At 70.3% G+C, this 114,111-nt stretch carries 96 protein-coding genes and 6 pseudogenes (1 of these 102 only partly in view); 58 read left to right on the top strand and 44 right to left on the bottom strand.

The genetic code is table 11. The features are described 5' to 3' along the window. Positions 1-50: 50 nt before the first annotated feature. Positions 51-518 (bottom strand): RDD family protein, encoded by a 468-nt coding sequence (locus ABZS64_RS00005; RefSeq protein ID WP_355821346.1) that lies wholly within the window; start codon positions 516-518, stop codon positions 51-53. Positions 519-734: 216 nt separating this feature from the next. Between ABZS64_RS00005 and glnA the strand changes: the two genes are divergently transcribed. Beyond that, positions 735-2,144 carry a type I glutamate--ammonia ligase gene (glnA, locus tag ABZS64_RS00010; RefSeq protein ID WP_355821348.1) on the top strand — a complete coding sequence of 470 codons (1,410 nt, stop codon included), beginning with the start codon at positions 735-737 and terminating at the stop codon, positions 2,142-2,144. A gap of 77 nt (positions 2,145-2,221) precedes the next feature. On the opposite strand, the gene ABZS64_RS00015 is transcribed toward glnA, so the two are convergent. From ABZS64_RS00015 to ABZS64_RS00030, 4 genes are all read right to left on the bottom strand, one after another. Then, positions 2,222-3,979, bottom strand: coding sequence for a choline/carnitine O-acyltransferase (locus ABZS64_RS00015; RefSeq protein ID WP_355821350.1), 1,758 nt, complete (start codon positions 3,977-3,979; stop codon positions 2,222-2,224). Between the two features lie 74 nt (positions 3,980-4,053). Beyond that, positions 4,054-4,875: a class I SAM-dependent methyltransferase gene (locus tag ABZS64_RS00020; RefSeq protein WP_355821352.1), complete on the bottom strand. Its 822-nt coding sequence runs from the start codon at positions 4,873-4,875 to the stop codon at positions 4,054-4,056. A 245-nt stretch (positions 4,876-5,120) separates the two neighbouring features. Further along, on the bottom strand, positions 5,121-5,990 hold the full coding sequence (locus ABZS64_RS00025; RefSeq protein WP_355821354.1) for an arpA protein: 870 nt from the start codon (positions 5,988-5,990) through the stop codon (positions 5,121-5,123). A gap of 128 nt (positions 5,991-6,118) precedes the next feature. After that, positions 6,119-6,622, bottom strand: a complete 504-nt coding sequence (locus ABZS64_RS00030; RefSeq protein ID WP_355821356.1) for an NUDIX domain-containing protein — start codon at positions 6,620-6,622, stop codon at positions 6,119-6,121. Between the two features lie 129 nt (positions 6,623-6,751). On the opposite strand from ABZS64_RS00030, the gene ABZS64_RS00035 reads away from it, so the two are divergent. The 3 genes from ABZS64_RS00035 to ABZS64_RS00045 are packed head-to-tail and all read left to right on the top strand — an operon-like array spanning position 6,752 to position 8,631. Then, entirely contained in the window at positions 6,752-7,360 is a 609-nt protein-coding gene (locus ABZS64_RS00035) for a GNAT family protein (RefSeq protein WP_355821358.1), read from the top strand. Between the two features lie 32 nt (positions 7,361-7,392). Beyond that, positions 7,393-8,235 (top strand): MOSC N-terminal beta barrel domain-containing protein, encoded by an 843-nt coding sequence (locus tag ABZS64_RS00040; RefSeq protein ID WP_355821360.1) that lies wholly within the window; start codon positions 7,393-7,395, stop codon positions 8,233-8,235. Beyond that, the gene (locus ABZS64_RS00045) at positions 8,236-8,631 is read left to right on the top strand and encodes a hypothetical protein (protein ID WP_355821362.1); all 396 of its coding nucleotides are present in this window, start codon (positions 8,236-8,238) and stop codon (positions 8,629-8,631) included. 10 nt (positions 8,632-8,641) lie between these two features. On the opposite strand, the gene ABZS64_RS00050 is transcribed toward ABZS64_RS00045, so the two are convergent. Both ABZS64_RS00050 and ABZS64_RS00055 read right to left on the bottom strand, forming a co-directional pair. Next, the gene (locus tag ABZS64_RS00050; RefSeq protein ID WP_355821364.1) at positions 8,642-10,006 is read right to left on the bottom strand and encodes a glycoside hydrolase domain-containing protein; all 1,365 of its coding nucleotides are present in this window, start codon (positions 10,004-10,006) and stop codon (positions 8,642-8,644) included. Positions 10,007-10,215: 209 nt separating this feature from the next. Continuing rightward, complete coding sequence (locus ABZS64_RS00055; RefSeq protein ID WP_355821366.1) at positions 10,216-10,515, bottom strand: hypothetical protein; 300 nt, start codon at positions 10,513-10,515, stop codon at positions 10,216-10,218. 121 nt (positions 10,516-10,636) lie between these two features. Here ABZS64_RS00055 and ABZS64_RS00060 point away from each other — a divergent pair, with 121 nt between their 5' ends. Further along, a complete protein-coding gene (locus tag ABZS64_RS00060) occupies positions 10,637-11,005 on the top strand; it encodes an arsenate reductase family protein (RefSeq protein WP_355821368.1) in 369 nt (122 codons plus the stop codon). Between the two features lie 125 nt (positions 11,006-11,130). Then, complete coding sequence (locus tag ABZS64_RS00065) at positions 11,131-12,531, top strand: hypothetical protein (protein WP_355821370.1); 1,401 nt, start codon at positions 11,131-11,133, stop codon at positions 12,529-12,531. A gap of 33 nt (positions 12,532-12,564) precedes the next feature. Here ABZS64_RS00065 and ABZS64_RS00070 read toward each other — a convergent pair whose 3' ends face one another. Further along, on the bottom strand, positions 12,565-13,038 hold the full coding sequence (locus ABZS64_RS00070; protein ID WP_355821372.1) for a carboxymuconolactone decarboxylase family protein: 474 nt from the start codon (positions 13,036-13,038) through the stop codon (positions 12,565-12,567). A gap of 47 nt (positions 13,039-13,085) precedes the next feature. Between ABZS64_RS00070 and ABZS64_RS00075 the strand changes: the two genes are divergently transcribed. From ABZS64_RS00075 to ABZS64_RS00085, 3 genes and pseudogenes are all read left to right on the top strand, one after another. Beyond that, positions 13,086-14,504 carry a PLP-dependent aminotransferase family protein gene (locus ABZS64_RS00075; protein WP_355821374.1) on the top strand — a complete coding sequence of 473 codons (1,419 nt, stop codon included), beginning with the start codon at positions 13,086-13,088 and terminating at the stop codon, positions 14,502-14,504. 144 nt (positions 14,505-14,648) lie between these two features. Then, positions 14,649-15,290: pseudogene (locus ABZS64_RS00080) on the top strand (hypothetical protein); the annotation flags it as partial. A 126-nt stretch (positions 15,291-15,416) separates the two neighbouring features. Continuing rightward, positions 15,417-15,671: pseudogene (locus tag ABZS64_RS00085) on the top strand (hypothetical protein); the annotation flags it as partial. Between the two features lie 79 nt (positions 15,672-15,750). On the opposite strand, the gene ABZS64_RS00090 reads toward ABZS64_RS00085, so the two are convergent. Next, positions 15,751-16,665, bottom strand: a complete 915-nt coding sequence (locus tag ABZS64_RS00090; RefSeq protein ID WP_355821376.1) for a Gfo/Idh/MocA family oxidoreductase — start codon at positions 16,663-16,665, stop codon at positions 15,751-15,753. Between the two features lie 448 nt (positions 16,666-17,113). On the opposite strand from ABZS64_RS00090, the gene ABZS64_RS00095 reads away from it, so the two are divergent. The 4 genes from ABZS64_RS00095 to ABZS64_RS00110 all read left to right on the top strand — a co-directional run bounded on the left by ABZS64_RS00095 (position 17,114) and on the right by ABZS64_RS00110 (position 22,121). Further along, on the top strand, positions 17,114-18,973 hold the full coding sequence (locus ABZS64_RS00095; protein ID WP_355821378.1) for a TIR domain-containing protein: 1,860 nt from the start codon (positions 17,114-17,116) through the stop codon (positions 18,971-18,973). 146 nt (positions 18,974-19,119) lie between these two features. Next, positions 19,120-20,139 (top strand): glutamine synthetase, encoded by a 1,020-nt coding sequence (glnII, locus tag ABZS64_RS00100; RefSeq protein ID WP_355821380.1) that lies wholly within the window; start codon positions 19,120-19,122, stop codon positions 20,137-20,139. A gap of 360 nt (positions 20,140-20,499) precedes the next feature. Then, a complete protein-coding gene (locus tag ABZS64_RS00105) occupies positions 20,500-21,048 on the top strand; it encodes a winged helix-turn-helix domain-containing protein (protein WP_355821382.1) in 549 nt (182 codons plus the stop codon). Between the two features lie 68 nt (positions 21,049-21,116). After that, positions 21,117-22,121 carry an NAD-dependent epimerase/dehydratase family protein gene (locus tag ABZS64_RS00110; protein WP_355821384.1) on the top strand — a complete coding sequence of 335 codons (1,005 nt, stop codon included), beginning with the start codon at positions 21,117-21,119 and terminating at the stop codon, positions 22,119-22,121. A gap of 155 nt (positions 22,122-22,276) precedes the next feature. On the opposite strand, the pseudogene ABZS64_RS00115 reads toward ABZS64_RS00110, so the two are convergent. Then, positions 22,277-22,966: pseudogene (locus ABZS64_RS00115) on the bottom strand (MMPL family transporter); the annotation flags it as partial. Between the two features lie 219 nt (positions 22,967-23,185). On the opposite strand from ABZS64_RS00115, the gene ABZS64_RS00120 reads away from it, so the two are divergent. Further along, positions 23,186-24,454, top strand: a complete 1,269-nt coding sequence (locus ABZS64_RS00120; protein WP_355821386.1) for a sensor domain-containing protein — start codon at positions 23,186-23,188, stop codon at positions 24,452-24,454. Then, positions 24,439-25,089 carry a response regulator transcription factor gene (locus ABZS64_RS00125; RefSeq protein ID WP_355821388.1) on the top strand — a complete coding sequence of 217 codons (651 nt, stop codon included), beginning with the start codon at positions 24,439-24,441 and terminating at the stop codon, positions 25,087-25,089. Before ABZS64_RS00120 ends, ABZS64_RS00125 begins: the two co-directional genes overlap by 16 nt. A gap of 28 nt (positions 25,090-25,117) precedes the next feature. Here the strand turns inward: ABZS64_RS00125 and ABZS64_RS00130 are convergent, their stop codons facing one another. Next, positions 25,118-25,651 (bottom strand): GNAT family N-acetyltransferase, encoded by a 534-nt coding sequence (locus ABZS64_RS00130; protein ID WP_355821390.1) that lies wholly within the window; start codon positions 25,649-25,651, stop codon positions 25,118-25,120. A 198-nt stretch (positions 25,652-25,849) separates the two neighbouring features. Here ABZS64_RS00130 and ABZS64_RS00135 point away from each other — a divergent pair, with 198 nt between their 5' ends. Continuing rightward, positions 25,850-27,403: a DUF1996 domain-containing protein gene (locus tag ABZS64_RS00135; protein WP_355821392.1), complete on the top strand. Its 1,554-nt coding sequence runs from the start codon at positions 25,850-25,852 to the stop codon at positions 27,401-27,403. A gap of 89 nt (positions 27,404-27,492) precedes the next feature. Here the strand turns inward: ABZS64_RS00135 and ABZS64_RS00140 are convergent, their stop codons facing one another. After that, on the bottom strand, positions 27,493-27,981 hold the full coding sequence (locus ABZS64_RS00140) for a hypothetical protein (RefSeq protein ID WP_355821394.1): 489 nt from the start codon (positions 27,979-27,981) through the stop codon (positions 27,493-27,495). A 102-nt stretch (positions 27,982-28,083) separates the two neighbouring features. On the opposite strand from ABZS64_RS00140, the gene ABZS64_RS00145 reads away from it, so the two are divergent. The 6 genes from ABZS64_RS00145 (at position 28,084) to ABZS64_RS00170 (ending at position 37,118) form a co-directional block, all read left to right on the top strand. After that, a complete protein-coding gene (locus tag ABZS64_RS00145; protein ID WP_355821396.1) occupies positions 28,084-31,146 on the top strand; it encodes an alpha-N-acetylglucosaminidase in 3,063 nt (1,020 codons plus the stop codon). A gap of 47 nt (positions 31,147-31,193) precedes the next feature. Then, entirely contained in the window at positions 31,194-31,988 is a 795-nt protein-coding gene (locus ABZS64_RS00150; RefSeq protein ID WP_355821398.1) for a tyrosine-protein phosphatase, read from the top strand. A gap of 65 nt (positions 31,989-32,053) precedes the next feature. Further along, a complete protein-coding gene (locus ABZS64_RS00155; protein ID WP_355821399.1) occupies positions 32,054-34,027 on the top strand; it encodes a hypothetical protein in 1,974 nt (657 codons plus the stop codon). A 358-nt stretch (positions 34,028-34,385) separates the two neighbouring features. Then, a complete protein-coding gene (locus ABZS64_RS00160; protein WP_355821401.1) occupies positions 34,386-35,270 on the top strand; it encodes a metal-dependent hydrolase in 885 nt (294 codons plus the stop codon). Position 35,271: 1 nt separating this feature from the next. Further along, positions 35,272-36,333: a PDR/VanB family oxidoreductase gene (locus tag ABZS64_RS00165; RefSeq protein WP_355821403.1), complete on the top strand. Its 1,062-nt coding sequence runs from the start codon at positions 35,272-35,274 to the stop codon at positions 36,331-36,333. Between the two features lie 35 nt (positions 36,334-36,368). After that, positions 36,369-37,118: a TetR/AcrR family transcriptional regulator gene (locus tag ABZS64_RS00170; RefSeq protein ID WP_355821405.1), complete on the top strand. Its 750-nt coding sequence runs from the start codon at positions 36,369-36,371 to the stop codon at positions 37,116-37,118. On the opposite strand, the gene ABZS64_RS00175 is transcribed toward ABZS64_RS00170, so the two are convergent. Beyond that, positions 37,103-37,453, bottom strand: a complete 351-nt coding sequence (locus ABZS64_RS00175; protein WP_355821407.1) for a 5-carboxymethyl-2-hydroxymuconate Delta-isomerase — start codon at positions 37,451-37,453, stop codon at positions 37,103-37,105. The genes ABZS64_RS00170 and ABZS64_RS00175 overlap by 16 nt on opposite strands. Positions 37,454-37,543: 90 nt before the next feature. Here ABZS64_RS00175 and ABZS64_RS00180 point away from each other — a divergent pair. Beyond that, positions 37,544-38,057 (top strand): annotated as a pseudogene (locus ABZS64_RS00180) (GNAT family N-acetyltransferase). Between the two features lie 6 nt (positions 38,058-38,063). Here ABZS64_RS00180 and ABZS64_RS00185 read toward each other — a convergent pair. The 8 genes from ABZS64_RS00185 to ABZS64_RS00220 all read right to left on the bottom strand — a co-directional run bounded on the left by ABZS64_RS00185 (position 38,064) and on the right by ABZS64_RS00220 (position 53,280). Beyond that, positions 38,064-39,653 carry a fused response regulator/phosphatase gene (locus tag ABZS64_RS00185; RefSeq protein WP_355821409.1) on the bottom strand — a complete coding sequence of 530 codons (1,590 nt, stop codon included), beginning with the start codon at positions 39,651-39,653 and terminating at the stop codon, positions 38,064-38,066. A gap of 24 nt (positions 39,654-39,677) precedes the next feature. Further along, positions 39,678-44,912, bottom strand: coding sequence for a pullulanase-type alpha-1,6-glucosidase (gene pulA, locus ABZS64_RS00190; RefSeq protein WP_355822065.1), 5,235 nt, complete (start codon positions 44,910-44,912; stop codon positions 39,678-39,680). A gap of 136 nt (positions 44,913-45,048) precedes the next feature. Beyond that, positions 45,049-46,734 carry a carbohydrate-binding module family 20 domain-containing protein gene (locus ABZS64_RS00195; protein ID WP_355821411.1) on the bottom strand — a complete coding sequence of 562 codons (1,686 nt, stop codon included), beginning with the start codon at positions 46,732-46,734 and terminating at the stop codon, positions 45,049-45,051. Positions 46,735-47,088: 354 nt separating this feature from the next. Beyond that, positions 47,089-48,150, bottom strand: a complete 1,062-nt coding sequence (locus ABZS64_RS00200; protein WP_355822067.1) for a LacI family DNA-binding transcriptional regulator — start codon at positions 48,148-48,150, stop codon at positions 47,089-47,091. 23 nt (positions 48,151-48,173) lie between these two features. Then, on the bottom strand, positions 48,174-49,841 hold the full coding sequence (locus tag ABZS64_RS00205; RefSeq protein WP_355821413.1) for a glycoside hydrolase family 13 protein: 1,668 nt from the start codon (positions 49,839-49,841) through the stop codon (positions 48,174-48,176). Between the two features lie 89 nt (positions 49,842-49,930). Further along, positions 49,931-50,854 (bottom strand): carbohydrate ABC transporter permease, encoded by a 924-nt coding sequence (locus ABZS64_RS00210; protein WP_355821415.1) that lies wholly within the window; start codon positions 50,852-50,854, stop codon positions 49,931-49,933. A gap of 56 nt (positions 50,855-50,910) precedes the next feature. After that, positions 50,911-51,909 carry a sugar ABC transporter permease gene (locus ABZS64_RS00215; protein WP_355821417.1) on the bottom strand — a complete coding sequence of 333 codons (999 nt, stop codon included), beginning with the start codon at positions 51,907-51,909 and terminating at the stop codon, positions 50,911-50,913. Between the two features lie 96 nt (positions 51,910-52,005). Beyond that, positions 52,006-53,280 (bottom strand): extracellular solute-binding protein, encoded by a 1,275-nt coding sequence (locus ABZS64_RS00220; RefSeq protein WP_355821419.1) that lies wholly within the window; start codon positions 53,278-53,280, stop codon positions 52,006-52,008. 363 nt (positions 53,281-53,643) lie between these two features. On the opposite strand from ABZS64_RS00220, the gene ABZS64_RS00225 reads away from it, so the two are divergent. From ABZS64_RS00225 to ABZS64_RS00235, 3 genes are all read left to right on the top strand, one after another. Then, positions 53,644-55,281, top strand: coding sequence for an alpha-amylase family glycosyl hydrolase (locus ABZS64_RS00225; protein WP_355821421.1), 1,638 nt, complete (start codon positions 53,644-53,646; stop codon positions 55,279-55,281). Between the two features lie 25 nt (positions 55,282-55,306). Continuing rightward, complete coding sequence (locus ABZS64_RS00230) at positions 55,307-56,338, top strand: LacI family DNA-binding transcriptional regulator (protein ID WP_355821423.1); 1,032 nt, start codon at positions 55,307-55,309, stop codon at positions 56,336-56,338. 98 nt (positions 56,339-56,436) lie between these two features. Continuing rightward, the gene (locus tag ABZS64_RS00235) at positions 56,437-57,324 is read left to right on the top strand and encodes a phosphatase PAP2 family protein (protein ID WP_355821425.1); all 888 of its coding nucleotides are present in this window, start codon (positions 56,437-56,439) and stop codon (positions 57,322-57,324) included. A 26-nt stretch (positions 57,325-57,350) separates the two neighbouring features. Here ABZS64_RS00235 and ABZS64_RS00240 read toward each other — a convergent pair. Next, a pseudogene (locus tag ABZS64_RS00240) lies at positions 57,351-57,691 on the bottom strand (amidohydrolase); the annotation flags it as partial. A 296-nt stretch (positions 57,692-57,987) separates the two neighbouring features. Between ABZS64_RS00240 and ABZS64_RS00245 the strand changes: the two are divergent. After that, on the top strand, positions 57,988-59,079 hold the full coding sequence (locus ABZS64_RS00245) for a PQQ-dependent sugar dehydrogenase (protein WP_355821427.1): 1,092 nt from the start codon (positions 57,988-57,990) through the stop codon (positions 59,077-59,079). A gap of 127 nt (positions 59,080-59,206) precedes the next feature. Here the strand turns inward: ABZS64_RS00245 and ABZS64_RS00250 are convergent, their stop codons facing one another. After that, entirely contained in the window at positions 59,207-62,221 is a 3,015-nt protein-coding gene (locus ABZS64_RS00250; RefSeq protein ID WP_355821429.1) for a bifunctional [glutamine synthetase] adenylyltransferase/[glutamine synthetase]-adenylyl-L-tyrosine phosphorylase, read from the bottom strand. A gap of 271 nt (positions 62,222-62,492) precedes the next feature. Between ABZS64_RS00250 and ABZS64_RS00255 the strand changes: the two genes are divergently transcribed. Genes ABZS64_RS00255 through ABZS64_RS00270 form a run of 4 tightly spaced genes read left to right on the top strand, consistent with a single transcriptional unit; the run spans position 62,493 to position 66,079 of the window. Then, on the top strand, positions 62,493-64,568 hold the full coding sequence (locus tag ABZS64_RS00255; protein WP_355821431.1) for a PIG-L family deacetylase: 2,076 nt from the start codon (positions 62,493-62,495) through the stop codon (positions 64,566-64,568). Positions 64,569-64,623: 55 nt separating this feature from the next. After that, complete coding sequence (locus tag ABZS64_RS00260) at positions 64,624-65,136, top strand: pyridoxamine 5'-phosphate oxidase family protein (RefSeq protein WP_355821433.1); 513 nt, start codon at positions 64,624-64,626, stop codon at positions 65,134-65,136. Positions 65,137-65,158: 22 nt separating this feature from the next. Then, positions 65,159-65,590: a VOC family protein gene (locus ABZS64_RS00265; protein ID WP_355822069.1), complete on the top strand. Its 432-nt coding sequence runs from the start codon at positions 65,159-65,161 to the stop codon at positions 65,588-65,590. Between the two features lie 48 nt (positions 65,591-65,638). Continuing rightward, positions 65,639-66,079 (top strand): VOC family protein, encoded by a 441-nt coding sequence (locus tag ABZS64_RS00270; protein ID WP_355821435.1) that lies wholly within the window; start codon positions 65,639-65,641, stop codon positions 66,077-66,079. 47 nt (positions 66,080-66,126) lie between these two features. Here ABZS64_RS00270 and ABZS64_RS00275 read toward each other — a convergent pair whose 3' ends face one another. Together ABZS64_RS00275 and ABZS64_RS00280 are read right to left on the bottom strand one after the other, a co-directional pair. Continuing rightward, positions 66,127-66,318, bottom strand: a complete 192-nt coding sequence (locus tag ABZS64_RS00275) for an antitoxin (RefSeq protein ID WP_355821437.1) — start codon at positions 66,316-66,318, stop codon at positions 66,127-66,129. Between the two features lie 93 nt (positions 66,319-66,411). Beyond that, positions 66,412-67,773 (bottom strand): glutamine synthetase family protein, encoded by a 1,362-nt coding sequence (locus ABZS64_RS00280; RefSeq protein ID WP_355821439.1) that lies wholly within the window; start codon positions 67,771-67,773, stop codon positions 66,412-66,414. A gap of 233 nt (positions 67,774-68,006) precedes the next feature. On the opposite strand from ABZS64_RS00280, the gene ABZS64_RS00285 reads away from it, so the two are divergent. The 3 genes from ABZS64_RS00285 (at position 68,007) to ABZS64_RS00295 (ending at position 69,756) form a co-directional block, all read left to right on the top strand. Continuing rightward, the gene (locus ABZS64_RS00285) at positions 68,007-68,375 is read left to right on the top strand and encodes a hypothetical protein (RefSeq protein ID WP_355821441.1); all 369 of its coding nucleotides are present in this window, start codon (positions 68,007-68,009) and stop codon (positions 68,373-68,375) included. 62 nt (positions 68,376-68,437) lie between these two features. Further along, a complete protein-coding gene (locus ABZS64_RS00290) occupies positions 68,438-69,079 on the top strand; it encodes a DUF3105 domain-containing protein (protein WP_355821443.1) in 642 nt (213 codons plus the stop codon). A gap of 5 nt (positions 69,080-69,084) precedes the next feature. Then, positions 69,085-69,756: a DUF305 domain-containing protein gene (locus tag ABZS64_RS00295; protein ID WP_355821445.1), complete on the top strand. Its 672-nt coding sequence runs from the start codon at positions 69,085-69,087 to the stop codon at positions 69,754-69,756. Positions 69,757-70,019: 263 nt separating this feature from the next. On the opposite strand, the gene ABZS64_RS00300 is transcribed toward ABZS64_RS00295, so the two are convergent. Beyond that, a complete protein-coding gene (locus ABZS64_RS00300; protein ID WP_355821447.1) occupies positions 70,020-70,460 on the bottom strand; it encodes a DUF5990 family protein in 441 nt (146 codons plus the stop codon). 109 nt (positions 70,461-70,569) lie between these two features. Between ABZS64_RS00300 and ABZS64_RS00305 the strand changes: the two genes are divergently transcribed. Further along, complete coding sequence (locus ABZS64_RS00305) at positions 70,570-70,989, top strand: CBS domain-containing protein (RefSeq protein WP_355821449.1); 420 nt, start codon at positions 70,570-70,572, stop codon at positions 70,987-70,989. On the opposite strand, the gene ABZS64_RS00310 is transcribed toward ABZS64_RS00305, so the two are convergent. Beyond that, the gene (locus ABZS64_RS00310) at positions 70,986-71,849 is read right to left on the bottom strand and encodes an alpha/beta hydrolase (protein ID WP_355821451.1); all 864 of its coding nucleotides are present in this window, start codon (positions 71,847-71,849) and stop codon (positions 70,986-70,988) included. The two genes, ABZS64_RS00305 and ABZS64_RS00310, sit on opposite strands and share 4 nt — an antisense overlap. Further along, positions 71,777-72,076 (bottom strand): annotated as a pseudogene (locus ABZS64_RS00315) (hypothetical protein); the annotation flags it as partial. The gene ABZS64_RS00310 and the pseudogene ABZS64_RS00315, both read right to left, overlap by 73 nt. A gap of 87 nt (positions 72,077-72,163) precedes the next feature. On the opposite strand from ABZS64_RS00315, the gene ABZS64_RS00320 reads away from it, so the two are divergent. The 3 genes from ABZS64_RS00320 to ABZS64_RS00330 all read left to right on the top strand — a co-directional run bounded on the left by ABZS64_RS00320 (position 72,164) and on the right by ABZS64_RS00330 (position 76,275). After that, the gene (locus ABZS64_RS00320) at positions 72,164-72,730 is read left to right on the top strand and encodes a hypothetical protein (protein WP_355821453.1); all 567 of its coding nucleotides are present in this window, start codon (positions 72,164-72,166) and stop codon (positions 72,728-72,730) included. Between the two features lie 106 nt (positions 72,731-72,836). Continuing rightward, positions 72,837-74,429 (top strand): multicopper oxidase family protein, encoded by a 1,593-nt coding sequence (locus ABZS64_RS00325; protein WP_355821455.1) that lies wholly within the window; start codon positions 72,837-72,839, stop codon positions 74,427-74,429. Positions 74,430-74,517: 88 nt separating this feature from the next. Then, a complete protein-coding gene (locus ABZS64_RS00330) occupies positions 74,518-76,275 on the top strand; it encodes an NAD+ synthase (protein WP_355821457.1) in 1,758 nt (585 codons plus the stop codon). On the opposite strand, the gene ABZS64_RS00335 is transcribed toward ABZS64_RS00330, so the two are convergent. The 4 genes from ABZS64_RS00335 to ABZS64_RS00350 form a co-directional block, all read right to left on the bottom strand. Then, positions 76,244-77,473: an MFS transporter gene (locus ABZS64_RS00335; RefSeq protein ID WP_355821459.1), complete on the bottom strand. Its 1,230-nt coding sequence runs from the start codon at positions 77,471-77,473 to the stop codon at positions 76,244-76,246. The genes ABZS64_RS00330 and ABZS64_RS00335 overlap by 32 nt on opposite strands. A 141-nt stretch (positions 77,474-77,614) precedes the next feature. Continuing rightward, entirely contained in the window at positions 77,615-78,637 is a 1,023-nt protein-coding gene (locus ABZS64_RS00340) for an endonuclease/exonuclease/phosphatase family protein (RefSeq protein WP_355821461.1), read from the bottom strand. A 205-nt stretch (positions 78,638-78,842) separates the two neighbouring features. After that, positions 78,843-79,610 (bottom strand): TetR/AcrR family transcriptional regulator, encoded by a 768-nt coding sequence (locus ABZS64_RS00345; RefSeq protein WP_355821463.1) that lies wholly within the window; start codon positions 79,608-79,610, stop codon positions 78,843-78,845. Between the two features lie 37 nt (positions 79,611-79,647). Continuing rightward, entirely contained in the window at positions 79,648-81,246 is a 1,599-nt protein-coding gene (locus ABZS64_RS00350) for an MFS transporter (protein ID WP_355821465.1), read from the bottom strand. Between the two features lie 160 nt (positions 81,247-81,406). Between ABZS64_RS00350 and panB the strand changes: the two genes are divergently transcribed. From panB to ABZS64_RS00370, 4 genes are all read left to right on the top strand, one after another. Then, positions 81,407-82,267, top strand: coding sequence for a 3-methyl-2-oxobutanoate hydroxymethyltransferase (gene panB, locus ABZS64_RS00355; RefSeq protein ID WP_355821467.1), 861 nt, complete (start codon positions 81,407-81,409; stop codon positions 82,265-82,267). Between the two features lie 134 nt (positions 82,268-82,401). Next, complete coding sequence (locus tag ABZS64_RS00360) at positions 82,402-82,776, top strand: cupin domain-containing protein (RefSeq protein ID WP_355821469.1); 375 nt, start codon at positions 82,402-82,404, stop codon at positions 82,774-82,776. An 89-nt stretch (positions 82,777-82,865) separates the two neighbouring features. Beyond that, on the top strand, positions 82,866-83,858 hold the full coding sequence (locus tag ABZS64_RS00365; protein WP_355821471.1) for an ATP-binding cassette domain-containing protein: 993 nt from the start codon (positions 82,866-82,868) through the stop codon (positions 83,856-83,858). Further along, complete coding sequence (locus tag ABZS64_RS00370) at positions 83,855-84,709, top strand: ABC transporter permease (protein ID WP_355821473.1); 855 nt, start codon at positions 83,855-83,857, stop codon at positions 84,707-84,709. Before ABZS64_RS00365 ends, ABZS64_RS00370 begins: the two co-directional genes overlap by 4 nt. 13 nt (positions 84,710-84,722) lie before the next feature. On the opposite strand, the gene ABZS64_RS00375 is transcribed toward ABZS64_RS00370, so the two are convergent. Continuing rightward, positions 84,723-88,127: a BTAD domain-containing putative transcriptional regulator gene (locus ABZS64_RS00375; RefSeq protein WP_355821475.1), complete on the bottom strand. Its 3,405-nt coding sequence runs from the start codon at positions 88,125-88,127 to the stop codon at positions 84,723-84,725. 159 nt (positions 88,128-88,286) lie between these two features. Here ABZS64_RS00375 and ABZS64_RS00380 point away from each other — a divergent pair, with 159 nt between their 5' ends. Beyond that, positions 88,287-89,090 (top strand): site-2 protease family protein, encoded by an 804-nt coding sequence (locus tag ABZS64_RS00380; RefSeq protein ID WP_355821477.1) that lies wholly within the window; start codon positions 88,287-88,289, stop codon positions 89,088-89,090. Here the strand turns inward: ABZS64_RS00380 and ABZS64_RS00385 are convergent. Then, complete coding sequence (locus tag ABZS64_RS00385; protein ID WP_355821479.1) at positions 89,080-89,322, bottom strand: hypothetical protein; 243 nt, start codon at positions 89,320-89,322, stop codon at positions 89,080-89,082. The genes ABZS64_RS00380 and ABZS64_RS00385 overlap by 11 nt on opposite strands. A gap of 24 nt (positions 89,323-89,346) precedes the next feature. Next, on the bottom strand, positions 89,347-90,060 hold the full coding sequence (gene npdG / locus ABZS64_RS00390) for an NADPH-dependent F420 reductase (protein WP_355821481.1): 714 nt from the start codon (positions 90,058-90,060) through the stop codon (positions 89,347-89,349). Positions 90,061-90,154: 94 nt separating this feature from the next. Here npdG and ABZS64_RS00395 point away from each other — a divergent pair, with 94 nt between their 5' ends. Together ABZS64_RS00395 and ABZS64_RS00400 are read left to right on the top strand one after the other, a co-directional pair. Further along, positions 90,155-90,760 (top strand): hypothetical protein, encoded by a 606-nt coding sequence (locus ABZS64_RS00395; protein WP_355821483.1) that lies wholly within the window; start codon positions 90,155-90,157, stop codon positions 90,758-90,760. A gap of 42 nt (positions 90,761-90,802) precedes the next feature. Then, a complete protein-coding gene (locus ABZS64_RS00400; RefSeq protein ID WP_355821485.1) occupies positions 90,803-92,101 on the top strand; it encodes an MFS transporter in 1,299 nt (432 codons plus the stop codon). A gap of 144 nt (positions 92,102-92,245) precedes the next feature. Here the strand turns inward: ABZS64_RS00400 and ABZS64_RS00405 are convergent, their stop codons facing one another. Beyond that, entirely contained in the window at positions 92,246-92,482 is a 237-nt protein-coding gene (locus ABZS64_RS00405) for a hypothetical protein (RefSeq protein WP_355821487.1), read from the bottom strand. Between the two features lie 90 nt (positions 92,483-92,572). On the opposite strand from ABZS64_RS00405, the gene map reads away from it, so the two are divergent. Together map and ABZS64_RS00415 are read left to right on the top strand one after the other, a co-directional pair. Then, positions 92,573-93,430 (top strand): type I methionyl aminopeptidase, encoded by an 858-nt coding sequence (map, locus tag ABZS64_RS00410; protein WP_355821489.1) that lies wholly within the window; start codon positions 92,573-92,575, stop codon positions 93,428-93,430. Between the two features lie 143 nt (positions 93,431-93,573). After that, positions 93,574-94,260 carry a biliverdin-producing heme oxygenase gene (locus ABZS64_RS00415; protein WP_355822071.1) on the top strand — a complete coding sequence of 229 codons (687 nt, stop codon included), beginning with the start codon at positions 93,574-93,576 and terminating at the stop codon, positions 94,258-94,260. 7 nt (positions 94,261-94,267) lie between these two features. On the opposite strand, the gene ABZS64_RS00420 is transcribed toward ABZS64_RS00415, so the two are convergent. After that, positions 94,268-94,936: a PhzF family phenazine biosynthesis protein gene (locus ABZS64_RS00420; protein WP_355821491.1), complete on the bottom strand. Its 669-nt coding sequence runs from the start codon at positions 94,934-94,936 to the stop codon at positions 94,268-94,270. A gap of 149 nt (positions 94,937-95,085) precedes the next feature. Here ABZS64_RS00420 and ABZS64_RS00425 point away from each other — a divergent pair, with 149 nt between their 5' ends. The 7 genes from ABZS64_RS00425 (at position 95,086) to ABZS64_RS00455 (ending at position 102,769) form a co-directional block, all read left to right on the top strand. Beyond that, positions 95,086-96,156 (top strand): ABC transporter substrate-binding protein, encoded by a 1,071-nt coding sequence (locus ABZS64_RS00425; protein WP_355821493.1) that lies wholly within the window; start codon positions 95,086-95,088, stop codon positions 96,154-96,156. Positions 96,157-96,413: 257 nt separating this feature from the next. After that, the gene (locus ABZS64_RS00430) at positions 96,414-97,448 is read left to right on the top strand and encodes an iron ABC transporter permease (protein WP_355821495.1); all 1,035 of its coding nucleotides are present in this window, start codon (positions 96,414-96,416) and stop codon (positions 97,446-97,448) included. Next, a complete protein-coding gene (locus tag ABZS64_RS00435; protein ID WP_355821497.1) occupies positions 97,445-98,284 on the top strand; it encodes a heme ABC transporter ATP-binding protein in 840 nt (279 codons plus the stop codon). Before ABZS64_RS00430 ends, ABZS64_RS00435 begins: the two co-directional genes overlap by 4 nt. A gap of 209 nt (positions 98,285-98,493) precedes the next feature. Continuing rightward, positions 98,494-99,636, top strand: a complete 1,143-nt coding sequence (efeO, locus tag ABZS64_RS00440) for an iron uptake system protein EfeO (protein WP_355821499.1) — start codon at positions 98,494-98,496, stop codon at positions 99,634-99,636. Positions 99,637-99,650: 14 nt separating this feature from the next. Next, entirely contained in the window at positions 99,651-100,898 is a 1,248-nt protein-coding gene (gene efeB / locus ABZS64_RS00445) for an iron uptake transporter deferrochelatase/peroxidase subunit (RefSeq protein ID WP_355821501.1), read from the top strand. A gap of 16 nt (positions 100,899-100,914) precedes the next feature. Beyond that, complete coding sequence (efeU, locus tag ABZS64_RS00450; RefSeq protein ID WP_355821503.1) at positions 100,915-101,910, top strand: iron uptake transporter permease EfeU; 996 nt, start codon at positions 100,915-100,917, stop codon at positions 101,908-101,910. Continuing rightward, on the top strand, positions 101,828-102,769 hold the full coding sequence (locus ABZS64_RS00455) for a hypothetical protein (RefSeq protein ID WP_355822073.1): 942 nt from the start codon (positions 101,828-101,830) through the stop codon (positions 102,767-102,769). Before efeU ends, ABZS64_RS00455 begins: the two co-directional genes overlap by 83 nt. 271 nt (positions 102,770-103,040) lie before the next feature. On the opposite strand, the gene ABZS64_RS00460 is transcribed toward ABZS64_RS00455, so the two are convergent. After that, positions 103,041-103,793 carry a bifunctional DNA primase/polymerase gene (locus ABZS64_RS00460; protein ID WP_355821505.1) on the bottom strand — a complete coding sequence of 251 codons (753 nt, stop codon included), beginning with the start codon at positions 103,791-103,793 and terminating at the stop codon, positions 103,041-103,043. Between the two features lie 115 nt (positions 103,794-103,908). Continuing rightward, entirely contained in the window at positions 103,909-104,526 is a 618-nt protein-coding gene (locus tag ABZS64_RS00465) for a TetR/AcrR family transcriptional regulator (protein WP_355821507.1), read from the bottom strand. A 180-nt stretch (positions 104,527-104,706) separates the two neighbouring features. Here ABZS64_RS00465 and ddaH point away from each other — a divergent pair, with 180 nt between their 5' ends. Then, the gene (gene ddaH / locus ABZS64_RS00470; protein WP_355821509.1) at positions 104,707-105,555 is read left to right on the top strand and encodes a dimethylargininase; all 849 of its coding nucleotides are present in this window, start codon (positions 104,707-104,709) and stop codon (positions 105,553-105,555) included. 48 nt (positions 105,556-105,603) lie between these two features. Here the strand turns inward: ddaH and ABZS64_RS00475 are convergent, their stop codons facing one another. Then, positions 105,604-106,602 (bottom strand): small ribosomal subunit Rsm22 family protein, encoded by a 999-nt coding sequence (locus ABZS64_RS00475; protein WP_355821511.1) that lies wholly within the window; start codon positions 106,600-106,602, stop codon positions 105,604-105,606. Positions 106,603-106,766: 164 nt separating this feature from the next. Between ABZS64_RS00475 and ABZS64_RS00480 the strand changes: the two genes are divergently transcribed. Beyond that, positions 106,767-108,092: a hypothetical protein gene (locus ABZS64_RS00480; protein WP_355821513.1), complete on the top strand. Its 1,326-nt coding sequence runs from the start codon at positions 106,767-106,769 to the stop codon at positions 108,090-108,092. A gap of 15 nt (positions 108,093-108,107) precedes the next feature. On the opposite strand, the gene ABZS64_RS00485 is transcribed toward ABZS64_RS00480, so the two are convergent. Together ABZS64_RS00485 and ABZS64_RS00490 are read right to left on the bottom strand one after the other, a co-directional pair. Next, positions 108,108-109,460, bottom strand: coding sequence for a Bcr/CflA family multidrug efflux MFS transporter (locus tag ABZS64_RS00485; protein ID WP_355821515.1), 1,353 nt, complete (start codon positions 109,458-109,460; stop codon positions 108,108-108,110). 50 nt (positions 109,461-109,510) lie between these two features. Next, a complete protein-coding gene (locus ABZS64_RS00490) occupies positions 109,511-111,133 on the bottom strand; it encodes an alkaline phosphatase D family protein (protein WP_355821517.1) in 1,623 nt (540 codons plus the stop codon). A gap of 133 nt (positions 111,134-111,266) precedes the next feature. On the opposite strand from ABZS64_RS00490, the gene ABZS64_RS00495 reads away from it, so the two are divergent. Continuing rightward, on the top strand, positions 111,267-112,019 hold the full coding sequence (locus ABZS64_RS00495) for an SDR family oxidoreductase (protein WP_355821519.1): 753 nt from the start codon (positions 111,267-111,269) through the stop codon (positions 112,017-112,019). A gap of 420 nt (positions 112,020-112,439) precedes the next feature. Here the strand turns inward: ABZS64_RS00495 and ABZS64_RS00500 are convergent, their stop codons facing one another. Beyond that, entirely contained in the window at positions 112,440-113,444 is a 1,005-nt protein-coding gene (locus ABZS64_RS00500; protein WP_355821521.1) for an aldo/keto reductase, read from the bottom strand. A gap of 68 nt (positions 113,445-113,512) precedes the next feature. After that, positions 113,513-113,836, bottom strand: a complete 324-nt coding sequence (locus ABZS64_RS00505; protein ID WP_355821523.1) for a nuclear transport factor 2 family protein — start codon at positions 113,834-113,836, stop codon at positions 113,513-113,515. Between the two features lie 190 nt (positions 113,837-114,026). Here ABZS64_RS00505 and ABZS64_RS00510 point away from each other — a divergent pair, with 190 nt between their 5' ends. Then, a protein-coding gene (locus ABZS64_RS00510) for a MazG-like family protein (RefSeq protein ID WP_355821525.1) crosses the window boundary here: on the top strand, positions 114,027-114,111 show its start. It continues 248 nt past the right edge of the window; the window shows 85 of its 333 coding nt (coding positions 1-85); its start codon is at positions 114,027-114,029; its stop codon lies beyond the right edge, outside the window.

Genomic DNA, 114,111 nt, shown 5'->3' on the forward strand with positions numbered 1-114,111 from the left:
CCCGGGACCTGAGTCCCGGGCCACCGCCTTTTGTATCCGTTCTGTCCGTTCTAGATCCGCACCTGGACGGCGCGGGCGAGGCGGTCGTGCAGTCCGCGCCCGTCGCGGTCCCAGACGAGGGCCGGGATCGCGAGGCACAGGAGCACGCTGCGCACCAGGACGCGCACGATCCCGAGCGGCCCGCCGTCCTCCGCGACGACGCGCAGTCCGAGGAGCCGCTTGCCGGGCGTGAAGCCGACGGTCCCGACGGTGAGCACGCTCAGTACGAGAAAGATGCCGAGCGCCCAGTTCCCTGCGGCCTGCCGGTCACCGCCCGCGAACAGTCCGTATGCGATCAGGAGACAGAGCCCCCAGTCGATGAAGACGGCGCCGAAGCGCCGTCCGAGGGGGGCGATGGAGCCCGGTCCGGCCTCCGGCAGGCCGAGCCGCTCACCCCGGTGACCGAAGTCGGAGCCCATGTCCTCGGCGGCCGCGCGGGGCCCCGACAGCCACGATCCGATTGCTTGCCTGTTGTCCACCCGTACACGGTACTGCGCCCGCTATGGATCACTTCGGCCCGGGTCCGGGCCGGGTCCTTGACGCGACGCCGACGCCCGGCCCGGTTAACTTGGGCGAAACAAATGGGTCATGCTTGAGAAATCCCGTCTGCCTATGGTCGGGTGCGTGTGCCACCGCACTGGCCGCACGACGAGCTACCACCCCGCCCGCCCCGGGTCGGGAGTAGGAGGAGTTGGATGTTCCAGAACGCCGATGACGCCAAGAAGTTCATCGCGGACAACGACGTCAAGATGGTCGACGTCCGGTTCTGCGACCTTCCGGGCGTGATGCAGCACTTCACGATCCCGGCGACGGCGTTCGACCCGTCCGACGAGCTGGCCTTCGACGGCTCGTCGATCCGCGGCTTCCAGGCGATCCACGAGTCCGACATGGCGCTGCGCGCGGACCTGTCGACGGCGCGGCTCGACCCGTTCCGCAAGGACAAGACGCTCAACATCAACTTCTTCATCCACGACCCGATCACGGGCGAGCAGTACAGCCGTGACCCGCGCAACATCGCCAAGAAGGCGGAGGCCTACCTCGCCTCCACCGGCATCGCCGACACGGCGTACTTCGGCCCCGAGGCCGAGTTCTACGTCTTCGACAGCGTGCGCTTCAACACCGCGGCGAACGAGGGCTTCTACCACATCGACTCCGAGGCCGGCGCCTGGAACACCGGTGCGATCGAGGACAACCGCGGCTACAAGGTCCGGTACAAGGGCGGCTACTTCCCGGCCCCGCCGGTCGACCACTTCGCCGACCTGCGCGCCGAGATCTCCCTGGAGCTGGAGGCGTCCGGCCTCCAGGTCGAGCGCCAGCACCACGAAGTGGGCACCGCCGGCCAGGCAGAGATCAACTACAAGTTCAACACGCTGCTCGCCGCGGCCGACGACCTGATGCTCTTCAAGTACATCGTGAAGAACGTCGCGTGGCGCAACGGCAAGACCGCGACCTTCATGCCGAAGCCGATCTTCGGCGACAACGGCTCGGGCATGCACGTCCACCAGTCGCTGTGGCAGGGCGGCATCCCGCTCTTCTACGACGAGCAGGGTTACGCGGGCCTGTCGGACACCGCCCGCTACTACATCGGCGGCATCCTGAAGCACGCCCCGTCGCTGCTGGCCTTCACCAACCCGACGGTGAACTCCTACCACCGCCTGGTCCCCGGCTTCGAGGCCCCGGTCAACCTGGTCTACTCGCAGCGCAACCGCTCGGCGGCGATGCGTATCCCGATCACGGGCTCGAACCCGAAGGCGAAGCGCGTCGAGTTCCGCGCCCCGGACCCGTCGTCGAACCCGTACCTGGCGTTCTCGGCGCTGCTGCTCGCGGGCCTCGACGGCGTGAAGAACAAGATCGAGCCGGCGGAGCCGATCGACAAGGACCTCTACGAGCTCGCCCCCGACGAGCACGCGAGCGTCCCGCAGGTCCCGACGTCGCTCCCGGCGGTGCTCGAGGCGCTGGAGGCGGACAACGAGTACCTGCAGGTGGGCGGTGTCTTCACGTCCGACCTGATCGAGACGTGGATCGACTACAAGCGGACGAGCGAAATCGCGCCGATCCAGCTGCGGCCGCACCCGCACGAGTTCGAGCTGTACTTCGACATCTAGAAATCCCTGTACGAGGGCTTCTTGAGGGCCGTCACCCCGCGTTCTGCGAGGGTGACGGCCCTCGGTCGTCCCTGCGGTCAGTCCTCGGGCGCCAGCAGCTCCCGCAGTTCGGCCACCGCCTCCCTGAGCCTGTCCGCGAACACCCGCATCTGATCCGCCACCGCAGCCGGCGTGCTCAGGTAGACGTTGAAGCGCTCCGGCAGCAGCACGTAGGCGACGCCGATGCACTGGAGGCTCGTCGAGCCGAAGCCGAAGTACTGGATGTTGTGGGACGGTGCGGAGCTGGTGCTCAGGTAGTCGTCGCGCAGCGTCTGCCAGCCCGGGGTCCGGTACAGCGCGGGCTGTTCGGTCACTCCGAGTTCCGTCCCGCGGCGGCGCTGGATCAGTTCCAGTTCCCACAGGTGCTGCTCGGGCACCTGGACGGCCTGGCATTCCTTCGCGCGCGTCACATGGGCCGCGGCGGCGGAGCGGAATGCGGCGCGGCGGGTGGGCGTGTCCGTCGACGGATCACCCATCGCCGCAACGAAAGACACCATCTCGGGGGTGACGACGCGCATCGCCTCCGTTCGGCCGTGCCGGTACTGGCGGGTGGCGATCGATTCGTACGTGGCGCCCAGGTGACCCTTGGCGCGCTGGTGGGCGAGTTGGTAGGCGACCTGGACGAAGGCGTCCGGCGAGACCCCCAGTGCCTTGGCCGTGGTGGCGCCGAAGTCGTCGAAGGACACGGTGGCGGTCGCCGTGGCTTCTCCGTACGCCGCGAACGCGTCGGCGGCAGAACGCACTTGGGCTCGCAGGGCGTCGTCGAGCTCGAACACGACCGGCTCCAGCGCGGGCAGCCCTTGGGAGCGGGCGCCGGACTGCGCGGAATGCTCGTCGGGCGGGGTGCTCAGCAGGGCGTCGGTGAAGCTGAGGATCGTCGTACCGTCCAGCTCGCAGTGTTCGACGTTGATGCCCGCGCGGCCGTCCGCGAAGACGATGAAGGACACCGCCTTGTCGAACCAGCGGTTGCCGCGGTCGCCGTACAGGAGCTGGTCGCAGGCCTCTTGGGTGTCCGCGGGGGCGAAGTCCTCCAGACAGAGGCAGAACAGCGCGGTCTCGATGTCGTCCAGCGCGTCGGCGTTGCGGGGGTGGACCGCGCGCAGGGACTCGCGGGCCGCCGCCCATTCCGCGCGGGCCATGGTGGTGAGGTGGCCCACCGAGGTGTCCGCGTCGGCCGGGGCCGCGCCCGCCTTCATCACGGCGTGGAGGCCCGCCTCAAGGTCGTCCAGGCTGTACGGGACACCATCCGGACCGAGCACGTCCAGCCGGAACATGCCGCCCCGGAAGAACACCACGATGTGCCGGGCTCCGGACGGCCCCGGCCACGCCTCGGTGTAGGGGGCGCGGACGGTGTCCTGCTGGGCGCCGGGGATCCGGGTGGCGGAGAACAGGAACTTGTTCTGCACCATCGACTGGGGCGTACCGCGCTGCACCACCGGTGCGATGAGCCCCTGATCGAGCTGCCGCTTGTAGTTGAGGGCCCCGGCAATGAGCCCGGCCGCCCGCTCCACCTGCGCCTGGCCGGAGTCCTGGAAGAGGAAGAAGAAGTTGGCGTTGAGCGCGATCCGGTCCCGGCGGCCCAGGTAGCGGTACGGCCAGAAGGTGTCGAGCCAGCTGTGTACGCCCTCCGTGGAGTCGTACTCCTCCAGCGCCGCGTGCAGCACCCGGCCGGGGCCGTCGGGCCGGAGGAAGGCGGCCACCTCCGCCTCGGTCGCCGCCCGCTCGTCGGCGGTCAGCAGCGGTGCGCACCAGGCGAGGAACCTCTCACAGCTCGCCTCCAGCGTGGGCAGCGGCACACGCGGGAGGCTGCCTTCCGGGGCGAAGGTCGCATTCGTTTCCTGATGGGCCTGACTGGTGTTCAATTCTGTTCTCAATTCGGATCGTTGGGACCGGCCGGGCGGTGCGGCCGGGAAAGATGGAGCTCTGCGTACAGCCAGCCTTCCGCCTCCAGGCCTCGCGCATCCACCCCGTTGGACGACATCGTGTCCAGGACGAGGGTCTGTTCCTCCGCGGAGGCGAACCTGCGCTGTTTGAAGGCGCCTTCGACACGGACGGTCCGGTAGCCGAGTTCGGCGAGGGCGTGCTCGACGGGGTCGAACGGGAACATCCGCAGGGCGAAGTGCGCCATCCAGGGCCGGTGGCCGTCCTGCGCCTCGACGACGCGTTTGAGCGTCCGCTCGGTGACGTAGCCGAGGCAGCCCGTGGAGATCACCAGGTCCGTCCCGGCGAGCTGCGCGCGCTCCCGCGCTGTGGGCACGTTCCCCTCCAGGTCGGCGTGCACGGCGTCGTCGAGGAACCCGGCCTCGAGTGCGTACGACAGCGCGCTGCCGGAGGCGTCGAGGCCGATGAAGCGGACGGGCAGCGCGGGCTGTCGCGACCGGGCCAGCTCGCGGTCCCGGGCGAGCATGGCCTCACGCCCCTCCCCCGCGTCGTAGCGCGCGTACAACTCGTCCATGGTCGCGTCGTACTTCAGCAGGGCGGCGTTGATTCCGTACGAGCAGCCTATGTCCAGCACCTTCGGCACAGCGACGTGCTCGGACTCCCGGTACTCCTTGATCAGCTTCGCGAAGTAGGGCTTGGCCAGCTGCGGAACGCAGTACCCGAGCGGGCGGAGCACGCTGAAATAGGCGCGCGGATCCGGCTGCGTGTAGATGTGGTCGAGCGAGACTTTCCCGGTCGCGTCGAAACGCACAGGGCTTACTCCTCCGTGGTCGCAGAGTGGGGAAGCGGTCATAGAGAGGGGGGACGGCTACGACGACTGCACGTTCGGGCGTCCGCTAGGTCCTGTCCGGCCGATCGTGCCGGGCTCGCGTGCCCTGGCACGGCACCTCGCTGCGTTGTCGTCAGTCGCCGACGCTCCGTCGGCTCCCTCCTCCGCCTTGCGATCGCACGCACCAGACCCCGCTCACTGATCCGGCCTGATCCAAACGACAGGCCCTAGTCCAGCAGCCGGTCGCCACGGACGGCCCGGCCTTCGGCCGCCAGATGTTCGGGCAGTACGCGGCCGAAGAGCTGGCGCGTCCGTGCCACGCTCCCGATGACGCCGGGGCGCTCGCTGTAGGCGAATATCGCGGAGTGGCGCGCGACGTCACCGCCGACGGGGCTCACCCGGTGCAGCGAGTAGCGGCCCTTGAACAGTTGTAGGTCACCGGGTTGCAGGGACAGACGCCGGGTCAGCCGCTCGCCCCGGCCGTCCAGTACATCCCGCACGTCGTCGAAGCTCTCGTCCTGCGCGGACCTGACGTTCGGGCAGTACTCGAAGACGCCGCCGGCCCGGGCCTCCTGGGTGAGCATGCTGACGGTGAACTCGTTGGTGTCGAAGTGCCAGGGGTGCTCCATGCCCGGCTCGACGACGTTGAGAACCAGCCCGGAGAGCGGGTCCGCCAGCTCGTGCAGCTGCGGCAGTCCGAAGCAGCGGGCGACGAAGCGCTGGAAGACCGTGTGGGAGTAGAGCCGGCTGATGAGGGAGCCGGCGGGGATACGGTCGCGCGCGACGAACGCGTTGCCCCGCTGGAAGGTCCACCGGCCGGGGTGGTCCTCGGGCAGAGCCGAGTCGACCGGGATGTTGTAGACGTTGACGGTTTCGACGTCGAAGTGCGCACGGGGGGCGATGGCGGAGCACTCCTGCCGCAGGACCTCGCGGAGGGAGGAGCGGATGAAGTCCGGGAGCACGGTGCAGCCGACGGTCAGCAGTTCGCGCCGGGCGCGGGTGACCACGGCCTGGCCCTCGGCGCCATCGAGTTCTGACAGGGGATAACGAGCCGTGTCGACCACCTGGTCGAGCGTTACGGCTTCCAGAGTGCTCATTCGATCCTCTCCACGCCCGAACTCAACTGAGGAGTAACGGAGTTGAAGCTCCCACAGAGGCGCGAGGATGTCTGTGACACGTCACACGCGCCGGCGTTCGTTTGCGTCGGCTCACGCCCGTCACGCCGTCACGCGGTCCAGCCGCGCAGCGTGATCTCCACGCCACCGGCCAGATAGTGGCGCAGGGCCGTGGCCGACGTGGGGACGAACTCTTCGGGGAGATCACCGGTGTCGACCCAGCGGACCTGGGCGTGCTTGGCGGGTTCGACGTTTTCAGGTTCTCCGGCCCACTGGTGGGTGACGAAGACGACGGTGAGGAATCCGTTGGGCGATTCCCTGCCCCAGGCGCCGTGGACGACATGGGCGAGGCGGAGGGCATCGGCCCTGACGATCAGCCCGGTCTCCTCGCGGAGTTCGCGGACCGCGGTCTCGGTGATCGGCTCGCCCGGGTCGCTCTTGCCGACGGGGAGGTCCCACTTACCCTGGGCGAACTTGTTGCCGGGGCCCCGCTGGAGGAGGACGACGCGGTCCGTCGCCTGGTCGTGGACGATGACGGCGGCAGCGAGGAGGGTCATCGAGTCGAGCGCGGGAGGGAGAGCCGGGGGGCGGTTGTCGGTCGTCGGCTGAGCCACTGCGATCCCTTCGTCGGGGTCAGGACAGATTGCGCACCATAGCCGGATGGCCGACCCCAGAGGGTCCTGATATTTGCACTAATGCAAAACTGGATTGCCGCTAGTGCAGAACCGGGCTACGGTTGGATCATGACTGCCACGACACCGCAGCCCGTGACGCTGACCGGCCACCACGTACTCCTCGAACCACTGACAACGGACCACCTCCCGGACCTCTTCGCCGCGGGCGGCGGGGAGGACGAGGTCTGGCGCTGGCAGGGCGGACCCACTCCGCACACGGAGGACGAGCTCGGCCTCAAGCTCCGTGAGCTGCTGAAAGACGCCGAACAGGGCAAGTACCTCCCGTTCGCGGTCATCCAGCGCGCGACCGGCAGGGCGGTCGGCTGGACCACGTACATGGACGTCGATACGGGGAACGAGCGCCTGGAGATCGGCTGGACCTGGTACGGCCGGGCGGCTTGGCGCACGGCGGTCAACACCGAGACGAAGCTGCTGTTGCTGACGCACGCCTTCGAAGAGCTGGGCATGGGGCGCGTCCAGTTGAAGACGGACCATATGAACGAGAGGTCGCAGGCCGCCATCGCGCGCCTGGGCGCGCAGCGGGAGGGCGTGCTGCGCCGCCACAAGCAGCGCCCGGACGGCACGTGGCGGGACAGCGTCTACTTCTCGATCGTCACGGACGAGTGGCCCGGGGTGAAGGCGCGTCTCAGCGACCGGCTCCGGGGTTCTGCGAGCTGACTGCCCGCGGCTCGCACGTACGATCGGGCCGCATGGGGATCACTGTGCAGAAGCTGACGTACTACACGGTCAAGGGCTGTGCCGGTACCGGCGTCGAGTCGGCGCGGGTCGGCGTGACCGGGTTGGAGCACGACCGGGCGTTCATGGTCGTCGACGCCGCGGACGGGACGTTCCGCAGTCAGCGGGTGCTGCCCGGCATGGCCGCGATCCGCCCGGAGATCGTCGACGGGGGTGCTGCGCTGCGGCTCTCCGCGGACGGGGTCGAGAGCGTACTGCTCGACGTCGACCCGGACGGGGAGCGGCGGCCGGTGAGCATGTTCGGGCGCGACATCGGGGAGGGGGCGGATCAGGGGGATGCCGCAGCCGAGTGGTTCTCCGAGGTGCTGGGGGCGAAGTCCCGGTTGGTGCGGGTGCCTTCGGACTTCGACCGGGACGGGTGGGGCGAGACGCCGGGCAAGGTCGGTTTCGCCGACGCCCAGGCGGTGCTGGTGGCGTCGCAGGCGTCGCTCGACGGACTGAACGCCCGGATCGCGGCGCGGGGTGCGGCCCCGGTGCCGATGGACCGCTTCCGGGCGAACATCGTTCTCGCCGGCTGCTCGGAACCGCACGCCGAGGACGAAATGCGCCGCCTGGAGATCGGCACCGTCCGCCTGGCCTATGCGGTCCGTGCGATGCGGTGCAGCGTCCCGCTGGTCGACCAGCGCACGGGGCTGCGAGCGGGCCCGGAGCCGATCCGTACGCTCGCGACGTACCGGCGGGAGCCGGAGTACGAGAACAAGGTCAGCTTCGGCATGAAGGCGGCGGTCGCGCAGCTCGGGGAGCTGGCCGTGGGAGACCCGGTCCTGCCGACGTGGGCGTCCAAGGCGGCTGCCTGAGTGATCTCGCTTCCCGCAGGATCCTGGTGGGACTGGGACGTCGTCTCCTGGGACCCGGGCCGGCTGCGGCTCGGTGCGGGACACGACCTCTCGTACGCGCATCATCTGGAACTCGTCTTCAGCGACCCGGAGTTCGTCGTCTGCCCCGCGGCTTTCCACGATCCCGTGTTCCGCACGCCGAGGCCCGACGAGGCGGCGACGGTCGCCGACCGGCTCGGCGGGGTGCCGCCGGTGCTCGTCGCCTTCGACGCCGATGCGGGCGGCCGGAGCCCGGTGCCCTGTCTGATCGCGGCAGGTGGCGTCGAGATCGTCCAGGGCACGGTCTACCGGTACTGGCGCGTGGAGCTCGTCGACGGCGAGCGCCTCGCGCCGTGGGTGCGGCCACCCGGCGCCTGATGCGCGTCCCTCAGCAGCGCTGAGCCGGTTTGCTGTAGGTCGTGTTGCTGGGGGTGGCCACGTAGTAGTCCGTCACGTAACGGCCGTTGTCGAGACGGTCCCAGATCTTCGTGGTGCCCACCGCCGAGCCGGACTTCTGGCAGACCACCCACGCCAGGGACCCGTTGGGCGACGTGCCCCCGACGGAGGACGAGGTGCCCGCGCCGGTGTGTTCGGCGAGGGTCGCGGAGGTCTGGTAGGGGTATGTGCAGCGCGGCAACGGGGCGCTGTAGGTCGTCTTGGACGGGGTGCTGACGTAGTAGTCGGTGACGTACGTGCCGTCCGTGAGCTTGTCCCATACGGCCGTGGTGAAGACCGTTGAACCGGGCGCCTGGCACACCACCTTGAGGGCGGAATTGGGCGCGTGCGACGTGGAGACCGGGTAGCTCGTCGAGGGGCCGGTGCGGGCGTTGAGCGTGGTGGAGCTCTTCACCGTGTAGGTGTACGCCACGGTGGCGACCGGCGCGTCGAGCCTGTCGGTGTCGATATTGAGGGTGACGGCGCCGTAGGTCTCGTTGTGGCCGCCCTTGAACTGCTTGGCCCGCTGGTGGACCGCCCACTTGGAGTCGGCGATGTTGGTCCAGCCCTTGAGGGAGTCGACCGAGTCGTAGCGGGCGATCCAGAGCGCGTCGGGGCGGGCGTAGGTCGTCGAGGTGTAGACGTCCGAGAGCTGCTTCGCCCCGAGGTTGAGGTTCATGTACACGCCCGAGACAAAGCCGAGGCGGTGCAGCTCCTTCGTCCAGGCGGAGACGAACGCCAGCACACCGGTCCGGCAGGTGGCGTCGGTCTGCGTGTAGGCCTCGATGTCGTTGTAGACGACGCTGCCGGGCTGCATGCCGAGCGCCTTCGCCTTCCCGATCGCGTCGGCGGCCGCGGCCGTGCCCTGACCCTTGGCGGTCGCTGCGGCCCGGCTGATCTTGGCGTCGGTGGGCCGGCCGCCGCACGGCGGTTGCAGACCCTTGTAAATGGGCAGCAGACGCCACGGTCGGCCGTCGGGAGGCTTCAGCGCGGACACGGACGCGACCCACGACGCGGTCAACTGCGGCTGGGCGCAGGTGCGGGTGATGCCCCCGATGTAGACCCCGACGGCCCGGTACGGGGACGCGCCCCACGCCTGGATCGCCGACAGCGCCGGTGCCGTACAGGTGTCGAAGGCGAGTCCGGAGTAGCGGGTCGCGCTCGCTCCGGCCGGATACGCGACCGACGTGGCCGGTTCGGCGGCGGCGGGCGGGGCGAAGGTCAGGGCGGAGCCGGCGCTCAGTACGCCGGTGGCCGTGAGGACGAGGAATCTGCGACGGATGCGGCGGATACGAAGGCTGTGGTGCGGGTGCGACATGACTGCCCCCCGGGGCGGCTCGGGACCGTGAGACCAGAATGCCCCGTTCTGCTCCGTCTGGACCCTGCGCCGCCGGGGTTTGTTGAGGGAATGGGACACTCGGCGTGTGCGTCCCGCCGCCGGTACCCGGGGAGCGCCCGGGCGCCGGCGACGGAACGGCTCTGCTCACTGCCTCAGCTGCTACAGCCGCTTGAACCGCTACAACTGCTTCAGCGGCCGTAGCGGATCAGTGCCCGCACCATCCGGCACGTCGTGTCCGACGGCGGGTGGACTCCGATGCTCTCCGCCGTCGCTCGTATCTTGCGGTTGTCCGCCGTCGCCGGGTGGTAGACCCCCGAGTCGAGCAGGGCGATCGCCAGGCGCATGGCCTTCAGTCGGCGGTTGTGCGAGACGTACCACTCGCGCGGCTGTCCGGCCGGCAGCGGCTTCTTCTTCAGCGGCCGGTACGTGGACTGGGACGTGGAGACGGACACGGACACGGGCTTCGTCATGAGTGTGGCAACGGCCATCGGCAACCTCCTGGCACGGTGGCGGGACCATCCCGAACTACTGTTCATTCTACTGGCCCCCACTGACAATCGGCCCTGGCCAGACGGTGTTTGAGGGGCGCGTGAGCGGTACTGTGGCGGCATGGAGATCTGGATCAACCCCGCCTGTTCCAAGTGCCGCAGCGCCATCGATCTGCTCGACGGTGAAGGCGCGTCGTACACCGTCCGCCGCTATCTGGATGACGTCCCCAACGAGGACGAGATCCGGGCCGTACTCGAGCGGCTCGGTCTTGAGCCGTGGGACATCACGCGGACGCAGGAAGCCGCGGCGAAGGAGCTCGGGCTCAAGGAGTGGGCGCGGGACGAGGGTTCACGGGACCGGTGGGTCGCCGCGCTCGCGCAGCACCCCAAGCTGATTCAGCGGCCGATCATCACGGCGGACGACGGGACGGCGGTCGTGGGGCGTACGGACGAGGCGGTACGGGACGCGCTGGGCCGGTCCTCGCAGTAGCTCATGGCGGCAGGAGTCATAGCCGCGGGTCGTGGGCCACGACCAGGTCGGACATCTCCAGCAGATGCACGCGGGTACGGTACGTCAACCGTGCAAGATCGAGAACGTGGAAGCACAGGGGCGGAGTGACGGACCGATTCGAGCGCGCGGCCTACGGAGTCGCCGTGAACCCTTCCGCGCCCAGCAGCGTCCTGCTGCGCCTGCTCGCCAAGGACGATCCCTACCTCCGCAGGGCGATCATGGGGCGCGAGAACCTGCCGCGCGACGTCGCGGACGTGATCGTGGCCCACCCCGACAGACGTGTCCGCATGGACTTCGCCGAAAGCTGGACCGCCGACCCGGAGCAGCGCGCCCGCCTCGTCGACGACCCGGACCCCAGGGTCATCCTCGCGGTGGCGATCGGCCCGAATCCCTACCGCACGCCCGTGCCCCCGCTCCCCGACTGGGCCTACGAGCGGCTCCTCGGCCACCCGGACGCCAATGTGCGGCACGAAACGGTGATGTCCCCGCCCGTCGCGGTACACACCCTGATCGGCTTCGCCGACCACGAGGACCCGTTCTTCCGGCGCACCGCCTGCCGCCGTGTCTGGCACGAACTCCCCGACTCGGTACGGCAGTTGCTGCTCCACGACAAGGACACGGACGTGCGCCGCGCCGCGTCCTTCCAGGTCTGCCACGAGGACGAGGAGCGCACCACGGAGCTCGTCGACGAGCTGCCGGAGGCGGGGTCCTGGCGGCTCATGGACATACTCAAGCGCGGGAGGCTCAGCCGCGCCGTCGCCGAGCGGATGATGGCCCAGCCGCGCTTCACGTCCGACCTCGCCCACAACCCGTCGCTCCCCGCGGACCTGGTGGCGAAGCTTGCGGCCCACCCCGATCCCCACGTGCGGCTCGCGGTCTCGGCCCGCCCCGAGCTGACCGAGGAGGAGCGCGCGGCGATCGACTACGTCGTCGAGCCCGAGGCCCGGCTCGAAACACTGGACTGGGTGCGGGACGCACGCGACGACGTCGACGTACTGCGCCGCTGCGCGACCTCGGCGCACATCTGGCTCCGCCGCAGCGCAGCCGTCTGCCGGGGCATGACCCCCGATCTCGTCGAACTCCTCGCGCGCGACGAGGACTTCGCCGTACGCCTGCTGCTCGCCGAGTTCCACCCGGAACCGCCCCCGGAGCTGCTGCTCGATCTCTACCTGCACGGGACGCAGCACCGGGCCGTCTTCGGCCTGATCGTCAAACTGCCCTTCCCGAGCTCCGGGCTCGCGGCCCGCTTCGCGGACTCCGACGATCCGCGCTGCCGCGACCTGGTTGCACGCGACCCGGGCGCGGCGCCGGAGCTGATCGAGCGGCTGAGCCGAGACCCGGCCCCGTCCGTGCGCTGCGCAGCGGCCCGCGATCCCCGGCTGTCCCTTGCTCGCGTACGGGAGTTGCTGGCCGAGCCGGAGACTGCGAGCGCGGCGGCCATGAACCGTGACCTCCCCTTCGAGGACATGCACGCGGTGCTCGACGGCGCGGGCATCCCCGCCTGAGCGCTGCCCTCTGAGCACCGCGCGCGCCGGCCGTCAGCGCTCGTCCGTGCCCGCGACCTTCCCCGTCGCGAGAGCGATCCGGTTCCAGGTGTTGATGGTGAAGATCAGCGCCAGCAGGTGAGCCAGCTCCTGCTCCTCGAAGTGGGCAGCCGCCTCGGCGTACACCGCGTCCGGCACTCCGGCGTCCGCGACCAGGGTGACCGCCTCCGTCAGGGCGAGCGCCGCCTGTTCCTTCTCCGTGAAGAAGTGCTTCGCCTCCCGCCAGAGGGACGTCATGTGCAGACGCTCCTCATTCTCGCCCGCCTTGCGTGCGTCGCCGGTGTGCATGTGCAGGCAGTACGCACAGTGGTTGAGCTGCGAGGAACGGATCTGCACCAGCTCCACCAGCGTCGGGTCCAGGCCCTCGCGGGCCGCCGCGTCCAGGCCGATCACGGCGCGGAAGGCCTTCGGGGCCAGCTTGGCGAAGTTGACTCGGGTCACGGTCTGCTTGATCTCTGTCGTCGTCATGTGTACGAATCTAGAGGCGCAGGCGACCGGCAGTGGGGTGCATTTCAGTGGCAGAATCATGGGTCAATTCGGCGGAGAGTCTCGGCGCCGATCTGCATCTGGAGCTGAAGGGCGCGGGCAGTCGGCGCGCCCTGCTGATGCAGGCTCTGCGGGAGGCCGTCCGGAGCGGGCGGCTGGCGCCGGGGACCAGGTTGCCGCCGTATCGTTCGCTCGCCGCCGACCTCGGGATCTCCCGCAACACCGTCGCCGACGCGTACGCCGAGCTCGTCGCCGAGGGCCGGCTCACCGCGCGCCAGGGCTCGGGGACCCGGGTTGCCCAGCAGGTCGCGCCGGTGGCTCCCGTACGCAGACAGCGCACGCCGACGCGGTCGAGCCGCCCCGCGTACAACCTGGTGCAGGGGCAGCCGGACCCCTCCGCCTTTCCCCGGGGCGCCTGGGTCGCCTCGGCGCGGCGCGCGTTGAGCCTCGCGCCGCACGACGCGTTCGGGCCCGGCGATCCGCGGGGGCGGGCCGAGTTGCGGGAGGCGCTCGCGGAGTATCTGGCACGGGTGCGCGGGGTGCGGACCGCTCCGGGGCGGATCGTCGTCTGTTCGGGGGCCGCGCATGCCCTGCGGCTGCTGGCGGGGGTCGTGGGCGGCCGTTGGGCGGTGGAGTCGTACGGGCTGCCCTTCCACCGCGGGCTGCTCGCGGGCGAAGGCGTACGCACCGTGCCGCTGGCGGTCGACGAACACGGCGCGAGAGTTGGGGAGTTGGGGAAGGTCCGCGGCGTGCTGCTCACTCCCGCGCACCAGTTCCCGACGGGCGGGCCGCTGCATCCCGAGCGGCGCGCGGCCGTCGTGGACTGGGCCCGCTCGTCGGGCGGGCTGATCCTGGAGGACGACTACGACGGCGAGTTCCGTTACGACCGTCAGCCGGTCGGCGCGGTGCAGAGCCTTGATCCCGACCGGGTGGTGCTGATGGGCTCGGTGAGCAAGAGCCTCTCCCCCACTCTGCGGCTCGGCTGGATGGTTCTGCCCGAACAGCTGGTGGACGACGTCGTGGCGGCGAAGGGCGAGCGCGAGCAGTACTCCAGTGCCACGGAGCAGCTCACGCTCGCCGACTTCATCACCTCGGGGGCGTACGACCGGCATGTGCGCACGATGCGCCGGCGCCACCGCCGGCGGCGCGACCAGCTGGTGGCGGCTCTGGCGGAGCGGGCGCCGCACGTGCGGGTGAGCGGGATCGCGGCGGGGCTGCATGCCGTGCTCGAACTGCCGCCGGGGACCGAGCGGGCCGTGGTGAAGGCCGCGGCCTGGCAGGGGCTGGCGGTGGAGGGACTCGACGACTACCGGCATGGTGACTTCCCGGCGGACGGCCTGGACGGACGGGACCGGCGTGACGGACTGGTGGTCGGGTACGCCACTCCGCCCGAGCACCTGTACGCCGGGGCTCTGGACGCGTTGTGCCGTGCTCTGCCGCCGGAGTGAATATCCGCTGATCAAGCCCCCGTAGCCCGCTGACCAGCCCCAACCTTAAGAAAAGTTAAGGAAGTTGTGGGTGGGACTGCTGAGAAGAACCTGAGGGCTACTCGTACGTAACGGCACACGGAACCGACCCGACAGGAGTCCCACGTGTCGCGCAAGAAGACCCTCAGCGGTAAGAAGAAGATCGCCATGCTCGTCGGCGCAGCCGTCGTCGTCGGCGGTACGGCAGTGGTCATGACCGGCACCAGCAACGCGTCGGTGGCCTGCGACGGGCTGGTCACGGCCCTGCAGAACAACGAGAAGTTCATCGCCGACCAGCGGGCCAATCCGGACGCGCAGTCCGAGGCGAGGATTGCCAACCGGCAGGCGGTCGTCGAGGAGATCAAGCGGAAGCAGGCCGCTTCCGGGTGCGAGGTGGGAGGCGGGGGAGGTGAGGCCGCTCAACCGCCCGCGGAAAACCAGGGCGGCAACGAGGCCGGTGACCAGAACGGCGGCCAGGCCGGTGACCAGGCCGGTGACCAGAACGGCGGCGGCCAGGCGAACGGCGAAGTCGTCTGCGCCGGATCGACCGTGACCCTGTCGGGCGAGGGCGGCGCCCCCGCCGCCTCAAGCAACCAGTTCCCGATCGGCACCACCCTCAAGGTGACCAACCTCGACAACAACAAGTCGACGACCGTCAAGGTCACTTCCACCTCCGGCAGCTGCGCCCTGCTGAACAACGCGGCCTTCGAGCAGGTCCGCGAGCCCGGCAAGAACCTCATCCGCAAGGCCCGCATCGAGAAGATCGGCAACGGCGACCAGGGCGGGAACCAGGCCGGTGACCAGAACGGCGGCGGCCAGGCCGGTGACCAGGGTGGAAACCAGGCCGGAGATCAGGCCGGTGACCAGGCCGGTGACCAGAACGGCGGCGGTCAGGCGAACGGCGAAGTCGTCTGCGCCGGATCGACCGTGACCCTGTCGGGCGAGGGCGGCGCCCCCGCCGCCTCAAGCGGCCAGTTCCCGATCGGCACCACCCTCAAGGTGACCAACCTCGACAACAACAAGTCGACGACCGTCAAGGTCACTTCCACCTCCGGCAGCTGCGCCCTGCTGAACAACGCGGCCTTCGAGCAGGTCCGCGAGCCCGGCAAGTTCCTCATCCGCAAGGCGCGGATCGAGCGCGTCGGCTGACCTGACGGCCGACCCCGGCGGAATCCAGTACGAAGCCCAGGACGGTGCCGCACCCCATACGGCACCGTCCTGCCCGTACCTACCCGCGCGTCGGAAGCTGCGTCTCAGCCTCCGCCAGGATCTCCGTCAGCCGCAGCCCGAACCGTAGGTCGCAGTCGTGCGCACGCCCCGTACGCGCCGACTCCAGCAGCGCGTCCACGGCCGTACCGAACGAGCCCACCGCATCGCCCCACTCCGGCAGTGCGACCGTCCCCTGGTCGCCGACGAGTTCGATGCTCACGCCCGACGCGTTCACCGGCGCGCTCAGGCCGAGCGTCGACGAACTCGACGCCCCCGACGTGTGCCGCAGCACCAGATGCACGGTGTCCAGCGGCCCGCGCGCCGCCGTCACCTCCGTGACATCGCCGAGCACCGGGATCAGTACGGAGAGCACATGCGGGCCGACATCCCACAGTCCGCCCTTCTCGCGCCGCCACGGGGAGGCGGCGTACGGGCTGTCCGCGCCCGGTGCGTAGAGCGAGCCGAGCCACTGCGCGCGGGCCGTGAACCAGCCGTCCACCGCCGCCTGTTCGGCGATCCAGGGCGCGGTGTCGGCGGCGAAGCGCAACGTGCAGAAGACCACCGAAGCGACCCCGGCGCGCTCTGCGGCCCGGGCCGTCTCCGTCGCCGCTGCCACGCTCGTGGCGACCGGCTTGTCCAGCAGAAGGTGGCAGCCCGCCGCGGCGGCGCGGGCCGCGAGCGGCGCCTGGATGTCCGGCGGCAGCGCGAAGGCGACCACGTCACAGGCAGCGAAGAGAGCGTCGGCGCCCTCGTCGCCGGAGTGGTCCGTGGTGCCGTGCGAGGCGGCGAGCGCGGCGGCCGCCTCGGGCCGTCTGGCCCACACCCCGGTGAAGTCGACATCCGGGTGCGCGGCGAGCGCGGGAGCCTGAGTGCGCTCCGCCCAGGGGCCGGCGCCGAGTAGTCCGATACGCAGCTGCTTCGCGGGCTTCGTCATGCGGCCAGTCTGCCCGCCCGCTGCGGACATGCGTCGTCAACTACCTGTCGTTGCCGTGACAGTCCCGCGGTGGCGAGCGCCAACCTGCCTGTATACGACACGGACGGCTTCGAGTCCCTGCTCAAGCACGGGGTCAGCCCGATGGCCGGGGACGAGGTCCTGTCCGGCTGATTCAGGCCGGATGAGGGAGCGGGTCTGGCGATGGGGGCACCTCCCGTGCCCGAAGGGCTACGGGCAGCATCGCAAGGCGTGAGGATGGGGGTCCCCCCGCCGAAGGCAGGGGGAGAGCCGACGCGGAGCGTCGGCGACCGACGACAACGCAGCGAAGTGCCGTGCCAGGGCACGCGAGCCCGGCACGATCAGCCGGCCAGGACCTACACTCCGGGCACCACGGGGGGCGGCGCGGTCGGGCGGCGCCCGCGGCAGGTGAGCGGCAGGAGCAGCCCGCATGACGCGCGTGTTCATAGCTTCGTCCACGGAGGGCCGGCCGTTCGCCCAGGCGGTGGCGGCCGTGCTGGCGCGGCAGGGGGTGGAGCCGCTGCTGTGGTGGAGCCAGCAGTGTTTTCCACCTGGCATGACGCTGCTGGACTCGCTGTTACGGCTGATCAACGAGGCGGACGGGGCGCTGATCATCGCCACGCCCGACGACCGGACCACGCGGCGCGGGGCGACGAGTTACGCCCCGGCGAGCAACGTCCTTCTGGAGTACGGGCTGTTCACCGGGCGTCTTGGCCAGGCGCGGGTGGCGATCGTGACGGTGGGGGATCCCGATCTGCCGTCGGATCTGGGCGGCGTCGTCCATCTGCGGATGGGGTCGCCCGCGGCGTACCAGGATCCTTCGGTGTACGAGTCGGTGGAGATCGAGCCCAGGATCGTGCCGTGGCTGCGCACCCTGGACGCGGTGAGCAGCAACGGGGCAAGGATCGCGAGCCTGCTCAGCCGGCTGGCGCCACAGGCCAAGCCGCGGGACCGGGTCCGGCTCAAGGCGCGGGTGCTGTGCGACCAGCTCGACTCTCGGGCGTTCCCCAAACTGCCCGAGGCGCAGGTGCTGGACATCTTGCGCCGCTATGCGCTCTCGTACCGCCACGAAGAGCGAGTCGGACATACAGTGAAAACGCCGGTCGCCGGCTATCTCGATCTGACACGCGTCGCTCCGGAATCCCTCGACCAGCGAGTCCTGGCAGGCCACCTGGCCTACCATGTGGCCGAACTGGTCAACCGCAAGGTAATGCGGCCGACACTGCTTGCCGTTTCGAAAGTGGCGGCCACCGGCATCTTGAGTGCGGCGGCCGACCTGCTTCCCTTCCCCGCCGTCTACGTAAGCCCCTATGGCCCGAACCGTGACAACCCCGTCGAGGGTTTTTACGAGAAGGGCGACCGCGCCGTGTTGTTGCACGATGTGGCCTTGAGCGGACATCATCTGGTCGATTGCATGACCGCTCTCCGGTCCGCAGGAATCAATGCCAGGCATATTGTTGCACTCGCCGAACACGACGGTCAGAACGAGGCTCTCGATTCATTGCTCGAAGAAAACGGGATCATGATGCACACCGCCGTGAAGTTCACCCCAGGCACCGGACACCACCCGCAGGCGGTGGAGACGATCCAGCCCTTGGGCATCACCGGCGCGCCGGACCCGGACGACGTCCTGCAGTGCCTGCTGTGCGATGTGCTCCATGACGCCGAAACCACGCCTTTTCGGAGCCTGTTCGGTCGCGAGGAACTGGCTTCCGAGGTGCTGGCGCGGGCCGACGGCTTCGTGGTCGTCGCGGACGTCGCCCCGCTGACCCGCGGCCATGTCCTCATCGTCCCCGACGAGCACGCGCTGTCCATGGCGGACCTCTCCCCGGCGGCACTCGCACGGCTGGAAATGCTGCGCAGACATGTCACTTCGGTCATTCGCGAGGGCTACGCATCGGAAGTCGTCGCATTCGAGCACGGATTGTGCGATCCGAATCTCAGTTCCGCCTGCGGAATCGACCACGCGCATCTCCACCTCATGCCGCTGGACGCACCTGTCACACCGCTCTTCCTCAGCAGATTCGCCTGCCATGAAATCGGATCCCTGTCCGAACTGCCGCGGGTGAACGAGGCGCGCCAGGAATACCTTCTGCTGATCGACCAGGAGGGCTCGCACCATTTCGCCACGGCGCAGGTGCCGACGAGTCAGTTCTTCCGCAAGATGATCGCCGATATCAGCGGCGAGATGCTGTGGAAATGGAACGACAAATTCCTGCTGGGTGACCGGGAAGAGACCCGCACCAGGATTCTGGAACTGCACAGCCTCTTCGGTACGGTCAGGGGCTGAGCGGACCAAGGGGCAGGGTGCTCACCTCACGCCGGTCCGGGTCACCGGTCCGGCGTAACGTGGGGTTCACAAACGGGCAACGGCCGGGAAATCCCGTATTGCGAAGCTGCGCGACATACCGCTGCACCCGCAAAGGATGAGGCCCCGTGACCTTCAAGGCTGAGTACATCTGGATCGACGGCACCGAGCCGACCGCCAAGCTTCGTTCGAAGACGAGGATACTGACGGACGGGGCCGAGCTTCCCATCTGGGGCTTCGACGGATCCAGCACCAACCAGGCCAAGGGCCACGCCTCGGACCGGGTACTCAAGCCGGTCTTCTCCTGCCCGGACCCGATCCGCGGCGGCGACGACGTCCTCGTGATGTGCGAGGTCCTCAACACGGACATGACCCCGCACGAGTCCAACACGCGTGCGGCGCTCGCCGAGGTCGCCGAGAAGTTCGCAGCCCAGGAGCCGATCTTCGGCATCGAGCAGGAGTACACCTTCTTCAAGGGCTCCCGCCCCCTCGGCTTCCCCGAGAGCGGCTTCCCGGCCGCGCAGGGCGGCTACTACTGCGGCGTCGGCGCGGACGAGATCTTCGGCCGTGACGTCGTCGAGGCGCACCTGGAGAACTGCCTCAAGGCGGGTCTCGGCCTCTCCGGCATCAACGCCGAGGTCATGCCGGGCCAGTGGGAGTTCCAGGTCGGCCCGCTCGCCCCGCTCGAGGTCTCGGACCAGCTGTGGGTGGCCCGCTGGCTGCTCTACCGCACCGCCGAGGACTTCGAGGTCTCCGCGACGCTCGACCCCAAGCCGGTGAAGGGCGACTGGAACGGCGCGGGCGCGCACACCAACTTCTCGACCAAGGCGATGCGCGAGGGCTACGACGCGATCATCACCGCCTGCGAGTCGCTGGGCGAGGGCTCCAAGCCGCTCGACCACGTCAAGAACTACGGCGCGGGCATCGACGACCGCCTCACCGGTCTGCACGAGACCGCCCCGTGGAACGAGTACAGCTACGGCGTCTCGGACCGCGGCGCCTCGGTCCGTATCCCGTGGCAGGTCGAGAAGGACGGAAAGGGCTACATCGAGGACCGCCGTCCGAACGCCAACGTCGACCCGTATGTCGTCACGCGGCTGCTCGTCGACACCTGCTGCACCGCTCTGGAGAAGGCCGGACAGGTCTGATCCCGCTGTCATGCCGCGTTCACAAGGGCGTCCACCGGTCCGGCCGGTGGGCGCCCTTCGGCGTGAATCACGCAAAGAGAGCGTAAGGGCCGTATCAACGTGTGGAAGCGCAGTGCTGCCACACCATGTCATCTGCTTCAATAGGCCCATGGCCAGCTACCAGCACATCGCGACAGGTCGCACCGACCTTGAGCCGTTCTGGCCTTCCCGGCAGCACCATGACTTCGACCGGGTGTGTTGCCGCGCGGTGAACGCGCAGGCCCTCTAAAGCCGCTCACTCCGGTCTTCGGCCAGCGCGCACGACGTACGTCCGTCACATCGACTCGACGACTCCTCCGCGCGAAAAGAGCTGACCCTCTCATGGCGAACTCCCATTCCTTCTCCGCCGTTTCGGCAACCACCACCCTGCCCCCCGCGGGCCGTCACCGACTGCGTGCCGTCGACCGCGACGAGGTCGTCGCACCGGCCGCCCTCGTCGATGTCGCCGACTTCCTGCCGCCGGGTGCCACCTGGCTGCCCGCGCCCCCGCACACCCTGCCCACCCTTCCGGGCCGGCCGCCGATGGTCGGCTACCTCGTCCTCGTACCGGCCGATCAGCAGCCGGAGCAGGAGCCGGGTGAGCAGGGTGACGGTCCGGTACGGATCGACTCCCAGCAGCGCACCGCCCTGGTGGACGGTCGGGTCCTGGATCTGACCTACCTCGAATTCGAGCTGCTCGCGCATCTGGTGGCGCACCCCCACCGGGTGCACACCCGCGACCAGTTGGTGACCACGGTGTGGGGCTACGGGCATGTGGGCGACGGCCGGACCGTCGACGTCCATGTGGCGCGGCTGCGCCGGAAGCTGGGCGCCGAGCACCGCCGGGCGATCCAGACGGTACGGCGGGTCGGCTACAAGTACACGCCGTAGTTCTCGCCGGTTTTCCTGGCAGCAGAATCGCTGTACCCACCACGGTCCCGCCAGGCAGAGTCGCCGGTATGAGACTTCTGATTCTGGGGGGCACGGAGTTCGTCGGGCGTGCGGTGGTCGAGTCGGCCCTGGCGCGCGGCTGGGAGGTCACCGTCTTCCACCGCGGGCGGCACGAGGCACCGGCCGGTGTCGCCACGCTGCTCGGCGACCGCACGGCGCCCGACGGTCTGGCGGCGCTCGCCGAGGGTGCGTGGGACGTCGTCGTCGACACATGGTCGGCGGCGCCGTCTGCCGTACGGGACGCCGCCCGGCTCCTCGCCGGGCGAGTGGGTCGCCATGTCTACGTATCGAGCTCTTCGGTGTACGCCTGGCCACCGGCGGTCGGTTACGACGAGACCGGCCCGGTGGTCGAGAGTTCGGCCGACGCGGTTGATGTGCCGTACGCCGAGGCCAAGCGGGGCGGTGAACTGGCCGCGGTCGAGTCCTTCGGCGAGGACCGCTCCCTGCTGGTCCGCGCGGGCCTGATCATCGGCCCCTGGGAGAACATCGGCCGCCTGCCGTGGTGGCTGCGCCGAATGGCCCGCGGCGGCCCGGTCCTCGCACCGGGGCCGCGGGACACGCCGCTGCAGTACATCGACGTACGCGACCTCGCGGACTGGATCGTGCAGGCGGCGGAGCAGGGGCTGAGCGGTCCGTACAACCTGGTGAGCGAGCAGGGGCACGCGACGATCGGTGAGCTGCTGGAGGCGTGCGCGCGGGTCACGGGGACGACTGGCGCGACGCCGGAGCTGCGGTGGACTCCGGCGGAGGCGATCCTCGCGGCCGGGGTCGAGCCGTGGACGGACCTGCCGATCTGGATTCCCCGGGCCGAGCGGCCCGAGCTCTTCAACGCGGTGCATGGCGTGGGCGTCGCGCGGGCCTTGGAGTCCGGGCTGCGGTGCCGGCCGGTCGCGGACACGGTAAGGGACACGTGGGCCTGGCTCCAGTCCATCGGCGGGACGGCGCCGCAGCGGGCGGACCGGCCGGTGGTGGGGCTGTCGCCGGAGGTGGAGGCGAAGGTTCTGGGGGCGTGACGGTTCGCCTGCGGCGGGCTTTGCCCCCACCCCGCCCCAGTCCGTAACTGGGGGCAAGCCTCCAGACCCCTGCGCCGGCTTCGCGGCGCGAACTGGGGGCTCCGCCCCGGGCCCCCGTACGCCCTTCGGGCGTGTCCTCAAACGCCGGACGGGCTGACCGAGTAGGTGGTCTGGAACAGATGCAGCTGATGGCTGGCGAGCGAGAGCAGACCGAAGGCCGCCATGCACGCGGTCAGCGCCAGGCCGACCGGCAGAAGTGCCGCGACGACCGCGCCGAAGGCGACGAGCAGAATGCCGAGTGCCAGCGGCACCGCAGTGAACTCGGCCGTCTTGAAGTCCTCGGAGAGCAGATCCCCGAGCCACTTCTCCGAGCTGGCCTGCCCGAACTGGTGGACCTCGACGCCCTGTTGGGCCCTGCCCGTGTCCCGTACGGCATCGAGCACCGGCTGCACCCGGTCCGCGGCCGTCTTGGAGTCGCCCTTGATCTCGAAGCGGATCAGCGCTTCCCTGCCGTTCTTCGAGGGGAGCGGCGGCTCGACCTTCTGTGCCTCGCCGGTCTTCTCGATCGCTGCCGCGCGCTCGTGTGCCGCGTCCTTCCAGCCGCCGGCCGTCCTGCTGCTGACCATCACGAGCTCACCGGCCGGCTGGTCCAGGCCCGCGTCGTCGAGGATCTTCTGGGCTCGCGCGGACTCGCCGGTGCCCTGTTCGGACTCGGACATCTCGACCATCCCCGATGCCCCGCCGACAGCCGTGGCGAGGACGACGAAGAGCAGCCAGCCGATGATCGCCGTTTTGCGGTGGTGTGCGCTCCACACACCCAAACGTGCCGCGAGGTTACGCCTCATGGCGTTTCGCCCCCAGAAGTAAGCGCCGAATACGTCGAGTACGACGCTAGGAATCCGCGGGCCCCCGGCCCCAGCCGTCAGAGCCCCCTCCCCTGGAGACGAAAGGCGAGCTCAGGAGGGTGGTGTCAGGTACACCCCCGCACGGTGGCGGAGCCCAGTGCCCTCGGCCGCGCACTGCGTCCACACTTGTGTCCGAGACCGATCAACGAGGGGAACTCCATGAACGCGACGAAGGCACGTGACGCGGTGGTCGCCGGCGCACAAGGCCTGGCCCTGACACTGATGGGCCTGATCGGGTCGATCACGCTCTTCGTCCTCTCGGTGGTCTCCATCTGCCTGATCGCCATCGGGGTGGGTGTGTTCACCACTCCCGCCGTACTGACCCTGGTGCGGGCGCACGCCAACCAGCGGCGGCTGCTGGCGGCCCAGTGGTCGTCGGTGGGCATCCCCGTCCCGTACCGCCCCTTCCCCCGCGACATGCGCGCCGGCATCACCGGCCAGGTCGAGCGCTGCACGCTGATGCTGAAGGACCCGGCGACCTGGCGGGATGTGCAGTGGCTGCTCGTGGACATGACTGCCGGCGTGATCGTCTCGATCCTCGCGCCCGCGCTGGTGCTCGACGGCATCTTCGGGCTGCTGCTCCTGACCGGCCTGTGGAAGCCGATCGTCGAGGCGGACGGCACCTACTGGTACGCGTTCGTGCCGGTCGACAGCTGGCCGACGGCGGGCCTGGCCGCGCTGCTCGGCGTGGTCTGGCTGACCGTCGCGACGAACGCCAACCGCCTCCTGGTCCGCTCCCACTTCAGGCTGACCCGCGCGATGCTCGCCCCGAACCACGAGATGGAGCTGGAGCAGCGCATCGACCGGCTCACCGAGACCCGGCACGACGCCCTGGACACCTCCGCGGCCGAACTGCGCCGTATCGAACGGGATCTGCACGACGGTGCGCAGGCCCGGCTTGTCGCCATGGGCATGAACCTCGGCACCGTCGAGGCGCTGATCGAGAAAGACCCCGCGCAGGCGAAGGAGCTCATCTCCAAGGCGCGCGAGTCCTCCGCCGAGGCGCTGACCGAGCTGCGCGATCTGGTGCGGGGCATCCACCCGCCGGTTCTGGCGGAGCGCGGGCTCGGGGACGCGGTGAAGGCGCTGGCCCTGCGGCTTCCGGTGAACACCGAGGTGGATGTGGAACTGCCCGGCCGCGCCGACGCCCCGGTCGAGTCGGCCGCGTACTTCGCCGTCAGTGAGACCCTGACCAACGCGGTCAAGCACTCGGGTGCCGACCGGATATGGGTCGATCTGACGTACTCGGACGGCTCGTTGCGTATCGCGGTCACGGACAACGGCAAGGGCGGCGCGGCGATCGGATCCGGCTCCGGGCTGAGCGGCATCGAACGCCGGCTCGGTACATTCGACGGCGTACTGGCCGTCAGCAGTCCCGCGGGCGGCCCCACCATGGTCACCATGGAGATCCCTTGCGAGTTGTTCTAGCCGAAGATCTGTTCCTGCTGCGTGACGGCCTTGTCCGCATGCTGGAGGCGTACGACTTCGAGATCCTGGCGGCGGTGGAGAGCGGGCCCGAACTGACCAAAGCACTCGCGGAGTTGGAGCCGGACGTCGCCGTCGTCGACGTCCGGCTCCCGCCGTCGCACACGGACGAGGGCCTGCAGTGCGCCCTGGCGGCGCGGCAGGCCCGGCCGGGACTGCCGGTGCTCGTCCTCTCCCAGCATGTGGAGCAGTTGTACGCGCGCGAGCTGCTGGCCGACGGCAACGGCGGGGTCGGGTATCTCCTCAAGGACCGGGTCTTCGACGCGGATCAGTTCATCGACGCGGTACGGCGGGTTGCCGCGGGCGGTACGGCGATGGATCCGCAGGTGATCTCCCAGCTGCTGTCGCGGCGGGCGCAGGACAAGCCGTTGGGCGGACTGACCCCGCGTGAGCTGGAGGTCATGGAGCTGATGGCGCAGGGCCGTTCCAATGCGGCGATCGCCGGGCAGCTGGTGGTGACGGAGCGGGCGGTGGCCAAGCACACGTCCAACATCTTCGTGAAGCTGGGCCTGCCGGTCTCGGACGACGACAACCGGCGGGTGCTGGCGGTCCTGGCGTACCTCGACCGCGACAGCTGACCGGGCCGTCCGGCGATGACGCAGTGCGTCAGGCATGGTACTCCGTGAGGTCGATCGCGTAGACGTGCAGCGGGAAGCCGTACACCGGGTGCGTCGTCTCGCTTTCCAGCTCCATGCCCAGCTTGCGCATCACGTTCTCCGACGCGTCGTTGCCCAGCCGCGCGATGCTGATGACGCGGTCCAGGCCGCGGTCCTGGAGCGCGAACTCCAGCGTGGCGGCGGCCGCTTCGGAGGCGTATCCCTGACCCCAGAACGGGGTGCCGAGCCGCCAGCCGATCTCTACGGCGGGCAGCACCTCGGGCAGGAAGTGGGGTACGGACAGGCCCACGAAGCCCGCCAGTTCGCCCGAGGCGAGCAGTTCGACGGCGAAGAGTCCGAAGCCCTCCTCGTCCCACTCCTCCTCCCAGCGCTCGATGTCCTCGGCGGTCTGGTCCGGATCGCGTACGGAGCCGTCGCCGATCCACTGCATGACTTGCGGGTCCGCATTGATGTCGGCCATGGGGGCGAGGTCGTCGTCGTGCCAGCGGCGCAGCAGCAGCCGGGGGGTGTGGATCTCGGTCATGCGCCCCATCCTGCCATCCCGGCCGCCGTCCGACTTCGGCGCAATACACCGGGTTTGCTGCTGGAGAATTCTACGAATTCCGCGTTCAAACCAGCTCTGCTTGAACACCCCATGAGCCACACCCGTATGGAACGTCGCGCTTCTCCCTCAGTCGGGACCCCCTTATACCCACACCCGGCGACGAAGCAGAGGAGTTCCATGGGACGCACAAGAAAACGCTCGACGCTGGCGAACCGGGCGATCGTTGCCTCCGCCGCATTGATCCTGGGCGGGGGTGGGCTGGTCGCGGTCAATGTGTATGCATCCGCGGGCGAAGGCTGGTCCTGGTCCGGTCAGGGAAACGAGCAGAATCAGACCAAGAACGCCGAGAACGCCGGACAGGCGATCTCCACGATCGACTGCCCCGAGGTCGCGAACGAAATCCGTGAGGTGCCCGACCAGGCACGCACGGAGGTCGACGGCGAGCTGGCGAAGATGGACAGCCAGATCACCGACGCGTACAAGCAGTTCGCCGACCAGAAGGAGGAGATCGAACGGGATCCCCAGCTGGCGCAGAACGCCATTCTGAACCCGCTGAAGGACAAGCGGGCGGCGAGCATCGACCGTATTTCCACCGCCATCGGCCGGTCCGGCCAGCGCCCCCAGGGACTTGACCCCCTCGCTGCCTGCAACCTGCGCGCGGACGACAACCAGGGCGACGGGAACGGCAACGGGAACAACGACAACGGTCAGGGCAACAACGGCCAGGACGGTGGTCAGAATGGTGACCAGAATGGCGGCCAGGACAACAATCAGGGCAATGACCAGGGCAATGACAATGGTCAGGGCGACAATCAGGGCAACGGCGGCGGTGGCGGACAGGTCGGCAACGGCCCCGAGGCATCCGACTTCGTAGACATCCAGTCCGTCCAGCCCAACGTCGACCAGCCCCAGCAGCAACAGGGCGGCTCCAAGGGATCGTTCGTCACCCAGTGCGGAAAGAACGAGAACGGCAAGTTCAATCCGGACAATGTCATCGTCGCGCCTGGTGTGAGCAATGGCGCGCACCATATGCACGACTATGTCGGCAACCAGGCGAATGACGCATTCGCCAGCGATGACGATCTCGCCAACGGTGACACCAGCTGCCAGAACCAGGGCGACAAGTCCACCTATTACTGGCCGGTCCTGCGACTGCAGAACGGGCAGAACGAGAACGACGCCAATGCGGACGGCGGCGGCAAGGACCAGAACGTCGGAGAGATCCAGACTCCGTCCGAGGTCACGCTGAATTTCGTCGGCAACCCGGCCAGCAAGGTGACCGCGATGCCCCGCTTCCTGCGCATCATCACCGGTGACGCCAAGGCATTCGTGAATGGCGACGCGAACGCCAACGCATCCTGGAGCTGCACTGGTTTCGAGGACCGTCAGCTGAAGGACAAGTACCCGATCTGCCCCGAGGGCAGCCAGGTGGTGCGCTCCTTCAAGTTCCAGAGCTGCTGGGACGGCCAGAACACCGACAGTGCCAATCACCGCACCCATGTGGCCTTCGCGGACAACAACGGCCAGTGCGGCAATGGATTCAAGGCGATTCCGCAGCTGGTCCAGCGGATCGTCTACGACGTCCCCCCGGGTCCCGGTTTCGCGGTCGACTCCTTCCCCGAGCAGTTGCACAAGCCGATCACGGACCACGGTGACTTCATCAACGTCTTCGACGAGAACCTGATGAACAAGGTGGTGAACTGCATCAACAGCGGCAAGAAGTGCCAGTGACCCGCTGACACGATCCCCTGATACGGCCGGATCGGCTCCCCTGAGAGGGGGGCCGATCCGGCTGTGTCGGCCCCCCGTAACCTGCGCGGTCAGCTCCCGTGGTGACCCGAGTGGCCCGTCTCGCTCCCCCCACTGGCACCACTGCTCGGTGAGTGGTGCTGCGAGCCGGTCTCCACCGTCCCGCCGAGCCGGCCGCGCAGCGCCGTCACCACCTTGGCGTCGCCGACCGCGACCCACTTGCGGCCCACCAGATACGAGCCGCCGTAGTCATTGGCCTCGTTGATCCATTCGCGCTGGCCCCGATCGGTGGCGAAGGTGGCCAGCACATACTTGCCGTCGCCGGTCGTGCAGTTCGCCTGCCGCAGCTCGGCCGCGTCCGTCTGGATGTTCGGCTTGCACTCCGCCTGCTGTGCCAGCTGCTCCAGGGTGCCCGTCGCCGTCTTGGGAGCCTTGTCGGCGTCGCCGCCACGCCCGTCGGCGTCGCCACCGGATCCGCAGGCCGCGGCAAGGGTCAGGGTCAGAAGTGCCAGTGCTGCGCGGGCCGTCCGCCTCGCGCCCGTGTTCGTACTCGTCCGCATCCGGCCATCGTGCCTTGTCGGCCACCTTTCGCGCCGCCGAACTCCCGGTAACCTGCGCGACGCACGCACCTGTTGTGACGGGAGCAACACGGAGGAGCGCTGATGGCCGAGCTGTCGAGACGTACGGTACTGGGCACAGCGGGAGCGATCGGACTAGGTGCGGCACTCGCCGGGCACACCTCCGCGGCCGCCGCGGAGGTGGCCGGATTCGCCACCTCACCCGCCCGCGAAGCACTCAAGCGCCTGCTGCCCCGGCACGCCGGCCAGTTCCGGCTGCGGGCGCTGGAGGGACCCGAGCGTTTCCGGGTCACCGGGGCCACGGGCCGTATCGAGGTCTCGGGCACCAGCCCCGCCGTGCTGCTCACGGCAGTGCACTGGTACCTCAAGTACGTCTGCCGGGCGCACATCTCGTGGTCGGGCAGTCAGCTCGGCCTTCCTGCGCTGTTGCCCGGGCCGCGCGGGGCGCTGGAGCGGTCGGCGACCGTCCCGCACCGGTTCGCGTACAACGACACGCACGACGGCTACACCGCCCCGTACGCCGACTGGGCCCGCTGGGAGCGGCTGCTGGACGTCCTCGCCCTGCACGGCTGCAACGAGGTGCTGGTCACCCCCGGCCAGGAGGCCGTCTACCACCGTCTCCTGATGGACTTCGGCTACTCCGACACCGAGGCCCGCACCTGGCTGCCCGCACCGTCGCACCAGCCCTGGTGGCTGCTGCAGAACATGAGCGGGTACGGCGGCCCGCTCTCCCCCGAGCTCATCGCCGCACGCACGGACCTCGGCAGGCGGATCGCCGACCGGATGCGCGAGCTCGGTATGCACCCGGTCCTGCCCGGTTACTTCGGCACGGTCCCGGACGGCTTCACCGCCCGCAATCCCGGCGCCCGCGTCATCCCCCAGGGCACCTGGAACGGGCTGCGCCGCCCCGACTGGCTGGACCCGCGCACCCAGAGCTTCGCCGACGTCGCCGCGGCCTTCTACCGGCACCAGGGGGAACTGTTCGGCGAGACCGGCCACTTCAAGATGGACCTGCTGCACGAGGGCGGCACCCCCGGCGACGTCCCGGTCGCCGATGCCGCCCGTGCGGTCGAGACGTCGTTGCAGACCGCCCGCCCCGGCGCCACCTGGGTGATCCTCGGCTGGCAGTCGAATCCGCGGCCCGCGCTCCTCGATGCCATCGACACCGACCGGGTGCTGATCGTGGACGGGCTCTCCGATCTGGACACGGTCACCGACCGGGAGAAGGAGTGGGGCGGCGCCCCGTACGCCTTCGGCACCATCCCGAACTTCGGCGGGCGGACGACCATCGGGGCGAACACCGACCGCTGGACGGCCAAGTTCACGGCCTGGCGCGACAAGCCGGGCAGTGCGCTCGCCGGAACCGCGTACATGCCGGAGGCCGCCGAGCGCGACCCCGCCGCGCTCGAGCTGTTCAGCGAGCTCGCCTGGCGCGAGGAGACCATCGACCGGGACGCCTGGTTCGACCAGTACGCCGAGGTCCGCTACGGCGGCGAGGACCGCTCGGCGCGTGCCGCCTTCGCCGCGCTCGCCGCGACCGCGTACAAACTCACCAGCACCGACGGGCGCCCCTACGACTCCTTGTTCGGCCGCCGCCCCGGAATGACCTCGTCGATCGGCACCGCCTTCGATACGGCGGGCTTCGACCGGGCGTTCGCGGCGCTGCTCGGCGTACGGCCTTCGCTGCGCGACAGCGACGCCTACCGCCACGATGTGACCGACGTGGCCCGCCAGGCACTCGCCAACCGGTCCCGCACGCTTCAGCTCCCGCTGCGGGCCGCCTATGCCCACAAGGACGTGGACACCTTCCGCGCCATCTCGGCGCTCTGGCTGAAGCTGATGCGGCTGAGCGACACGATGGCGGGTTGTCACCGCTCCTTCCTGCTCGGGCCCTGGCTGGAGGACGCCAAGCGTCTGGCCACGAGCGCGGACGAGGCGGTGGAGCTGGAGCGCACCGCCCGGGCGCTGATCACGACCTGGGCCGACCGGGCCGCGGCCAATCAGCTCAGCAACTACGCCAACCGCGACTGGCACGGGCTGATCGACGACGTCCATCTGCCGCAGTGGGAGGCTTATCTGGAGGAGCTGGCCACCGCCATGGCCGAGGGCCGCGCCCCCACATCCTTCGACTGGTATCCGGCCGAGGAGGCCTGGACGAAGGACCGGCGGGCCTATCCGGTGCGGGCGACGGGCGACGCCTACCGCACCGCCCGCCGGGTGTACGACACCCTCGCCACCGCCCCCTACCAGGGCTACGTCGATGTCACCGTGGCCCCGCCCGCGTTCACGCCCGGCTCCACCGGCACGGTCACGGCCGCCTTCCGCAACCTCAACGGGCTGGGCTCCACCGGCCGCGTCGACTTCGCTCTGACCGGCCTGGACGCCGAGCCACAGGGTGATCCCTTCCTGCCGAGTGTCCCGGCGGGCGGCACCGGCACGGTCTCCTGGCGGGTGACAGCCCCGGCTGATCCTCTCGACGAGCCGCTGCGCCCGATGCCGTACGAGCTGCGCACGCAGTACGGCCCGCGCGGCGAGGAGCGGGTGACCGTCCCGCAGAAGGGCTCGCTGTTCCTGGCATCGCCACTGGATGCCGTGTGGCGTACGTACACCAGCAACGCGGCCGTCTTCGGGCAGCTCGGCGACCGGCTCGCGGTCAACGGTGGGGGCACCGACCTGTGGCGGGGCACCACCCACTTCGGCACCGCCTACCGCGAGGCCGCGCTGACGGTCGGGGCGAGCGTGGACGTGCGGGTGGACTCCCAGGAGAACACCAGCAGTTGGGCCCGAGCGGGCATCGTCGTCCGCAACAGCCTCGCGCGTCCGGGCGACGCCGGTTTCCTCAATCTGGCCGCGACACCGGGGCAGGGCGTCGTCCTGTCGTACGACACGAACGGCGACGGCACCCTGGACACGTACAAGCGCATCACGGGTGTCAAAGCCCCGGTGCTGCTCCGGCTCACCCGCAACTCCGGGACCTCCTTCACCGGCTCCTGCTCGACGGACGGCGGCACCACCTGGCGTCCGGTCGCCACGGTCTCGGTGCCGGGGGCCGCGGCCGTCCAGGACACGGGCCTGTTCATGAGCGCGGCCAACGGCGGCGGCGGAGCGCGGGGCACAGTCCACTTCAGCGAGTGGTCGATCACATAGGTTGTTTGCATTGATATCGACCAGTTCTGAGCCAGGGAGCCGCCACCATGACCGCGATCCCCGCCACCACCGTCGCCAATCTCCGCGACCTCGGAGGCACGCCCCTGCCCGCGGGCCATTCCGTGCGCTCGGGTCTGCTCTTCCGCTCCGGGCAGCTCGACCGGCTCGATCCCACCGCAGATCCGGCCTTCGCCGCCCTGGGGATCCGTACGATCGTCGATTTCCGTACCGAGGCCGAGCGCCGCGCCCGCCCGGACCGCATCCCCGCCGGCGGCCGGCTGCTGCTCGCCGACGTGCTCGCGGACCAGGTCTCGTCCGGGCTGCTGCCGGCCGCCGCGAAACTCAAGCAGGTCCTGGCCGATCCGGTGCTCGCCGAGCGGGAGTTGGGCGGCGGCCGGGCACAGCAGCTGTTCGCCGACACCTATCGCGGCTTCGTCACCTCCGACTCGGCGCGCGCCGCCTACAGCGCCTTCCTGAACGAGGTCGCGGACCCCGATGCGGGCCCGCTGCTCTTCCACTGCACGGCGGGCAAGGACCGCACCGGCTGGGCCGCGACGATCGTCCTCACCCTGCTCGGCGCGCCGCCGGAGGCGGTGGAGGCGGAGTACCTCGCCGTCAACCCGGCGGTACGGCAGGCCTTCGCGCCGCTCATCGAGGGCTTCATCGCACAGGGCGGCGATCCCGAGACCGCCCTCGCGGTCATCGGTGTGGTGCCGGAGTATCTGGCGGCGGCGCTGGAGGAGGTCGACGGCCGCTACGGCACGATGGAGAAGTACGTGGTCGAAGGGCTCGGCGTGCCGGTCCAGGCGATCGAGCGCATCCACGAACGACTCGCGGGCTGAAGGCGGGCGCCGCCCGTTCGAGGGGCGGCGAGTGACCATAGGACCATTCGCTCGTTCTGCTGAACGTGCGCCCACAGGATGTCGTCACCACCCCCGTCCCGCCTGCTCCCGACCCCGGCCCCGTCGCGGTCGAGCAGGCCGAGGCGGCCCTCGTCGAGCACTACCCCCGGCTCGTGCGGATCGCGTATCTCGTACTGCCCCCGTCCCTCGGCCGCAATCGCCGTGTGCTCACCGCACACGCGCTCGCGCAGCGCTCGCTGCCGCGCGGCCGCACCACACCGGCGGGGGCCATCGACGCCGCGGACTCGGCGATTCCGGGCTCCCGCCGGGCGCCGGGCGACGCCGACCCCGGCTATGTGTATGTACGGGGACGGGTGCTGCGCCAGGCCCTGGACGCCGGGCTCCCGCTGAAGCGCCTCGCCCGGCCGAGGCGCGCCCAGCTCCCGCCCCTGCTGCCCCATGTCTGGGGGCTGCGGGTCTTCCCGCGTTCCGGCGGAGCAGATGAACTCGCCCTGGACCAGCACCTGTCCGCGCTCTCCGGGGCCGCCCGCGCCGCCTATGTGCTGCGCGGCCTGGAGGAGCTGGCCGACGCCGATGTACGTCATGTGCTCACCGCCGCCGGGGTGGCGGACCCGCATGCCGCGCTGGCCGAGGCGGACGGAATGGTCGCGGCGGTGGGGGCGGGGGCGGCCGCGCTGCTCGAGTCGCCCGAGTTCGATCCGTGTTCGCTGCAGGCCCGTCCCACCGATCTGATGCGCCGCCGCCAGCATGTCAAGGCGGCCCTGGTGGCGGCCGCGGCCCTCGCGGTGTGCGGGGCGCTGCTCGGGCTGCCGGGCGACGGCTGGGGTCCCGACGGTGCGGCCGCGCCGCCGTACGCACGTAATCCCGCCGCCGAATCCGCCCTGGATCCGGCCAAGTTGATCCGGGTCTCCCCCGCGGCATGGCAGCACTCCACCCGTACCGACTTCTCCGTCTGGCCCACCCGTGGCGGTCTCGCCGATGACAGCGCCCTGCTGCGCCGTGCGCTCGCCGTATGGGCGAGGCCCGGCGTCGAGGTCCAGGTCTCCGCGACCCCCGGCACACCGCCGGGACCGCCGATGGGTTCGCCGCAACTGCTGTACGCGGGCGAGGTCGACCAGGCGAACGTGGTGCTGCTGCACGACGGGCTGCGGGTGGTCCGCTACGCCGAGCCGAAGGACGGCACCGGAGGTGTGGCGCTCGACTTCGCGCGTACGGACGCCGCCGACGCGGCCTCCTCGGGCGCGGTGGTGGCGGGCCGCACCGACGGAAATGTCCGCTATCTGACCGCGCCGTGGGTGCGCGGGACCTCCGTACGGGACCTGCTCGACCCGGCCGGCGCGGCACGGCCGCTGACCCGCGGCACGGACGGTGTCACCTCGCCGCTGCCGAGCCCGGCGCAGGCCCGGGACTGCAGGACGTGGGACGTGCTCGAGCTGCGGGACGGGACGGCCGATCGGCTGCTCACCGACCTCGGCGAACTCACCCCGGCCCGGCTCACCTCGGGCCCGCCGTCGGCTCCACGGGACGTCACGGGGGCCACGGCCCGGGCGGCCTGGGCGCGTACGGCCTGTCTGCTGCCGGGTGTGCGGGCGCACGGTGTGCGCACCGTCAACTCGTGGACGTACGCGAAGCAGACCCTGCCCGAGTCGAACGGCACGGCGGAGTGGCTGTGCACCCGCGCGGAGACCTGGCGGGGCGCCGGGAGCCGGGTGATGGCCCAGTTCCAGGCCCCGGGCGCGCAGGCGGGCGCCCCGGCGGCGATCGCGGCGCGTTCCGAGGACTCGCCGTCCTGCGGAGTACGGGACCCGAAGGTGCTGGCGGGTGTGCTGTGGAAGTCCCGGGCGGGCCGGTGGTACGTACTCGCGGCAGGCAGCGGCCAGTTCACATCGCTGGCCACGTCGGGCGGGGTGGACGGCAGCGCACAGGGGAATCTCCTGGCGGTCCCGGCAAAGGCGGGCGCGAGGGCGGAACTGAACGGCCGCCTGTCCGACGGGAGCCGGGTGGGCGCGCTGCACTGACCGCTCCGCGGCCCCGGGCTGCCGGGGCGACCCGGCACGAGCCTCCGACGCCCGCGCCGGCCGGGCCGGCCGGGCCCGGGGGTGCCCGCGCGGTCCCGTATCCCGGCCGCTCCGCGGCCCGTTGAGGTGCCGGCGGGTCGGCGCCGCGAGGCCCGCGGCAGCGGCCGGGCGGCTCGGCCCCCGAGGCAGCCACTACAGGCTGGCCGCGCCTCGCGGCGCGAAGCTGCCGCCCCCGCCGGGGGTGCCCCCGCACCCCCGCAACTTGGGGCGGGTGGGCGGGAAAGACCCCCAGCCGGGCGGCTGAAAATCTGGCCGCACACCCCTGTTGCCGTCGCTTACCCGTCAGTACATTGACGCCATGTCTAATACGAAGCCCGCCGCGGTCCCCTCCGGGCGGATACCGCTCAAGGCCCGCAAGGTCGCCTTCGAGTGGGCGGACACTCCGCTCCACTGGGTACCCGGCGACCCGTTCACGACACACACCATCAACGTGCTGCATCTGCTGCTCCCGGCGGGCGAACGGTGGTTCGTGCACGTCTACAAGCAGGTGCTGCCGTACATCCATGACGACCAGTTGCGCGAGGACGTCATCGGGTTCATCGGGCAGGAGGCGATCCACTCCCAGGCCCATGACGACGTACTGCCGCACCTGAAGGACCTCGGGCTCGACCCGACGCCGTACACCGCGCAGGTGGACTGGCTCTTCGAGAAGCTCCTCGGGGACAGGACGCTGCCGCCTGGCAGGGCGCGGGAGTGGTGGCTGAAGGAGCGGGTCGCGACGATCGCCGCGATCGAGCACTACACCGCGTTCCTGGGCAACTGGGTGCTGAACGCCGACGAGCTGGACCGCTCGGGCGCGGATCCCACGATGCTGGACCTGCTGCGCTGGCACGGCGCCGAGGAGGTCGAGCACCGCTCGGTGGCCTTCGAGCTCTTCATGCATGTGGACGGCGGCTACCGCAGGCGTGTGCGCACCTGGGCGACGGCGTTCTCGGCGCTGGTGTTCCTCTGGCAGCGCGGGACCCGGTTCTTCATGGAGAACGACCCGACCCTGCTCAACGGCAGGGCGAGCTTCCAGCAGTTCTTCGACCGGGGACGCAGGGGCACGCTGCCGACCACGGGCGCGATGCTGCGGTCCATCCCGCGCTATCTGAGCCGGTCCTACCACCCCTCGCAGGAGGGCAGTACGGCCCAGGCCATGGCCTATCTCGCGAGCTCGCCCGGCGCGAACGGGGGCCGCTGACATGCCCCGTCTGCGTACGGTCGTCCTGCTCGCTGGGGCCGCGCTGCTCGCCAGGCGGGCGTTGCGCCGTCGTATCGAGGGCTCGCCGCTGTGGCCGCTGCCCGCGCTGGAGACACCCGTCTCGGGCCGGCGGACCGCCCCGCCCCTGCGGCTGCTGATCACCGAAAGGACCGAGCCCGCCGAGGGGGTCGTCCAACTGCGCTTGAAGGGCGACACGTTGCCGCCGTGGAGGCCGGGCGCGCATGTCGACCTGGTGCTGCCGTCGGGCCTGGTCCGGCAGTACTCCCTGTGCGGCGACCCGGCCGACCCCTCTTCGTACACGATCGCGACCCGTCTGATGGAGGACGGGCGCGGCGGCTCCCGCGAGGTCCATGAGCAGCTGCACGAGGGCGAGGAGGTGGAGATCCGCGGCCCGCGCAACCGGTTCGCGCTGGCCGACGCCCCCGCCTATGTCTTCGTCGCGGGTGGCATCGGCATCACACCGATCCTGCCGATGCTGCGGGCCGTCGAGGCGGCAGGCGCCGATTGGCGGCTGATGTACGGCGGGCGGACGGGCACCTCGATGCCGTACCTCGACGAGATCGAGCAGCTCGGAGACGGCGGCCCTGGCGCGAGGGTCACGATCGTCCCCGAGGACGAGGCGGGACTGCCGGATCTGCCGGATCTGTTCGCGGCCACGGCGGCGGGCACGGCGGTGTACTGCTGCGGCCCCGACGCCCTGATGGACGCTGTCGCGGAGCATCTCGGGCCGGACTGCGCGCTGCATCTCGAGCGCTTCACTCCAGGTGCACCCACCGGCGGCGGCGCTTTCGAGGTCGAACTGCGCCGCTCGGGCCGTACGGTTCAGGTCGCGGCCGGTCAGTCGGTGCTGGCCGCCGTGCGCGAGGAGCTGCCCAATACCCCGTACTCCTGCGAGCAGGGCTTCTGCGGCACCTGCCAACAACGCGTCGTCGAGGGTGAGATCGACCACCGGGACGAGCTGCTCACGGACGCGGAGCGGGACGACTCGATGCTGATCTGCGTCTCGCGCTGCCGGGGTGCGCGGCTGGTGCTGGACCTGTAGAACAGGTGCGCGCCTGCCGTGGGTAGGCTGTGCTCATGACGACCGGGGTACGCCGCAGGATGGGCGTCGACGAGCGCAGACAGCAGCTGATCGGCGTGGCTCTCGAGCTGTTCAGCCACCGTTCCCCCGACGATGTGTCGATAGACGAGATAGCCGCGGCCGCCGGTATCTCGCGGCCTCTCGTCTACCACTACTTCCCCGGCAAGCAGAGCCTGTACGAGGCTGCGCTGCGGCGAGCAGCCGACGAGCTGGCCGGGCGCTTCCAGGAACCGCCGGAGGGGCCGCTCGGGGCCCGGCTGCTGCGGGTCATGGGCCGGTTCTTCGACTTCGTGGACGACCACGGGCCCGGGTTCTCGGCGCTGATGCGAGGCGGTCCCGCGGTGTCCGCAGGCGGAGCCTGCTCAAGGGATGCAATGTCCACGACGAACGCGATGATCGACGAGGTCAGGCAGGCGGCGTACGAGCAGATCCTGGCGCATCTGGGGATCGCCGAGCCGCCCGCGCGGCTTCAGTTGGTCGTGCGGTCCTGGGTCTCGCTCGCGGAGTCGACGGCGCTGATCTGGCTGGACGGGCGGAGGATTCCGCGCGCCGAGCTGGAGTTGCAGCTGGTGCACGACTTCGCGGCGCTGTGCGCGGTCAGTGCGGCCTACGACGACGAGATGGCGGGCATCCTGCTGCGCATCCTGGGCGACGAGCCGGCCGAAGGGCCGTTCGGCGATCTGGTCGGCCGGCTCGTCTCGCTGGCGCCCTCGCTGGACCGGGTGCCCGCTCAGCGCTTGCGGTAGGACGGCTCCAGGTCGCGCACCTCGGCGGACAGGACGGGCTCGATGCCCTCCGCGGGCTTGAGGTGAGTGGCGAGAAGACCGAGGACGGCCTCCGACAACTGGGCCTTGAGCTCGTCGGCGCGGCCCGGCAGCAGCCCGATCCCGATGTGCACGAGGGCGTCCGCGGGCGTGCCTCCGGCGACGACCGTCTCGTCGACGCGGCGGAAGCGGGTCTTGCAGGCGGAGAGCTTGGTGTCGATCGTCTCGACGATCAGCGGGTGCAGTGCGAGCGCGAAGTCCCGGCGGTCAAAGGCGGACTCGAGGTTCTCGGAGTAGTCGACGGTGATCTGCGGCATCGGGCGCTCCAGCACGGGTGATCGGTGAAACCGGACGGTTGTGGGACCCACCCTTACGCAGGTCTCCATGACCCCGTCAATAATGCGGGAATGAAGATCACCTGTCGGCTCGCTGCCCCTTCCGATGCGGAAACCCTTGTCGCACTCTTCGACGGGGCCGCCCGCTGGATGCAGCTCAACGGCATCGCGCAGTGGAAGCCCGGCGACCAGGACGCCGACCACTTCCGGCACTGGATCAAGGAGGGGGAGGTCTGGATCGCCGAGACCGCGGAGGGGATCGCGATAGGGGCGTACGAACTGTGGTGGGAGGACCAGCCCGCCTGGGGGATCCAGCCTCCCGTGGCCGGGTATGTGCACCGCCTGATGATCGACCGGGACACGGCCCCGGACGGCTTCGGCCGTCTGCTGCTCGCGCACGCCGAGCAGCGGATCGGCGACACCGGGCGGGAGTTCGTACGGCTGGACTGCCTGTCGAGCAATCCCCCGCTGCGGGCGGACCTACTACGAGGCCGCGGGCTACCGCGTCGTCGGCGAGGAGCCGGGCAAGGTGGCCAAGGACGGCAGCCGCTACGGAGTGGTCCTGCTGGAGAAGCCGGTCAACTGAACACCGTCAGCCGAAGCCGGTCAGCTGAAGCGCCAGAAGGGCGACGTCGTCCCCGCGGGTGCCGAAGCAGTCAAGCAGCGTGTCGCAGAGCGGGGAGACGCCCGGAGGCGCCTGGGCCGCGGCGTGGCGGAGGCGTTCGAGCGAGACCGTGAGGTCCGTGCCGCGGGTCTCGATCAGACCGTCCGTGACGAGCAACAGCCGGTCGCCCCGGACCAGTTGGGTCTCGGTCGGCCGGGGACGGTCCAGGCCGAGGCCGAGCAGCGGGCCCGAGGTCTGGACATAGGACGCCGTGGCCTCGGCCGAGACGATGAGCGGGCGGATGTGCCCAGCGTTCGCGATCCGGATCCGGCCGCCGCGTGGGTCCGTCAGGGCGAGGCAGACCGTGGCCGTCGCCTCGGGGTGGTAGCGCTGGAGCATCCGGTCCAGGCGGTACAGCAGCACGGCCGGGTCGCTCTCGTCGGTGGCGTACGCGCGCAGGGCGTGCCGCAGTTCGACCATCACCGTCGCGGCGTCCAGTGAGTGGCCGACGACATCGCCGACGCCGACGAGGACACCCTGCGGCGTCGGCAGGGTCACATAGAAGTCGCCGCCGATCTCGGCCTGTGTGGAGGCGGGGACGTACCGGACGGCGATCTCGGCGCCGGGGATCTCGGGCAGCTGCTGCGGCAGGAAGCTGTGCTGGAGGGTGAGCGCGATATGCCTCTCCTCCGCGGATGTACGCAGCGATTCGGCGGCCAGTGCCGTGGCGTGGGCGAGCTGGGTGAGCAGCAGAGCCGCCTCCGGATCGGCCCGGCGGTAGGCGGGGGTGGCCAGGCAGACCGGCGGCTGGTCGTCGCCGCTGCGGGCGAGAAGCAGCCGGGCGTCTCCGGCGAGGCCGCGCCGGAAGAAACCGGGGGGCCACAGCGGTTCGGGCGCGACCAGGCTCTGCACGCCGGTGCGTCCCGACATGGCGCGCTGGAGCAGCCGTGCCACCGCCTTACGGGCGCTCGCGTCGGGGCAGTGGCCGCGCCCGCCCGCGCGCCCCACGTGCAGTTCACCGCCGGAGCCGAGGACGAGGGCGACCGCCGGGCCGCCGACGAGCCGCGCAGTCCCGGCGGTGGCCGCGTCGGCCAGCTCCTGCGGGCAGCGTGCGGTGTGCACCTCCATCGTCGCGGCGGCCAGCTGCGCCATCCGCTCGGCCTGGGCCTCGGCGTCGTGGCGGGAGCGGGCCCCGCGCAGGGCGGCGCGCATGACGGCCTGGATCTCCTCCGGTTCGACGGGGACCGTCAGATACGCCTCGGCACCTGCGTCCAGGCCGCGGGTGCGGTCCTGCGGGGTGACCGCCGTCGCGGAGAAGTGCACCACCGGCATCGTCGCGACGACGGGGAGCTGCTTGATACGGCGGCACAGGTCGAAGCCGTTCATGTCGGGCAGCCCGACGTCGACCAGCGCGGCATCCGGCAACGCACCGGCCTTGAGCCTCATGTCGAGCTCGACCAGTGCGTCGCCGGCGCTCGCGGCGGGGATCACCAGATGTCCCGCCCTGCGCAGAACCGCGCCCATGGCATAACGGTTGGCATCGGTGTCGTCCACCACCAGCACGGTGGTGCCGTCCATCCGCTCACCGTAACGCCGTGGGGCTCACCTTCGTCCGAAGACGGCGACAGTGCGCCCCGGAACGGTGAAGGTTCCCGAACCCCCTTCGTACGATGCCTTCTTGACAGTAGAGTCCGCCCCCGCCGCCTGGACGGGGTGCAGGGCGTACGAACGGCCGCCGAGCGCTTCGGCTCGCTGGGTCTGTGTATCCGGTGTCGCGTTGAAGACGACCACCAGGTCGCCGAGAGCCATGGTGATCACGCCCGGGGTCTCCTCCTTGCCCGAGAGCGGGAAGGAGACCGTGGACTGCACCTCGCCCGCGGAGGCCAGGCTGAAGGCCTTCTCGGTGCTGCGGATGGTGAGCAGATCCCGGTAGGCGGCCGACGCGCCGTCGGTCTGCGGGCAGCCGACGGTGAGCGAGGGGGCCGTCAACAGGGGCTTCGCAAAAGGCCACTTGCTCTTGTTGTCGGCTTGCGGAGGCAGCCCGCGCCCGAAGCCGTTGCCGTCCTTGCAGTCCCAGTGGATCGCGTTGAACCAGTCGCCGCTGTCGAACGAATTGCGGTCCAGCGACTTGGAGCGCAGCAGGTCCGTCCCCGCCTGGGAGAGCGCGGGCCCCTGGGAGAGCGCCGCGGTCGCCATCGCGAGGACCTGCATACGTGCCCGGTCTGCCGGTGACGTGGAGGCCGGGAGCTTGAAGGCCAGCGCGTCGTAGAGGGACTCGTTGTCGTGGGCGTCCGTGTAGGCGAGGGCGTCGCCGGGGGCGGCCGCGTATCCGGCGGGTGCGCCGTTGTAGTCGACCTCGGAGCCCTTGACGGTGCGACCCGAGCTGTCGGTGAAGGTGTACGCGGCGAGATTGCCGGTGAGACCGACCTTGATCAGGTCCTGGTAGTGCAGAAGGCGGGCCTTCTGCTGGCCGGGAGTGCCTTTCGCCGACGAGGAGTTGGGGTCGGTGAACAGGCCGGAGCCGAAGCCCTGGATTCCGGGGTCCTCGTCGAAGGGGCCGCCGCCGCGGACGGCGTCACGGGCACGGTCGGAGAACGTGGCGATCCCTGTCCCTGCCATGTTCTTCTGGGTGGCCTGGACGAAGCGGGCGTCGTCCGCGATCTCTCCGAAGTTCCAGCCCTCCCCGTAGAGAATGATCTTCTTGCCGTCCACGCCGTCGTGTTCGACGGTCAGCTCGTCCAGAGCCTTGCGGACGGCGAGGATATTGGCCTTCGGATGGTGTCCCATCAGGTCGAAGCGGAAGCCGTCGACCTTGTACTCCTTCGCCCAGGTGACGATCGAGTCGACGACGAGCTTGCCCATCATGGCGTTCTCGGGCGCGGTGTTGGCGCAGCAGGTGGAGGTGGCGACGGTGCCGTCGGCGAGGAGGCGCTGGTAGTAGCCGGGCACGATCTTGTCGAGTACGGACTTGTCGGCCTGGCCGCTCGCCACGGTGTGGTTGTAGACGACGTCCATGACCGTGCGCAGGCCGCCCTCGTTGAGGGCCTTGACCATCTGCCGGAACTCGACCGTGCGCCGGGTGCCTTCGGGGTCGGAGGCGTACGAGCCCTCGGGGACGGTGTAGTGCAGCGGGTCGTAGCCCCAGTTGTACGCGTCCTTCGCGGCGGCCTTGGCGATGCACGCCTGCTGCTCGTCGGAGTCGGGCGCGTACACATTCAGGTCGCAGGCGGGGACGGTCTGGTCGGACTTCTTCTCGGGGATGGTGCCGATGTCGAAGGCGGGCAGGAGGTGGACGTACGACGTGCCGGACGCGGCGAGCGCCCGCAGATGCTTCATCCCGGCCGATTCACGGTCGGTGAAGGCCAGGTACTGGCCCGGATGCCTGGACGTGCTGTCCGCGACCGAGAAGTCGCGGATGTGCAGCTCCTGGATCTCGGCGTCGCGCATCGGCACGGCCGCCGGCTTCTTCAGAGATGCCCATCCCTTGGGGGCGAGCTTCGGGTCGGCGAGGTCGACGACCAGGCTGCGGGCGGAGTCGGTGGTCAGGGCGGTGGAGTACGGGTCGGTGACCTTGTTGGTGACGACCTTCTGGACGCTGGGCGCCCAGACCTTGATGACATAGCGGTACGGCTTGCCCGCCCAGCTCTTGGGGCCCTTCACGGACCAGACGCCGCTGGTGCCGTCCCGCCGCATCGCGACAGTGCTGCCGTCGAGTTCGAGGGAGACGGACTGAGCGGTGGGGGCCCAGAGGGAGAGGGTGGGGCGTCCCCCGTCGAAGACCGGGCCGAGCTTCGCCCTGCTCGCGTCGTACAGCTCGTCGAGGACTCCCGGGATCTGCACTCCGGTGGCGGCGAGCAGTGCGCCGTTGGCCGCGCGCTGGGTGGCGATCAGCTGACCGCGGAGGGCCTCGCGCACCCGGTCGCGGTCGCGCGGGTCGACGGTGAAGGCCGGATACGCCGCGAGGTGCGGGTACTTGGCCTTCTGCGCGTCGGTCAGGGCGGCGGGACCGAGCCGCAGCCAGCGGCCCTCGTCGCTGAGCGCCCCGTCCACGACGGAGATCCCGCCGGCGGGCGCGTACACCAGCTGCTCGCTGGTCGCCTCGGTGGCCTTCACCTTCCAGACGACGGTGTCCCGGTCGATCCACTGGGCCTCGGCCTTGGCCAGATCGAGCGCGGGCGCGCCACCGGTCTGCGGCAGCAGATACTTCGGCTGCCCGGCCAGCAGCCAGACCTCGTTCGTATACGTCGCGAGGTCCAGGGACTGGTCGTTCGGCAGGTCCTTCTGGTCGCCCTTGTGGACGATATAGCTGAGCGAGGTCGCGCCCGCTGCGAGCGGCACCTCGAAGGTCACTCCGTACGCGTCCTTCTTCACCGGCTGGAGCGGCTTGGACCAGTCGGTCGGATCCTTCGCCCCCGTCCAGGTGTGCAGGCCCCAGCCGTCGTAGTCGCCGTCCGCCCGGTGGTAGTGGAGGACGGTCTTGGTCTTGTCCTGCGGCGGGTAGGCGCCGTCCGGCGGGGTGGCGGTCTGCCCGTCCTTGCCCTGGGCGATCCACACCTCGCCGGTGCGAGCCAGGTCGATCGTCCGCTGCGGGTCGTCCGCCGTGCCGTTCTTCTCGACGGTGTACGGGACGGTCGCGGCGCCTTCGGCGAGCTTGACCCATGCGAACGCGCCGTACGCGTCACGCCCGGTGAAGGCGTTCTGCTGGTCGCCGGTCTTCAGCTGCCAGCCGTCGTAGTCGCCGTCCGGGCGCTGGTAGTGGACGACCGCGTAGTCGCGCTCGACGGCCACCGGCTTCTCGGGCGGCGGGGCCTGGCCCGAGGTCGTCTCCGCCCGGTCACTGGCCGTGCGTCCCGCGCTGTCGACCACAACTGCCTTGTAGCGCACGGTGGTTCCGGCCGCCACCGTGGGGGCGATGTACTGAGTGACCTTGTACGGGGCGTGGTCGGCGGAGCCGAGCGTGCGCCACGGGCCGTTGCCTGTCTGGGCGGCGAAGACGACACGGTTGATCTGCCCGCCGCCGGTCTCCGCGCTGATCTCGACGGTGCCGGTCGCTCCGGCGGCAGGGGCCTTGAGGGTGAGGGTGGGCCTCGCGGCGGGCCGGTCCAGGGGCCCTGCGGCCTTCAGCACCAGCGAGGACAGTGCGGGGACGGTGAGGGTGATCTTCCCGTCGATGGCGTGCACCGCGCCCGAACCGCCGTACAGCGTACGGAAGTCGGAGGCATCGGCCCGGAAGGTCACGGTCGTGGGAGCGGTCCCGTTGTTGGCGGCGACGACGTACTCGGTGCGGGTCTTCGCGTCCGTACGGGAGAAGGCGTACACCGAGTCCTTGGCGTACCGCTCGCTCTGGACGCCGTCGCGCAGCGCCGGGTGCTCCTTGGTGAGCTTCGACAGCGCGGCGATCGAGCGGTAGAGCGGGTGCTCGGTGTCGTACGCGTCGGATGCGTGCGTACGGTCGGTGCCCAGCTGGTCGTCGTCCAGATAGTCGCGGGTCTTGGAGGCGAACAGGCTCTGGCGGGCGTCCTTGTCGCCGCCCCCGCCGGTGAAGCCCTGCTCGTCGCCGTAGTAGACCACCGGGTTGCCGCGGGTCAGGAACATCAGCTCGTTGGCGAGCCGCGCCCGCTTCAGGAGTTCGGCGTCGTCGGCCTTCGGATTGTCCTGCTTGAGGAAGGTGCCGATACGGCCCATGTCGTGGTTGCCGAGGAAGGTAACCTGCTCATAGGCGTTGGCCTTGTCGGTGGTGTAGCGGTAGTCGTCGCCGAAGACCTTCCCGAGCCGGTCGGCGGACGCACCCTGCGAGGCGTAGGCGCGGGCCGCGTCCTGGAAGGGGAAGTCGAGGGTGGCATCGAGACGGCCGCGGGTGACATACGGCGAGGTGATGGCCGTGTCCGCGGCGAAGACCTCGCCGAACATGAAGAAGTCGTCCCGGCCGCGGGCTGCCGCGTAGGCGTCGAGCGCGGTCGCCCACTGGGTCCAGAAGTCCATGTCGACGTGCTTGACGGTGTCGATACGGAAGCCGTCGATGTCGAAGTCGCGGACCCACTTCTCGTAGATCTGCTCCATGCCGGTGACGACCTCGGGACGCTCGGTCCACAGGTCGTCGAGGCCGGAGAAGTCGCCGTACTCGGAGCTCTCGCCCGCGAAGGTCGAGTCGCCGCGGTTGTGGTACATGGTGCGGTCGTTGAGCCAGCCGGGGACCTTCTGGCCGGTGGTCCTGGGGGTGTACGGGAACGAGTCGGCGTCGACCTTCTTCACACCGTTGCGGTCGTCGAACGGGCGCCCGTCTCTGTCGAGGTACGGGTAGGCGCCCTTTGGGCGGTAGCCGTACGTCTTCTCCGCGTAGTCGACGGTGTCGGCGGTGTGGTTGGTGATGACGTCGAAGAAGACCTTCATGCCCTTGCCGTGGGCCTTGTCGATCAGCTTCGCCAGATCGGCGTTGGTGCCGAAGTGGGGGTCGACCTGGGTGAAGTCGGTGATCCAGTACCCGTGGTACCCGGCGGACGTGTCCTTGCCGGTGCCCTGGACGGGCCGGTTCTTGAAGATCGGCGCGAGCCAGATGGCTGTCGTGCCGAGGCCCTTGATGTAGTCGAGCTTCCGGGTCAGGCCCTTCAGGTCGCCGCCCTGGTAGAAGCCCTTGTCGGCGGGGTCGTATCCGGTCTCGAGACGCGAACCGGTCAGCCCGCCGCGGTCGTTGGACGTGTCGCCGTTGGCGAACCGGTCGGGCAGGACGAAGTAGAACTGCTCCCGGGTCAGATCATGCCGCGCGGGCTGCGCGGCGAGCGTCTTGTCCGACGGCGGGGCCGGGGGTCTGGGTGCGCCGGCGGCGGGGACGGCGGGCATGAGCGCCGCGCACAGGGCGGCAGCGACAACGGTTGCCGCTCTCGGGCGTATCAAGGTTGCTCCTCAGCAGGTACGAGAAGGGGGCAGCCCGGTGCGGTACGGGAGGCGGCACCGGACTGCCGCAGAGGGGGACGGGTCAGGTGCGGAAGGTGTCCGACAAGGTCACCGTGCCGGTGGAGGGGACCGTCGCCGTGCGGTTGGCGCCCGTCTCCCACGTCACGGTTCCCGACGCGTCCTTGCGGATGTACTTGTATTCGAACGCCGTCCCCGCAGGCAGCGCCACGTCCAGCTGCCACACCGGATAGCTCGCCGGGTCCAGCTTCAGCGCCGCGCCCGGGCTCCAGTTTCCGAGCGCCGCCTGGTTGCCGGTGACGTAGATGTTCTGTCCGGTCACCGTCGTCGCGTTGACACTGAAGGACGCTCCCGCTGCCGAACTCGACCCGCAGCTACGGGCGTTCACATGCAGCGCCACCGCCGTGTTCGAGCCGAGAGTCGCCGTGAACTGGCCCGAGCCGTTCACCGTCACGCCACGGCCGGACTGCACATCGCAGTAGTCGCCCGCGGGCAGCGAGGTCTGGAAGGTCCGGGTCAGCGACGAGCCCTCGTGGTTGATGGCGACGTACGCCTTCGAACCCCGCCCGAAGGCGATCTGGTCCGCGCCGTTGTCCCACCAGTCCGTCACGGCCTGGCCGCGTGCCGTGTTGCGGAAGGCCACCATCGAGGCGATCTCCCGCCAGGCGTGCTGGCACTTCCAGCCGTCGCTGTAGCAGGCGTTCACTGTCCCACCGTTCGGCGGACCCGCGTCCTTGTCGGACCACTCGTAGCCGGAGTGGACGTCAGGGGCGCCGTACGGCCACGCCAGCATGAAGACGTTGGCGAGCGTGTAGTTCGCGCCGTCCTTGTAGTTGAGCGTGTCGCCGCCGCGCTCGGTGTCGTGGTTGTCGACGAAGACCGCCGACTTCCCCGACTCCATGAAGCCCCAGCCCTCGCCGTAGTTCTTGAGGTAGGCGAGGTTCTCGTTGTTGAAGACCTGCTTGAGGCTGCGGGCGTAACGGAACTCCTGGACGTCGCCGTTGCCCAGATACTCGCTCGGCGACACCGCCTCGCCCGCGCCGTAGATCGCCTCCTGCTTCCAGTACACGCCCGGGTTGCTGAGCCTGGACTTGATGTTGGCGAGGTCCGCAGCCGGCATGTGCTTGGCGGCGTCGATACGGAAGCCGTCGACGCCGAGCGTGAGCAGATCGTTCAGGTAGGCGGCGATGCGCCCGCGTACGTAGTCCTCACCGGTGTCCAGGTCGGCGAGCCCGACGAGCTCGCAGTTCTGGACGTTGGCGCGGTCCTGGTAGTTGGTGATGTTGGCGCGGCAGTCGTCCATGTCGGCGCCGGAGTAGATGCCGGGGTAGGTGTACTTCTCGTAACTCGAGCCGCCCGTCCCGGTCCCGGACGCTGATGCCATGTGGTTGATGACGCTGTCGACGACGACCTTGACGCCCGCCGCATGACAGGTGTTCACCATGCTGCTGAACGCGGCACGGTCGCCGAGACGGCCGGCGATCCTATAGCTGACGGGCTGATACGAGGTCCACCACTGGGCGCCCTGGATGTGCTCCTGGGGCGGGGAGACCTGGACGTAGCCGTAACCGGCCGGTCCGAGCTGATCGGTGCACGCCTTGGCGACCGAGGCGAAGCTCCACTCGAACAGGACGGCGGTCACGTCCTTGACGCCGGGCGGTGACGCCTCGGCGGCTCCCGGTGGCGCGATCACCGCGACCGCCGCGCCCGCCACAAGGGCGAGCGTGGCAGCCAGAGGTCTGCTGGCCATATGTCCTCCTGCACAGCACTGTGCATACGTGGGGGAATGCGGGTGACGGTGAGCCTTGCCCGGCAACGCACCATGCCCGTAAGGCCTTTGAGGTTCTGACGATTCTTGCTGCAAGAACGCAGAAAGTTATTGCGGTCGCGACCGTACGAGCCTCCCGGCCCAGGGTCAACCCTTTGGACACACTCGCGTAGCACCGCAGAAATCTTGCCGTTGACTGGCTGCAAGACCTTTCGCAAGTTTTGCAGTGGTGTTACGTTCAACCATGACTCCGGGCCGGTCGGCCGGGGGCCCGGCAGGCCCGGGCCCCACGCGCCCGGCCGGCCGGTCCGGTCCGGTGTCCAAACCGGGGCGGCGCTACCGCCGCGCCTGCGCGGTGGAACCACGCACCACGAGCTCCGGCTGGAAGACATACTCCGTGCTCTGTACGGGACTTCCCTGGATCTCCTCCAGCAGCGCGCCGACCGCCGCGGCCGCCATCGCCTTCACCGGCTGCCGCACCGTCGTCAGCGGCGGATTGGTGAACGCCACCAGCTGCGAGTCGTCGAAGCCGACCACCGAGAGGTCGTACGGCACGTCCAGGCCGCGCTCCCGGGCCGCCCGGGTCACGCCGAGGGCCATCATGTCGCTGCCGCAGACGACGGCGGTGCATCCCTTGTCCAGCAGCGCCCCGGCCGCCGCATGGCCGCCCTCGACGCTGAACAGGGAGCGCTGGACCAGCTGTTCGGCCGCCGCGGCCGTGTAGCCGTGGATGGCGACGAGGGCGTCCGTGAAGCCCTCGGCCTTGCGGCTGGCCGGGACGTACCGCAGGGGGCCGATCGCGAGACCGATCCGCTCGTGTCCCAGCTCGGCCAGATGGTGCACGGCCATCCGCATCGCCGCCCGGTCGTCGCAGGAGACGCACGGTGCGCTGATGTGCTCGCTGTATCCGTTGATGAGGACGAACGGGACGCCCCGGTCGCCGAGTTCGGCGTACCGCGTGTGATCGGCCGAGGTGTCGGAGTGCGTCCCGGACAGGAACACGATGCCGTTGACGCCGCTCTCCTGGAGCTGTTCGACGAGCTCGTCCTCGGTGGCTCCGCCGGGCAGTTGTGTACAGAGCACCGGGGTGTAGCCGTGCCCGGCCAGGACCTGTTCGACGGCCTGGGCGAAGGCGGGGAAGATCGGGTTGGTGAGCTCGGGGGTGAGCAGGCCGATGAGGCCCGCGCTGCGCTGGCGCAGCCGTACGGGCCTCTCGTAACCGAGCACGTCGAGCGCCGCGAGCACCCGCTGCCGGGTGCCGCTCGCAACACCCGGCTTGCCGTTCATGACCCGGCTCGCCGTCGCCTCGCTGACCGAGGCCTGTGCCGCGATGTCCGCGAGCCGCGGGGCGGCGCCGGTCTGGACGGCACCGCCCCGCGACGACTCGACCCGCGACAGCTCGCCCCGCGACGGGGGAATCGTCACACCGTCCACCACACAGCGGTGTCCGCGGGCAGTTCGGCCTCGCCGCCGACCGGCTCCACGGCGGTGCTGGCCAGCAGGACGCGGCCGGGGGCCGGGATCCGTACGGCCGCTTCCGTCGTGTTCACGGTGCACACGAAGCCGCCCGCGCGACGGAAGACGAGCACGCCCTCGGGGGCGTCCAGCCACTCGACCGCGTCGCCCGCGCCCAGCGCCGGGTGCTCTCGGCGCACCGCAAGGGCGCTGCGGTACAGCTCCAGCGTCGAGTCCGGGACCCCGGTCTGTGCCTCGACGCTGAGCCCGGCCCAGCTGTCGGGCTGGGGCAGCCAGCTGCCACCGGTACCGAAGCCGTACGACGTGCCCTCAGCGGTCCAGGGAATCGGCACCCGGCAGCCGTCGCGGAAGCCGTCCTGGCCCTCGGTGCGGCCGAAGGCCGGGTCCTGGCGCACATCGTCGGGCAGATCGGTGACGTCGGGGAGGCCGAGCTCCTCGCCCTGGTAGAGGTACGCGGATCCGGGCAGCGCGAGCATCAGCAGGGTGGCGGCGCGGGCCCGGCGCAGGCCGAGTTCGCGGTCACCGGCCTCACGGATCTGGGTGCCGGCCGGCGGGCCCGCGAAGCGCGTGGCATGCCGGGTCACATCGTGGTTGGACAGCACCCAGGTGGCCGGGGCGCCGACGGGCCGCATGGCGTCCAGCGACACATCGATGACAGCACGCAGCTCGGCGGCGTCCCAATGGGTGCCCAGGTACTGGAAGTTGAAGGCCTGGTGCAGCTCGTCGGGGCGTACATAGTTGGCGGTGCGCTCGACGGTGGGAGTCCATGCCTCGGCCACCGCGATGCGGTCGCCGGGGTACTCGTCGAGGATCGTGCGCCAGGCGCGGTAGATCTCGTGGACACCGTCCTGGTCGAAGAACGGCATGACATCGTTGCCCAGCAGCTTGAGCTGGTCGCTGCCGCCGATGTCGGGCAGACCGGCGGCCTTGACCAGGCCGTGGGCGACGTCGATACGGAAGCCGTCGACGCCCATGTCGAGCCAGAAGCGCAGGATCGAGCGGAACTCGTCGGCGACGGCGGGGTGTTCCCAGTTGAAGTCGGGCTGCTCGGGCGCGAAGAGGTGCAGGTACCAGTCGCCGGGGGTGCCGTCGGGGTTCTCGGTACGGGTCCAGGCGGAACCGCCGAAGATGGACTCCCAGTCGTTGGGCGGCAGTTCACCGTTGGCGCCCTTGCCGGGGCGGAAGTGGTAGCGCTCGCGCAGCGGCGATCCCGGGCCTTCGCGGAGCGCGCGCTTGAACCATTCGTGCGCGTCGGACGAGTGGTTGGGCACCAGGTCGACGATGATGCGCAGCCCGAGGTCGTGCGCGTCGCGTATCAGCGCGTCGGCGTCGAGCAGCGTGCCGAACATCGGGTCGATGGCGCGGTAGTCGGCCACGTCGTATCCGGCATCGGCCTGCGGCGAGGCGTAGAAGGGGCTGAGCCATACGGCGTCGACGCCGAGTTCCTTCAGATACGGCAGTCGGCTGCGGATGCCCGGAAGGTCGCCCATGCCGTCGCCGTTCCCGTCGGCGAAGCTGCGGGGGTACACCTGGTAGATGACGGCGCTTCTCCACCAGTCCGCGGAAGCAGTCCGGTCGGCGGTGTGATGGGCGTCAGCCAGGTACTGGGTCATTCTCGATCCCTTTGAGGCTCGGTGCAGCGGTTCGGGCAAGACCGGGGCACCCGGCCGGTGTTCGGGCCGGGTGCCCCGGGTCGTACGGGTCAGGATTTGGCGGCGCCGGCGGTGAGACCGGTGACCAGGTGACGCTGGACGAGGTAGAAGAACAGCGACGCGGGGATGGCGATGAGCACGGAGGTCGCGGCCATCAGGTCCCACTGGGTGTCGTGCTCGCTGATGAAGCTGGTCAGGCCGACGGCGAGGGTGTACTTGTCCTCGCTGAGCATGAGGACCGACGCGTAGGCGACCTCGGCCCAGGCGGTGAGGAAGGTGTAGAACGCGGCCACCGCCAGGCCCGGACGCGCAAGAGGCAGGATCAGCCGGTAGAAGGTGCCGAAGGGCGAGAGGCCGTCGACCCGGCCGGCTTCGTCGATCTCCTTGGGGATGGTGTCGAAGTACCCCTTGAGCAGCCAGGCGCAGTACGGGATCGCCGTAGTGCAGTAGACCAGGATCAGCGCCCCGTAGGTGTCGAGCAGACCCAGGTTCGCCAGGATGTTGTAGAGCGGCACCATGAGGATGGCGACCGGGAACATCTGGGTGACCAGGAAGGTCCACATCAGCTGCCGGTGCCCGGGGAAGCGCATCCGGGAGACCGCGTAGCCGGAGCTGGCGGCGATGAAGACGCCGAGCAGGCACGTACCGAGCGCGACGATCATCGAGTTGGCGAACCACTGGAGGAACTCGGTGTCGCCGAGAACCGTCGTGTAGTTCTCGAAGCTGATCTTGTCGGCGATGGCGCCCGGGTGGAGGTAGTCGGTCTTGTCCGGGCCGAGCGAGATCCAGCCGATCCAGCAGATCGGGAAGGCCGCGACGACGCAGGCGACCATCAGCACGGTGTGGATGAGCACGGATGCGGAACGGGGGCGCTCTCCGCGCCGGAGCTGCCGCTTGCCGGCGGCGGGCTTGCGGGGCGGGACGGCGGCTGCCGGTTCGGCGGCCGCGACCGGGGCATCTGCGGTGGTGCTCATGGGGGTCGCTCCCCTCTCTTCTTTCGTCATGGCTGGTTCCTTGTCCGGGGCGGCCGTCAGGCGGCCTTCTCGTTGCGGGCCAGCCAGCGCCTGTAGAAGGAGGCGAAGACGATGAGCATCGACAGGATGATGACGCCGTACGCGGCGGAGCCTGCGTAGTCGCGCGGATCCTGGCCGAAGCCGAGGCGGTAGGCCCAGGTGACGAGGATCTGTGCCTCGGGCGCTCCGGTCGCGCCGAACAGCAGGAAGATCACGACGAACTGGTTGAAGGTCCAGATGATGCCGAGCAGCACGACCGTGCTGCTGACCGAGCGCAGGCCCGGAACCGTTACATAGCGGAAGCGCTGCCAGGGCGTCGCACCGTCCACCTCGGCGGCCTCGTACAGCTCGGGCGGGATCGACTGCAGACCGCCGAGCAGCGAGACCATCATGAAGGGGACGCCCACCCAGGTGTTGACCATGATGGCGGCGGTGCGCTGCCAGAAGGGGTCACTGAGCCAGGGCGGGGTGGGCAGATGGAGCGAATCCAGCGCCATGTTGAGGATGCCGCCGTCGTCGGCGAGGATCAGCCGCCAGGCGAAGACGGTGACAAAGGTCGGCACCGCCCACGGCAGGATGAGGACCATCCGGTAGAAGGTGCGGCCGCGGAGCTTGCGGTTGAGCAGCAGGGCGAGCCCCAGGCCGATCCCGTAGTGCAGGGCCACACAGATCGCGGTCCAGATGATGGTCCACGTGAAGTGGGGCCAGAACTGGTGGTCGCCCCCGGAGAGGATCTCCGTGTAGTTGTCGAAACCCACCCACGAGAAGCTGTCGGGGATCTTGTTGACGCCGATCGTCTTGCCGACGTTGTTGCTGTCGGCGTCGGTCAGCGACAGATAGATGCCGCGGATCAGGGGGTAGAGCACCAGGACGCCGATGACCGCGACCACCGGGGCCACCATCGCCCAGGCGTACCAATTGCGGCTGTACGACTGCCTGATACGGCTGATCGGCCCGCGACGCGGCCCACCGCCACGCTGGGTCTTCTCGCTTCCGCCCTCGACGGCGACGGTCATCTTCGACACCTTTACGACAGATTCTCAGGAGGGTGTACGGCATGCGCCGTGGTGGTACGGCCGGGTTTTCCGGCCGTACCACCACGGGCGGCAGGCTTAGGAGAAGTCCTTGAGCAGCTTCTTGTAGGACTCGGCGGTGGTGTCCAGACCCTTCTGGGTGCTCACCTTGCCCTGCAGGATCGCGGTGAGGTTGGTGCCCAGGTCGGCGAAGAGCGAGCTGTACTCGGGCAGTTCCGGACGGGGCTTGGCCGAGCCGGCGAGGATCGCCTGGAAGTCGGCGATGCCCGGGGTGGCCTTGACCTCGGCGGTGTAGGCGGAGGTGCGCGTCGGCAGGGTGCCGTTCTTCAGCGCGATCTTGGCCTGGGTCGCACCCGAGGTCATGAAGCCGACGAACTTCTGGGCCGCGGCCTGGTGCGCCTTGTCGGAACCGGCGTAGACCGAGAGGTTGTGACCGCCGGTCGGGGCGCCGGCCTTGCCGGTGGAGCCGGCCGGGACGCCGGAGATGCCGAGGTTGGCCTTGTCCTTGAAGGCGGCACCCTTGTAGATGTTCGTCAGCTCCCACGGGCCCTGGACGATCATCGCGACCTTGCCGGTGGTGAACGCGTCCTGCATGTGGGCGTAGGAGTCGGCGGTCACATCGAGCTTGGCGACACCCGGCGAGGCGAGCAGCGCCTTGGTCTCGTCGACGGCCTTGACGGCCTCGGGCGAGTTGACGGTGATCTTCTTCGAGGCGGTGTCGACCATGTCGGTGCCCTCACCGAAGAGGAAGGGCAGCTCGAAGTAGGAGTCGGCGCGGAGCCCGAAGCCGTCGACTCCGGCCTTCTCCTTGACGGCCTTGGAGACGGTCTTGACCTCGTCCCAGGTGGTGGGCGCCTTGTCGAAGCCCGCCTTCTTCAGGATCGCCTTGTTCCACATCAGGCCGAGGGAGTCGGTGACGAAGGGCGCACCGTAGGTCTTGCCCTGGTACTGGGCCTGCTTGAGGAGCGAGGGAGTGATGTCCCCGGTCTCCTTCAGCGCGTCCGTGCCGTCGAGCGGGGCCAGGAACTGCGACTTGGCCCAGGAGGCGGTCCAGCCGACCTCGGCGCGGATGATGTCGGGAGCACCCTCGCTGCCGGCCGCGGTCTGGAACTTGTTCTGCGCCTGGTCGAACGGGACGTTGACGTAGTTGACCTTGATGTCCTTGTTCGCCTTTTCGAACTCGGCGATCATCGCCTTGTACGTAGGCGCCTCATTGGTCGCGTTCGACGTGTCCCACCAGGTCAGGGTGACCGGGCCGCCGGCCTTGTCACCGCTGTCGCCGTCTGTGCCGCACGCCGTCGCTGCCAGTGCCAGGGCCGCTACCAGCGCGGTGGCCGCTATGCCACGCCGCATGTGAACTCCTTCAGAGATGCCCGAGATGGCGGAGGCGACCAGGCCCCCTGCCGACCGCTCCCTCGCGGCGCCGGGTTCGGCAGGAACGTAACAAGGATGAAAGAGAGCCGAAAGACCTTGCGGCAATTTTCTGCAAGAGCAGGGGATCGTTACATCCACGTGTCCTGACGGTTGCCGATACATCGCTTGACGACGGCTCTCTCTGCTGTCCGGGACACTGGAACCAGGGCCTGCAACGACTTACGCAAGCTCTTGCAGAACTGTTATTTTGGTCCTCAGAACACCGTCACCACGGGCCCGTACCCACGTTGACCTCGTTAGTTGTACGTCCCCCCGCCCCGGACCTGACGAGAGGGACCCTCCATGACCCACGAGCTCGCTTCCGCCGTCGACCTGCCCGCCCCCACGGCAGCCGAGAGGCCGCTTGCTGCAAGCACTTCCACCGAGGGCCGCGGCTGGTGGCGCGATGCCGTCATCTACCAGGTGTACGTACGCTCCTTCGCCGACAGCGACGGCGACGGCATCGGCGATCTGCGCGGGGCCACCCACCGGCTGCCGCATCTGGCGCAGCTGGGCATCGACGCCGTCTGGCTCACGCCCTTCTACGCCTCCCCGCAGGCCGACGGCGGCTACGACGTCGCCGACTACCGCGCCGTCGACCCCCTCTTCGGGGACCTCGCCGACGCGGACGATCTCGTACGCACCGCCCACGAGCTGGGCCTGAGGGTGATCGTGGACATCGTCCCCAACCACACCTCCGACCAGCACCCGTGGTTCCGAGCGGCGCTCGCGGGCCCGTCCGGGGGGCCGGCCCGCGAGCGCTACCACTTCCGGCCCGGCAAGGGCCCGGCCGGCGAGCTGCCGCCCAACGACTGGGAGTCGGTCTTCGGCGGTCCCGCCTGGACCCGCACGCCGGACGGCGAGTGGTACCTCCATCTCTTCGCGCCCGAGCAGCCGGACCTCAACTGGGAGAACAAGGAGGTCCACGAGGAATTCGCGTCGGTCCTGCGCTTCTGGCTGGACCTCGGCGTCGACGGCTTCCGAATCGATGTCGCCCACGGCATGGTCAAGGCGGCCGGACTGCCGGACATCGGCCACAAGGAACAGGCCAGGCTGATCGGCTCGCAGAAGCTGCCCTTCTTCGACCAGGACGGCGTGCACGAAATCCACCGCTCCTGGCGCAGGCTCCTCGACTCCTACCCCGGCGACCGGATCGGCGTGGCCGAGGCGTGGGCGCCGAGCCCGGACCGGCTCGCGCTGTATGTACGCCCCGACGAGCTGCACCAGGCCTTCAACTTCCAGTTCCTGCGCTGCCCCTGGAACCCGGAGGCCATGCGCAGCGTGATCGACGAGTCGCTGGCCGCCACCGCTTCGGTGGGGGCGCCCACCACCTGGGTGCTCTCCAACCACGACGTGGTCCGCCACCCCACCCGCTACGGCGGCGGGCAGCTCGGGCTGCGCCGGGCCCGTGCGGCCGCGCTGCTGATGCTCGCGCTGCCCGGCTCCGCGTACATCTACCAGGGCGAGGAGCTCGGACTGCCCGAGGTCACCGAGCTGCCCGACGAGGTGCGCCAGGACCCCGCCTTCTTCCGCGCGGCGGGCCAGGACGGCTTCCGCGACGGCTGCCGGGTGCCGATCCCGTGGGCCGGCCAGGAGCCGCCGTTCGACTTCGGCCCCGGATCCAGCTGGCTGCCGCAGCCCGAAAGCTGGCGCGAGCTGTCCGCCGAGGCCCAGACCGGCGACCCGTATTCGACGCTGGAGCTCTACCGCTCCGCGCTGGCGCTGCGCCGCCGGCTGCCGGGCGGCCCGATGCGCTGGCTGCCGGGTCCCGCGGGGCTGCTCGCACTGTCCCGCCCGGGCCTGGTCTGCACCCTCAACACCACCGGATCCGTCATCGAAATCCCCTTGCCGGGGCGGCTGTTGCTGTCCTCCGACGGCATGGAACCCTCGGGTGACACAGCCCGTATTCCGGCCGATTCCAGCGCGTGGTGGGCAATCTGACATGCGACCGGTACAGTCCAATCCTGTGACCGCACGGCTCGCCGACATCGCAGCCCAGGCGGGGGTCAGCGAAGCCACAGTCAGCCGCGTGCTCAACGGCAAGCCCGGTGTGGCCGCGGCCACCCGTGAATCCGTACTCGCGGCGCTCGACGTACTCGGATACGAGCGCCCGGTGCGGCTGCGACAGCGCAGTGCGGGACTCGTCGGTCTCATAACGCCGGAGCTCGACAACCCGATCTTTCCGGCACTCGCCCAGGTCATCGGCCAGGCCCTGACCCGGCAGGGGTACACACCGGTCCTCGCCACCCAGACCCCGGGCGGTTCCACCGAGGACGAACTCACCGAGATGCTGGTGGACCGCGGGGTCTCCGGGATCATCTTCGTCTCGGGCCTGCACGCCGACACCACCGCCGACATGCAGCGCTACGACCAGCTGCGCGGCCAGGGCGTCCCTTATGTCCTCCTCGGCGGTTTCTCGCCCAAGGTGAAGGCCCCCTTCGTATCGCCCGACGACCGGGCCGCGATGCACCTCGCCGTGACCCATCTCGCCTCGCTCGGCCACACCCGGATCGGGCTTGCGGTCGGCCCCAAGCGCTTCGTGCCCGTACTGCGGAAGATCGAGGGTTTCCAGCAGGCGATGGAGGTCCGACTCGGCCTCGCCGCGGAGGAGTCCGAGGAGCTGATCCAGCACTCCCTCTACACCCTCGAAGGCGGCCAGGCCGCGGCCGGCGCCCTGATCGGTCTCGGCTGCACCGCCGTGGTGTGCGCGAGCGACATGATGGCGCTCGGCGCGATCCGGGCCGCCCGCGGTCTTGGCCTCGAGGTACCTCGAGACATCTCCGTGGTGGGCTTCGACGACTCTCCGCTCATAGCGTTCACGGATCCGCCGCTGACGACCATCCGGCAGCCGGTGCTGGCCATGGGGCAGGCGGCCGTCCGGACTCTGCTTGAGGAGATCGGGGGCACCCCTGCGCCGCACAGCGAGTTCGTCTTCATGCCTGAGCTGGTGGTACGCGGATCAACCGCTTCGGCGCCCGTACAGCGCCCCTCAGGGTGACCCGGGGCCGCAGCTCGTCCAGAGGGTGGAGACAATGCGTACTGAACCAGACCGAGGGATGATCGGTGTGGGACGCGAATCTGGCAGACTCTCTCCCTATGGGTGAAGCGACCGTGAAGACACTGGAAGGCCGGACGGCCACCCCGTCACCCATCGTGGACGAGGAACGCCCGGCATCGAAGCCTGCGCCGACCGGCAAGACCCGATCGCCGCGCCGTCCACGGCTGTGGTTCGAAATCCTCTTGATCGCGGTCAGTTACTGGACGTATTCACTTGTCCGCAATGCGGTACCGGAGCAGAAGGCCGCGGCCCTGCGCAACGCCGACTGGATCTGGGACGTCGAGCACTCCCTGGGCCTTGCCTTCGAGCAGTCGGTCAACCATGCCGTGAACTCGGCGACATGGCTGATCGTGTCGATGAACTACTACTACGCGACACTGCACTTCATCGTCACCATCGGCGTTCTGGTCTGGCTCTACCGCGGACATCCCGGGCGCTATGCGGCTGCACGTCTGGTGCTCTTCGCAACGACGGCTGTGGCACTCGTCGGTTACTACCTGTATCCGCTCGCGCCGCCCCGGTTGATGAACGGTCACGCCTTCATCGACACCGTGCTGGTCCATCACACCTGGGGCTCGATGGCCTCGGGCAACCTCAAGAACATGTCGAACCAGTACGCCGCGATGCCGTCGATGCATATCGGCTGGTCGCTGTGGTGCGGCCTCATCATCTTCGCGCTGGCCTCAGCGCCCTGGGCGAAGATCCTCGGCCTCCTCTACCCGGCGACGACACTCGTGGTCATCGTGGCCACGGCGAACCACTTCTGGCTGGACGCGGTCGGCGGCATGATCTGCCTCGCCTTCGGCTTCGCCGTCTCGTACGCCTGGTACCGGGCCCTTCCGCACCAGCTGCCGCGGCTGCCGGCGGTGGCGGACGACGCGAGCCGTCCGCGGTTCGCTCGCGCGGCCAGTTTCTCGCGCCGTTAGCCCCCGCCGTCGGCCCGCTGTCGGGCTCAGTCGGCACCCCGGTGCTTTATGCGGCCGGCCACCGTCGTCAGACGGATCGGCGCCTCACCCACCTCGTCCGCCGGGGCCTCGACCGGGTCGAGGCCGAATTCCGTCAGATCGGCCCGATTGCAGGGCGCGATCCGGCCCGCAATCCGCTCCACTCCCGCCGCAAGGCTGCATCCGTTCTGCAGCCTTCCAGAGCCATCAGACCGGTCAGCCCGTGGCCGGTCACCGCTCCCGTCTCACCGAGATCACGGCAGCGCGAGGCCCGTGACGCCCGCTCCTGACCGAGCCGCTTTGACCACTCGTCGGTGCGGTCGGCGCGGGTGTCCGCGGTGTGGGGCGGCCCCGGCCCGTGCGGACGCGGCGTTCGACCTGGTGCTGTGCTCATGGCGTTCCTGGCGCATTGCCGGGCGCTGCTGGCTGAAGCGTTTGCGGCGAGCTGGCCGGGGCCGAACCCGGCCATGCCCGTCAGCGGCCGATTCCCGTACACCGTCAGGGTGAATTCGCACACCGCTTGGGTGCAGCGAGTTGACGCCACCTCACGCCTGATGCCCCCTTTTGTCTGACTGTGTTCGTCCCCTCGCCAGCCCAACACGGACACGGTCCTCGAAGCCGAGCTCAGATCTGAGGAGGATCACAGTGTCGACCACCCCCTCCCGCCGAAGGACGATGTTCTGCTGCGTGGCCGCCGTCTCGGCCGCGGCAGCTACGACCGCTTCGCTGCTGGTGTCGCTGGCCGGTATCGGCCTTGCCGCGCCGGCACCACCGGCTGCTGTGGAAGATCCCGCCGGCGTCAAGGTCATCTCCTCGGGGTGGAATCACCCCTGGGGCATGAGCTGGCTGCCCGACGGCTCGGCGCTGATCACCGAACGGGATTCCTTCCAGGTCTTCCGCCTCACCCCGTCCGGCGTCAAGACCAAGGTCGCCACTGTGCCTCATGTGGTGAACACCAAGCCCGAGAGTGGTCTGCGCAGCCTCGCCGTGTCACCCACGTGGAGCACCGACCACTACGTCTACCTCTACCACGCGGCCGAGGAAGGCAACCGGATCGTCCGGATGACCTATGACGGCTCGACGCTCAGCGACTACACACCCTTGGTCACCGGCATCAAGAAGGGCGGGACGAACGGCGGCCAGATCAAGTTCGGCCCCGACGGCTACCTGTACGCCACCACGGGCGAAGCCTCGACGTCCAGCGATGCGCAGGACAAGCAGTCCTTGAACGGGAAGATCCTGCGCATGACCGCCGACGGCAAGCCCGCTCCCGGCAACCCGTTCGGCACGCTTCTCTACTCCCTGGGCCACCGCAATTCGCAGGGAATCACGTGGGACGCGCAAGGCCGCCTGTGGGAGACCGAGATCGGTCACGACGGCTACGACGAACTCAACCTCATCGAGCCGGGCATGAACTACGGTTGGCCCACGTGCGAGGGCAGCTGCTCCGAGGCAGGCATGACCGACCCCAAGGTGCAATGGCGCCCCGTCGAGGCTGTGCCCAGTGGCATCACCTACGTAGACGGCGCCCTGTACATCGGGGCACTGCGGGGCCAGCGGCTGTGGCGCGTCCCGCTGACCGGCGCCAGTGTCGGCACCCCGACCGCGCACTACGTCGGACAGTACGGCCGGCTGCGCACGGTGGAGCAGGTCCCGGGCAAAGCGGCACTGTGGATCACCACCGACCGGGCCGGCAAGGACAAAGACCTGGTGCTCCAGGTCGAGCTGACGCAGTAACAGCCGCCGGGCGAGCCACGGCCCCCACGTGACTGTCTCCGCCGCCAGGACAATCGCCGGCCCGCTTGCCCGGGGGCAGCGGCGTGAAGCCTGCGCTGGTCCGCGACCCGCTTTCGGGTAGCCCCCACTACGCCCCGTAGAACAGCACCTCCACCACCGCCCGCGCCCTCCTCGTAATCCTGCGGTAGTCGTCCAGCATGTCCCCGCTGTGTCCCACGTGCAGCTCCCGCCCTGTCTCCCCGGGCCCATACCCCAGGTACCGCCCCACCGCCGCCAGTTCACGGCCGTCCGACGGGAACGTGTCGCCGGGGCGGCCGCGGACCAGCATCACGCCGTTGCGGACGCGGGTCGCAAGGACCCACGCCTCGTCGAGGATCTGCGCGTCCTCCGTGCTGATCAGGCCCGCCGCGTGAGCCGCCGCCAGGGCCTCGCGGGTGCGGGTCGTGCGCAGGCCCGGTTCCGCCCAGCCGTGGCGCATCTGGAGCAGCTGGACCGTCCACTCGACGTCGCTCAGCCCGCCCCGGCCCAGCTTCGTGTGGAGCGTGGGGTCCGCGCCCCGCGGGAGGCGTTCGGACTCCATCCGGGCCTTGAGCCGCCGGATCTCGCGGACCGCGTCGTCCCCGAGCCCCTCCGCCGGATACCGCAGCGGATCGACCAGGTCGATGAAGCGCTGCGCCAGTTCCGCGTCGCCCGCCATCGGCTCCGCGCGCAGCAGCGCCTGGCTCTCCCACACCAGCGACCACCGCCGGTAGTACGCCTCGTAGGAGGCGAGCGTACGGACCATCGGACCGCTCTTGCCCTCCGGCCGCAGATCCGCGTCGATCAGCAACGGCGGGTCCGCCGTGGGCACTTGGAGGAGCCTGCGCATCTCCGTGACGACCGTGTTCGCGGCCCGGCTCGCCTCCTGCTCGTCCACGCCCTCGCGCGGCTCATGGACGAAGAGCACATCCGCGTCGGAGCCGTAACTGAGCTCGTGCCCCCCGAAGCGCCCCATGCCGATGACCGCGAACCGCGTCGGCAGCTCGTCGCCCCACTGTTCGCGCACCGCGGCCCGCAGCGCACCCGAGATCGTCGCCGCGTTCAGGTCGGTGACCGCGTTCCCGACGCGGTCCACCAGCGCGCCCGGATCGGCCTCGGCGGGGCTGTCCTCGGTGCCGTAGGAACCGATCAGGTCCGCCGCGGCGGTACGGAACAGCTCCCGGCGGCGTACGCCACGCGCCGCCGCGACCGCCGCTTCCGCCGTGTCCGCGCGCCCCACCGCCGCCAGGATCTCCTGTTCCAGATGCTCCCGGCCGCGCGGCTTCAGGCCCTCCGGGTCGCCGAGCAGCGCCACCGCCTCGGGGGCCCGCAGCAGCAGATCGGGGGCGAGCCGCCCGGCGGACAGCACGCGCGCCAGGTTCTCCGCGGCCGCGCCCTCGTCCCGCAGCAGCCGCAGATACCAGGGTGTCTTGCCGAGCGCGTCCGACACCTTGCGGAAGCCCAGCAGACCGGCGTCCGGATCGGCCGAGTCGGCGAACCAGCCGAGCAGCACGGGCAGCAGCGTGCGCTGGATCGCGGCCTTCCGCGAAACCCCGGACGAGAGCGCCTCCAGATGACGCAGGGCCGCCGCGGGATCCGCGTAACCCAGCGCCTCGAGCCGCTGCCCCGCCGCCTTCGGGCTGAGCCGTGTCTCGCCGGGCGTGAGCTGTGCGACGGCGTCCAGCAGCGGCCGGTAGAAGAGCTTCTCGTGCAGCCGCCGCACCACCGCAGCGTGCCGCTTCCACTCCTTGTTGAGCTCGGCGACCGGGTCCGTACGCAGCCCGAGCGAGCGCCCGAGGCGCCGTAGATCGGCCTCCTCCTCCGGCACCAGATGCGTACGCCGCAGCCGGAACAGCTGGATGCGGTGCTCCATGGCGCGCAGAAAGCGGTACGCCGCGTCCAGCTGAGCCGCGTCCGCGCGCCCCACATAGCCGCCCGCCGCCAGCGCCCGCAGGGCCTCCAGCGTGGTGCCGCTGTGCAGCGTCGCGTCGCTGCGCCCGTGCACGAGCTGCAGCAGCTGAACGGCGAACTCGACGTCCCGCAGCCCCCCGGGGCCGAGCTTGAGCTCGCGCTCGACCTGGGCGGCGGGGATGTTGTCGACGACGCGGCGGCGCATCTTCTGCACGTCCGCGACGAAGTTCTCGCGCTCGGCGGCCTGCCACACCATCGGCGACACGGCCTCTATGTAGTCCTCGCCGAGCGCCGGGTCCCCGGCCACCGGCAGGGCCTTCAGCAGGGCCTGGAACTCCCAGGTCTTGGCCCAGCGCTGGTAGTAGGCGACATGGCTGGACAGAGTGCGCACGAGCGGGCCGTTGCGTCCCTCGGGCCGCAGATTGGCGTCGACGGGCCAGATCGTGCCCTCGATCGTGGTCTCGGAGCAGATCCGCATCAGATGCGAGGCCAGCCTGGTCGCGGCCTGCATGGCCTTGCTCTCGTCGGCGCCGTTGACCGGCTCGCCGACGAAGATGACATCCACGTCGGAGACATAGTTGAGCTCGTGGCCGCCGCACTTGCCCATGGCGATGACGGCGAGCCGGCACTGCGCCGCGTCGGCGGGCGCACTGGTGCGGGCGATGGCAAGGGCGGCCCGGAGCGTGGCCGTCGCCAGATCGGCCAGTTCCGCGGCGGTCTCGGAGACATCGGTCGTACCGCACACGTCGCGGGCGGCTATGGCCAGCATGCACCGCCGGTAGGCGACCCGCAGCGACACCGGATCGGTGGCGTCGGCCAGGCCGAGCTCGAACTCCGCGACGCCCGGGTGCAGATCGGCCGCCTCATAGGTGACGAGCACCTGCCAGTCGCGCGGGTGGCGGGCGAGATGGTCGCCGAGCGCCTCGGACGCGCCGAGCACTCCAAGGAGCCGGTCGCGCAGGGGTTTCGCGGTGATGAGGGTGTCGAGGAGTCTCTGCCGCTCGCCCGGGGGCTGTGCCTCGACGAGCCGTACGAGGCCGCGGAGCGCGAGGTCGGGGTCGGCGACGGCGCCGAGCGCGTCGAGGAGGACGGGGTCGGAGCGTACGGAGGCCATGTCGGGGAGGCCGAGGAGCCGTTCGGCGGCGGAGGGATCGGTGAAGCCGTGCCGCAGCAGTCGCGTGAAGGTACTGCTTCTGCGCCCCGACACCGTCATACCGCCGTCTCCCGTCCTGCCCGGTCAAGGAACTCGTGCCCGATCAAGGTACGGATTCGAGCCTAGCCGCCGGGGCGTGAACAGGATCCTCGTGATCCGCGGCCGTCCGGCCCGACGACCGGCCGCGGCGTGACATTCACCATGTTGTTCGGCTTTCGGGGCCAATGAACCGCATGCTCGATATTTCCGTCTTCTTGCCCGATCAGCACGTCGAGTATCGATCCGCGCTGGTCAGATCCGCTTGAACCCTGAAAACCGAAGGCACAACCGCATGCTGTCGTCCGGGCCCCGCCGCTCCGCCCTGCTGTCCCGTCGTGGCCTGACGGCGACCATGATCCTGGCCCCGCTCGTCGGGACCGCCTGCCTCGTCGGCGCCGAGGTGGCCACCTCCGACGTACGGGAGGAGCTGATCCCGCCGTCCCGTCCGCAGGGCGCGGCGGTGATGCAGATCGTCGCCCACCCCGACGACGATCTGTTCTTCATGAACCCGGACACCAGCCAGTCAGTCGCCTCCGGGCGCGGCCTCACCTCCGTGTATCTCACCGCGGGCGAGTCCGACGGCGTGAACGCGCGCAAGGACGACCCGCAGCCGAAGGCCGACAAGGCCCGTTATGCGGAGGCCCGGCAGAACGGCATCCGCGCCGCGTACGCCGAGATGGCCACCGGCAACCGCACCAGCCCCTGGCAGCGTGCCACCATCCCCACCGCGGGCGGCGGCAGGGCAGAGCTCGACACCCTCAAGGCCCGGCCCGAGGTCAATCTCGTATGGGTGCAGCTGCACGAGGCGGGCTCCATAGCGGGCGACCGGCCCAAGAGCCTGCACGGCCTGTGGGACGGCCGCGTGGACACGCTCGGCTCGCAGCTCGCCTCCGGCACTCCGGTCGGGCGGGGCTTCCGCTACACCAAGCAGGAGGTCGTCGACACGATCGCCGGTCTCCTGGACCGCTTCCGGCCCACCCATGTACGGATGCAGGACCCGACCCCGGGCCGCATAGAAGAGCCGGGCACGGCAGATGGGCCCGGCAAGGTCTCCGACCACCAGGACCACATGTACGGCGCGCGGTTTGTGCAGGCCGCGCTCACCCAGTACGCCCACTCCCCCGGCCGTCCCGCCTTCAGCGTCCAGAACTACCTGGGCTACTTCACCAGCGGGCTCCCGCACACCCTGGACCCGGCCACCGCCGACGCCAAGCTGCGCACGCTGAAGACGTACGCCTGGCTGGACGGGCTCGACGGAGAGAACCAATGCGGCGACCCGGCGGGCTGCGGAGACCTGAAGGTGGCGGCCCGTCCCGCCGGGCACGGCTGGGCGCAGTCCGTCCGCTACACCCGCGGTGAATCCACGTCCTGGGTGCAGCCGGGCAAGGACGGCGGCCTGTGGGCGTTCTCGGTGCTCGACCAGCGGCTGGCGGTCTGGCACAAGGCGCCCGGCGCGAAGGGTGCCTGGACCGGCCCTCGGCTCCTTGCGGGCGAGGGGCTCGACAGCGGTGTGACGTCGGTGCGGCTGCCGGACGGCCGGATCGCCGTGTTCGGCACGCGTACGACGCTCGGGGACGGTCCGGAGGACTACCGCAGGGACGTCGTGACGGCGGTGCAGGGCGGGGCGGACGGCGCGTTCGGGCCGTGGCGCTCGCTGGGCACCCCCGAGCGCGACGACGCCTCAGGGACCTCCGACGTCAGCGCCCCGGCCGTCACGGTGGACGACGCCGGGCGGATGACCGTGTTCCTGCGCAACGGCGGCCACTCGCTCAGCTCCACCGCGCAGCGGCCGGACGGCTCCTGGACACCGTGGCAGGCGCGGGGCGGCCGGAACCTGCACGGCGACCCGGTCGCGGCGACGGACGCGAGTGGCCGCCAGTACGTCTTCCTCAGCACACCCGCATCAGTGGTCTCCTGGACCCAGCCGAAGCCCGGGGCACCCCTGACCGGCCCGGCCGCGACCGGCCTGCCGCCGACGACGCTGACGCTGAGCACGGGCCGGGACGGCGACGGCGTACGGCTGTGGTTCCGCAAGCCGGTGGCGGGCGATGTCCGCACGGCCCGCTTCTCGGGCACCACGGTCTCCCCCGTCGCAGACCTGGGCGGGCTCGCGGGCTTCGGCCCGGTGAGCGTCTCGGGCCCGGACAACTCCCTGCTCGCGGTCCGCTCCCGCACCGGCGTACCGGGCACGGCGCGGACAGGTACGGGAGTGCCGACGTGGACGTCGGGCGGCTCGCTGTTCGTGGGCGCACCGGCAGGCGTAAGGACTGGGGCCGGCGCCGGCTTCGCGGCTGTGGGCCTGGACGCCCGTCTGCACTGGCTGCCCGCGGGCCGGCGAAGTCGGGCGATGAGCCCGACCGATGAATAGGGACGCCGCTCGCGGTCTACACATTCGGTGATCCCCGGATGGAGAGGACCGCACCATGCCCGTAACCCAGCCACTCACAAAGCTTGACCCCCGCTACAGCGACGAAAAGGCCGCCGCTGCCGACTGGTCCCAGGCGGTCGAGCGCCTGCGCGCCGCCGAAATCTTCTGGCTGTCCACCGTGCGCCCCGAGGGCCGTCCGCACGTCACCCCGCTGATCGCGGTGTGGCACGACGGCGGGCTGCATTTCTGCACCGGCGCCGACGAGCGCAAGGCCAAGAACCTCCGCGACAATCAGGAGGTGGTCCTCACCACCGGTGCCAATGCCCTCGACGAGGGCAACGACTTGGTGATCGAGGGCACGGCGGCGCGCGTGAGCGACGAGACGCGACTGCGCGCGCTGGCCGACGCCTACGTCGACAAGTACGGCGCGGACTGGACCTTCGAGGTCCGCGACGGCGAGTTCGTGCACGAAGGCGGCACGGCCCTGGTCTTCCGCGTGGAGCCTCGCACGGCATTCGGCTTCGCGAAGAGCCCGTACAGCCAGACCCGTTGGCAGTTCACCGACTAGAGGAGCTCCACCGATGGCACCGATGGAACTGACGCTTGAAGTGATCATGATCCCGGTCACGGATCTCGACCGGTCGAAGAAGTTCTACGAGGAGGGCTGTGGCTTCAACGTCGACCTCGACCAGGAGGTGGCCCCGGGGATCCGCATCATCCAGATGACCCCGCCGGGCTCGCGCTGCTCCGTCTCCATGGGCAGCGGCCTCCCGGACCGTCCCGGCCAGACCCCCATGGCCCCCGGCTCGCTCCACGGCCTCCAACTGTGCGTGACGGACATTGCGGCGACCCGCGCGGCATTCGTCGAACGGTCGGTGGACGTCAGCGAGATCCAGCACGTGGGCGAAAGGGGCTGGGAGGACGGCCCGGGCCAGACGTGGAACTCGTTCCTGTTCTTCCAGGACCCGGACGGCAACGGCTGGGTGATCCAGGAAGCGCCTGCGCCGCTTTCGGACCGCTGACCGCACGCCGCCAACTGCCAACCGCTGACCGCCCCAGGAGGCCCCGGCATGGACTGGACGCTCGAAGTGATCGTGGTCCCCGTCTCGGACGTGGACCGGTCCCGGGACTTCTACCGCGACAAGCTCGGTTTCAAGGTCGACGTCGACACCCGCGTCACCGAGACGATGCGCATCGTCCAGCTGACGCCTCCCGGTTCTGGCTGCTCGATCGTCATCGGCGAGGGCATCGGAGGCCCCGGCGGCGGCCCCGAGCCCGGCTCCTACGCCGGGCTCCAACTCGTCGTCGCGGACATCAAAGCGGCCCACGCCGAGCTCGTCGAGCGTGGCGTGGACGTCTCCGGCCCCGTCGAGATCGCACCGGGGGACGGCGGGACCTTCATGCACTTCGCGGACCCGGACGGCAACGGCTGGGCGGTGCAGGAGTACCGCGTACGCGGTACGAAGCCGCTGTACGAGGCGCTGCGTCCCAGCACGGCCGAGAGCAACTGAGGGCGCGACGCCGATTACCGCGTCCGCGCCCCCAGTCGCTGCCCCGGTCAGGTCTGCGGCGGCCTGTCCTCGCCACCCGTGCCGAACTGGTCCTTCATCTTGTCCTGGGCCTGGTCGACCTGACCGCTGTACTTGCCCTGGGTCTTGTCGTCGGCCATGTCACCGCCCTTGTCGATGCCTTTGTCGGCCTGTGCCTCGTGACCTTTGAGCATGCTCTTGAGCTTGTCCATCATGGACATTCGGTCATCCTCCTCGCCGAATGGACCCCCACACCTCCAGGGTCACCGCACACCGCGCGGTTCGCATCCTCAGGGAATCAGACCTGGCGGCGGCTACAGAACCGGCAGGTTCTTCCGCAGCTCGAACGCCGTGACCTCGCTGCGGTACTCCTCCCACTCCTGCTTCTTGTTGCGCAGGAAGAAGTCGAAGACATGTTCGCCCAGCGTCTCGGCGACCAGCTCGCTCCGCTCCATCAGCGCGATCGCCTCGCCCAGGTTCTGCGGCAGCGGCTCGATCCCCATCGCGCGGCGCTCCGCGTCCGACAGCGCCCACACGTCGTCGTCCGCGCCGGCCGGGAGCTCGTAGCCCTCCTCGATGCCCTTGAGGCCCGCGGCAAGCAGCACCGCGTACGTCAGATACGGGTTGGCGCCCGAGTCGATCGAGCGGACCTCGACGCGGGCCGAGCCCGTCTTGCCCGGCTTGTACATCGGGACGCGGATCAGCGCCGAGCGGTTGTTGTGGCCCCAGCAGATGTACGAAGGGGCCTCGCCGCCCGCGCCCGCGCTGCGGGCCGAGCCGCCCCAGATGCGCTTGTAGGAGTTGACCCACTGGTTCGTCACGGCAGAGATCTCCGCCGCGTGCTTGAGCAGGCCCGCGATGAAGGATCGGCCGACCTTGGAGAGCTGGTACTCCGAGCCCGACTCGTAGAAGGCGTTCCGGTCTCCCTCGAAGAGGGAGAGGTGGGTGTGCATCCCAGAGCCCGGGTAGTCACTGAACGGCTTCGGCATGAACGTCGCCTGGACGCCCTGCTCCAGCGCGACCTGCTTCATGACCAGGCGGAAGGTCATGATGTTGTCGGCCGTGGAGAGCGCGTCCGCGTACCGCAGATCGATCTCCTGCTGGCCCGGCGCGCCCTCGTGGTGGCTGAACTCCACCGAGATGCCCATGGATTCGAGCATGGTGATCGCCTGGCGGCGGAAGTCCATGCCGACGTTCTGCGGGGTGTGGTCGAAGTAGCCGGAGTTGTCTGCGGGGGTGGGCCGGGTGCCGTCCAGCGGCTTGTCCTTCAGCAGGAAGAACTCGATCTCCGGGTGGGTGTAGAAGGTGAAGCCCAGGTCGGAGGTCTTGGCGAGGATCCGCTTCAGTACGTACCGCGGGTCCGCGAAGGACGGCGAGCCGTCGGGCATCAGGATGTCGCAGAACATCCGCGCCGTGCCCGGGGCCTCGGCCCGCCACGGCAGGATCTGGAACGTGCTCGGGTCCGGCTTGGCGATCATGTCGGACTCGTAGACCCGCGCGAAGCCCTCGATCGCGGAGCCGTCGAAGCCGATGCCCTCGTCGAAAGCCTGCTCCAGCTCGGCGGGGGCCACCGCGACCGACTTCAGAAAGCCGAGCACATCGGTGAACCACAGGCGCACGAAGCGGATGTCGCGCTCCTCGAGCGTACGGAGCACAAACTCCTGCTGCTTATCCATTTCCACCCATCCTTGCTGGTCAAGCCGCCTGCTCCGCACGAGCATGCCATCCGTGGGTTTCAGGCGCGTTGCGCGCCACCCCCGATGGCATCTGTACCGGCTGAGCCCATTGTGTGTCAGGGCATACGCCGTGACGACCCTGAGGCCCCTCTCAACCGTCCCGTAGACCGCGATGGCGCTTTAGCGGCCCCGTATGAGGTGCCCGACGCGCCCGCACACTACGATCTGCGCCCATGGGGGGTCCCCGGCTCGACCACATCGCGCGCACCGCGCGTCCCATGGCACTGCTGAGTGCCGTGGCGACGCTCCTCGGCGTGCTCTTCATCTGTCTGAGCCCGCCCTCCGAGCATGACATGTCCGCATCCTCGTCCGCGTCCGGCGGTGTGGCGACCGAGTACACCTGTCCGTACGACAACGGCGGCTGCGGCCTGCTGCCGCTGGTCACGCCGGCCGTGCTCACCGCGCCCCCGCTCGACGCCCCGGTCGAGGCCGGGACGCAACCCCCGCACATCGGCGCTCCGCCGCCCGCGGCCGCGCTGCCCCGCTCGGGAGCGCGGCCGCGCGCTCCGAGCCTTCACGTCCTTCAAGTGCTGCGGACCTGACCCTGACGGTCCCGCCTCCCCCACAGCCCCCTTGATCACTTCATTGACGAAGGACGACAACCATGGCTTCCCGCACCAACGACCGCCGGGCCCGAATAGAGCAGATGCGCCGCGCCGAGCAGTCCCGCGAGCGCCGCAGCCGCATCATCACGATCGCCGTCAGCGGTGTCGTCGTGGCCGGTCTCGTCGGCTTCGGCGTGTACGCGCTCAACAAGGAGTCGGACAAGAAGGACCAGCAGGCCGCAGATGCCAAGGCTCCCGTCAGCGGCGAGAAGAGCTGGGACGTGAAGAAGCTCGGCCGCACGCACGTCACCAAGAAGGTCACCTACCCGATGAAGCCGCCGGTCGGCGGCAACCACGACCAGGTGTGGATGAACTGCAACGGCGACGTCTACAAGGAGGCGGTCCCCGACATGAACGCCGTGCACTCGCTGGAGCACGGCGCGGTCTGGGTGACGTACAACGACAAGGCCCCGGCCGCCGACGTGACCAAGCTGAGCGAGAAGGTCAAGAAGACCCCGTACACGCTGATGAGCCCGGTCAAGGACCAGGCCGGGGCGATCATGCTGAGCGCCTGGGGCAAGCAGCTCACGGTCGACAGCGCGAGCGACCCGCGCGTGAGCCAGTTCTTCACCAAGTACGTGCAGGGCGCGCAGACTCCCGAGCCGGGCGCCGCGTGCACCAACGGACTGGGCGGCAAGTGATCCGTATGACACGTACGCACTGGGCCGCGATCACCGCGGTCGTGCTCGCGCTGCTCTTCGCCGGGGCCGCCACGGTGGCGTCGGCGGGCGGCGGCGGGGACGCCAAGTCCCGTACGCCGTCGACGGATTCGGCCGATGCGGGCTTCGCGCGCGACATGGCGGTCCATCACCAGCAGGCGGTGGAGATGTCCTTCATCGTCCGGGACCGTACGCAGGGCGACGAGGTGCGCCGCCTCGCGTACGACATCGCCAACACGCAGGCCAACCAGCGGGGCATGATGCTGGGCTGGCTGGATCTGTGGGGGCTGCCGAAGGTGTCGGCGGACAGTGAGCCGATGGCCTGGATGGCGCAGGAAGGTGCTCACCCAGGTCACTCCGCTCACACGGGCCACTCAGGGCATCAGGCCAAGGACGGTGCCCTGATGCAGGGCATGGCGACCAGGGCGGATCTGGACCGGCTGGGCAAGGCCGGTGGCAAGCAGGCCGAGATCGAGTATCTCCAGCTGATGATCATCCACCACAACGGCGGGATCTCGATGGCCGAGGGCTGTGTGAAGCTCTGCACCGTCGGCCCGGAGAAGGAGCTCGCCGAGGGCATGGTGGCGGCGCAGCGCTCGGAGGTCGAACTGATGGTGGACCTCCTGCACAAGCGCGGCGCGGAGGTCCGTACGTCCTAGGGGGTGTCTTTTGGATCAGGCCGGATCAGTGAGCGGCCCGCCGCGGAGCGGCTGATGTCACTGCGGTGCGTGCGATCGCAAGGCGGAGGATGGGGGTCCCCCCGCCGAAGGCAGGGGGAGAGCCGACGCGGAGCGTCGGCGACTGACGACAACGCAGCATGGGGGCACCTCCCGCGCCCGAAGGACTACGGGGGAGTGCCGTGCCAGGGCACGCGAGCCCGGCAAGATCCGAACGACACCCCCTAGGCCCCGTTCGGACAAGCTCAGCTTCTGTCCGCCCCGGTGAACCGCCAGGTGATCCGGGGCGGACGGACCGCCGCACACAGTGGCATGCCCGCGCCGTCCGTCAGCCCGAGCCCCGTCTCGACCGCGCCGCCCGACAGCGCCTCGTCCGGCAGGTCGGCGAGAAAGAGCTTGGCCCGCCGGAACATCGCGAACTCTCCGCCCGGCGGGAGCTCGCCCCAGGTCAGATAGACGAAGCGCTCACCGCGCCGCCCCTGGACGTACGGGCCGCGGAAGTCGGCCGTGCCGTCGGACGCCGTGACGGTCTCGACGGGGATCTCGAAGACCGCCTCCGCCGCGTCGGCCGGCACCAGCTGGTCGGGCTCCCTGCCGCGCTGCGTACCGACGTGGATGTGGCGGTACTCGCCGCAGACGCTGCCGGGCAGTTCGCGGCCGGTGATCCGCAGGGTCAGCCGTGCCATGTCCGAGGGCTCCTTCCACCCGTTCCACCTGCTGCGGTCGCGTACTCCCAACGGCCCAATGACAATGGGTTCGCTCGGGCCGTCAAGGCACGCCAGGAGGTACGAAGCCATGACCACAGCCAGAGACATCATGCACCCCGGGGCCCAGTGGATCCCCGCGAACGAAACCCTCGACCGGGCCGCGCAGCTGATGCGGCAGCTCAATGTGGGCGCGCTGCCCATAGCCGACTCCAACGAACGGCTCTGCGGCATCCTCACGGACCGGGACATCGTCATCGGCTGTGTGGCCATGGGCCACGACCCGGCACAGGTCACCGCGGGCGACATGGCCAAGGGCACCCCGCGCTGGATCGACGCGGGCTCCGACGTGGACATGGTGCTGCAGGAGATGCAGGGCCACCAGATCCGCCGGCTTCCGGTGATCGAGAACAAGCGGCTCGTGGGGATGATCAGCGAGGCCGATCTGGCCCAGCACCTGAGCGACGAGCAGATCCACGCCTGGGTGGAGCAGGTCTACGCGACCCCCTAAGGCAGCGCCTCCCCTGCAAATCGTCCGCCGCTGGCCTCGGCCGGTCCGTCGAGGACCGCCCGGGCAACCGCGTCCGGGCGGTCCAGCATGACCAGATGGCCCGCCGGCGCGACCGTCTCGAAGCGGGCGCCGAGCAGCTTGGCGAGTGCGTGCTGCCGCTCGAGCCAGCGCTCCCCGGAGGCGTTCGCGGCGAGCACGGTGACCGGGACGTCGGGCAGGGCGTACCGCTCGCGCAGGGCGAGGAGTTCGGCGGCGACCGCGCGGTAGTGGGTGTTCTCCAGGAGGCCGCCCTGCAGCACCCGTGAGGTGGCGTAGCAGCGGCGTACGAGCTCGGCCGGGGCCGGGTCGCCGCCGCCGGTCCGGGAGAGGCGGACCATCGCCCGGCGGGTGAGCGGGCCGAGGGCTGCGGGCACTCCGGCGGCGGACAGCGCGGTGCCGAGCGCCCGGGCGGCGGCGGTGCGCACCGCGGGCGCGGCGGGCACGCGCGCGTGCTCCTCGACGGAGGAGTCGACGAGGACGACGGACGCGGTACGGGCGGGGTGCAGCCGGGCGAAGGCCTCGGCGTGGAACCCGGCGATCGAGTGCCCGACCACGGCGGCGGGCCCGTCCAGGCCGAGCGCGTCCAGTACGCCCGCGATGCGGTGGGCCTCTCCCGTCGCGGACGGCGGCACGGCGGCCGGGCCGCTGAGTCCGTGTCCGGGCCGGTCGAAGCGGACGACGGTGCGGTGCGGTGCGAGCAGCGGGACGACGAGGTCCCAGTCGAACCAGCTCATCGCGAGTCCGGCGCTCAGCACGCAGACCGGTCCGCTGCCCTCGACGACCACATGATGCGGCACGTCACCCACTCGTACGAACGCCACCGGGACTCCTTCGCCGCCTCCCGCGCCAGGGACAGCGCGAGCACCGCCGGCAAGCCTGCCACGAACAAGATCTGGAGCCGCTGTCCGGCCCCCAGGGACCAGGTGCCGCGGCCCGCCTGGAAGGCGGCGATGGCGGCCAGGGCCCAGACGGTGGCGGCCAGTTCGAGAACGACGAGCACCGGGCCGGTACGGGCCAGTGGCGGCCACCAGCCGTAGCGGCGGGCCGCGCACCACGTCGGAGCATCGGCTCAGGATCGGCGCGGCCGGTGTGGCCCGCACGTTGACGCATACCGGGTGGGGGTAGGCTGCGGCCCATGGTCATCGCTCGGCGTGCGCGTTTCGGACAGCTGATGCTGTTCGCGGCGCTGCTGTTCGGGATCGCCACGATGCACACGGTGGGCCACCCGGTTCCGGGTCACGGGGGCGGGGCTGCACCGCACCTGGCGGGCCCGGCGGACGCGATCGCCCCGGCGGCCGATGTGGCCCCGGCGCACCCGGCGGCCCGTGTGGCCCCGGCGGACGCGGCGCACCCGGCGGCGATGACGGACCCGTTGAACCGGGCGGCCCGCACAGCGACGGTGCACCCGGCGAACGCGATCGCCGACGCGGCGGGCCCCGTCGCCACAGCGTCCACCGGGCAGCGGCACAGCGCCGACCTGCCCAACGCCGGGCCGGAGTTGCCCAGCATGGGCATGGACCCGATGACCGTCTGTCTCGCCGTGCTGGACACCTTCACGCTCATCCTGCTCGCCGCCTGGCTGCTGCGGACCGACCCCGGCGCGCTGCTCGCGGCCTGCCACGCCCGGATACTCCGCGCGCTGCGGCCCAACCCGCCTCCCCGTAAGACCCTCCTCGCCAGGCTGTCGGTGCTGCGGATCTAGAAGTGGGCCCGGCTGCCTGGGAACCTCCGCGCTTCGAGCGGTGTACCAGAAGCAGCAGACGCGCCCATCTGCACGCATCACCACACACCACGAGGTGCTCACAGTCATGCACACTCACCACACGCAACCCACTCCCCACACCCGCCGCGCCGTGCTCGGTGCCGCAATCGCCGCCGCCGGCACGGGAGTTCTGGCCGCCTGCTCCGGATCGTCGTCCATGGACCATGGATCGATGAACCACGGCGCCCCGGAGGCGACCCCCGGGGGCTATGTCACCCCCGACGGCCCGGAGGTCGCCGCCGCCGAGGCGAAAAGGGGATCGGGCCCGGTCCGTACGGTAAAGCTGACCGCCACGCCCACCCCGCTGGAGCTCGGCCGCAATCTCACGGTCAAGTCCTGGGCGTACGGGGACCGGCTGCCCGGCCAGGAGGTCCGCGTCACCGCGGGCGACACCCTCGCGCTCACGCTGGCCAATCATCTGCCGCAGTCCACGTCACTGCACTGGCACGGCATCGCCCTGCGCAATGACATGGACGGCGTCCCAGGCGTCACCCAGAGCCCCATCAAGTCGGGCGCGTCCTTCGACTACCGCTTCACGGTCCCCCACCCGGGGACGTACTGGTTCCATCCGCACTCGGGCGTCCAGCAGGACCGCGGGCTGTACGCCCCGCTGATCGTGGAGGACCCGAAGGAGCCCCTGAAGTACGACAAGGAGTGGGTCGTCGTCCTGGACGACTGGCTCGACGGCGTCGACGGCTCCACGCCGGACTCCGTGCTGGCGGAGCTGCGGCACGGCATGCCCGGGCACTCGGGCGCGGACGGGCCGTCCCCGACCGCTACGGCGAAGGGCCCGTCCCGGATCATGACGGGCGCGAGCAGCGATCACCTCGGCAACGAAGCGGGCGACATCGAGTATCCGTACTACCTGATCAACGGCCGCACGGCGGGTGCACCCTCGGCCTTCCGCGCCAGGCCCGGCGACCGGATCCGGCTGCGGATCATCAATGCCGGAGGGGAGACCGCGTTCCGGGTCGCGCTCGGCGGCCATGAGCTGACGATCACGCACACCGACGGTTACCCCGTCCAGCACGCCACGACCGACGCCTTGCTCCTGGGCATGGGCGAGCGGTACGACGTGCTGGTCACCGCGGGGAACGGCGTCTTCCCGCTGACGGCTGTCGCGGAGGGCAAGGAGACACAGGGCAGGAAGGCGGCCGCGATGGCGCTGCTCCGCACAGGCGGCGGGACGGCACCCACCGCATCCGTGCGCCCGAAGGAGCTGTCCGGCAGGATCGTGACTCCGAACCGGCTCAAGGCGGACGCGTCCGTCGCCCTTCCCGCACGCAAGCCGGATCGCACGATCCAACTGCGGCTGACGGGCAATATGGCGCAGTACAACTGGGCCTTCAACGGCAAGCCCTACACCCCCGACCAGCGCCAGCCGGTCCGGGCGGGCGAGCGGGTCCGGCTGGTCTTCACCAACGGCACACGGATGTGGCATCCGCTGCACCTGCACGGCCACACCTTCACCCTGGCGAACTTCACGGACGGCCCCCGCAAGGACACCGCGAACCTGCTGCCGAACCGCTCACTGTCGGTGGACTTCGACGCCGACAACCCGGGTCTGTGGATGACCCACTGTCACAACGTCTACCACTCGGAGTCGGGCATGATGACGGTGCTCGGTTACCAGAAGTAGCACCCAGGGGCGCCCCGCCACGCTACGTGGGGCGCCCCACATCTCCCCACCCGGACATCGCGTCAGAAAGACGATTACACTGAGCCGCGTGCCTCAACTACGCCTCGCTCTGAATCAGATCGACTCGACCGTCGGCGATCTCGCCGGCAACGCCGAGGCGATCGTGCACTGGACCCGGCACTCCGCCGAGCAGGGGGCGCATCTCGTCGCCTTCCCCGAGATGGTGCTGACCGGCTATCCCGTCGAGGATCTGGCCCTGCGGTCGTCCTTCGTGGAAGCGTCCCGGGCCGCCCTGCGCGCGCTCGCCGCACGCCTCGACGAGGAGGGCTTCGGCGAAGTGCCGGTCATCCTCGGCTACCTCGACCGCTCCGAGCGGGCCCAGCCCCGCTACGGCCAGCCCGCGGGCTCGCCGCAGAACGCCGCGGCCGTGCTGCACCGCGGCGAGGTGGTGCTGACCTTCGCCAAGCACCACCTGCCCAACTACGGCGTCTTCGACGAGTTCCGCTACTTCGTGCCGGGCGACACCATGCCGGTGATCCGCGTGCACGGCGTCGATGTGGCGCTCGCGATCTGCGAGGACCTCTGGCAGGACGGCGGCCGCGTCCCGGCCACCCGCTCCGCCGGGGCCGGGCTCTTGATCTCGATCAACGCCTCGCCGTACGAGCAGAACAAGGACGACACCCGCCTCGAGCTGGTGCGCAAGCGCGCCCAGGAGGCGGGCTGCACCACCGCCTATCTGGCCATGATCGGCGGGCAGGACGAGCTGGTCTTCGACGGCGACTCGATCGTGGTCGACGCGGCCGGTGAAGTGGTCGCGCGGGCCCCGCAGTTCGCCGAGGGCAGCGTCGTACTGGATCTGGAGCTCCCCGCGGCCGCCGCCGAGCCGCCGACGGGCGTGGTCGACGACGGGCTGCGCATCGAGCGCGTCGTCATCTCCGAGGAGCCCCTCAAGCCGTACGAGGCGGAGCTCACCGGCGGCTACGCCGAGCGCCTCGACGACGACGAGGAGGTCTACTCGGCGCTGGTCGTGGGCCTGCGCGCGTACGCCGCCAAGAACGGCTTCCGCTCGGTACTGATCGGCCTGTCCGGCGGCATCGACTCCGCGCTGGTCGCGGCGATCGCCTGCGACGCACTCGGCGCGCAGAGCGTGTACGGCATCTCGATGCCATCGAAGTACTCGTCGGACCACTCCAAGGGCGACGCGGCCGAGCTGGCCCGCCGTACGGGGCTCAACTTCCGCACCGTACCGATCGAGCCGATGTTCGACGCGTACATGAGCTCGCTCTCCCTGACCGGCCTCGCCGAGGAGAACCTCCAGTCGCGGCTGCGCGGCACGATGCTGATGGCGGTCTCCAACCAGGAGGGCCACATCGTGCTCGCGCCGGGCAACAAGTCCGAGCTGGCGGTGGGCTATTCCACGCTGTACGGCGACTCGGTGGGCGCGTACGGGCCGATCAAGGACGTCTACAAGACGTCCATCTTCCGGCTGGCGAACTGGCGCAACCGGGCCGCCGAGGAGCGCGGGCAGACCCCGCCGATCCCGGAGGCCTCGATCACCAAGCCGCCGAGCGCGGAGCTGCGCCCCGGCCAGGTCGACACCGACTCGCTGCCGGACTACGACGTACTGGACCGGATCCTGGAGCTGTACGTCGACCGGGACCAGGGCAAGGACGCGATCGTGGCGGCCGGCTTCGACGAGGAGCTGGTGGCCAAGACGCTGCGGATGGTGGACACGGCTGAGTACAAGCGGCGCCAGTACCCGCCGGGCACCAAGATCTCGGCGAAGGGTTTCGGCAAGGACCGGCGGCTGCCGATCACGAACCGCTGGCGGGAGACGACGCACTGACCTGCTGATCCGAGATACGGGGGCTTCCCGCGGCGATGACGCGGGAGGCCCCCTTCGTCGTACGGTCCATGAGCCCGGCCGTCGCGGCGATCACCAGGCCGACGACCGTGAGGGCAGCGCCGACCAGGGCCGGGGACGTCCAGCCCCAGCCCGCCGCGATGGCCACGCCGCCGAGCCAGGCGCCGCCCGCGTTGGCGAGGTTGAAGGCCGAGTGGTTGGAGGCGGAGGCCAGGGTGGGGGCATCCTTCGCCTTCTGCATGACCAGCATCTGCAGCGGTGTGGTGGTCATGAAGCCGACCGCGCCGAGCACGACGACCGTTGCCAGTGCCGCCCACTGGATGTGCACGGTGAAGGGGAAGAGCACCAGCACCAGGGTGAGAGCGGTGAGCGATGCGTACAGCGTGGGGCGCAGCGCCCGGTCGGTCAGCGGGCCCGCGGCGAGTGCGCCGAGCGTCATGCCGATGCCGAAGAGGGCGAGGACCAGGGTCACGGAGGACTCGCCGAAGCCCATGGCCTCCGTCGTCATGGAGGCGAGGTAGGAGTACACGGCGAAGACACCGGCGAAGCCGAAGACCGCGGTGAGCAGGCCGAGCAGCACCTGGCGGCGGCCGAGCGCGCGCAGCTCGCGGCCGACGCTCTGGTGCGCGTCGAGGGGCATGTACGGGACGAGCCGGGCGAGCGCGGCCATCGCGATCAGGCCGATCACCGTGACGACCAGGAAGGTGGCCCGCCAGCCGAGGTGCTGGCCGAGCAGGGTCGCGGCCGGTACGCCCACGATGTTGGCGACGGTGAGACCGAGGAACATCGTGGCCACGGCGCGCGCCTGCCGCCCGTCCGCGACGAGCCGGGCCGCGACGACCGCTCCGACCCCGAAGAACGCGCCGTGCGGCAGCCCGGCGAGCACGCGGCCCGCGGCCAGCCAGCCGAAGCCGGGGGCGAGGGCGGAGGCGAGGTTGCCGACGACGAAGAGCGCCATCAGCAGCAGGAGCATCCGCTTGCGCGGGATGCGGGAGCCGAGGGCGGTGAGCAGCGGGGCGCCGATGACGACGCCGATCGCGTACGCAGAGACGAGGTAGCCGGCCGTGGGGACGGAGGTGTGCAGGTCGTCCGCGACATTGGGCAGCAGGCCCATCATCACGAACTCGGTGGTGCCGATACCGAAGGCGGAGACGGCGAGCGCGAGGAGCGCGAGCGGCATGGAGTGCCCTTCCGAGGTTAGTTCTCCTTCGGAACAAATCCTCGCACGGGGATTGTTCCCCCCGGTGAACACGTGGTTGCCGTCACATAACCGGTGCTCCGCCCCGGACCCCTTGCGAGGGCTCCGCCCGGAGTGTGTACGTCAGAGCTTGATGCGCGCCGCGATCGGCAGGTGGTCGCTGTCCGTCTGCGGCAGCGTCCAGGAGGACACCGGCTCGACGCCCTTCACCAGGATCTGGTCGATCCGCGCCATCGGGAACGACGCGGGCCAGCTGAAGCCGAAGCCGTCCCCCGCCGCGCCCTGTGTGGAGCGCATCTGGGAGGTGATGGACCTCAACGAGCGGTCGTTCATGGTGCCGTTGAGGTCGCCGAGCAGCACGACCCTGCCGGTCCGGTCCTCGGCGATCGCCTCGCCCAGCGCGTCCGCGCTGTTGTCGCGCTGGTTGGCGGTGAAGCCTGCGTTGAGCTTGACGCGCACAGACGGCATATGGGCGACGAACACCGCGACCGCGCCCTCGGGCGTCCGCACGGTGGAGCGCATCGCGCGGGTCCAGCCCAGCCGGATGTCCACGGGCGAGGTGTCGGTCATCGGGTACTTGCTCCACAGCCCCACCGTGCCCTGCACGGAGTGGTACTTGTACGTCCCGGCCAGCGCCTGTTCGTACGCGGAGACCTGACCCACCGGCAGCTCCTGCAGCGCGAGCACATCCGCGCCCGAGGCGGCGACCTTCTTGGCCGTGCCCTCGGGGTCCGGGTTGCCCGCGTTGACGTTGTGCGTGGCGACGGTGAGATTGCCGCCACCGCCCGACTTGTCGGCGATCAGGCCGCCGAAGAGGTTGAGCCAGACAATCGTCGGCAGCAGCAGGGCGATCAGCGCGGTCGCCGAGCGCCGCAGCACGGCGACGACCAGGATCACCGGGATGAACACGGCGAACCATGGCAGAAAGGTCTCGCTGAGACTGCCCAGGTTGCCGATGCGGTTGGGGACTTGCGCGTGCAGGATCATCAACAGGGCGATCAGTACGGCGAGTGCGGCGAGCACGATGCCGCGCCGCCAGATGCCCGGATCGCCGCGCCAGCCGTCGAGCAGGCTCCGGAACCGGGCTCCGGTGCGCCCGTCACGGGGGCTGCCGTTACCGGTCTCCGTCTTGTACGCCTGCACCATGGAGCTTTCCTCACTGCCTTGCCGTCACACCAACCTCGCCGTCGACACTAGGCGATGGCGGGCGGTCAGCCGCCGTCGCCGGACGGCCGTTCTGCCTCGATGACGACAGGACGCCGCGCGGGGTTCCTGGTATCGGGCCAGGTGGGGGCGCTGTGACAGAACCCGCACACTTCGGGCAGCGACCCGAACGGCGGTTGAGGGCGCTTCAGCGTGGCGGGCGTACGCCCTGGAGAACCGCGTCGACGATCCGTTCCGCGCTGCCCTCTTGGGGCGTGCCTTCGGGGCGCAGCACGGTGCGTACGAGCATCGGACCGACGAAGAGATCGCCCAGCAGATCGAAGTCGAGGTCGGCGCGGATCTCGCCGTTCGCGATGCCGCGCCGCAGGACCTCGTCCATCCGCTCGCGGCGCGGGGCGACCGAGGTGTGGTGATACATGTCCCACAGCTGGGGATAGCTCTGCATCTGCGCGAAGACGTTGTGCAGGAGGGCGGATGAGCGCTTCGCGAGGCCGCGCTTGCGGAGCATCTCGACCATCGCGACCAGATCGTCGCGGACGGAGGTGCCGGGCAGCGGCGGGTCGACGGGTTCCATGGACCGTACGACACCGACGAAGAGGGCCTCCTTGCCCTCCCAGCGGCGGTAGATGGTGGCCTTGCCGACGCCGGCGGTGCGGGCGATGCGCTCTATGGAGAGCTCGGAGAGAGGTACGCCCTCTTCGAGAAGATGCACGACGGCCTCGACGATCGACCGCTCGACCGCCTCACTGCGGGGCCGCCCGCGCCGACCGGCGGTGGCGGGCGCGGCGGACGCCGCCGCGGAAGCCGGTACGCCGGAGGCCGCGGCGGAACCGGACGCCGGAGGCGAGGCGGACGCCGTGGCAGAAACGGGCTCGCCCGGGCGCGCGGCCTTGGGGCCGTGGTTGTCCTGGTGCTCCCTCACTGGCACGTCCGCTCCGCCTCTCTCCGTCGTCATCGCCGTCATTCTCGCTGACGGCTCCCAGTGCCACCGCTCAGCGTTCGGCGCTCTCCCTCTCCGGCTGGGCATCGGCCGCCGGTGCCGTCTTGGGCCTGCCGCCGGGCAGGAAGAGCAGGACCACGATCACGCCGACCATCGCCACGCCCGCCGAGGCGAGCGCCGTCAGATGCATGGCGCTCAGGAAGGCCTCGTTCGCGGGGGCGATGAGCGACTTGCCCGCGGGGCCGAGTTTCGAGGCGACCCCGAGCGTCGCCTCGATCGACTCGCCCGCCGCCTGCCTGGCACCGCTCGGCAGCATCCCGAGGTGTCCCTCGATCTCCTCGCGGTACTGCGTGGAGAGCAGCGAGCCGAGCACGGCGACGCCGAGTGCGCCGCCCACCTGCCGGAAGGTGTTGTTGACCGCAGAGCCCGAACCGGCCTTCTCGCGCGGCAGCGCCTGCATCACCGAAACGGTCACCGGCGGCATGATGTGCGCCATTCCCGCGCCCTGCACGAAGAAGACCACTTCGAGCACCCACAGCGGGGTCGACTGGTCGAACGTCGCGAACGCGGCCAGCCCCACCGCGACCATGAACATTCCGGCCGTGCACACGGCCCGCGCGCCGAAGCGTTCGACGACGAGCCTGGCACGCGGCGCGAAGACCATCTGGGCCACGGCGAGCGGCAGGATCAGCAGTCCGGCATCGAGCGCGCTGTAGCCGCGCACGCTCTGCAGATAGAAGGCCGAGAAGAAGGTCACGCCCATCAGCGCGAAGAAGACCAGCGCTATGGCGGCGACGGCGGCCGCGAACGCCGGTTTCTTGAAGTACGCGATGTCGATGGCCGGATGGTCGCTGCGCTTCTCGTGCAGGACGAAGCCCGCGAGTACGACAAGTCCGCCGATCAGCGGGAGCAACGAGGATCGCGCGGTGAAGTCGGCCAGCTCGCCGCCTCGGATGATTCCGTACACCAGCAGGACCAGGCCGATGACGGAGAGGACCACGCCGAGCGGGTCTATGCGGCCGGGGTTCGGGTCCTTGGAGTCGGGCACCAGGATCGTCATCGCGATCAGGGCGATGATCACGACCGGGACATTGACCAGGAAGATCGAGCCCCACCAGAAGTGCTCGAGGAGCAGTCCGCCGGTGATGGGCCCTATGGCGATGGCGAGGCCCACGCCGCCGGCCCAGATGCCGATCGCCTTGGGCTGCTCGTCCCGCTCGAAGACGTTCATCAGGACGGCGAGCGTCGAGGGCATCACAAAGGCCGCGCCGAAGCCCATCACCGCGCGGAACGAGATGAGTTCGCCGGGCGAGCCGGAGAACGCGGCGAGTGCCGAGCCCGCACCGAAGACGACGATGCCGAAGAGCAGCACCTTCTTGCGCCCGATGCGGTCGCCGAAGAGTCCCGCGGTGAAGAGGAGTCCGGCGAAGACGAGCGTGTAGGAGTTGATCGCCCACTCCAGCTCGCTCTGGGTGGCGCCGATGCCGATGGGCTCGGGGCTGGCGATCGTCTTGACCGCCACGTTCAGGATCGAGTTGTCCAGCACGACGATGAGCAGGCTGAACATGAGGACGGCCAGGATCGCCCATCGTCTGCGGTGGACGGCCTCAGGCAGGCGGGGTACGGCAGGTGCGCCGGACGGAGTCGACATGGTCCTCAGCCTAGCCCCATTTCGATACGAGACCGTCTCGTATAGGAACACTTTACCGAATGAACGGGTCCCCTTCCGCCCGGGCGGCACGAGGTGCCACCATGGAGCTGATCCGGGGACGCCGTCAGGGCGCCTCGAGATGACGAAGGAGCCGTTAGCCATGACGCTTCAGGCTGCCCAGAAGCCCACCGACAGCAGCAAGGCGCTGTACGGCGGCAAGGGCACTCGCCGCATCACGGTCCACGACATCGCCACCGCCAAGGAGCGAGGCGAGAAGTGGCCGATGCTCACCGCATACGACGCGATGACCGCATCGGTCTTCGACGAGGCCGGCATCCCGGTCGTGCTCGTCGGTGACTCGATGGGCAACTGTCATCTCGGCTACGAGACCACCGTGCCCGTCACGATGGACGAGATGACCCTGCTCTCCGCAGCCGTCGTACGGGGCACCAAGCGTGCCCTGGTCGTCGGCGACCTCCCCTTCGGCTCGTACCAGGAAGGCCCCGTCCAGGCCCTGCGCAACGCCACCCGGCTGATCAAGGACGCGGGCGTCGGCGCGGTCAAGCTGGAGGGCGGCGAGCGCTCGCTGGGCCAGACCGAGCTGCTGGTACAGGCCGGTATCCCGGTCATGTCGCATCTGGGCCTGACCCCGCAGTCCGTCAACACCATGGGTTACCGCGTGCAGGGGCGCGGCGACGAGGCGGCCCACCGTCTGATGCGCGACGCCAAGGCCGCGCAGGACGCGGGCGCGTTCGCCGTCGTCCTCGAGCTGGTCCCGGCGGAGGTCGCCGCCGAGGTCACCCGCAGCCTGAACATCCCGACCATCGGCATCGGCGCGGGCCCCGACACGGACGCCCAGGTGCTCGTCTGGACCGACATGGCGGGCCTGACGGGCGGCAAGGTGCCGCGCTTCACCAAGCAGTACGCCAACCTCCGCCAGACGCTCGGCGACGCCGCGAAGGCCTTCGCCGACGATGTGGCCGGCGGGGCGTTCCCGCAGGAGGAGCACACCTTCCACTGAGCCACCTCCGGCACCACCGACAGCCCGCCGACATCCCCCATCGGCGGGCTGTCCGGCGTCGGGGGCCCGGGCCCCGGCGTAGCCTGGAAGGTGCAACTCGGGGTTCCCTCACGCCCCGCCGGGAGGCGGTCGTCATGGCCGGAATCGTGCGCAAGACCTTCGACTCCCCGGAAGAGACCCGTCCCTTCAAGGAGGGAACCGGGAGGCTCGACCTCCTCAGCACCGAAGGCGGTCCGCCGGTCGGCCGGGCCGTGTACGAGCCGGGCTGGCAGTGGTCCAAGCACGTCAAACCCATCGTCGGCACCGACAGCTGCCAGTCGCACCATGTGGGCTATGTCCTCGGCGGCCGGATGAAGGTCGTCATGAACGACGGCGAGACCGACGAGATACGCCAGGGCGACTTCTTCGACGTCCAGCCCGGCCACGACGCGTGGGTGGTCGGCGACGAGACCGTCGTCGCACTCGACTGGGTCGGTTTCGTCGCCTACGCCAAGTCGGCGGGCTCCTGACCTGCTAGGTCGCGGCTGTCGGCGGGACGTCGCCCGCCTGTCGGCAGCCTGTCGGCGGCTTGTCGGTGACGCCCGTCATCGTTGACGGCATGACGCGAATCGACAAGAACGCCGTCGAGGTACGAGGCCTCGTAAAGCATTACGGCGACACGAAGGCACTGGACGGTGTGGACCTCGATGTCCGTGAGGGCACCGTCCTCGGTGTCCTCGGCCCCAACGGCGCCGGCAAGACCACGCTCGTACGCTGCCTCTCCACCCTCATCACCCCGGACGCCGGCCATGCCGTCGTCGCCGGGTACGACGTGGTGAAGCAGCCGCGGCAGCTGCGCCGCACCATCGGACTCACCGGCCAGTACGCCTCGGTCGACGAGAAGCTGTCCGGCTGGGAGAACCTCTACATGATCGGGCGGCTGCTCGATCTGGCCCGCAAGGACGCCCGCCGCCGGGCCGACGAGATGCTGGAGCGCTTCTCGCTCACCGACTCGGCCAAGCGGCCCGTCATGCAGTACTCCGGCGGTATGCGGCGGCGGCTCGACCTGGCCGCCTCGATGATCGGCAGCCCGGCCGTGCTCTATCTGGACGAGCCGACGACCGGCCTCGACCCACGGACCCGTAACGAGGTCTGGGACGAGGTGCAGCGGATGGTCGCGGAGGGGGCGACCGTACTGCTCACCACCCAGTACATGGAGGAGGCCGAGCAGCTGGCGAGCGAGCTCACGGTCATCGACCGCGGGCGGGTCATCGCCAGCGGCGGCGTCGACGAACTCAAGGCGAAGGTCGGCGGCCGCACCCTGCAGATCCGGCCCAGCGATCCCGCGCAGCTGTCCGCCATGGCCCGTGCGCTCGGCGAGTCCGGCCTCGACGGGATCGCCGGTGCGACGGTCGTGCCCGACGAGGGTCTGCTGTACGTCCCGATCCTGAGCGATACGCAACTGACCGCCGTCGTCGGCCTGTTGGGCACACACGGGTTCGGCATCGCCCACATCGGCACCCATCTGCCCAGCCTGGACGAAGTGTTCCTTGCCATCACGGGCGAGAAGACGCCTGTGTCCGACGCGATTCCCGAGGAGGTAGCCGCATGAGTACGGCAACTGCCACCACCGCTCAGTCGTCCGCTCCCGCGCCCGCCCCGGTCAAGAACACGCCGGCCGGCGAGGGCCGGATCGGCCTGCGGGGCAATATGCGGCACATCGGCGCGCTGGTGCGCCGCAACGCCCTGCAGATCAAGCAGGACCCGGAGTCGATGTTCGACGCCGTGCTGATGCCGATCGTCTTCATTCTGCTGTTCGTGTACGTCTTCGGCGGCGCGATCTCCGGCAAGGGCAACCAGCAGGAATACGTCAACTACGTGGTCCCCGGCATGATGGCGATGATGGGCATGAACATCGCCATGGCTGTCGGCACCGGCGTCAACGACGACTTCAAGAAGGGCGTGATGGACCGCTTCCGGTCCATGCCGATCGCCCGGTCGTCCGTCCTCATCGCGAAGATCGTGGTCGAGGTCGGCCGCATGATGGTCGCCACGACCATCCTGCTCGGCATGGGCTTCCTGCTCGGCCTGCAGATCCACACCTCGGTGCTCGAACTGCTCGCGGCGGTCGGCCTGTCCATGGTCTTCGGCGCATCCCTGATGTGGATCTTCATCCTGCTCGGTCTCACCATGAAGACGGCCCAGGCCGTCCAGGGAGTGGCCATGCTCGTACTCATGCCTATGCAGTTCGGCTCGTCGATCTTCGCCCCGCCGGCCACGATGCCCGGCTGGCTGCAGAACTTCACCGACTACAACCCGCTGTCCAACCTCGCGGACGCGGCCCGGAATCTGATCAACGGCGGTCCGGTCGCCCACTCCGTGTGGATGACGCTCGGCTGGGCGGCGGTGATCACTCTGGTCACGGCACCGCTCGCGGTCGCCAAGTTCCGCAAGAAGACCTGATCCTGACGTGGGTTCACACCAGGGCGGCGGCCTCATCCAGGGTGAGGCTGCCGCCTTCGGCGTATGCGGCCTCGTACGCGGCGTCCCCGAGCGCCGCGCGGGCTGCCGCCTCGGAGGCGGCCCGGTTCTCCCGCTCCTGCCGGGCCGCGAAGTGGCGCGGTGGCAGCAGGGCGTCGGAGGCTCCGATCAGCCGGGCCGCGTCCGGCGCGCGGTCCGGCTGTCCCAGGGCCAGCGCACCGGCGGCGGTCACCAGGTGCAGCGAGGGCATCTGGGGGGCGACCAGCTGGGTCAGCGGGTCCCGCGCCTTCTCCAGCGCGTGGCGCGCTCTGCTCAGGGACTGCTCGTAGTCGCCGTCGAGAAGGTCCAGCCAGGCCAGGAAGCCGGTCACCATGCCCTCGAAGATCGCCATGGTGTTGGACTGGAACTGCACCAGCAGCAGCTCGACCTCGGCACGCGCCTCCTGGCTGCGGCCCGTGCGGCCAAGCCACAGAGCGAGGTACAGCCGGGCGAAGGCTGTCGGCTCGTTGCCTGCGCCCACAGTGTCGGCCAGCACCTCACGGATCAGGTCCTCGCCCCGCTCGCCCTCCCCCATCTCCAGCAGGATGCCGCCGAGACGGGAGCGCAGCACCGCCGTCTGGGCCTGGGCGCCGATCTGCTCGGCGTACGCGATGGCGGCCGTGAAGTCCTCGGCGGCGAGCGGGTATTCGCCGCGGCGCTCGCGTGCCTCGCCGCGCGCGGACAGGGCCTCGGCGGCGCCCCAGGCATCGCCGAGCCGGATGAAGATCTCCAGCGACTCGTCGGCGTCGAGGGCCGCGTCACCGGCCCACTCGCTGCGGTTGGCGAGGACATTGGCCCGCGCCTGGAGCGAGGCGGCGAGCTCCCACTCGTAACCGAACTCCCGGCAGGCCTCGACGCTCTTGTCGAGCAGAATCTTCAGCTGCTCGGCCTCTCCGGTCATCACGACGGCGAAGAACCAGAGCGAGCCCGGCGGACGGCAGGTCTGCGGCAGCCCTGGCCGGTAGGCCTGGGTGATCCCGCGCAGCCGCTCGATCTTCGCCGGGGTGGTCCACTCGTCGATGTCGTAGTCCATGAAGACCATCCGGATCAGCGCGGCACCGCGCCGGGCCTCCTGGAGCAGCTCGGGCGACATGGGCGGCGGCGCGTCCGTGAACCGTTCGGTGATCGGCGGCGCGGGCTCGACGGGCGGCTCGAAGGGATCGGGGCCGAGCTCGCCGACGGCCGTGGCCCAGTGGCGGGCCTCGGTGCGCAGATCCCGCATCTGCCAGTACCAGGACAGGAAGAGAACGAGGCAGAGCGCCTCGTGCTCGTCGCGGGCGGCGACGGCGCGGCGCAGCGCGGTGCGCAGATTCTCGTACTCGAGCTGCAGCAGATCGACGGCCGCGCGCTGGCCGGAGCCGCGCAGCAGGGGGTCGGTGGCGCGCGCCAGCTCCCGGTAGTGGACCAGGTGCCGCCGCTCCACGGTGGCGCGTTCGGCGGCCTGGTCGAGGCGCTCGGACGCGTACTCTCCGACGGTTTCGAGGAGGCGGTAGCGCATCCGGCCGTCGGGGGTGGGGGCGGCGACGACGAGGGACTTGTCGATCAGGGATCCGAGTACGTCGGCGACGTCGAGGTCCTCGCCCGGCTCCGCACAGACGGCCTCGGCGGCGGGGAGGTCGCAGCCGCCCGCGAAGACCGACAGCCGCCGCAGTACGGCGCGTTCGGCGTCGTCGAGGAGGTCCCAGGACCAGTCGACGACGGCACGGAGTGTCTGCTGGCGCGGCAGTACGGTGCGGCTTCCGCTCGTCAGCAGGCGGAAGCGGTCGTCGAGACGGTCGGCGATCTGGCGCGAGCTGAGCATCCGCAGCCGGGCGGCGGCGAGTTCGATGGCGAGCGGGAGTCCGTCGAGTCGGTGGCAGATCTCGGCGGCGGCCTCCGGGTCGTCCTCGATACGGAAGCCGGGCTTCGCCGCCGCGCCGCGGTCGGCGAGCAGGCGCAGCGCCATCGGGTCGGGCAGCGGGTCCACCGGGCGCACCAACTCGCCCGGCACGCCCAGTGGTTCGCGGCTGGTCGCCAGCACCGTGACGCCCGGGCAGCTTTCGAGCAGCCGCTCGGCAAGGGTGGCGGCGGCGCCGACGACATGCTCGCAGTTGTCGAGGAGCAGGAGCATGTGGCGGCGTGCGCAGTGCTCGGTCAGCCGTACGAGGGCGTCGTCACTGTGCCGCTCCGCGGCCCGCATCTCCTCGGCACCGGCGCCGCGCAGCACGGTCTCGCGCGCGCCGAGCGCGGTGAGGACGGCCTCGGGGACGGTCTCCGGGTCGTCCACGGGCGCGAGTTCGGCGAGCCAGACCCCGTCCGGCCACGGACTCTCCGCGTTCCCGGCGACCCGCTCGGCGGCCTCCTGCGACAACCGCGTCTTCCCGGCGCCGCCGGGACCGAGCAGGGTGACGAGCCGGGCGGCGGAGAGGTCGCCGTGGATGGTGTGGATGTCGGCGTCGCGCCCGACGAAGGAGGTGAGGCGGGCGCGCAGGTTGCCGGGGGTGGGGGGCGCGCCTGCGGCGGGCCCGCGCGGCGGAGCCGCAGATCGATACAGCCCCGCCCCGCCCCTTCCCGCTGTGACACTTTGCGGCTCCGCCGCGTGGGGGGCTCCGCCCCCGGACCCCCGCGCCTCGAACGCCGGCTGGGCTGAATCGGCGAGCGACGGAGAGAGCAACTCCCCGTGCAGCGACCGCAGTTCATGGCTCGGGTCCGCGCCCAGACTGTCGGCCAGTAGCAGGCGTACCTCCTCGTACGCCGCCAGCGCCTCCGCCCCCCGCCCCGCGTCCCGCAGCGCCCGCAGGCGCAGCACCTGGAGGCGTTCGTCCAGCGGGTGCGCCTCGCACAGCGCGGCGAGCTCCGGCAGTGCCTCCTCCGCGCGGCCGAGCGCGAGCGCCGTCGCCAGGTGGGCCCGGCGGGCGTCCAGCCGGCGGGCCTCCCAGCGTGCTGCCTCGGGCCCGCGGCCCGGGAGGTCGGCCAGCACCGGCCCCTGCCAGAGCGCCAGCGCGTCGTCGAGGAGGGCTGCCGCCTTCACCGCGTCGCCCTCGTCCAGCGCCCGCGCTCCCTCGCCCGCAAGCCGGTCGAACCGGTGGAGGTCCACATCGTCGCTCGATGCGCACAGCCGGTATCCGCCGCCGTCCGCGGAGGCGACCGCCGCATGACCCAGCGCCCGCCGCAGCCGCCCGACGAGCGCCTGTACCGCGGCCACCGCGTCCGCCGGCGGATCGCCGTCCCACACGTCGTCGACGAGGACGCCGACCGGGACCGTACGTCCGGCCCGTAGCGCCAGCACGGTCAGCAGCGCGCGCAGCCGCGCACCGCCGAGCGCGACGGGCGTGCCGTCGTCGTGAAGTGCCTGAGTGGTGCCGAGAACCCGATAGTGCACCCGACCATTGTCACCGGTGCCGATCCGGGCCCGCGCAGCAGGAACCCCGGCACATCCCCGGGACGTTCTCCCCACGTCACCGGTACGGTCGATCAGCACGTCCCTCCCCCTACGCCCTGGCGGGCGTGGGGAGACCCCCAGCCCTCAGGAGCCGCACCCATGACCACCGCCACCTCTCGCCACAGCGACCGGCGCATCAGTCCGGTGTTCCTCGGGATCGTCGCCGTGATGGCGGTGACCGGCTGGGCGGTGTGGACGGACTTCGCGGCGACCCCGGGCGTCGCCGTGTTCCTGTTCGTGACGTCGGCGTGGATCGTCTCGCTGTGTCTGCACGAGTACGCGCACGCCCGCACGGCGCTGCACAGCGGCGACATCTCCATCGGCACAAAGGGGTACTTGACGCTCAATCCGCTCAAGTACACGCATGCGCTGCTGAGCATCGTGCTTCCGGTGCTGTTCGTGATCATGGGCGGCATCGGCCTGCCGGGCGGCGCGGTCTTCATCGAGCGGGGCCGTATCCGGGGCCGCTGGAAGCACAGCCTGATCTCGGCGGCGGGGCCGCTGACGAACGTACTGTTCGCGCTCGTGTGCACCGCGCCGTTCTGGCTGGACGCGCTGGACGGGGTGCCGGTGGTCTTCCGCTTCGCGCTCGCGTTCCTGGGCCTGCTCCAGATCACCGCCGCGATTTTGAACTCCCTGCCGGTGCCCGGCCTCGACGGCTACGGCGTGATCGAACCGTGGCTCTCGTACAAGATCCGCCGCCAGGTCGAGCCGTTCGCACCCTTCGGGCTGCTCGCGGTCTTCGGCGTGCTGTTCATCCCCGAGGTGAACCACGCGTTCTTCGACGCCATCGACGCGATCCTGCGGGGACTGGGGATCAGCGAGGCGGAGACGTACTGCGGGCAGGACTTCTACCGCTTCTGGCAGACGAGCGACTTCTGCGAGTCGGTCCTCAACCGGTAGCCCCGCGGGTCTGGCGCTCGGCCCTGGCCCGGCGCAGGTAGTACCACGCCATGTTCGACGCGAGCCCGGCCAGCAGCACCCACACGATCCCGAGCCAGAGGCCCTGCACGAAGGACACCACCGCCGCGGCGACGGCGAGGATGCAGACGACGAGTGAGTACAGAGCGAGGCGGGGCATGGGGTACGGCTCCTGTCGGGGTACTGATGACATACGCCGTCCAGTGTCCCCCATGCCTCCGCCCGTCCCTGTCACCGCCTACACGTCGGTGACGCGCAGACCCGCGTGCGCCTTGTAGCGGCGGTTCACCGAGATCAGGTTGGCGACCAGCGACTCGACCTGGTGGGCATTGCGCAGCCGGCCCGCGAAGACTCCGCGCATGCCCGGGATGCGGCCCGCCAGCGCCTGCACGATGTCGGTGTCCGCGCGCACCTCGCCCAGCACCATCACATCGGTGTCGATCTCCTCGATCGACTCGTCCTGCAGCAGTACGGCGGACAGATGGTGGAAGGCGGCGGTCACCCGCGAGTCCGGCAGCAGGGCGGCGGCCTGCTCGGCGGCGCTGCCCTCCTCCGGCTTGAGGGCGTACGCGCCCTTCTTGTCGAAGCCGAGCGGGTTGACGCAGTCGACGACGAGCTTGCCCACGAGCTCCTTCTGCAGGGTTTCGAGGGTCTTGGCGTGCCCGTCCCACGGCACGGCCACGATCACCACGTCGCTGCGCCGCGCGCACTCGGCGTTGTCGGCGCCCTCGATGCCGAGGCCCAGCTCGGCGGCCGCGGTCTCGGCGCGCTCCGTGGCGCGGGAGCCGATGATCACCTTCTGGCCCGCCCTGGCCAGCCGGTACGCGAGCCCGCGGCCCTGGTCCCCGGTGCCGCCGAGAACGCCGACGACCAGGCCGGATACGTCGGGAAGGTCCCAGGGGTCCTTGGCGGGGGCCTTCGGCGCGGTGCCTGCACTGTCACGAGAAGTCATGCGCCCGACCTTACTTCCTGGTATCGGCGCCCGATCGGGTGAGTCGCCCGCAATCCGGCCCGCCCGGTACGGCCGTGGTGCAGGATGCGGGGCCATGGATGCCGTAAGGGTCGCGCTGCTGCGTGAGGTCCTCGCCGGTACGGAGTGGCCGGCGGCGACCCGGCGCTTCGCCGGGGTGCTGCGGTCGTCGGTGGTGCCGCAGGGCGGCGGGCTGTTGCTGGTGGGGACCGAGGAGTACGAGCCGTGGCATCTGGCCGCGCATCTCGTGGACGAGGCGGCCTGGTCGGGGCAGCCCGAGCTGACCCCGACGCTCGTACGGCACCGGGTGCGGCCCGGGGACCCGGCCCAACTGGCCGTCGGGCTCGGCAGACTTGAGGCGGCACGACGCGGCGAGACCCTGCTGGTGGTGGCCCCCACGCGGCCGGACGCGGGGCTCCTCGAGCGGGTGCACGACGCACGGCGGGCCGGAGCGACGGTGCTGGCCCTGGACGGCGGGGACGCGGAGGTGCGCGGTCTGGCGCACGAGTCGCTGACGGTGGCGGACCGGGTCGACGAGGTCGACATCGACACGGTGCAGCATCTGGTGAGCGCGGCGGCCGGGGAGAACGTGGTGCCCGTGGCGCGCGGGCGGCGGCGGCTCAGGGACCGGCTCTCGCGGCTCGCGGACCAGCTCACGTCACCGCCGCCGGCCCGCTGGTAATTCGGTTGCCGGTGGCCACGAGGGCCCGGACGATGGCCCCTCGTGACCTCCAAGCCCTCCAAGCCCCGCCGCCTCTCCGCCGTGCTGCCCGACCTGTCGCCGTGGCGGTCGTCCCGCGACTTCCGGCTGCTGTGGATCCAGGGCCTGGTCACCTACTTCGGCAGCTTCATGGCGATGGTCGCGCTGCCGCTCCAGATCAAGGACCTCACCGGATCACCGCTCGCGGTGGGTGCGATGGGCGCGGTGGAACTCGTGCCGCTGGTGGTCTTCGGCCTGTACGGCGGGGCGCTGGCGGACGCGGCCGACCGCCGCAAGCTGATCCTGGGCACCGAGGCGGGCCTGGGCCTGCTGGCCGTGATCCTGCTGGTGAACGCGCTGCTGCCCGAGCCCATGCTCTGGCCGCTGTACGTGGTCGCGGCCGGCGTCTCCGCGCTGGCCGGTCTGCAACGCCCGGCGCTGGACTCGCTGATGGCCCGTATCGTCCCGCACGACCAGCTGACGGCGGCGGCCGCGCTCAACGCTCTGCGCTGGCAGCTCGGCGCGATCGCGGGTCCGGCGCTGGCGGGTCTGGTCGTTGCGTACGCGGGTCACGCACCGGCGTACGCGATCACGGTCCTCGGCTTCGTCGCGTCCGTACTGCTGTGCCTGCGCCTGGCCCCCGCGCCGCCCGCGCACGACGCCGAGAAGCCGTCGCTGCGAGGCATCGCGGAGGGGGCGCGCTACGCCTGGTCGCGGCCTGTGCTGCTCGGTACGTATGCCATCGACCTGGCGGCGATGTTCTTAGCCTTCCCGAACACGATCTTCCCGTTCCTCGCGGACGAACTGGACGCGGAGTGGGCGCTTGGCCTCATGTACGCGGCGGGCTCGGTCGGCTCCGTGGCGCTGAGCCTGACCAGCGGCTGGACGTCCCGGGTGCGGCGGCACGGATGGTTCGTGGTCTTCGGCGCCACGGGCTGGGGCCTGGCCATCGCGGCGGCGGGTTGGTTCTCGAACGTCTGGCTGGTACTGCTGTGCCTGGCGCTCGCGGGCGCGGGCGACATGCTGAGCGGCCTGGGCCGCTCGACCATCTGGAACCAGACGATCCCGGAGGAGCTGCGGGGCCGGCTGGCGGGCATCGAGGTGCTCTCGTACAGCGTGGGCCCCCAACTGGGCCAGGTCCGCGCGGGCGTGATGGCGGGCTGGACGGGGACGCGCACGGCGATCTGGGGCGGGGGTGTGGCGTGCGTGGCGTCCGTGGGGGTGCTGGCAGCGGCGCTGCCGGGGTTGTTGGGGTATGACTCCGATACGGACGAGGATGCGGTGCGGAGGCGTGCGCAGCGGGAGGAAACGGCGCGAGCCTGACGCGCCGCGCCTGCGGCGGGCCTTGTCCCCTACCCGCCCCTTCCCGAACTGGGGCAAGCCCCAGACCCCGTATGCGACCTTCGGCCGCATGTCCTCAAACGCCGGACGGGCTGAAATTCAGCCCCGCCGGCGTTTGAGCCCCGGTTACTCCGCGTCGTCGTCGCCCGCCGTCGCGGACTTGTCATGCCACCGCGGATCCGTCTCCCACTCCAGATTCCGCTCCCGCGCCGTCTCCATCGCCTGCTCCGCCTCCCCGCGCGTCGCGTACGGGCCGAAGCGGTCCTTCGCCGGGCACTCGGGGCCCTCCTCGACCTTCTTGTGCTCCAGGCAGTAGTACCACTCGCCCGGCTTTCCGACCGTGCGCTTCTTGAACAGGGCCATCGTCGGCTCCTTCCTCTCCCGCCATGCTGCCCCACAGCCTCCCCCTTAGCCCTTCGGGCAAGGGAGGGACCCCCTCGTTAGACTCGCGGCATGTCTGGCCAGTCGCTGCTCGTACCAGGGGAGCTCTCTCCCATCCGCTCCGTCCCCGGCAACATCCGGCGCCCCGAGTACGTCGGGAAGCCCGCGCCGACGCCGTACACCGGGCCGGAGGTCCAGGACTCCGACACTGTCGAGCGCATGCGCATCGCCGGTCGTATCGCCGCGCAGGCGATGGAGGAGGCCGCCAAGCACATCTCGCCCGGCGTGACCACGGACGAACTGGACCGGGTCGCGCACGAGTTCATGTGCGACCACGGCGCCTACCCCTCGACGCTCGGCTACCGCGGGTTCCCCAAGTCGCTGTGCTCCTCGGTCAACGAGGTCATCTGTCACGGGATCCCGGACTCGACGGTCCTGCGCGACGGCGACATCGTGAACCTCGACGTCACCGCGTACATCAACGGCGTACACGGCGACAACAACGCCACCTACCTCTGCGGCGACGTCGACGAGGAGTCGCGGCTGCTGGTCGAGCGGACCCGGGAGTCCCTCAACCGCGCCATCAAGGCGGTCAAGCCGGGCCGCCAGGTCAATGTCATCGGGCGGGTCATCGAGTCGTACGCCAAGCGCTTCGGCTACGGCGTGGTCCGCGACTTCACCGGGCACGGGATCAACTCGTCGTTCCACTCGGGGCTGATCATCCCGCACTACGACGCGGCGCACGCGACGACCGTCATCCAGCCGGGCATGACGTTCACGATCGAGCCGATGCTCACGCTGGGCACGCACGAGTACGACATGTGGGACGACGGCTGGACCGTGGTGACCAAGGACCGCAAGCGGACCGCGCAGTTCGAGCACACCCTCGTGGTGACCGAGAGCGGGGCCGAAATTCTCACGTTGCCCTGATCGCTCCGAGGGGTAGGGTTTTTACCGACAGGACGTCGGGAACACATTGACTTAGGTAAGCCTAAGCAGGAAGATCGATGGCAGCAAGCGCCAGTGCCGCCATCGCTTCCTTTCCCGTCACCATCGGTCCCCGGAGGCCCGCCTTGGACGCCACCACCACAACCGGTACGCCCTTCTCGACGGTCATCCGCATCGCTTCGCACGAGCAGCACACCGAGGCGGAGACCTCGACCTTCATGAGCGACCTGCTCGGCGGCCGGCTGGGCGTGGCGGCATACGCCCGCTACACCGAGCAGCTGTGGTTCTTGTACCGGGCGCTGGAGGACGGCGCCGAGTCGCTCGCGGACGACCCGGTCGCGGGGCCCTTCATCCGGCCCGAGCTGATGCGTACGACCGAGCTGGAGCGGGACCTGGCACACCTGCGGGGCGCGGACTGGCGCGCAGGGCTGGCGCCGCTGCCCGCGACCGCCGCGTACGCCGAGCGGGTCGCGTACTGCGCGCGCAGCTGGCCCGCGGGATATGTCGCGCACCACTACACCCGCTACCTCGGGGATCTCTCCGGCGGCCAGATCATCCGCGACAAGGCGGAGAAGACCTGGGGCTTCGCGCGCAAGGGCGACGGGGTGCGGTTCTACGTCTTCGAGCAGATCCCCAACCCGGCGGCGTTCAAGCGGGGTTACCGGGAGCTGCTCGACGCGGTGAACGCGGACGATCTGGAGAAGCAGCGGATCGTCGACGAGTGCAAGCGGGCGTTCGACTACAACGGCGCGGTGTTCCGCGAGCTGGGGGCCGCCACCGAATCACGTCGAAGGGGCCCGCTCAGCGCGTAAGCGGCAGTCAGCGCGCGGGAACGGGGGCCGCCAGGCGCACGCGGCCGCCGATCTCGATCGCGCCGTCGGGGCCGGGTGCGGTCAGGATCTGCGACCCCCGGCCCTGCGTGATGTTCAGCGCCCGGCCCAGCCGGTCGGTGAGCAGCAGTGCGGCGGCACCGGTCGCCTCGTCCTCGTCGATACCGTCGCCCCGCCCGGGGAAAGCACGCGCCCGGACCCGGCCGGCGGCCTCGTCCTCCCATCCCCACGCGTACATCCACTCACCGGGCGGCGGCACCTCCAGCGCGTCGACCTCGGCGGCCGAGGCGTACTGCCGCAGCGTGCGCGGCGGCGCCCACTCCGCGCGTGCCGTGATCCAGGTGAACTCCCCGTCCTGGCGCACCCACACCTCGCCCGCGGGAGGATTCACCACCTCCAGATCGAGCAGCCAGGCGGCGCCGACGAGGGGGTGCCCGGCGAAGGGGAGCCGGAGGCCGGGGGTGTAGATGTCGACGACGCCGCGCTCGGGGTCGTCGACGAACACAGTCTCGCTGAACCCGAGTTCGGCGGCGAGGGCCTGCCGGGAGGCCCGGTCGGGGAAGGCGCGGGGGTCGCGGACGACACCGAGGGTGTTGCCGTGGCGGCCGTCGGCGCCGCAGAAGACCTGGAGTACGTCGAGCACGTCGAGTTCGTTCACCCCGGCATTCAAACACCGGCCCGTCCGCCGCGGGTCCCGCTCCTCAAGCGCGCCCCCTGGCTAGTGAAGTAAGGCTAACCTAAGCTGACTGCGACGGGGGCCGAAAGACCTCCGGTCGCACGAACTCCCACTGGACAGAGCAGCACCCCATGGCAGACTGCCGCCGACCACTGTTAGACAATGAACAAGAGGAAGGTGTCCCGGTGCGCACAACTCGCCTTGCCGGCGCGGTGATTTCCGTGCTCGCCCTAGCCCTGACGGCCGGCGGATGCGGCAGTACGGACGACGCCGGACCGGCCACGAACGGGAAGCAGGCCGGGGCCGCCGCCGCACCCAACCGGGTCGAGCCGCTGGCCGCGGCACCGAAGCCACAGGTGCCGGTCACCGTGACGTCGGCGGACGGGAAAAGAGTCACTGTCGCGTCGGCCGAGCGGATCGTGCCGCTGACTCCGGCGCTGAACGAGATCGTCTTCACCCTCGGCTTCGGCAAGCAGGTTGTGGCCCGCGACAACGCGACGAACTTCGAACAAGCCAAGAAACTCCCCGTGGTGACACGCGCTCACAATGTCTCCGCGGAAAGCGTGTTGTCGCTGAAGCCGACGATCGTCCTCGCCGAGACCCTGACCGGTCCGGCCGAGGCCATCGACCAGATACGCGACGCGGGCGTCCCGGTCGTGCTGGTCAAGCCGGGCAAGAGCCTGGCCGATGTGGGGCCGCGGATCGACGTGGTCGCGGCGGCGCTGGGGGTCAAGCCGGCGGGCGACGAGCTGAAGAAGCGCACGCAGAGCCGTATCGACGCGGTCCAGAAAAAGATTCCGCAGCCGAAGGACGGGAAGAAGCCGCGGGTCGCGTTCCTGTATCTGCGGGGCTCTGCGTCGGTCTATCTGATCGGCGGCAGCGAATCGGGGGCGACATCGCTGCTGGAGGCGGCGGGCGCGGTGGACGCGGGCAAGGAGTCCGGTCTGACGAAGGACTTCACGCCGATCACGAGCGAGGCGCTGGCGAAGGCCGCGCCCGAGGCGCTGCTGGTGATGACGGAAGGGCTGGAGTCGGTGGGCGGGGTTGACGGGCTGCTCAAGATTCCGGGCGTGGCGCAGACGCCGGCGGGCATGGACCGCAGGGTCGTCTCGGTCGACGACGGGGTGATCCTGAACTACGGGCCGCGCACGGATCAGGTGCTGAAGACGCTGGTCGACCAGCTGTACGCGAACGGAAGTTGAGGATGTCGTCCACGTCTGCGGAGGAGGCCCGGGCGGAGCCTGGGCCTCCGGCCCCTGAGCGGGACGGTGCGGTGGCGGGCCGACCCCAACCGGGCGGTCCTGGCGCGCCGGGCGGTGTGGAGCCCAACTCACCTGCGGTGAACGGGGCTTCCGGGGCCGGCGTTGCGCCTGCGGCGGCTTCGTTACCCACCGCGCCCCTTCCCGAACCGGGGGCTCCGCCCCCGGACCCCCGCGCCTCAAACGCCGCCGAGGCCGACATGCCCGCAAGGCGCCGCGCGTACCTGCTCACCGGGACCCTCGTCGTCTCTCTCCTCGTCCTCTCCCTCCTCTCCGCCGGGCTCGGCGCCTACGACATCCCCCTCGGTGACGTCGTCTCCTCCCTCCAGCACCGCATCGGGCTCGGCGGGCACGCCCTCGACCGGGTCGGGGAGAGCGTCCTGTGGAATGTCCGGCTGCCGCGCGTCGTGCTCGCGTTACTCGTCGGGGCCTCCCTCGGGTGCGCCGGCGCGCTGATGCAGGGCGTCTTCGGCAATCCCCTCGCCGAGCCCGCCATCATCGGGATCGCCTCCGGCGCGGCTGTCGGTGCCGTCGGGGCCGTCGCGCTCGGGCTGAGTTTTCTGGGGAACTGGACCGTGACCGCCTGCGCCTTCGTCGCCGGGCTGGTCACCGTGCTTGTCGTGTACTCCCTGTCCCGGTCGGGCGGCCGGACCGAGGTCGTCACGCTGATCCTCACCGGCATCGCCGTCAACGCCTTCGCCGGCGCCCTGATCGGGATCTTCATCTTCTTCGCGGACAACGCCCAGATCACCCAGATCACCTTCTGGCAGCTCGGCTCGCTCTCCCAGTCGACCTGGCCGAGGGTGCTCGCCGTACTGCCCTGCGCGGTCGCCGGGCTCGCCATCGCCCCTTTCTACGCACGCAAACTGGACCTGCTGGCCCTCGGCGAACGGCCCGCCCGGCATCTCGGTGTCGACGTCGAGCGGCTCCGTATCGCCCTCGTACTGGTCGTCGCGCTGCTCACGGCCGCCGCTGTCGCCGTGGCGGGGATCATCACCTTCGTCGGCCTGCTCGTGCCGCATCTGCTGCGGATGGCGCACGGCTCCGGCCACCGCTATCTCATCCCGGGCAGCGCGCTCGGCGGGGCGCTGATGCTTGTCGCGGGCGACCTCGCCGCGCGGACCGTCGCCGAGCCCGCGGAGCTTCCGCTCGGTGTGCTCACCGCCCTCTTCGGCAGCCCGTTCTTCTTCCTGCTGCTGCGCAGGACCCGTCGTAGGCAAGGGGGTTGGGTATGAGGGCCCTGAAGCGTCTCTTCGCCGCACGCGGGCGCGAACTGCCCGCTCCGCCCACCCCCGGCAGCCCCCTCGTCGAGGCGCGCGGACTCCATGTGCGGCTCGGGCAGCGCGAGGTGCTCGGCGGTGTCGATCTCGACGCCCGCGCCGGCGAGGTGCTCGCGCTCGTCGGGCCCAACGGCGCCGGGAAGTCGACCATGCTCGCCGCCCTTGCCGCCGATCTGCCCGCGGCCCGGGGCGAGCTGCGGATCGCGGGCCGCCCGGCCGCCGAGCTGTCCCCTCCCGAACTGGCCCTGCGCCGGGCCGTGCTGCCCCAGTCCGCCACCCTGTCGTTCCCCTTCCCGGTGGAGGACGTCGTACGGATGGGACGCGCACCCTGGGCCGGTACCGCCCTGGAAGACGAGGACGACGCGGCCGTCGCCGAGGCGATGGCCGCCACCGAGGTGGCGGAATTCGCGGCGCGCCCCTTCTCCGCGCTGTCCGGCGGCGAGCGCGCCCGGGTCGCCCTGGCCCGCGTACTCGCCCAGCGCGCCCCTCTGCTCCTGCTCGACGAGCCGACCGCCGCGCTCGATCTGCGCCACCAGGAGCTGGTGCTCCGCGTCTGCCGGGAGCGCGCCGCGGCCGGGGACGCCGTCGTCGTCGTCCTGCACGACCTCGGTCTCGCCGCCGCGTACGCGCACCGGGTCGCCGTGCTCCACGCCGGACGGATAGCTGCCGAGGGTCCGCCCGCCGGGGTCCTGGACGACGAGCTGCTGAGCCGCGTCTACCGTCAGCCGGTCGAGGTGCTGCCGCATCCGCGGACCGGGGCGCCGCTGGTCGTACCGAAGAGGGCGGTGTAGAGGGCCTGCAGAGGTAGAGGGCCTGCAGAGAGGGCGACACGGGAACGATCGGCGTGATGTTCGCTTGACCTCCTCGTGACAGTGCCGTGTCCGTAGCGCGGATTTGAGAGCTACATCACTGGACGGGTGGGTAGTGGTGAGGTAAGCCTCGGTTAAGTTAGGTCCGCCTCACCGCCCGTTCCCCGGTACTCGTCCTTTGTGGAGCCCGTATGCGACCCGTCCGTCTGTCCGTCGTCACCGCCGCCGCCACCGTTGCGGCTCTGACCGCCGTCACGGGATGCGCCGAGAAGAGCGAGGCCAAGGGCGGAGACGGAGCCGTCTCCGTCACGGCGAAGGACGACGCCTGCGAGGTGTCGAAGAAGGAGTTCCCGGCCGGCCATGTCGAGCTGGCCATCGAGAACAAGGGCACCAAGGTCACCGAGGTCTACCTCCTCTTCCCGGACGACCGCATCGTCTCCGAGCGCGAGAACATCGGCCCCGGCACCAAGCAGAAGCTCACCGCCGAGGTGAAGGCCGGCGACTACGAGATCGCCTGCAAGCCCGGCATGAAGGGCGACGGCATCCGCCAGAAGATCACCGTCACCGGCGGCGGCAAGGCCGCCAAGCGCAGCCCCGAGATGGACAAGGCCGTCGCCGAGTACCGCACGTATGTGCAGGCCCAGGCCGACGAGACCCTGCCCAAGGTCAAGGTCTTCACGGACGCCGTGCAGGCGGGCAACATCGAGGCCGCGAAGAAGGCGTACGCCGACTCGCGTATCGGCTGGGAGCGCACCGAGCCCGTCGCTGAGTCCTTCGGTGACATCGACCCGAAGGTGGACCTCCGCGAGGACGGCCTGGAGAAGGGCCAGAAGTGGACCGGCTGGCACACGCTGGAGAAGGCGCTGTGGCAGGACAAGAAGATCGGCGCCGAGGAGAAGACCCTCGCCACCACCCTCATCACCGACCTGACCGCCTGGCAGAAGCGGGTCGGCACGGCGGAGATCACGCCGACCTCCATGGCCAACGGCGCCAAGGAGCTGCTCGACGAGGTCGCCACCGGCAAGGTCACCGGTGAGGAGGAGCGCTACAGCCACACCGACCTGGTGGACTTCAAGGGCAACGTCGAGGGTGCGCAGAAGTCGTACGAGCTGCTCAAGCCGGTCGCTTCCAAGAACAACCCGAAGCTAGTCGCCGAGCTGGACAAGCAGTTCGCGGCACTGAACACGCTGCTCGACAAGTACCGCACGAACCCGGCCTCCTACGAGTTCACCTCGTACGACAAGGTCGGCAAGGCGGAGCGCAAGGAGCTGTCGGACGCCGTCAACTCCCTTGCGGAGCCCCTGTCCAAGCTCGCCGCCGCCGTCGTGAAGTAGGGGGGGACCAGAAGATGTCCGAGGAGACCACCAACAAGCAGGCGCCGACCCGTCGTTCGCTGATCGGCTGGGGCGGTGCAGGGCTCGCGCTCGGCGCCGCCGCGGCCGGCGGCGCTGTCGCCCTGACCCGCCAGGAAACGCCCGTGCCCGCCGCCGAGAGCGGCGCGGCCGTGCCCTTCCACGGCGCGCACCAGGCCGGTATCGCCACCGCCGTACAGGACCGGCTGCACTTCGCGACCTTCGATGTGAAGACGAAGGACCGCGCCGAGCTGGTCCAGTTGCTCAAGGACTGGACCCGGGCGGCGGAGCGCATGACCGCCGGACAGGCCGTCGGCGAGGGCGCGTTCGGTGGCCTCGCCGAGGCGCCGCCGGACGACACCGGCGAGGCGCTCGGCCTCAAGCCGTCCCGGCTGACCCTCACCATCGGCTTCGGCCCGTCCCTGTTCGCCAAGGGCCGCTTCGGCCTGGAGGGCAAGCGCCCGGCTGCCCTGGCGGAGCTGCCCGCGTTCCCCGGCGACAATCTCGACCCGGCGCGCAGCGACGGCGACATCTGTGTGCAGGCCTGCGCGGACGACCCGCAGGTCGCCGTGCACGCGATCCGCAACCTCGCCCGGATCGGCTTCGGCAAGGTCGCCGTCCGCTGGTCGCAGCTGGGCTTCGGCAAGACCTCCTCCACGACGCCCGACGCGCAGACCCCGCGCAACATGATGGGCTTCAAGGACGGCACCCGGAACATCGCGGGTACGGACACGGCCGCGCTCGACAAGCATGTCTGGGTCTCCGAGAAGGAGGGCTCGGGCTGGCTGACGGGCGGCTCGTATCTCGTGGCGCGCCGGATCCGGATGAACATCGAGACCTGGGACCGCACCCCGCTCAGCGAGCAGGAGGACATCTTCGGCCGCGACAAGGGCGAGGGCGCACCGGTCGGCAAGGCCAAGGAGCGCGACGAGCCGTTCCTGAAGGCGATGCTGCCGACCGCGCATGTGCGGCTCGCGCACCCCGACTCCAACGGCGGCGCGAAGATCCTGCGCCGCGGCTACTCCTTCACCGACGGCACCGACGGTCTGGGCCGCCTGGACGCGGGGCTGTTCTTCCTCGCCTACCAGCGCGACGTCCACAAGGGCTTCATCCCCGTGCAGCGCTCGCTGGCGGCGAACGACACCCTCAACGAGTACATCCAGCACGTGGGTTCGGCGCTGTTCGCCGTCCCGCCGGGCGTCCGCGACAAGGACGACTGGTGGGGCCGGGCGCTGTTCTCCTGACCTGAAGGGACCCGACGTGTTCGGCAACTATCTGATCGGCCTTCGCGAGGGCCTGGAAGCCAGCCTCGTCGTCTGCATCCTGATCGCGTATCTGGTGAAGACGGAGCGCCGTGACGCGCTCCGTCCGATCTGGATCGGCATCGGGGTCGCGGTCACGATCTCGCTCGGCTTCGGCTTCGCGCTCGAATTCGGCTCGCAGGAGCTGACGTTCGAGGCACAGGAGCTGCTCGGCGGCTCGCTGTCCATCGTCGCCGTGTGCCTGGTGACCTGGATGGTCTTCTGGATGCGGCGCACCGCGCGGCATCTGAAGGCCGATCTGCACGGCAAGCTGGATGCCGCGCTGCAAATGGGCACGGCCGCGCTGGTCGCCACCGCGTTCATGGCGGTGGGACGCGAGGGCCTGGAGACCGCGCTGTTCGTCTGGGCCTCGGTCAGGGCCGCCACCGACGAGAACAGCGGCACGCAGGCGCCGCTGATCGGTGTGCTGCTCGGCATCGCCACCGCGGTCCTGCTGGGCTGGCTGTTCTACCGGGGCGCGCTGCGGATCAACCTCGCCAAGTTCTTCACCTGGACCGGCGGCATGCTGGTGATCGTGGCGGCCGGTGTGCTGGCGTACGGCGTCCATGACCTGCAGGAGGGGCGCTTCCTGGGCGGTCTGGCGGACAAGGCCTTCAACATCACGACCACGATTCCGCCGGACAGTTGGTACGGCACGCTGCTGAAGGGCGTGTTCAACTTCCAGCCCGACCCGACCGTCCTCCAGGTCACGGTGTGGGTGCTCTATCTGATCCCGACGCTCGGCCTGTTCCTGGCCCCGGTAGGGTTCGGACGGTCAGTGGGGGTCAAGGAGCAGAAGGCAACGAAGGCAACCGATGAGAAGGCCGATTCGGGTGGGAAGGCTGCGTCTGGCGGCGACGGGGCTCACGGCGATGACAGTGCTGTCGCTGACGGCGAGCGGGTGCGTGACGGTGCACGGGGAGCGGGAGGTCGTACCGTCGGCGACGAAGGCTGAGGCCGCGCAGGCACTCAAGGACTTCACCGACGCGTACAACCAGGCCGACAAGGCCTACGACCCCGCTCTGGACGAGGACCATGTCACCGGTGCGCTCGGGGCGATCAACCAGGCGGGCCTCAAGGCGCGCAGCGTCAACTACCCGGACGGCAACCCGCAGCATGTGCCGCTGGAGCTGACCGACGCCAAGTTCACCATCCCGAAGAAGGCCGGCTGGCCGCGCTTCTTCCTCGCGGACGTGGACTCCAACCGCGACCAGGACCAGGGGAATCAGGACAACCGCTGGGTGCTGGTCTTCGTGCGCGACAGCCCGGACGACCTGTGGCAAGCGGCGTATCTGACGATCCTGGCGCCCGACGGGCTGCCGGCCCTGAAGACGGACAAGGACGGCTGGGCCGAGCCGGTCGCCCCGGACAGCGCGGCGCTCGTGGTCGCTCCCCGCGATCTGAGCGAGGAGTACGCCTCGTACATGCAGAACGGGAAGCCGCAGCACTTCAAGGACGGACCGCACACCTCTGGCTGGCGCGAGTCCCGCAAGAAGGACGAGAACCTTCCGGGGATACGGACGCTGTACATCGACCAGCCGCTGGACTCCGACAACTTCGCGCCGCTCGGGTTCGTCACGGCGGACGGCAGCGCGCTGGTCTTCTTCACCGTACGCAACTTCGAGCGGCAGATCGCCGCGAAGGGTGTACGGCTGCAGGTCACCCCGGATGTGAAGGCACTGCTGACGGGCCAGGTGACGTCCACGCTCACCAAGGAGCGGGTCTCGAGCCAGGCGGTGACGGTGCCGGAGGGCGGCGGCAAGGTCGATGTGCTCGGACGCCTGACGGGCCTTACGGCGGCGAAGGGTTCGTAGCCGGTGGCCGGGGCTCCGCCCCCGGACCCCGGACCTCGCCCCCGGACCTAGGGCCTGTCGTTTGGATCAGGCCGGATCAGTGAGCGGCCCGCCGCGGAGCGGCTGATGTCACTGCGGTGCGTGCGATCGCAAGACGGAGGAAGGAGCCGACGCGGAGCGTCGGCGACTGACGACAACGCAGCGTGGGGGCACCTCCCGCGCCCGAAGGGCTACGGGGGAGTGCGCACCAGGGCACACGAGCCCGGCAAGATCCGAACGACAGGCCCTAGGTCTAGCGGCCCAGCGGCCAGGCCACCGCGTGCTGGTCCACCGACTCGTTCTCGCCCGCGTACTTCGCGCACGCGTCCGTCAGCGTCTCCAGCAGCGTGAGCGGGTCGGGCAGCGGATGCTCAAGCCCGCGTACCCAGTTCACCTCAAGATCGCCGGGCAGCCGCGCGGGCGGTACGAGCACATAGCTGCCGCGGCAGTGCCAGCGCAGTCCCGGGTGCTCGTCCATCGTCTCGGGGTGGCAGTCCAGCTCGCAGGGCCACCACTCGTCCTCGTCCTCGGGGGTGCCGCGGGTGGCGGTGAAGAACAGCATCCGGTCCTCGCCGTCCTCAGCTACCGGGCCGACCTCGATGTTCTGGTCGAGGAGCCGTTCGAGGGCGCTGCGGCCCGCCTCCAGCGGGACGTCGAGCACGTCGTGGACCATGCCGGTCGCGGTGATGAAGTTCGCCTCCGGCTGGCCTTTCGCCCACCGGTCGATCTGGCCGCGGTCGGTCGTGGACTGCGTCTGCCAGGCGAAGGAGAGTGGGTGCCTGCCCGGCGTGGGACAGCCGATGCGCTCACAGGAACATCGGTAGGAGACGGGGTGCGCGGCGGGCGCGAGCGGCAGTCCCGCGGCGGCGGCAGCCAGCAGCAGGGTCTCGCGGCGGGAGTCGTCGGCGTCGGTGTTCTTGGGGCGCCGGCGCAGCCACTGGGGCAGCCGGCTCTCCCGGGACAGCCTGTCCCCCGTGCCGCGGAAGCGGCCGATACCGTCGCCCATCTATCCCCTCACACCTCACGCTCGCTCCAGGCGGACTCTGCCATGGTCCCACCATCCTGCTCCCCCGGTGGCCACGGTCACCGACCGGGGTCCTTCCGGCATATTCCGCGAGGGCTCAGGGAGTCGCGGCGGGCCTCGGCGCGAGGCCGTGGAGGGCGTACTCGACGACCGCGTCCGCGTAGTCGTGGGTGAGCGGAAGAGTGCGCAGCAGCCAGCGGTGTGCAAGGGGGCCGGTGAACAGCTCCAGGGCGATACGGGGGTCGATGCCGGCGCGTACTTCCCCGGTCTTCTGCGCCGAACGCAGGCGCTTCACATAGAGCTGGAGCTGCGGTTCGAGCAGCTTCTCCACGAACTGGGCGGACAGCTCCGCGTCGACCACGCCCGCGGCGGTGAGCGCCCGGGCGGGGGCGTCGTAGGCGGGACTGTTCATCTCGTCTACGGTGGCGCGCAGCACGAGCGTGAGGTCGGCTTCGAGGTCGCCGGTGTCGGGGATCTCGCTCTCGCCCGCGGCGGCCTGCTCAGCGAGGTCGAGGAAAGCCTCGAGAAGGACGGCCGCCTTGGAGGGCCACCAGCGGTAGATGGTCTGCTTGCCGACGCCGGCGCGGGCGGCGATGCCCTCGATGGTGGTCTTGGTGTAGCCGAGCTCTCCGACGAGGGCGAGGGCGGCGTCGTAGATGGCGCGGCGGGAGCGTTCGCTGCGGCGGGTGGAGTCGGGCGCCCTGGTGTCGGTCATGACGCCAATCTACCAACGAGACGTATCGTCTCGCATGCGGCCGCAGGGAATGAAGCACGGGCGTACGGCGACCGGCAGGTCACGTACAAGACGATGAATCACCCGATCGGTTCACAGCGCGCGGGCCCCGCAGGCCTCACCATGGCGGCAGTTGCCCCACCCGTCCGTGAGGAGCCCTCATTGCCCCGTGACGCCACACCCCGGCGCTACCTGATGTGCCCACCCGCGCACTTCAAGGTCACGTACTCCATCAACCCATGGATGGATCCGGCCAAGCCGGTCGACCTGCCGCTCGCCCTCGCCCAGTGGGAGGACCTGCGCGACCGCTACCGCTCGCTCGGCCACACCGTCGAACTGCTGGAGCCGCAGGAGGAACTGCCCGACATGGTCTTCGCCGCGAACGGCGCGACCGTGATCGACGGCCGGGTGCTCGGCGCCCGCTTCGCGCACGAGGAGCGCACGGCCGAGGCCGACGCGCATCTCGACTGGTTCCGGGCGAATGGTTTCACCGAGATCCACGAGCCCGCGCACATCAACGAGGGTGAGGGCGACTTCGCCGTCACAGCGTCCTATCTGCTGGCGGGGCGGGGCTTCCGCTCCAGCCCCCTCTCGCACGCCGAGGCGCAGGAGTTCTTCGGCCGTCCGGTCATCGGGCTGGATCTGGTGGACCCGCGGTACTACCACCTGGACACGGCGCTGTGCGTGCTCGACGACGCGGCCGACGAGGTCATGTACTACCCCGGCGCGTTCTCCCCGGGCAGCCGTTCCGTACTGGCCCGGCTCTTCCCCGACGCCCTGATCGCGCAGGAGCAGGACGCGGCGGAGTTCGGTCTGAACGCAGTGAGCGACGGCAGCCATGTGCTGCTGCCGCTGGCGGCGGTGGGACTGTTCGAGCCGCTGCGGGAGCGGGGGTTCGAGCCGGTGGGCATGGACCTGAGCGAGCTGCTGAAGGGCGGCGGCAGCGTGAAGTGCTGTACGCAGGAGCTGCGCACCGGATGGGGCGCGGCGCCTGAGGGTCGTGGAGCCTGAGGGTCGTGGAGCCGGACGGTCGTTGCTGGGCGTCGCGGCGCCCGGAGGTCACGCGTCGTGGGGCGGCCAGGTGTCGCCCCACGACGCGTCCCGGGCCTCCTTGTACAGAGCGCCCTGGCGCTTCGTCACCGTGTCGCGGCGCAGCTCGTCCGTGGCCGTGCACAGGTCGAGCAGGACCAGGCCCTTGCGGATCTGGGGCTTGCGGGTGATCCGGGACGCGGCCGGGGATGCCGGGAAGCGCACCGCGGCGACGTAGCTGAACTTCTCGTCCTCGTACGGGAGTGAGCCGCCCTTCACCTGGCGGTGGAGCGAGGAGCGGCTGACCCGGGCCGCGAAGTGGCACCAGTCGGAGCCCGGCTCGATGGGGCAGGCGGCGCTGTGCGGGCAGGGCGCGGCCACCGTCAGGCCCGCCGCGATCAGGCGGTCGCGGGCCTCGATGATGCGGTCGTAGCCGTCCGGGGTGCCGGGCTCGACGATCACCACGGCCTGGGCGGTGCGGGCCGCCTCGGTGACGACCGCGGCCCGGTCCTTCGCGGTGAGCTCCTTCAGGACGTACGAGACCGTGACGAGATCAGTGCTCTCGATACGGAGCGACGCGCTGATCCGGGAGCGCTGCCACTCGGCGGCCCGCAGCGCGGGAACGCCCGAGGCGACGGCCAGTTCGCGCCCCAGCGCCAGCGCGGGCTCGGCCCAGTCGAGGACCGTCGTGCGCGGGGCGTCCTCCTCCCACGCCTCGGCGACCGCCCAGCTCGCCGCGCCCGTACCGCCGCCGATGTCCGTGTGCGTCGCCGGAGTCCACTCGGGCGCCGCGGCCCGCAGAGCGGCGAGCGCGGACCGTACCGCCTCGAAGGTCGCAGGCATCCGGTACGCGGCGTACGCGGCGACGTCCGAGCGGTCCCGCAGCACCGGGGCGTCGGTCGGGGTGGTCCCCCGGTAGTTGGCGATCAGCCGGTCGACGGCCTGTGCGGCCTGCGTCGGCGGCAGCCCGTCAAGGAGCCCGGCCAGGGCACTGCGCAGGGTTTCCGCGGTGGGGAGTGTGGCGTTCACCGGGAAATTCTAGGTCGCCCCCGGGCCTGCCCGCGCACCGGTCCGAACGGCACAGAACCGCGACGATACGGGGACAGAATCGAACTGCTGGGAGCACGGCGGCAGTTGCTACGCTGACGGCCGTCGCCGCACACGGAACGTGCTGCACCGCTCACGGGGGGACCATGAGACAGCGGGTCGTGCGCCTGGCCCTGGTGGCCGGGGTGACCGTACTGGCCCTGCTGCTCCTGCTCAGCATGTGCGGCGGGGGCGAGGGCGGCGCGGGCGGTGACAAGCCCCGTAAGCCGGTCCGGCACAGCGCGGCGCCCCTGACCCGGCTCACCGTTCCCTCCGCCTACGACACCCGGCAGGGCTGGGAGATCTCCAACGCGTCGCCCGAGTACGCGATCGCACAGGACAGCGGCCGCATCGGCTATCTGGAGCGGGTCCAGGACGACAGCTTCCGGCTGCGCACCCTCGACGCGGCGACTGGCAGGCCCGGCTGGACGGGACTGCCCTGGCATCCGCCGGCCACCACCGACCAGTTCCCGCGGCTGCTCTCCGTCACCAAGGACGGCCACGAGTACTTCGTCACCTGGTCCTTCGGCAAGGCGGGTGAGGACGCGCTGACGACGGCGGACACCTTTGTCGCGCTGGACGTGTACGACGCCGCGGACGGCGCCCGGCAGCGGATCGAGGTCCCCTGGCCCGCCGCGCCGACCGTCTCCGGCACCGGCCCCGGCATCCTCATCAGCGACGGCCGCACCCGGACCGCTGTCGTCGACCCGGTGTCGGGCCAGGTGACGCAGGTGCCGGAGAGCGCGCTCGGACACCCCAAGGGCTGTCCGGGCTGCCGCCGGCTCACCGAGGTCCGCGCGGTGACCGCCAAGGGCCTGCTGCTGAGCGGGGATCCGGGTTTCTGGGTGCGCGGCGGCTACTCCAGCCGCGATGTGGCTCCGGCCCGTACCGACCCCGCCTCGGGCGTGCCGACCTCGATCACCCCCGGCTACGTACTGGCCAAGTGGCAGCCCGCGAAGGGCGGCAGGAACGGCCAGGACGCGGCGGCGTACGACATCTGGGCGGTGCACGATGTCACGACCGGGAAGCCGCTGGTCCAGGCGCGGTGCCACAAGCCCGCGATCGAGCCGGGTGAGTATCCGCAGGCGGTGCTCGCGCCCGGGGGCGGCTATCTGGTCGCCGGGAATCTGGCCTTCGACCTGGAGCAGGGCACGGCCCACTGCTTCGAGCAGTCGGACGGCTCCAAGCCGCTCACCCTGACGACCGTGACGGACTCCGGCACGGCGTACGGAGCGACCAGCGCGCTCGGCGTGGCGGACGCGCTGGACGGCGGCGGGGACCCGATCGAGCTGGACCTGTCCACCGCCGTGCCGCGGGCGCTCTCACCCAATGTCCGGCTGCCGGCCGCGGAGACCGCGGGCGTCGGGATCTTCAGCTGGACCGATGCGAAGGACCGGCTGCATCTGATCGGGTACCCGCGCCGCGAGCAGTGAGCAGGGACGTACGCGTCAGACGGCTTCGGCGCGGCGCTGCCAGGGGCGGCACAGTCCCAGGAAGCAGCCCAACGCGCCCAGGGCACAGGCCAGTTGGACCACGGCCATCGGGACGGCCGTCTGCTCGCCCGCGATTCCGACGAGGGGTGAGGCGATCGCTCCGATGAGGAATGCCGCCGTGCCGATCAGCGCGGATGCGGAACCCGCGGCGTGCGGGGTGCGCAGCAGGGCCAGGGCGTTGGTGTTGGGCATCACGAGGCCCATCGCGGACATCAGGACGAAGAGCCCCGCCGCGACGGGCAGCAGGCCCACCTTCCCGAAGGCGCCCGACGTCATCAGCAGCAGCCCGGTGGCCGCGATCGTGATCACGCTCAGGCCGAAACCGAGCGCCTTGTCCAGGCTGACCCGGCCCACCAGCACCTTGCCGTTGATCTGGCCGAGGGTGATCAGGCCGATGGAGTTGACGCCGAAGAGCAGGCTGAAGGTCTGCGGGGACGCGCCGTAGATCTCCTGGACCACGAACGGCGAGGCGGAGATGTACGCGAACAGCGTGGCGAAGGCGAGCCCGCCGGTGAGCATGTACCCGGTGAAGACCCGGTCGGCGAGCAGCCCGCGCATGGTGTGCAGGGCTTCGCCGACGCCACCGCTGTGCCGCTTCTCGCGCGGCAGGGTCTCGTGCAGCCACTTCGCCACCACCAGCGTGAGCACGATGCCGACGGCGGTCAGGACGACGAAGATGCCGCGCCAGTCGGTGATCCGCAGCACCTGGCCGCCGATCAGGGGCGCGATGATCGGGGCGACGCCGGATATCAGCATCAGGGTGGAGAAGAAGCGGGCCATGTCCGCGCCGTCGTACAGATCACGGACCACGGCCCGGGCGATGACGATGCCCGCGGCGCCCGCGAGTCCTTGCAGCAGCCGGAAGCCGATCAGCATTTCGGCGGTCGGGGCGAGGGCGCAGATCGCGGTGGCGGCGACGTACACGATCATGCCGACGAGCAGCGGACGGCGGCGCCCCCACTTGTCGCTCATCGGGCCGACGACGAGCTGGCCGAGCGCCATGCCGGCCAGGCACGCGGTCAGCGTGAGCTGGACGGTCGCGGCGGGTGAGCCGAGGGACCGGGTGACCGCGGGAAGCGCCGGGAGGTACATGTCCATGGAGAGCGGCGGCAGTGCGTTGAGTCCGCCGAGGACGAGCGTGACGAGGAAGCCGACGCGGCGGGCTGCCGCCACGGGTGCGGGGACGCGCCGGGCGGGGACCCGGTCGCCCGGGACCCCGTCAGCGTGTGCGGGTGCCGCGGCGGATGCCGGGTCGGCGGCCGGTATGTGTCCTTCTGTATTCCTTTGGCCGCTGTCCGGCTTCCCCATTACGTCTCCCTGTCCTTGAATCCCTCCCCATGCTCTCAGCTCGTCCGGGGTCACACGGGCTTGAGGCCCGGGTCACCCGCCTCCGTCACGAAGGACGCGGCCGTGGTGACCGGCGCGCCCGGCGTGGTGACGGCCGCGACCGTCCTGAAGTCGGCGCGCGCCTGCTGCTCGCCGAGGGTGACGATCACATAGCCGCGCCGGCCGTTGTAGAACTTCAGGTGCGGGTTGGCCTTGGTGAGGTTGTCCCAGTTGCCGGGCTTGTCGGCGCCGTCCTTGCCGCTGCTGATGGAGGTGGCGACGATTTCGGTCCCGAGGGTGCGGGAGGCCGGGTCGCTCCAGTCCTTCTTCAGGTCGAAGCCGTAGCCGACGTGGACGTCGCCGGTGAGGACCATCAGGTTCTCGACACCAGCCGCGTCGGCGCCCGCGAGGACCCGGTCGCGGGACGCGGGGTAGCCGTCCCAGGCGTCCATGCTCAACTTGAAGGTGCCGGTGGGGACATCGCGCCGCTGGGCGAAGGTGACCTGCTGCGGGACGACGTTCCAGCGTGCCCGGGAGCTCTTCCAGCCGTCGAGGAGCCAGCGCTCCTGCGCGGCGCCGGTGAGGGTGCGCGCCGGGTCCTCGGACTCCGGCCCCGGGACCTGCCAGCCGTCTCCGTACGCTTGGTCGGAGCGGTACTGGCGGGTGTCGAGGATGTCGAACTGCGCGAGCCGCCCGAAGTGCAGCCTGCGGTACAGCTGCATGTCCGGGCCCTCGGGCTGCTGGGGCCTGCGCAGCGGCTGGTTCTCCCAGTACGCGCGGTAGGCGGCGGCCCTGCGCAGCAGGAACTCCTCCGGCGGGACGTCGTTCTCGGGGATGTCGCCCGCGTAGTTGTTTTCGGTCTCGTGGTCGTCCCAGGTGAGGATGAAGGGGTGCGCGGCGTGCGCGGCCTTGAGGTCGGGGTCCGACTTGTAGAGGCCGTAGCGCAGCCGGTAGTCCTCGAGGGTGACGGTCTCGCGGTTGAAGTGGGCGGGCAGGCGGCGGTCGGTGTAGTTGCGGGCGCCGCCGACGGCGCTGACGGCGTACTCGTAGAGGTAGTCGCCGAGGTGAAAGACGGCGTCGAGCTCCTCTTCGGCGAGATGCTTGTACGCGGTGAAGTAGCCGTCGTGGTACGCCTGGCAGGAGACGGCGGCGAGCTTCAGCTCACTGATGCGGGCCGAGCGGGCGGGCGCGGTGCGGGTGCGGCCGGTCGGGCTGATCCAGGTCCCGGCGCGGAAGCGGTAGTAGTAGGGGCGGTCGTTGTCGAGGCCGGTGACCTCGACGTGGACGCTGTGGTGGAACTCGGGGTGTGCGGTGACGGACCCGCGCCGTGCGACACGGGTGAAGCGTGAGTCGTGGGCGAGCTCCCAGCGCAGCGGGACCTTGGCGCGGGGCAGTCCGCTGTCGGGCTCGTACGGACGGGTCGCGAGCCGCGTCCACAGCAGTACGGATCCGGGCTGCGGGTCGCCGGACGCGACGCCGAGCGTGAACGGGTCCTCGGTGATCTTCTTGGCGTCGAGTTCGGCGGCGTGGGCGGTGCCGGGCAGATTGACGGCGAACGCGAGTGCGGCGGCGGCTCCGGTGACGGTGAGAAACCTGCGGCGGCCGATGTGCCGGGCGGCGGCGCGGAGTTCGGGTGCGTGCGGTGCGGGTCTCATGTGCCCCTCCCCTGACGGCTGTTGTCCTTTCGCATTTGAGTAGGGGCCGACGACTCTGCGTTGTCGAGTACACAACATCCGCATGTCGGTCGGATGAGTTCCGCGTACAGGTACGGGACTACGCTGCGCATCCATGAACGCTGTTGCGAAGATTGCGGTGGTGACGGGAGCGGGTTCGGGCATCGGCCGGAGCGTCGCGGTGACGCTGGCGGAGGCGGGCTGGGCGGTGGCACTGGCGGGCCGGCGGGCGGAGGCGCTGGAGGAAACGGCGTCGCTGGCGGGTGGGGACGTGCTGGTCGTCCCCACTGATGTGACGTCACCCGCGGAGGTCACGGAGCTGTTCGGGGTGGTGCGCGAACGCCACGGCCGAGTTGGCCTGCTGTTCAACAACGCCGGCGCGTCCGGGCCCCGGGGCGTTCGCTTCGAGGACCTGTCCTACGAGGACTGGCGCTCGGTGGTGGACGTCAACCTGACAGGCGCGTTCCTGTGCGCGCAGGCGGCATTTCGCATGATGAAGGACCAGTCGCCGCAGGGCGGCCGGATCATCAACAACGGCTCGATCTCGGCGCATGTGCCGCGCCCGCATTCGGCGCCGTACACGTCGACGAAGCACGCGATGACGGGCCTGACGAAGTCGCTGTCGCTGGACGGGAGGGCGTACGGGATCGCGTGCGGTCAGATCGACATCGGGAACGCGGCGACGGAGATGACGCGGCGGATGCAGGCGGGGATTCTGCAGGCGAACGGGGAGGTGGCGGTGGAGCCGGTGATGGACGTGGCGGATGTGGCGAGGACGGTGAGGCACATGGCGGAACTGCCGCTGGAGGCGAATGTGCAGTTCGCAACGGTGATGGCGACGTCGATGCCGTACATCGGCCGGGGCTGAGCGGGTCCCCCTGGCGGGGGGGGTGCCGTTTGGGGGTGCGGGTCTTGGGGTTGCCCGGTGCCGCGGGGTGGCCGTTTGGGGTCCGCTCCGGGGTTGCGCCGGGACTGCATGACTTACGGCGCGTCTCTGGTCTGCCGTTGGGTACGGGCGTCCCCGCGCCACAAATCACGCTTTACGTCCCGGCTCCACCCGCTACGCGCCCCCCTTGCCGGTGGACGGCCATCGGTCACCCCGCCCCGCGCAGCCGACGCCCTGGGGTTGTGCACCGCGCCGCGCGGCTGGCCTCCTGGGGTGTCACCGCGCCGCGAAGCAGGCACCCCCTCCCCCGGGGGCCTGGGGGCCTGCCCCCAGTTTCGGGAAGGGGCGGGGTGGGGTGGGGGCCTATCACAGCCCGAAGCGGGCCCCAGATCTGACGAGCCGTCAATCCTGCTCGCGCGAGAGGACCTTGTCGATCTCGGCGAGTTGTACGGGCGTCAGCGGACCGTGCCCCAGCGCCCCCGCGTTCTCCTCCGCCTGGCCGACACTGCGGAAGCCGGGGATCGGCACGGTCCATGCGCTGCGCGCCCACAGCCAGGCGAGCGCGCCCTGCGCGAGGGTGCGGCCGTCGGAGGTGAGGATGTCGCGTACGGCGTCGACGCGCGCCGACCACTCGGGCGCCGGTGCCCCGCCCTCGCCGAACCAGCGCAGCCAGGCCGGCGGCCTCGCCCGGATGTCTCCCGCGGCGCCGCGGCTGCCGGGGCCGTACTTACCGGTGAGCAGGCCCATCGCGAGCGGGCTGCGGTTGATGCTCGCGAGGCCTCGCTCCTCGCAGAGGGCGAGCATCGCGGGGGTGTCCTCGAGCACGTTGCAGGCGTGCTGTACGGCCGCGCAGTGCGGGCCTTCGGCGAAGAGGGCGGCGCGTTCGGGGTCGTCGGTGCTCCAGGCGTACGCGCGGATGAGGCCCTCGCCTACCAACTCCTCGCAGGCATCCCGGAGTTCGGCGGCCTCGCTGAGGGGAGCGTCGGAGAGGTGCAGCTGGTAGAGGTCGACGCGGTCGGTCCCGAGGCGGCCGAGGGACGCGGTGAGCGCCCTTCGTACGTACGCGGGCGTCGCGTCGGTGCCGTCCGCCGTGCGCGTGTCCTCGTCGAAGCGGTTGCCCCATTTCGTGGCGATGACCACCTCGTCGCGGCGGCCCGCGAGCGCCCGCCCGAGCACCCGTTCGCTGTGCCCGGTCCCGTACACGTCGGCCGTGTCGAAGAAGGTGATGCCCAGGTCGAGCGCGCGGCGGATCGCGGCCACGGACTCCTGGTCGTCGACGGCCCCCCAGCCGAGCGGGTTGCCGTCGGCGCCCTGCCACTCGCCGCCGATCGCCCAGCATCCGAAGCCGAGCGCGCTGACCTCGATACCGCTCTGCCGTCCCAGTGCCCTGTTTCCGATTGCGTTCATGCCCAAGAACGTTAGGAGTTGGAGTGCACACCAAGGCAAGGGCCGCGACACAAGCCGTTCAGGACTGCTCAGGCCTGTCCGGTCTCGAAGCGGCTCACCTTTGCGCCCTCGACCTTGAACTTCCAGGCAGTCCGCATCTCGCCCCAGGTGTCGTTGCGATAGCGGGCGACCAGGGCGAGGCCGTCGGAGGACTGCGACTCGACCTCCATGTGCCCGCGCGAGGAGAAGATCTCGCGGTCGGCCCAGTCGGCCAGGTCACGGTCGCTGCCGTCGTCGGACATGGTGGCGCCGGGTGTGAGGGCGTTCTGGAACTTCTCCTGGTTACCGGCGTTCAGCGCGGCGACGAAGGCGCGTACGACGGGTTCGGTGAGCTTGTCCACGGAAATGGTCACGGGATCTCCTTCGGCGCTTCCGTACGGGTGGTGGAGTCACCCCGCGTCAGTACGGGGCGGAGTCACATCCATCCCTACACCCGGGCGGCCGCCCTCACCCCTTGGCGTCGGCCACCCGCGCGAACCGCCTCGTCGGACCCGCCCGTGCGAAGGTCTGCTGTATCCGCGCTTCACATGGCAGGCTGCCCCCATGAATCACACGCTGGACCCCATCTGGGACACGGTCGACGACCTCCACACCTGGCTGGACGCGGAGAGCGATCTTCCTCCCCAAC

This window comes from Streptomyces sp. NPDC005408 (assembly GCF_040606445.1).
In the GTDB taxonomy this organism is placed as follows: Bacteria; Actinomycetota; Actinomycetes; order Streptomycetales; family Streptomycetaceae; genus Streptomyces.

Excerpts from the sequence above, each read along its gene's own strand:
- ABZS64_RS00260 (WP_355821433.1), top strand. The coding sequence starts at position 64,624 with ATGCCCGTAACCCAGCCACTCACAAAGCTTGACCCCCGCTACAGCGAC.
- ABZS64_RS00105 (WP_355821382.1), top strand. The coding sequence starts at position 20,500 with ATGGCGAACTCCCATTCCTTCTCCGCCGTTTCGGCAACCACCACCCTG.
- npdG (WP_355821481.1), bottom strand. The coding sequence starts at position 90,060 with ATGACTTCTCGTGACAGTGCAGGCACCGCGCCGAAGGCCCCCGCCAAG.
- ABZS64_RS00435 (WP_355821497.1), top strand. The coding sequence starts at position 97,445 with ATGAGGGCCCTGAAGCGTCTCTTCGCCGCACGCGGGCGCGAACTGCCC.
- panB (WP_355821467.1), top strand. The coding sequence starts at position 81,407 with ATGACGCTTCAGGCTGCCCAGAAGCCCACCGACAGCAGCAAGGCGCTG.
- ABZS64_RS00235 (WP_355821425.1), top strand. The coding sequence starts at position 56,437 with ATGGGTGAAGCGACCGTGAAGACACTGGAAGGCCGGACGGCCACCCCG.
- ABZS64_RS00135 (WP_355821392.1), top strand. The coding sequence starts at position 25,850 with ATGGGACGCACAAGAAAACGCTCGACGCTGGCGAACCGGGCGATCGTT.
- ABZS64_RS00270 (WP_355821435.1), top strand. The coding sequence starts at position 65,639 with ATGGACTGGACGCTCGAAGTGATCGTGGTCCCCGTCTCGGACGTGGAC.
- ABZS64_RS00090 (WP_355821376.1), bottom strand. The coding sequence starts at position 16,665 with ATGACGAAGCCCGCGAAGCAGCTGCGTATCGGACTACTCGGCGCCGGC.
- ABZS64_RS00320 (WP_355821453.1), top strand. The coding sequence starts at position 72,164 with ATGGTCATCGCTCGGCGTGCGCGTTTCGGACAGCTGATGCTGTTCGCG.
- ABZS64_RS00485 (WP_355821515.1), bottom strand. The coding sequence starts at position 109,460 with ATGGGGAAGCCGGACAGCGGCCAAAGGAATACAGAAGGACACATACCG.
- ABZS64_RS00290 (WP_355821443.1), top strand. The coding sequence starts at position 68,438 with ATGGCTTCCCGCACCAACGACCGCCGGGCCCGAATAGAGCAGATGCGC.
- ABZS64_RS00380 (WP_355821477.1), top strand. The coding sequence starts at position 88,287 with ATGACCACCGCCACCTCTCGCCACAGCGACCGGCGCATCAGTCCGGTG.
- ABZS64_RS00210 (WP_355821415.1), bottom strand. The coding sequence starts at position 50,854 with ATGAGCACCACCGCAGATGCCCCGGTCGCGGCCGCCGAACCGGCAGCC.
- ABZS64_RS00345 (WP_355821463.1), bottom strand. The coding sequence starts at position 79,610 with ATGACGACGGAGAGAGGCGGAGCGGACGTGCCAGTGAGGGAGCACCAG.
- ABZS64_RS00055 (WP_355821366.1), bottom strand. The coding sequence starts at position 10,515 with ATGGCCGTTGCCACACTCATGACGAAGCCCGTGTCCGTGTCCGTCTCC.
- map (WP_355821489.1), top strand. The coding sequence starts at position 92,573 with ATGTCTGGCCAGTCGCTGCTCGTACCAGGGGAGCTCTCTCCCATCCGC.
- ABZS64_RS00255 (WP_355821431.1), top strand. The coding sequence starts at position 62,493 with ATGCTGTCGTCCGGGCCCCGCCGCTCCGCCCTGCTGTCCCGTCGTGGC.
- glnA (WP_355821348.1), top strand. The coding sequence starts at position 735 with ATGTTCCAGAACGCCGATGACGCCAAGAAGTTCATCGCGGACAACGAC.
- ABZS64_RS00300 (WP_355821447.1), bottom strand. The coding sequence starts at position 70,460 with ATGGCACGGCTGACCCTGCGGATCACCGGCCGCGAACTGCCCGGCAGC.
- ABZS64_RS00350 (WP_355821465.1), bottom strand. The coding sequence starts at position 81,246 with ATGTCGACTCCGTCCGGCGCACCTGCCGTACCCCGCCTGCCTGAGGCC.
- ABZS64_RS00305 (WP_355821449.1), top strand. The coding sequence starts at position 70,570 with ATGACCACAGCCAGAGACATCATGCACCCCGGGGCCCAGTGGATCCCC.
- ABZS64_RS00430 (WP_355821495.1), top strand. The coding sequence starts at position 96,414 with ATGCCCGCAAGGCGCCGCGCGTACCTGCTCACCGGGACCCTCGTCGTC.
- ABZS64_RS00465 (WP_355821507.1), bottom strand. The coding sequence starts at position 104,526 with ATGACCGACACCAGGGCGCCCGACTCCACCCGCCGCAGCGAACGCTCC.
- ABZS64_RS00120 (WP_355821386.1), top strand. The coding sequence starts at position 23,186 with ATGAACGCGACGAAGGCACGTGACGCGGTGGTCGCCGGCGCACAAGGC.
- ABZS64_RS00070 (WP_355821372.1), bottom strand. The coding sequence starts at position 13,038 with ATGACGACGACAGAGATCAAGCAGACCGTGACCCGAGTCAACTTCGCC.
- ABZS64_RS00095 (WP_355821378.1), top strand. The coding sequence starts at position 17,114 with ATGACGCGCGTGTTCATAGCTTCGTCCACGGAGGGCCGGCCGTTCGCC.
- ABZS64_RS00160 (WP_355821401.1), top strand. The coding sequence starts at position 34,386 with ATGTCTAATACGAAGCCCGCCGCGGTCCCCTCCGGGCGGATACCGCTC.
- efeO (WP_355821499.1), top strand. The coding sequence starts at position 98,494 with ATGCGACCCGTCCGTCTGTCCGTCGTCACCGCCGCCGCCACCGTTGCG.
- ABZS64_RS00285 (WP_355821441.1), top strand. The coding sequence starts at position 68,007 with ATGGGGGGTCCCCGGCTCGACCACATCGCGCGCACCGCGCGTCCCATG.
- ABZS64_RS00035 (WP_355821358.1), top strand. The coding sequence starts at position 6,752 with ATGACTGCCACGACACCGCAGCCCGTGACGCTGACCGGCCACCACGTA.
- ABZS64_RS00165 (WP_355821403.1), top strand. The coding sequence starts at position 35,272 with ATGCCCCGTCTGCGTACGGTCGTCCTGCTCGCTGGGGCCGCGCTGCTC.
- ABZS64_RS00265 (WP_355822069.1), top strand. The coding sequence starts at position 65,159 with ATGGAACTGACGCTTGAAGTGATCATGATCCCGGTCACGGATCTCGAC.
- efeB (WP_355821501.1), top strand. The coding sequence starts at position 99,651 with ATGTCCGAGGAGACCACCAACAAGCAGGCGCCGACCCGTCGTTCGCTG.
- ABZS64_RS00425 (WP_355821493.1), top strand. The coding sequence starts at position 95,086 with ATGGCAGACTGCCGCCGACCACTGTTAGACAATGAACAAGAGGAAGGT.
- ABZS64_RS00195 (WP_355821411.1), bottom strand. The coding sequence starts at position 46,734 with ATGGCCAGCAGACCTCTGGCTGCCACGCTCGCCCTTGTGGCGGGCGCG.
- ABZS64_RS00140 (WP_355821394.1), bottom strand. The coding sequence starts at position 27,981 with ATGCGGACGAGTACGAACACGGGCGCGAGGCGGACGGCCCGCGCAGCA.
- ABZS64_RS00145 (WP_355821396.1), top strand. The coding sequence starts at position 28,084 with ATGGCCGAGCTGTCGAGACGTACGGTACTGGGCACAGCGGGAGCGATC.
- ABZS64_RS00050 (WP_355821364.1), bottom strand. The coding sequence starts at position 10,006 with ATGTCGCACCCGCACCACAGCCTTCGTATCCGCCGCATCCGTCGCAGA.
- ABZS64_RS00385 (WP_355821479.1), bottom strand. The coding sequence starts at position 89,322 with ATGGGGGACACTGGACGGCGTATGTCATCAGTACCCCGACAGGAGCCG.
- ABZS64_RS00455 (WP_355822073.1), top strand. The coding sequence starts at position 101,828 with ATGACAGTGCTGTCGCTGACGGCGAGCGGGTGCGTGACGGTGCACGGG.
- ABZS64_RS00170 (WP_355821405.1), top strand. The coding sequence starts at position 36,369 with ATGACGACCGGGGTACGCCGCAGGATGGGCGTCGACGAGCGCAGACAG.
- ABZS64_RS00130 (WP_355821390.1), bottom strand. The coding sequence starts at position 25,651 with ATGACCGAGATCCACACCCCCCGGCTGCTGCTGCGCCGCTGGCACGAC.
- ABZS64_RS00360 (WP_355821469.1), top strand. The coding sequence starts at position 82,402 with ATGGCCGGAATCGTGCGCAAGACCTTCGACTCCCCGGAAGAGACCCGT.
- ABZS64_RS00335 (WP_355821459.1), bottom strand. The coding sequence starts at position 77,473 with ATGCCGCTCGCGCTCCTCGCGCTCGCCGTCTCCGCCTTCGGTATCGGC.
- ABZS64_RS00150 (WP_355821398.1), top strand. The coding sequence starts at position 31,194 with ATGACCGCGATCCCCGCCACCACCGTCGCCAATCTCCGCGACCTCGGA.
- ABZS64_RS00490 (WP_355821517.1), bottom strand. The coding sequence starts at position 111,133 with ATGAGACCCGCACCGCACGCACCCGAACTCCGCGCCGCCGCCCGGCAC.
- ABZS64_RS00275 (WP_355821437.1), bottom strand. The coding sequence starts at position 66,318 with ATGTCCATGATGGACAAGCTCAAGAGCATGCTCAAAGGTCACGAGGCA.
- ABZS64_RS00340 (WP_355821461.1), bottom strand. The coding sequence starts at position 78,637 with ATGGTGCAGGCGTACAAGACGGAGACCGGTAACGGCAGCCCCCGTGAC.
- ABZS64_RS00325 (WP_355821455.1), top strand. The coding sequence starts at position 72,837 with ATGCACACTCACCACACGCAACCCACTCCCCACACCCGCCGCGCCGTG.
- ABZS64_RS00040 (WP_355821360.1), top strand. The coding sequence starts at position 7,393 with ATGGGGATCACTGTGCAGAAGCTGACGTACTACACGGTCAAGGGCTGT.
- ABZS64_RS00215 (WP_355821417.1), bottom strand. The coding sequence starts at position 51,909 with ATGACCGTCGCCGTCGAGGGCGGAAGCGAGAAGACCCAGCGTGGCGGT.
- ABZS64_RS00500 (WP_355821521.1), bottom strand. The coding sequence starts at position 113,444 with ATGAACGCAATCGGAAACAGGGCACTGGGACGGCAGAGCGGTATCGAG.
- ABZS64_RS00060 (WP_355821368.1), top strand. The coding sequence starts at position 10,637 with ATGGAGATCTGGATCAACCCCGCCTGTTCCAAGTGCCGCAGCGCCATC.
- ABZS64_RS00185 (WP_355821409.1), bottom strand. The coding sequence starts at position 39,653 with ATGGACGGCACCACCGTGCTGGTGGTGGACGACACCGATGCCAACCGT.
- ABZS64_RS00205 (WP_355821413.1), bottom strand. The coding sequence starts at position 49,841 with ATGACCCAGTACCTGGCTGACGCCCATCACACCGCCGACCGGACTGCT.
- ABZS64_RS00295 (WP_355821445.1), top strand. The coding sequence starts at position 69,085 with ATGACACGTACGCACTGGGCCGCGATCACCGCGGTCGTGCTCGCGCTG.
- ABZS64_RS00175 (WP_355821407.1), bottom strand. The coding sequence starts at position 37,453 with ATGCCGCAGATCACCGTCGACTACTCCGAGAACCTCGAGTCCGCCTTT.
- ABZS64_RS00365 (WP_355821471.1), top strand. The coding sequence starts at position 82,866 with ATGACGCGAATCGACAAGAACGCCGTCGAGGTACGAGGCCTCGTAAAG.
- ABZS64_RS00250 (WP_355821429.1), bottom strand. The coding sequence starts at position 62,221 with ATGACGGTGTCGGGGCGCAGAAGCAGTACCTTCACGCGACTGCTGCGG.
- pulA (WP_355822065.1), bottom strand. The coding sequence starts at position 44,912 with ATGCCCGCCGTCCCCGCCGCCGGCGCACCCAGACCCCCGGCCCCGCCG.
- ABZS64_RS00370 (WP_355821473.1), top strand. The coding sequence starts at position 83,855 with ATGAGTACGGCAACTGCCACCACCGCTCAGTCGTCCGCTCCCGCGCCC.
- ABZS64_RS00405 (WP_355821487.1), bottom strand. The coding sequence starts at position 92,482 with ATGGCCCTGTTCAAGAAGCGCACGGTCGGAAAGCCGGGCGAGTGGTAC.
- ABZS64_RS00495 (WP_355821519.1), top strand. The coding sequence starts at position 111,267 with ATGAACGCTGTTGCGAAGATTGCGGTGGTGACGGGAGCGGGTTCGGGC.
- ABZS64_RS00460 (WP_355821505.1), bottom strand. The coding sequence starts at position 103,793 with ATGGGCGACGGTATCGGCCGCTTCCGCGGCACGGGGGACAGGCTGTCC.
- ABZS64_RS00280 (WP_355821439.1), bottom strand. The coding sequence starts at position 67,773 with ATGGATAAGCAGCAGGAGTTTGTGCTCCGTACGCTCGAGGAGCGCGAC.
- ABZS64_RS00480 (WP_355821513.1), top strand. The coding sequence starts at position 106,767 with ATGAGACAGCGGGTCGTGCGCCTGGCCCTGGTGGCCGGGGTGACCGTA.
- ABZS64_RS00395 (WP_355821483.1), top strand. The coding sequence starts at position 90,155 with ATGGATGCCGTAAGGGTCGCGCTGCTGCGTGAGGTCCTCGCCGGTACG.
- ABZS64_RS00110 (WP_355821384.1), top strand. The coding sequence starts at position 21,117 with ATGAGACTTCTGATTCTGGGGGGCACGGAGTTCGTCGGGCGTGCGGTG.
- ABZS64_RS00225 (WP_355821421.1), top strand. The coding sequence starts at position 53,644 with ATGACCCACGAGCTCGCTTCCGCCGTCGACCTGCCCGCCCCCACGGCA.
- ABZS64_RS00220 (WP_355821419.1), bottom strand. The coding sequence starts at position 53,280 with ATGCGGCGTGGCATAGCGGCCACCGCGCTGGTAGCGGCCCTGGCACTG.
- ABZS64_RS00025 (WP_355821354.1), bottom strand. The coding sequence starts at position 5,990 with ATGAGCACTCTGGAAGCCGTAACGCTCGACCAGGTGGTCGACACGGCT.